Here is an 87,280-nt window from a genome sequence, read left to right as displayed (position 1 = left end):
GCTTCATGCACTGGCTTTTAACACACTGTTGAGTTCTCAAGAAACGGACGCGTACACCATCACCCTGACCCGACCAAGTGGTCCGGCAGAACTCCGGGGCGTTCGTTCTGTTTTATTCTGTTCTTTCGTTGTGCCTTTATTCTTTCAGGCCCGCTTTTTCGTGTCAAACCGACCCGATCCGGCTTACCTGTTTCAGAATTTACCGCCTCCCCTTTCGGGGCAACCCGTCTAACTTACTTGATCGTCCGATTCATGTCGAATCGGACCTCTTTGGGGACAAAGATCCCGTAAGGAGAAAGATCGTCAGAGAGGGTTCCGAGGCCCCGGCGTCACCGCCGTCTCCCTCGGGTGCTGGTGAACTTTATGAACCCCGACCCGCGTCGTCAAATCAACCGCGCCACCGGGGGAAAACCGATTGCCCGGAGGGGGTGGCGGCCCGCACGCTGGCGTGGTGGTGATTCTTGAGGCCGTGGCGCTGGCGAAGAGGTTCGGCTCGGTGGCTGCCGTCCAGGAGGTGAGCCTCACCGTCGAAGCGGGCCAGATCGTCGGCCTGCTCGGCCCCAACGGCGCGGGCAAGTCGACGACCCTGCACATGCTCCTCGGGCTGATCACGCCCGACAGCGGAAGCATCCACATGTTCGGCCTGGATCTCGCCGGCAACCGGACCGAGGTGCTCAGCCAGATCAACTTCGCCGCGAGTTACGTCGACCTTCCCGGCGTCCTGCACGTGCGTGAGGTGCTCGACGCCTTCGCCCGGCTGTACGGGGTGCGGAAGCCGAAGGTCCGGGTGGAGGAGGTCATCGAGCTGCTGGACCTGGGACCGCTGCGCCGGCGCCGCGTGATGGAACTCTCCTCCGGCCAGCGCACGCGTGTGCAGCTGGCCAAGGCCCTGATCAACGAGCCGAGCCTGCTCATCCTCGACGAGCCCACCGCCAACCTCGACCCCGACGCCGGCGACCGGATTCGCAATCTGCTCGTCCGGGTGGCCGTCGAGAGCGGGCGCGCGATGCTCATCACGTCCCACAACATGCAGGAGGTGGAGCGGATGTGTCACCGCATCCATTTCATGTCCGAGGGTCGGATCGTGGCCAGCGGAAGCACCACCGAACTCACCGGCGTCTACGGCGCGCAGGATCTGGAAGAGGTCTTTCTCAAGGTGGCGCGATCATGACGATAACCCTTCCTCCGCTCAGCCTGGCCGCGCGCAGGCGGCGGATCAGCGGTGTGGTCTTCCGCGACCTGGCGGCGCTGCGCCGCAGCCCGATCCGGATGTTCGAAATCGTCTTCTGGCCCACGATCGAATTGTTCGTCTGGGGCTTCGTGACATTGTTCCTGCAGTCGCAGCGCGTGCCGTTCATCGCCGCCTTCCTGCTCGGCGCGGTCCTGCTGTGGCAGGTGCTCCAGAAGGCCAGCAACGAGATATCGATAGCGTTCCTCGAGGACATCTGGAGCAGGAACTTACTGAACGTCCAGGTCAGCCCGCTTTCCAATGTCGAGTACGTGATCGGGTTGATCGTGTTCTCGTTCGGCAAGGTCGTCTTCGCCGTCGCGATCATGTCGGGGCTGGCGCTCGGCCTCTACGGTTTCGGCGTGACGAGCATGGGCGCGGGGATGGTGCCGTTCATGGCGCTGCTGCTGGTGATGGGCTGGTCCCTCGGCCTGGTGGGAATCTGCGCGGTGCTGCGGTTCGGCGAGAACGCCCAGGTGATCGCCTGGTCCCTGGTCTTCGTGGCACAGCCGCTGGCCGGCATCTTCTACCCCGTCGAGACGCTTCCCGGCCCTCTCCAGGCCATCGCGGAGTTCATGCCCGCGACCCACGTCTTCACGGGCATGCGAACCGTGCTGAACGGCGGCGCCGTGCCCTGGGAGAGCCTCGCCTGGGCGGCACTGCTGGACGCCGTCTACCTCGTCGCCACGCTCGGCCTGTTCGCGTGGGCGCTGCGCCACGCTCGCGTACGCGGCCGGCTGTCTCGTTTCGGCGAATGACGAACAGCGAACAGCAGGCGACGGGCGACGGTAAATCAAGAGCACCGGGAGGACAAACAGCTCACCGGACGGTGAGCAGGATGTCGTGACGTGCGTGCTTCGGGGAAAGCCGCTCCGGGAAAGTGAGGGAGAGAGCGAGGGGCGGGGGCTCTCAGGATGCCGGGGATCTCGGGGACGTCGGCGAAGATACGCGGACACGCCAGGCGCGCGGCGCTCCGGTTGCTGCGGGCCCGCAACGCGAGGCGGGCGCGGCGCGCTCCGGCCCCCGACACCGGAACGGTCCGTATCCTGCTGCAGCACGCGTACGGGATGGGCGGCACGATCAGGACCGTGCTCAACCTGGCGGGGCACCTGGCGCGCGAACGCGACGTTGAGATCGTCAGCGTGGTCCGGACGGCGAAGGAGCCGTTCTTCCCCATCCCGCCGGGCGTGCGGGTGTCGTTCCTCGACGACAGGACCGGACGGCGGGGGCCGGTGGCACGGCTGCTGTCGCGGCTGCCGAGCGTCCTGATCCCGAGGCAGGAGAACGTCCACCGGGCGGTCTCGCTCCGGACGGACCTGCTCATGGTCCGCTTCCTGCGGTCCATGCGCTCCGGCGTCCTGATCTCCACCCGGCCGGGGTTCAACCTGATCACCGCGCTGTTCGCGCCGCCGGGCGTCATCACCGTCGGCCAGGAGCACGTGGCCCTCGACCTGCACGCGCCGGAGGTCGTCCGGCTCATCAAGCGGCGCTACGGCAGGCTGGACGCCTTCGTCACCCTCACCCAGGCGGACCTGGAGCACTACCGCAGAGCGCTGAAGGCGCCCCCGGGACGGCTGCTGCACATCCCGAACGCCGTGACCGCGCTGGCCGGTGACATCTCGAAGCTGGACGAGAAGGTGGTGATCGCCATCGGCAGGATGGTGCACGCCAAGGGCTTCGACCTGCTGGTCAAGGCGTGGAAGCCGGTGTCGGAGGCGCATCCCGACTGGGTGCTGCGCCTCTACGGGCGCGGCAGGGCCGGGGCCGAGCGAAGGCTCCGCGACAGGATCGAGGAGGCCGGGCTGTCGGACACGATGCTGCTCATGGGCAGCTCGCCGGAGATCGGCGTGGAGCTGGCCAGGTCGTCCATCCACGTCGTCAGCTCGCGCTACGAGGGGTTCAGCATGACGATCCTGGAGGCGATGAGCAAGGGCGTGCCGGTGGTGAGCTTCGACTGCCCGCACGGCCCCGGGGAGGTGATCGTCCACGAGCACAACGGGCTGCTGGTCCCGGGGAGGAAGCCCGCGGCGCTCGCGGAGGCGCTCCGCCGGTTGATCGAGGACCGGGAACTGCGCCGCGAGCTCGGCGGGAACGCCGTGCTCACGGCCTCCGGCTACGGTCTCGACACCGTCGGCGCCCGCTGGGACGCGCTCCTGGCGGAACTCGGCGACGAGCATTCCACCGGTCACGAACGTCACTTGCCTGATCAGGCATAAGGGAATACGTCCCCAATTAGCCGATCAAACTCCGGTAATCTGCCGCTCATCTTCAGGAGGTGGCAGGTGGCCGAATCCGGCGCCTTTGCGGTACCGGGCTACGAGGTGTCCGGGGTGCTCGGCCAGGGCGGCTTCGGGATCGTCTACCGGGCCAGGCAGCTGGCGGTGGAGCGCGAGGTCGCGCTCAAGGTGGACAACCGGGTGCTGGTCTCCGAACGGGACCGGCGCCGTTTCATGCGTGAGGTGACCTCGGCCGGCGCCCTCTCCGGCCACCCGCACGTCGCCCATGTCTACGACGCGGGGGTCCTGCCCGACGGCCGGCCGTACATGGTCCTGGAGTTGTGTCCCGGCGGGTCGCTGCTGGACCGGATGCGGGCCGAGAAGCGGCTGCCGCCGGCCGAGGTCGCCGACATCGGCATCAAGATCGCCGACGCGCTGTCGGCCGCGCACGCCGCCGGGGTGCTGCACCGCGACATCAAGCCCGCCAACATCCTGATCAACCGGTACGGCAACGTGGTGCTCTCCGACTTCGGCCTGGCCACCATGCCGTCCTCGGGCGGCGAGGCGTCGGTGACCCGGGAGTCCCTCACCCCGGCCTACGCCCCGCCCGAGGCGTTCGAGCTGACCGAACCCGCCGCCGCGGGCGACGTCTACTCTCTCGCCGCCACGCTGTACGCGCTGCTTTCCGGGCGCCCGCCGCGCTTTCCCGAGAGCGGCGTGGTCAACATCGCGGTCATCATGGCCCTGCACCGCCTGCCCGTCCCCGAGATCCCGGGGGTGCCACCGGAGCTGACCGCCGTGCTCAGGGAGGCCATGGCCACCGACCCGGCGCGGCGCACCCCCTCGGTGTCCGCGCTGCGCGACGCCCTCACGGACCTGCGCCTGGAGAGGGGCGGTCCGGCCCGCCGGTCCCCTGCACCGCGTCCCGCCGCCTCTCCCCCCTCTCCCTCGGCTCCGGCCTCTCCCCCGGCTCCGGTCGCGGGCCCGGCACGCACGCCGCCGTACGCCGAGCCCCCGTACGCGTCGCCGTACGGCACGCCGGCGGCGCGGGGCGGGCCGGGCGGGGAGGCGGCGCGGTCGCACCTGACGTCACCGGGCCTGAAGGGGCTCTCCAGCACCCGGTCGCCCGCGGCGGCCCCGGCGCATCCCTCCTCGTCGAACGTGCGGGTCTTCGTCGCGGTGGCCGTGGCCTTCGCGATCCTGCTGATGGCCGGGGTCGGGCTCATGTACATCGAGAACCGCGACCAGACCCCGTCCACCGGGCAGCGGTCCGGCCCGCAGGCCCTCCAGAACGCCGGCGAGGACGGGAACGCGGCCCCGGAGGCGGACGCGTCCGCGGCCCGCGAGGTCCCCGAGGTGGCCACGGTCACGGCCGCCTGCCCCGCCGCGGCGGTGGCGGGCGCGGGAGCCGCGTGCGTGGCGGAGCCCGAGTGCTGGGGCAGCCTCGTCGCGATCGCGGACGACGCCACGACCAAGCGGATCGGCTGCGAGGAGTCCCACTTGTGGGAGACGTTCGCGATCGCCCCGCTGCCGCAGGACTCCCTCACCCACGATCTGGCGGCCCTGGAGCGGCATCCGACGGTGAAGAAGGTGTGCACGACGCGGATCATGCTCGCCTCCCGGTACGGCGACGCCCGCAGGATCGGGCAGGCCAGGTGGCGGAGCATGATACTGCCGCCCTCGAAGGAGCAGTTCCAGGGTGGTGCGCGGACCTATCGCTGCCTGGGCGGGGTCCTCGGCTCGGAGGCCCCCGGAACCCTGTTCCGCCACTGATCCCCGAGCGACTCCCGGCTCCGCGCCGGGCTCCCTGCTCCTGTTCCGTCGCTGGCCTCCAGGGGATTCCCGGGCTCCGGTGTCCCTGACCCGCCACCGTCCCCAAAGGCCCTTACGGCCTCGCGTCGGGCTCGGGTCTCCTCCTCTCCGTTCCGCCCGGACGCGGAAACCCCGTGGAAACGGGCGGTTCGCGGATCCGTACGGCGCCGGGATCCTCTCTCCCGGGACCTCTTGACGGCTTTGATCGGCGGTGGGTGCAGACTGGCATCCTTGGACACGACAAAGGAGTGTCAGAGATGACTCAGGCTCAGATCGGTGTGACAGGACTGGCCGTGATGGGGGCGAACCTCGCCCGCAACCTGGCCAGGCACGGGCACTCGGTAGCGGTACACAACAGGTCCCAGCACAGGACCAAGGCACTGATCGAGGAATACGGGGACGAGGGAACCTTTGTCCCCTGCGAGACTCCGGAGGATTTCGTCGCCGCTCTGGAGCGGCCCCGGCGTATTTTGATCATGGTCAAGGCGGGTGCGCCCACCGATGCGGTGATCGAGGAGTTCGCCCCCCTGCTGGAGCCGGGCGACATGCTCGTGGACGGTGGGAACGCGCACTTCCTGGACACGCGCAGGCGCGAGGCGGCGCTGCGCGAGCGCGGCATCCACTTCGTCGGCGCGGGGGTCTCCGGCGGCGAGGAGGGCGCGCTGCTCGGGCCGAGCATCATGCCCGGCGGCTCGAAGGAGTCGTACCAGGCGCTGGGCCCGCTGCTGGAGGACATCGCGGCGAAGGTGGACGGCGTGCCCTGCTGCACGCACATCGGCCCCGACGGCGCCGGGCACTTCGTGAAGATGGTGCACAACGGCATCGAGTACGCCGACATGCAGCTCATCGCCGAGGCCTACGATCTGCTCAGGCAGGGACTCGGCCGGACCCCGGCGGAGCTCGCGGACATCTTCGCGGAGTGGAACGAGGGCGAGCTGTCCTCGTACCTGATCGAGATCACCGCCGAGGTGCTGCGCCAGGTCGACGCGACCACGGGCAAGCCGCTCGTCGACGTGATCGCCGACCGGGCGGAGCAGAAGGGCACCGGCCGGTGGACGGTGCAGATCGCGCTGGACCTGGGCGTTCCGGTGAGCGGCATCGCCGAGGCGGTGTTCGCCCGCTCCCTGTCCGGCCACGCGGACCTGCGGGAGGCCGCGCGCGGTCTGCCGGGCCCGTCGGGCGTGCCCGCGGGGGCCGTCGGCGACGAGTTCGCCGAGGACGTGCGGCGAGCGCTGTACGCCTCGAAGATCGTCGCCTACGCCCAGGGATTCGACCAGCTCAGGGTCGGCAGCGCCGAGTACGGCTGGGACCTCGACCTCGGCGCGCTGGCCACGATCTGGCGGGGCGGCTGCATCATCCGCGCCGTCTTCCTCGACCGCATCCGCGAGGCGTACGCGGCGCAGGACAAGCCGGTCACGCTGCTCGCCGCCCCCTACTTCGCCGACGCGCTCACCCTGGCGCAGGACTCGTGGCGGCGGGTGGTGTCGAAGGCCGCCGAGCTGGGCATTCCGGCGCCCGGCTTCTCGACCGCGCTGGCCTACTACGACGGGCTGCGCGCCGAGCGCCTGCCCGCGGCCCTGATCCAGGGCCAGCGTGACTTCTTCGGCGCGCACACCTACGAGCGGGTGGACCGCGAGGGCTCCTTCCACACCCTGTGGTCGGCCGACCGCACGGAGGTCGAAGGCTAGAGCCGGTGACCCCGGGGGCGGCGGATTCCCGCCCCTGGCCCTGGTCCCGGCCCTGCCCCGCTCCCTTGCCCGCCCTGCTCCGGCCCGGTGCCGCGTGTTCAGGGGAGTTCGGGGAGCAGGGCGAACGCGTGGTCGGCGGCGGCGACGGCCGACGGGTGGATCCCCTCGGCCGTCGCCCCCCCGGCCAGGGTCAGCCAGTTGCGCCGGGCCAGCACCCGCTGCGCGGCGAGGACCTGGCCGGCGACGAGCAGCGCGGTGAGCTCGTCGGTGTCCTCGGCGAGCGCGGCGGCGAGAGCCTCCTCGTCGAGGGCCGTGTAGTGAAGCACCCGGGCAGCCAGGCCGGGCGTGGAGAAGACCATCCGGTGGTAGCCGAGCACCTCGGGGTGGTCGTTGAGCCCCGTCACGGGATCGCGCCGGTCGAGCCCGGCCAGGAAGTGCCGGTGCAGCGCCGCCAGCGGCCTCTCGCCCGCCCCGCGCTCGCGGACGACCCGGGCGGCCTCCCCCTGGTGGTCGGAGATGCGGTGCAGGACGAGGTCCTCCTTGGTCGGGAAGTACTTGAACAGGGTCGGTTTGGAGACCCCCGCCGACGCCGCCACCTCGGCGACCGACACCTCGTCGAAGCCGCGCTCCAGGAAGAGCGTGATCGCCGCCGCCGAGATCGCCTCGTGGACCTGCTGTCTCTTGCGTTCCCGAAGTCCTGTCACGCGTTTCAACCTAACAGAAGCGCAACTTGGTCAACATCTTAACCTGGTTAAGATTTTTAGGGGTGAGATGCGATGACCGGCACGGGACTCGACGGCGAGCGGGCCCGCCCGGCGGAACGCGAGGCGGTCATTCGCCGGATGGTCGAGGGCGCGCGGCCGAACGTCGGCGGCGGCGAGCGGGTGGCGGGCGACCGTTACGGCGCCGAGAGGCCGGGCTACCACCTGAGGAGCCTCGCCAGGGAGCTGGACGAACAGCCGGACGGCCCGCCGCTCTTCGGCCACCCCGGCTTCGCCTAGGCGATTTTCACCTTCAATGCACCTTTCGCCCGTTATTGCCATTCAATGACTTGCCCTTTAATGCTGGAATTCGCTGGAATTCAGGGGAGGCTGATGGAACTCCTGTTACGCTCCGGGCCGTGAGTGATTCACTGGACGCGCTGGAACGGCGAATAGCCGACCTCCGCGCCGAGGTGCGACGGGCGGTCAAGGCGAGGGAGAACTCGCTCGCCCGGTCGCTGCGCGGGGATTTACGCAGGGCCGAGCAGGCGTGGGACGCGGCGATAGCCTCCGACATCCCGGCGGCCCCGACGCCGCCACACGAACCCGAGACCTCGCTGCTGCCCATCAGGGAGCAGGTCCACCAGGCACTGACCATGCTGGGCGTGCCGACGCCGGCCAAGCTGATCGTGGCGGTGAACGACGCCTTCTTCTCCCGCGAGCTGCGCGGCTCCCAGCTGACCAGCCTGCGGCGCGACGAGGAGCGCTCGTTCCGCGGCGACCCCTACGCCAGGCCGTACTACCTGTGCGCCGCGCTGACCGACCGCCTCTCCCCCGCCCGGGGGCTGCTCGCCGACAGCACGTGGCCGCCCGAGCTGCGGGTGCTGGGACCGCTGAGCCCGCGCGTCGACTTCCTCACCTCGGCCGTGCGCGTCGCCGAGCAGCTGACCCGGCTGGCGGAGCCGCCCCCGGGTGCGGTGCGGCTGCTGTCACGGATGGCGCAGAACATCCCGGGGGCCGTCGAGGGATTCGCCCCGGCCGACCCGGCGACCGCGATCCGCGCGGCGCGGGCCGAGCTGGAGGTGCACCTGGCCGCCGACTCCGCGCAGCGGGCCGAGGTGGCGGCACGGGCGACGAGGCAACTACCGGACGTGGAGCGCCTGTTCGGCGCCACCGCGATGAACACCTTGAGGGGGGCCTGTTGAAGACCAGGCTGGACGGGGAGACCGGCTCATGAACAAGCTCAGGGAGAGGTCCTTCCCGAACAGGCTTGACGAGCTGCGCGGGCCGATGCCGTCCCGCCCGCACGACGCGCGGGCCATCGCGGCGCTCGCCGCCAACCCCGGCTGCGCGCGCCGGGCGTTGATGGACGCCGCCGGTGTCGACAAGGACCTCACGGCCCGGCACGTCGGCTTCCCCGCGCCGTTCGGCCAGTCCCAGTTCGCGATCAGCCGTGGCAACGTGTTCGAGGCGCTGGTGAAGGAGAACGGCTGCGCCGAGCTGCTGCGGCTGCTGCGCGAGCTGCTCGGCCTGGCCGTCGCCCAGGTCGGCTACCAGGACGTGGAGAGCGTCGGCTCCCACCTGCGCCACTCGCACACCCGGGCGCTGATCGACCGCGCGGCGCGCGAGGACGACGGGACCGCGGTGTTCTACGACCATCCGCTGTTCAGCCTGCAGATCGCCGGGCACACCTCCTACCTGGAGCCGGACGTGGTGGCCTTCCAGATCGGGGGACGCTTCCACATCGTCGAGATCAAGTCGTTCGGCATGATCGACGGCCAGGCCGAGCCGGACAAGGTCGCGGCGGCGACGCGGCAGGCCGCGGTCTACGTCCTGGCGCTGCGCACGCTCATGGCCGACCTCGGCCACGACCCGCAGCGTGTCTCCCACGACGTGGTCCTCGTCTGCCCGGAGAACTTCGCCAACCGCCCGACGGCGGCACTGGTCGACGTGCGCAAGCATCTCTCGGTGCTCACCCGCCAGCTCACCCGGATGACCAGGGTCGAGCATCTGCTGGAGGGCCTGCCCGGCGACCTGACCTTCGATCTGGCCCCCGGCGAGGACGGCGTGCCGACCCGCTCGGCGGAGGAGCTGGCCCAGGCGCTGCTCCAGGTGCCCGCCCGCTACGCGCCCGACTGCCTGTCCACCTGCGACCTGTGCATGTTCTGCCGTCACGAGGCCCGCGCCTGCGGGTCCACCGACCTGCTCGGGCGCCAGGTACGCGACCAGCTGGGCGGCGTCTCCGGCATGGACGAGGCGCTCGGCCTGGCCGAGGGCACCCGCGAACCGGCCGAGGGACAGGAGGAGATCGCCCGCCTGCTCCGGCTGGCGAACCGGCTGCGCGAGGAGTCGCTGCGGTGAGGACGGGCGCATCGGCCGCACGGGACGTCACCACGGCGGATACCCGCGAAACGGCCGCACGAGACGTCACCGCGGCGGAGACCGGCGCAACGGGCCCGGCCGGGTCCCCGAGGCGGACGGGGGGCGGCAGGTGAGCACGCTGACGGCGCTGGCGCAGCTGCGGGCCGTCAGGGACGGCGTCGCGCAGCGGATCACCACGGTCCGGCACTGCCACATCTCCGCCCAGCCGATGGTGCTCATCCCGCTCAAGCTCGCGGGCGAGGCCGCCGCGCCGCTGGCCGCCATGGTGGGCACCGACCCGGGTCACCCCCGGCTGCTCATCGTTCCCCAGCCCCGCAACCGGGACCTGCGGTTCGCCTTCGCCGCCGGGCTGGCCGAGGTGCTGCTGCCGTACATCGAGGGGTTCGAGAAGAGCACCGAGACGGTCGAGCGAAGAGGCGGCGAGCCGTACGAGCGATGCCTGGACGCGCCGCAGATCCTGGTGCCGAACCGGCCGGCGGCCTCGTTCGCCGGGCTGCTTGGCCGGTCCACCCGGTTCCGCCGGGCCGACGGCCCCTACCCGGTGCATCCTTCGGTACCGCTGCTCGGCCGGTGGCTGACCTACTTCGGCGACCGGTCGCGGCAGCCGGGCTCCTCGGTGCTGCTCGCGGCCACCGAGGCGCTGAGCCTGCACTGGGCGACCGGGCAGAGCGGGCTGGAGGACGCCAACCTGGCGGCGCTGCTGGGGTGGATCGATCCGCCGCCGGGAATGTCCGGACGCCGGGCGGCCGAGGAGGCCGAGGACCCGCTGCTCTGGCCTCCGGCCGGTCCCGCCACCGACCCCGGCTTCGACAACGAGGTGCTCGGCCCCGCGATACGCGCCTACGAGGAGGCGCCGACCGATCGCGCCGTCGACCGGATCGCCCAGGCGCTGCGCACCCAGCTCGACCCCACCTGGCGGCTGATGTGGCGGAGCGTGGACCTGCTGCGCTCCCTGCCCGAGGGGTCACGGGTGAAGGACCGCTGGGAGATCGACCGCGGGTCGTTCACCCGGTTCGTCGAGCGGATCGCCGAGGGCGGGCCGCCGCAGGCGCGCAGGGACGGGGCGGTCGGCGCCGCCGCGCGACTGGCGGGCCTGGAGCGGGCGCGGGCGAGCTACGACGTGCAGCGGGCCCACGACGACCCGCTGCTCATGGCCGAGTACCGGCTGAGCGGCGAGGCCTTCGCCGGGACGGTGACGTCCGCCGACCCCGAGCACAGCGAGGGCGAGGGCCGCTCGCGCAAGCTCCGCCCCCTGATCACGGTGCGGACCGGCGACCCGGTGCGGCTCGCTCCCGGCACCACGGTCGGCAGCCCCGACCGGCGCGGCCACGCCGCCGAGATCGTCGAGATCGCGGACGGGGAGATCACCCTCAAGGTCACCAAGGGGATGGGGCGGGGCAGGACACCGGCCCCCGGCTCGGTGCCCGAGCCGGGCGAGCGGGTCTCGTACACCTCGCTGACCGACGACTTCCAGTCGTCGGCGGCGCTGCCCGACCCGGAGCAGACGCCGTGGACCCACGGCGGGCCCCCGCAGGAGTACGAACCCAGTGACGACGACGCGCAGGAGGAATGGTTGTGAGCGTTCACCGGACCCCGCGTCGCCGGGCGGTGTCCCGTCCGGTCGCGCGCGCTCCTCGCGGGGCGGGCCGCGACGGGGGTGCGGCATGACCCCGCAGCAGGAGGCGGCGGCCGTGGTGGAGGCCGTGCTCGCCGACCTGCCCCGCCACCGCGGCGTGGTCGTGGACTCGCCGCCGGGCGCGGGCAAGTCCACGCTGGTGGTGAAGGCCGCCGGGCACATCGCGGAGACCGGCGAGCCGCTGATGATCGTCGCCCAGACCAACGAGCAGGTCGACGACCTGGTGGAGCGGCTCGCGGCCGGGCACCCCGACCTGCCGATCGGCCGCCTGTCGGCGAGCGGCTACATCACGCCCGCCCGCATCCTCGCCCACCCCAACGTCTCGGTCGCGGGCAAGCTGCCCGACCTGGGAGACCCGGCCGTGGTGATCGCCACCGCCGACAAGTGGGCCTGGATCGGCGACCGCACCTGGCCGTGGGCCATCGTCGACGAGGCGTACCAGATGCGCTCGGACAAGCTGCTGCGCATCGCCTCGCTGTTCGAGCGGGCGCTGTTCGTGGGCGACCCCGGCCAGCTCGACCCGTTCTCGATCGTGGACGGCGACCGCTGGGCGGGCCTGTCGTGGGACCCGGTGCAGAGCGCGGTCTCGGTGCTGCTGCGGCACAATCCCGACCTGCCGGTGCACCGGCTGCCGGTCTCCTGGCGGCTGCCGGCGTCGGCGGCGCCGGTGGTCTCCGAGGCGTTCTACCCGTTCACCGGCTTCCGCGCCGGGACGGGCCCCGACGACCGGTCGCTGGAGTTCACCGTGAACGGCATGCGCACCTCCCACGACCGGGCGCTGGAGGAGGCGGCGGTGTCGGGCTGGGCGCTGTACGAGCTGCCGAGCCGCCACACGGTGCGCACCGACGCGGAGGCCGTGGCGGCGACCGCGCTCCTGGCCACGCGGCTGCTCCAGCGGGGCCCGGTCGCGCACTCCGAGCGCGGCAGCCATCCCGTCACGGCCGACCGGATCGCCATCGGCGCCGCGCACCGCGACCAGGTCGCCGCGATCAGGGCCGCCGGAGTGCCGCCGGAGATCACGGTGGACACCGCCAACCGCCTGCAGGGCAGGGAGTACGACGTGACGATCGTGCTCCACCCGCTCTCCGGGCGCCGCGACGCCACCGCGTTCCATCTGGAGTCGGGGCGATTGTGCGTGCTCACCTCCCGGCACCGCCACGCCTGCGTCGTGGTGGCCAGGGCGGGCATTCCCGAACTCCTGGACGCCCACCCGTCGTCCGAGCCGGTCCAGCTCGGCGTGCCGGTGAAGTTCCCCGACGGCTGGGAGGCCAACCAGGCGGTGCTGGCCCATCTCTCCAAGCACCGGGTGACCCCGGACGGATGACCGCTCTCCGCGCGGTCAGATCGTGCGCCGCCAGACGTCGATGGCCAGCACCTGGCGCATGCCCACCGAGAGGTAGAGGTCGAGGGCGGGCGTGCTGTTGTTGGCGTCGACGTGGAGATAGGTGCCGGCCCGCCCGCGGCGTGCGTCGTCGGCGAACGCCCCGCGCAGCATGAGCCGGCCCAGGCCCCGGCCCCTGAAGGCGGGGAGTACGGCCAGCCGGCGCACGTAGCCGCAGTTCTCGTCGCCGAGGAAGGCGTTGGTCCCCAGCAGCATCGCCACGGGCTCGCCGTCGAGGCGAGCGACCGTCAGCTGGGCCCAGTCGGTGCTGACCGAGGAGTCCAGCTCGCCGTACCACTCGTCGTAGTCCTTCGGGGTGAACCCGAAGTGCTCGGCGAAACCGGCCTGCTCCACGGCGTGGCCCTGGCGGCGTACCTCCTCGGTGAGCCCGTGGTGCACCGTCGTCCCGGCCGGGAGCTCGGGCCGGGGCACCGTCCCCTCGTGGTCGGCGCGGAGCCGGATGAAGCTGGTGGCGGCGGAGAAGCCGCGGGCGGCGGCGACGGCGCGCTTGCCGCTGTCCTCGCGGTAGAGGCCGATGTCCACCACGGCCCGGTCGTGACCGAGTTCGGCGGTGATCTGCCTGGCCCGCTCGGTCACGGTGTCCCAGAGCGGGCCGGTCAGGTCCGGCGTGGCGGGGTGCACGACGACGTCCACGTCGACGTTGTCGCCGCCGCCCTTGCGGCAGGCCCAGGCCCACGCCACCAGCCGCCCGGTCTCGTCGTGGACGAGCCAGCCGTCGGACTCCGCGTCGAAGGAGGAGTCGTTCAGCTGGTCGGCGACGTCGTCCAGGGTCATGTCGGCCTTGCCGATCACCTGGGTGTCGCAGAGCGAGATCAGCTCGTGGATCTCGCGGGCGTCGCCGGCCAGCGGCCGCCGGGTGACGTACCCGGCGGCGGGGGTGGTTGTCTTCATGCCCCCATCGTGGCGGGGGCGGCTTGGGGATCGCTGGGCCGGGACTTGGGGCCTGGGGCCGGCCGGCCCCCAGGCCTCGGCGAGCCGGTCGGCCGGGCACCGGGGTCTGGGCCTCGCACCGGTCGGCCGGTCAGTCGAGCGCCGGGACCGGGGTCTGGGCCTCCTCGGACGCCTCGGGCCCGCCGCGCAGCGGGATCTCCTTGATGAAGGCCGCCAGCAGCGGCACCAGGACGGCGAACAGGATCGCCCACCAGAAGACGCTGGAGACGGACTCGGCCAGCGACTCCAGGAAGCCGACCCGCACGTTGGCGGGCATCTCGTGCAGCGCGGCCGGGTTGAACTGGGCGCCCCCCGAGGCGAGCCGCTCGCCCGCGGCGCCCAGCTTGCTCTCCAGGCTCGAGGTGAGCTGGTTGTTGAAGACCGCGCCGAACAGCGAGACGCCGAACGATCCGCCGATGGAACGGAAGAAGGTCGAGGCGCTGCTGGCGACGCCGAGATCCTTCTGCTCGACGCTGTTCTGGGCGATCAGCATGGTGGTCTGCATCAGGAAGCCCATGCCGAGGCCGAGCACCGCGATGAACACGCCGGTCTGCCAGGCGGGGGTGTGGACGTCCATCAGGGAGAGCAGCCACATGGCGAGCGCCATGCCCGCGCCGCCGACGATCGGATAGATCTTGTACTTGCCGGTCCGGGTGATGGCGCGGCCGACGAAGAGCGAGACCACCATGGCGGCGCCCATCATCGGGAGCAGCAGCAGGCCGGAGTTGGTGGCACTCGCCCCCTGGACGGTCTGCTGGAACAGCGGAAGGAAGTTGATCGCGCCGAACATGGCGAAGCCGAGCAGGAAGCCCACGCCCGAGATCAGGCTGAAGTTGCGGTCACGGAAGACGTTGAGCGGCAGGATGGGCTCGGCGACGCGGCGCTCCACCAGGACGAACAGCACCAGCGTGACGACGGCGAGCCCCGCCAGGCCGAGGATCTGCCACGACCCCCACGCGTACTCGTTGCCGCCCCAGGTGGTGATGAGGACCAGCGCGGTGATGCCGACCGAGAGCAGGGCCGCGCCCAGCCAGTCGATGCGGTGCTCGGTGCGGAGCTTGGGCAGCTGCAGCTTGACCACCAGCAGGGCCAGGGCAACGAACCCGACGGGCAGGTTCACGTAGAAGGCCCAGCGCCAGTCGAGGTGGTCGGTGATGAACCCGCCGACGAGCGGGCCCGCGATCATGGCGAGCGACATCACGGCGGCCATGATGCCCTGGTACTGGCCGCGCTCGCGGGGCGGGACGAGGTCACCGATGATCGCCATCGCGTTGACCATGAGGCCCCCGGCCCCCAGGCCCTGGAGCGCGCGGAAGGCGATGAGCTGCGCCATGCCGTCGGACGGCCCGCCGAGCATCTCGGATCCGGCCATGCCGCAGAGCGCGGAGCCGATCATGAAGATGACGATGGAGGCGAGGAAGATGCTCTTCCTGCCGTACAGGTCACCGATCTTGCCCCAGATGGGGGTCGAGACGGTGGTGCCGAGCACGTAGGCGGTCACCACCCAGGACAGGTGTGTCAGCCCGCCGAACTCACCGACGATGCGGGGCAGCGCGGTGCTGACGATCATGTTGTCGAGCATGGCCAGGACCATCGCGAGCATCAGGCCCGGCAGCACCACCATGACCTCGCGACGCCGCGCCGGCGCGGCCGCGGTCTCCTTCACTTCTTCGCCCCCTGTTTGAAATCCTTTGGAGATCGTTGTGGATCTTCCTTACTTGCCGACCGGCTAGCATCGGCTATGCTGGAATGTAAGCCGCTTACTTGCCGGCCGTCAAGTTGATTTCTCGGTAAGGGAACCATGAGGGAACACGCCGACACACGGACGCGCATCCAGGAGATCGCCCTGAAGCTCTTCACCGAGCAGGGTTACGAGGCCACCTCGCTCCGCGAGATCGCGGAGGCCCTCGGCGTGACCAAAGCGGCGCTTTACTACCATTTCAAGACCAAGGACGACATCATCGCCAGCCTGGCGGAGGACCGGGTGAGGGCGATCGAGGAGCTGGTCACCTGGGCCCGTTCCCAGCCGCGTACCGACGAGACGCGCGAGGAGCTGATCCGCCGCTACTCCCACGACCTGTACCGGGGCAGGCACCGCGAGGTCATGCGGTTCTTCGAGCGCAACCAGACCTCGCTCAAGAACCACCCGACGATGGAGAAGACCCGCGAGCGGATGTTCGAGCTGCTCGCCTTCCTCGTCGACCCGGAGGATCCCCTGTCCACCCAGCTGAGGCACTCGATGGCCCTGTTCGCGCTGCACGCCTCGCTGTTCATGCTCAGGGACGAGTCGATCACCGACGAGGAGCGCCAGGCCGCCGCCCTGGAGGTCGCGCTCGACCTCGCCCGGCGGTGAGCGTGCTCATCGACCCGCCCAACTGGCCGGGTCCGCGCGACCTGCTGTGGTCACACCTGGTCAGCGACAGCTCGACCGGGGAGCTGCACGCCTTCGCGGAGCTGCTCGGCGTACCGCGCCGGGCGTTCGACCGCGACCACTACGACGTTCCCGAGACCGTCTACGAGCGGGCCGTCGCGCTGGGCGCCGAGGCCGTGTCCTCGCGCGAGCTCGTCACCCGGCTCATCGCCTCCGGCCTCCGCCGGCGCAAGGTCCGTCCCGGTACCGACGGTTCCGGCATGGATCCCGACTCTTCGGGCATGGCATCCCTTTGATGACATCACCGCACGTCAACGGAGGAGACGACATGCTGAACGGCAAGACGATCGCGTTCCTCGTGGCCCCGGAGGGCATCGAGCAGGTCGAACTCACCGAGCCCTGGCAGGCCGTCAAGCAGGCGGGAGGAACCCCCAGGCTCATCTCCACCGAGCAGGGTCAGGTCCAGGGGTTCAACCACCTCGACAGGGCCGACATCTTCCCGGTGGACGCGACGGTCGAGGAGGTCTCCGCCGCCGACTTCGACGGGCTGGTGCTGCCGGGCGGCGTCGCCAACCCCGACTTCCTGCGGACCGTGCCGGAGGCCGTCGGCTTCGCGAAGGGGTTCTTCGACGCGGGCAAGCCGGTCGCGGCCATCTGCCACGCGCCCTGGACCCTGATCGAGGCGGACGTCGTGCGCGGCCGGAAGGTCACGTCCTGGCCGAGCCTGCGGACCGACCTGCGCAACGCCGGGGCGACCTGGGAGGACCACGAGGTCGTGATCTGCTCCGCGGGCCCGAACACCCTGATCACCAGCCGCAAGCCCGACGACCTCAAGGCCTTCTGCCAGGCCGCGACGGACGCCTTCTCGGGCTAGCGTCATCGATCATCCAAGCCGGGCGGGGGTCTGCGACCCCCGCCCGGCGGACGTTCCGCGCCCGGAACGAATCCTCCGCACATCCGATTACCTGTCACGTATGCAGCACTTTGCCATGCGTTGCCGTATTCCAGGGACACGATCACCCATCCCCGATTAGGAAGGGTCGCCCAGGGCAAAGCTTCTACACATCGCTGCGAAAGGAGGGGACTGTGGAGGCCACGATCGCGTTGCGTCTGCCGCGTGACGCCGCGAGTGTTCCCGTGATCAGGCAACTTCTCGACTCCTCGCTCCAGGCCCTGGGCGTGGTGCCGCAGATTCGCGAGGACATCCAGCTCATGCTCTCGGAGGCGTGTTCCAACGTCATCCAGCACGCCACCCCCAGTGACGACTACATGGTCAGCACCGAGCTGACCAGGGACCGCTGCGTGATCAAGGTGGTGGACGCCGGCAACGGCTTCGACTTCTCGGAGACCGCCTCCCCCGCCCCCACCTCCGAGCACGGCCGGGGACTGCTGATCATGCAGGCCCTGGCCGACGACATCCGGTTCGTCAAGCGGCAGGAGCGGGGCTCGATCGTCTGCCTGGAGAAGACCCTGCGCTTCGTCGAGGACGCCCCCGGGCTGTCACTGCTCCTCAACGAGGAACTTGAGCTCCAGGAGGGCGTCCCTGAGATAGTCGGTGACGGTCCACACGTCGGGGACCATCTCCCTGCAGGCGATCACGCCGACGTCAAGTGAGCCGTCGTAGGAGAAGACCGTGATGTTGATGCCGCCGCTGGCGTCGGTCACGACGGAGACGGGGTGGTACGAGAGCAGCCTGGCGCCGCTCACGTAGAGGGGGAGCTGCGGGCCGGGCACGTTGGAGATCACCACGTTGATCGGGCCCGCGCTGCCGGCGAACAGGTTGAAGGCCGCGCGGGAGGCCAGACCGGTCAGCGCGGAGGGCATCATGTCGCTGAGCTGCTGGAGCCAGCGCGCCGGGGCGAGCGACGAGCGGTCCTTGATCAGGCGCATGGCGTCCCGTACCGCCATCAGCCGTTCCACCGGGTCGGCGATCTGCGTCGCCAGAGTGGTGATCATGATGCTGACCTGGTTGCCCGTGCTCTGGTCGCCGGGGACGCGGAGCGAGAACGGCACCCCCGCGACGAGGGGCTGCTCGGGCAGCGCGTCGTGCTTGAGCAGCCACTGGCGCAGCGCCCCGGCGCACAGGGACATCACCACGTCGTTCACCGTGACGCCGAAGGCGTTCTTGACCAGCTTGACGTCCTCCAGCGGCAGGGTGGTGTAGGCGAACCGCCGGTGCGCGCTGATCCTGCCGCTGAAGGGAGTCCGGGGAACGGTCATTCGGGGCATGGCGGGCACCTCGGCGGCCCCGGATCCGGACAGGTAGGTGGCCAGGTCCCTGGTGAGCCGCGAGACCAGCCCCGCCCCGGGCACCTGGGAGATCAGCGGGATCTCGTCGAGGTGCGGGACGGCGTTGATCAGGAACCGTACCGTGTTGGCCGGGTTGACGACGGCCTTGGCCAGCCCCCTGACGACCATCTCCCCGGTGTCGATCTCCTCCTCGGGCTCGGCCGCGGGTGCCAGCCGGACCTCGACGGGCTCGGGTGAGGTGTCCAGCAGGCTGGCCAGCACGTCGGCGCCGGTGACGCCGTCGACCGCGGAGTGGTGGACCTTCATGTAGAGGGCCGTACGGTCGCCGCGGAGGCCGTGGATCAGATACATCTCCCAGAGCGGGCGGCGCCGGTCCAGGCGGCGGGCGTGCAGCCTGGCCACCTGCTCGCCCAGTTGCTTGTCACTGCCCGGCCTGGGCAGCGCGATCTCGCGCACGTGGTAGTCGAGGTCGAGCCTGGAGTCCTCGGTCCAGTACGGATGGTCAAGGCCGAGCGGGACGAAGGCGAGCCTCATCCGGAAGGGCGCGGCCAGGTGGAGGCGGTGGGCCAGCAGCGACACCAGGTCGCCGCGCGACAGCCCACCGGACAGGATCGCGAGTCCCCCGATGTTCGCGACGTTCGTCGAGGTCTCGAAATTCAGGAACTGCGTGTCCACCGCACTGAGTTGCCGCACCGTCTACCTCCGGGATGTCGTTCTCCCATCCTGCTCCCGCGAGGTCCCCAGAGCCAAAGCGGCCAGCGCCACCAGGAAGACCACGGACACAAGGATCAACGACAGCGGGATGAGCACGAGTACGACGATGACGGTCATGATCTCGCTGATCAACTGCGGCACCGGAGAGCTGTGCCCTGATTACCCGGCCGTTACACCGCGTTCCAGCGACAGAGCTTCAGCGCGAGATGGAGTTCTAACCTGTGGGTTCCGTTCTTGAGGTTGCGGCCGGCCAGCTGCTCGATTCTGGCGAGGCGGTAATAGAGGCTGGTGCGGTGCAGGTGCAGCTGTCTGGCGGTCTCCTGCGCGTCTCCCCCGCTGTCGAGATAGGTCTCCAGGGTGACGAGGAGCGCCGGGTGCTCGCGCAGCGTGTCGAGCGGGCCGCCCGCCGAACCCGGCCTGCCGGTGAGCGGCTCGGCGAGCAGCCGGTAGACGCCCAGGTCCGGCCAGTGGGCGACCGGCCGCAGCGTGCGTTCCGCCGCGGCGGCCCTGGCCGCGGTGAGCGCCTCCTCGTGCGCCCGTACGACCGACTCCAGCCCCGGGTGCGACGCGCTGACCCCGACTCCCACCCGGATCCTGGCGGCCAGCCGCTCTCCCAGCGCCGTCGCGTCCTCGCCGCGGTTCAGCAGCAGCACGGCGTGGCGGTCCAGGATCGTGAAGGCCGGCGGGCGGCGCACCCTGGCGAGCTCGGCGCCGACCGCCTCGCGCAGGCCGTCCGGGTCGCCGCGCAGCGCCAGGACGCGCAGCGGCCCCTCGCCGAGCACACCCGCCGCACGCCGCACGCCGATCTCGCCGATGAGCAGCTGGCTCAGGGTGTGGGAGCTGCCGCCGTCGTCGAGCAGGGCGGCGATCGCGGCGGCGTCGCGTACGGCCCTGTCCCGCTCCTGCGGGTTCAGCGGGCCATGTCCCTCGATGATCCAGAGGTAGCCGACGCGGCGGTCCTGGTGGAGCAGGGGCACGCAGAGCCGGGCCGCCATCCCCAGATCAGGATTTTTCGGGATCCGCACCGGATCGCGGGTCGCGGCCACCCCGTGCGCCTCCTGCCAGGCGCTCACCTCCGCGGGAACGGACCGCGAGAGGATGGCCTGGGCCCTGACCTGATCGACCTCCCCGTGGTGGGCGCTGTGCGCGACGACGCGGCCCTCCAGGTCGTCCACGGACATGCCCCTGCCCACCGCCATGGCCAGTGATTCCAGCAGGTCCTGGACATCGTCCGCTATCACGGTCCGATCCTACATATGTAGGAAGTATCTCCGGCGTCGGAACGATGACTCGATCTGGCGCGAGCCGTAGCGTCGCACTTGTTCATTTCGGGGAGTCCGCCTCGCGAGAGGCGGGGAGTCCGTCTCGTGAGAGCCGTCCGATCGCCCGGTGAAAGGAGCCTCATGGAGGAGCGCAGCCGCGTCGCCCCGTGGGCGCCCCCGCGGGCACAGCTGCGCCTGGCCGAGCTCGAGGCCGAGGTGGACGGGCTGGGACTCGACGCGGTCACCCGGCTGGTCGAAGCGGTGCTGGCCGAGCACCGCGGCCGCCTCGACGAGGACGGCGTGGTCCTGTACGCGGGCACCAACACGATGAGCGCGCGCGCGAGGGCCGCGCACGAGATCTCCCTGGGCTGCCGCCCGTCTATGGGCTGGCCCGGGGACAAGCACCAGACCGGCCTGGACGAGCTGGACGTGCTGGAGGTGCTCGCCCCGCTCCAGGTCGCGGCGCTGATGGGCGGCGAGTTCGCCGAGGTGCGGCTGCAGAGCGCCACCCTGGCCAACCTCGCCTGCTACAGCGCGTTCGCCCGCCCCGGCGACACGATCGCGGTGCTGCCGGAGACCGCCGGGGGCCACGCGAGTCACCATGCCCAGGGCGCCGCCGGGATCCGGGGCCTGCGGGTGGCCGGCCTGCCCTACGACGCCGGGCGGCTCGACGTCGACCACGCGGCCCTGCCGGCGTTCCTGCGCGAGCACCGGCCCGCGCTGGTGGTGATCGGCGCGAGCCTGATGCTCTTCCCGTACGACGTCGCGGGAGTGCGGGCGGCGTGCGACGAGGTGGGGGCCCTGCTGGTCTACGACGCCTCGCACGTGGCCGGGCTGATCGCGGGCGGCCGGTTCCAGCGGCCGCTGGACGAGGGCGCGCACCTGGTGACCATGTCCACCTACACGTCCTTCGGCGGCCCGCCGGGGGCGGCCGTCGTGACCCGTGACGAGGATCTCGCCCGCCAGGTGGCGGCGGCCGCCTATCCCGGCCTGACCGCCAACTACGACGCCTCACGGCTGGCACCGCTGGCCCTGGCCGCCGCCGAGCACGCCGCGGGAGGTTCCGGGTACGCCGACCGCTGCGTCGCCAACGCCGGGGCGCTGGCCGCGGCGCTGGACGGCGAGGGTTTCACCGTGGCCGCCGCCCACCGGGGCTGGACCGTCTCGCACCACGTGGCGGTGGACGCCGCCGCGTTCGGCGGCGGGGACGAGGCCGCCCGGCTGCTGGCCGAGGGCGGCGTCTATCTCAGCGGCGTCCACCTTCCCGGGCAACCTCCCGGTGAGCCCGCACGGGGCCTGCGGATCGGCACCCAGGAGGTGACCCGCCGCGGCTTCGGCCCGGGGACCATGGGCGAGGTGGCGACCCTGATGCGCCGCCTGCTCATCGACGGCCAGGCTCCCGCCGCGGTCCGCCGGGACGCGGTGGCCCTGCGCCGCGCCACCCCATGATCACGGACCGGCCCGCTCGACCCCCGGGGGTTCGCCCCCTGGCGGGCCGGTCCGCCCAACGCCGCTCCCCCTGACAGGCGGACCGGCCCGCGTCCCCCCTGGCGGACCGGTTCGCCGCCTTCCGCCCCACCCGCGCGCGTCGCCTCATCCGGACGGGTCACCTCCCCGCCCGGCGGCGGGAACGCGCGCGGGTGGCGGCCGGAACCGGGTCAGACCGCGCGGTGGTACTGGTCGGGCCAGCGGGCTCCGGCGGAGCCGAGCTCACGGGCGGCGAGGTTCGGCCAGTAGGGGTTGCGGAGCAGCTCGCGGCCCAGCAGGACGGCGTCGGCCTGGCCCGAGGCGATGATCTCCTCGGCCTGCCGGGGCCGGGTGATCTCACCGACCGCGCCCACCGGCAGGTCGGTCTCGGCCTTCACCCTGGCCGCGTACGGCACCTGGTAGCCGGGCCCCGCGGGGATGCGCGCCCTGGCGACGTTGCCTCCGGTCGAGGCGTCGAGCAGGTCGACCCCGTGGGCGAGCAGGTCCTTGGCGAAGCGGACGGTGTCGTCCGCGCTCCAGCCCTCGCGGTCGTCGGCGGGGTCCTCCGCCAGCCAGTCGGTGGCCGAGATGCGGAAGAAGAGGGGAAGCTCGTCCGGCCAGACCGCGCGGACCGCGTCGACGACCCGGAGCGCGAAGCGGGTGCGGTTCTCGTACGAGCCGCCGTACGCGTCGGTGCGGTGGTTGCTGAAGGGCGACAGGAACTCGGCGATCAGGTAGCCGTGCGCGCCGTGGATCTCGGCCACCTGGAAGCCGGCTTCCAGCGCCCGCCGCGCCGCGGCGGCGAAGTCGTCCACGATCCGGTCGATGTCGCCGGCGCCCAGCTCCGTGGGAGTGGGGTGGACGTCGCTGAAGGGGATCGGGCTCGGCCCGACCGGCTGCCAGCCGTGCTCGCCGGGGCCGGTGGGCGCGCCGCCCTGCCAGGTGCGGCGGGTGGAGGCCTTGCGCCCCGCGTGCGCGAGCTGGATGCCGGGCACGGCGCCGTGCTCCAGCAGGAAGCGGGTGACGCGGGTGAACGCCTCCCGCTGGCGGTCGTTCCAGATCCCGAGGTCGGCCGGGCTGATGCGTCCCTCCGGCGCCACCGCGGTGGCCTCGGTCAGGATGAGTCCGGCGCCGCCCACCGCGCGGGCGGCCAGGTGGGACAGGTGCCAGTCGGTCGGCACTCCCTGCTCCGGTCCCTCGACCGCCGCGGAGTACTGGCACATCGGAGCCATCCAGACCCGGTTGGGGATGGTGACGGACCTCAACGTCAGGGGCTCGAACAGGGCGCTCACGGCCGTACTCCTTCTCGGGAGGGATCTCGGGGACGGCGCCCCGGCTTCACATCTAATACGATAGTCTACGTACTACGAAAGATGTCAAACTACGATTACCTTCGTACAATCGAGTCGACCCACAGAAGGGACCCACCGTGTCGACCGCGTCCGCCAGGGCTCTGGAGCACCCCGCGTGCGGGGAGATCCGTCTGGAGGGCGTGCTGCACGCCCTGTCCGACCCGATGCGCCTTCAGATCGTGCGCTTCCTGTGGCAGCTGGAGGAGGACGAGGAGGCCCCCTGCTCGGCGATCGAGCTGGCGGTCACCAAGTCGACCACCACCCACCACTTCCGGGTGCTGCGCGAGGCGGGCGTGATCAACCAGGCCTACCGGGGCACGGCCAAGATGAACGCGCTGCGCCGGCGTGACCTCGACACGCTCTTCCCGGGGCTTCTCGGCGCCATCCTGGCCGCCGACGCGATCCAGTGCGAGCGCGACGGCTGACCGCCGGCGCGCCCCGGCGGGCGGCGCCTGGCCCCGGCGTGACCGGGGGCCGGACCCGGTGGTTGCGGCGCGATCCGGCGGCCGGATCGGACGTTTCCGGCGCGATCCGGCATGATCCGTCGTGATCCGGGCGGTTCCGGCAGGGCAGGACGTGCCCCGCCGGGTGGTTCCGGCGAGACCGATCGGATCGGGCGGATCGGAAAAGCCGCGAGACGGAGTACCGTCCTGTCATGTGCCGGAGTATCAAGACCCTTCGTGAGCCCTACGCCAGCGACGTGACCGACGACGACGTGCGAGCCGCCGCGCTTCAGTACGTCCGCAAGGTGTCGGGGTTCCGCTCCCCGTCGGCGCGCAACGCCGAGGCCTTCGAGCGGGCCGTCGAGGCGGTGGCCGCCGCGACCCGCACCCTGCTCGACGACCTCCAGCTGAAGCACGTCTCCCGGGACTGACCCCGGACGACCGGAGCCGGCGGAAGACGGCGGAAGGCGACGGGGACGCCCGCCCGCCGTGACAGGTACGTCCCGCCGGCGGAGACGGGGCCGCGCCCGCGGCGGGAAACCCGGACGACAAAGGGTCCCGGGGGACAGTACGGTTATCCCCCGAGGGGCGGCTCCTGGACGTGCTTCCTTCTCATGCAAAGGGCTTTAGCGCGTCCGCTCTCCGCCCCTCCTCGCATTCTTCCGACAGGGAGCTCGATCAGGGAGAGCACACGATGGACAGGACGGCCGAGATCCTGCTGCGGCGGCGCCGGCTCGTGCTTCCCGCCCTCCTCCCCCCAGGGGAGGCCGCGACCCCTCCGAGGCGCTACTTCCGCAAGCCGCGCGGCTCGCGGTGGATCTCCGGGCCCGACCTCGGGCTCGGCATGCAGGTGCTGGAGACCGAGCTCCTGCAGCACGGCTTCCTGATGTCGGCCGCGCTCAGAGCCGAGTTCGGGCGGATGACGGCCACCGACCTCGGCCTGGCGGGCCGCGGGCTCCTGCACGCGCTGCGGAAGGAGACGGGCGACCACGTCGAGCACGTGCCGCTCTTCCGTCACTTTCCCGAGAGCGTCCCCGCCGGCACCGCCGAGCTCTACGTCCGCAGGGTGTTCACCGCCCTGCTGCAGGAGCCCGAGCAGCCGTGCGCGCTGTGCGGGCGAAAGGACACCGTGCACGCGGTCTCCCCCTGCGCCCACCTGGTCTGCCACGCCTGCTGGGACGGCTCCGACTACGCGGGCTGCCCGATCTGCCACCGCAGGATCGACCCGGACGACCCCTTCCTGCGCCCGACCGACGTCCCCGCGGCCCGGACCGCGCCCACAGCGCCCGCAGCGCCCGCAGCGGCCGTCACCCGCCGCTCCCTCGGCCTGCTCTCGTTCCGCGACGACGTCGCCGCGGCCGCCCGGGAGGTCGCCGTCTCGCTGCTGGAGCGCCGCACCCCCCTGTCGGCGGCCGACCGCGAGGACGTCACCGTGCTGATCGGCGACCACCTGCCGGGGGCGGCGAGCTGGCTGCCGGAGAGCATCCCGGTCCGCGAGACCAGGGCGGCCGTCCTGGCGACGCTACTGCCCCACCTCTCCCCCGCCGCCGCGCGCGACCTGCTCGACCGGCACGCGGACACGGCGACCGACGTGCTGCGCCTGCTGTACGCGCTCATGGGCGGCGACCCGGGCCTGCGCACCAGGCCGCCGCGCCGTCTCTCCCTGCCCCGTCCCGTACGCCGCGTGCTGCTGGCCCGCCTCGACTCGCTGCCCCTGCGCCACCTCGTGGAGGACCTGAACCGCCACCCCGAGGCGTGGAAGCACATGGCGGAGACGCTGCACCCGCACGAGTTCCACCGGCGCCACCCCACGGTGGCGCTGGCCTTCGCGGCGCTGCGCGGCACCCCGCTCACCGGCGCGTTCGGACGGGCGATGCTGGAGCACGCGGCCGGGCATCCCGACGTGCTGCGCGTGGACGGCGGGCGGTTGCGCGCGGAGACCTTCGCGAGCCGGGTGGAGGCGGCGCTGCGCGCGGGCGAGCCCGCGCTGCCGCTGCTCGCCGCGAGGCCGGGCGAGCTGGTGCGGCGGCTCTTCAAGCTCCTGTCCAACGGGGAGAAGGGCGTCGCCGAGGCGACCACCGCCGCCGCGCCCCGGGTCGCGCCCGGGGTGCTGATCGCCGCCCTCGGCAGGCTCCGCACGCCGGTCGGCGGGACGCGGGTCTTCCTTCCGCGCGGCGACACCGCGCGCGCCTGGGTGCGGCCGGACGATCGCTCCGAGCTGCCCGAGGGTGAGACCGTGCCGGTCGTCGCGGCGCTGACCGGCGAGATGCTGCGCCGCGCGGGCGCACTGCCCCCGCTGGGGCGGGTGCTGCTGGACGAGGGGCTGGCCGACCTGGTCGCGCCCACCTCCGAGCGGTCCGCCTCCGGCTCCCTGGTCAGGATCCCGCGTGGCAGCGTGCAGCCGCTCCCCGAGGGGGATCGGATCCGCCTGTTCCTGCACTGGGCCGAGCCGCCGGACGAGCGGATCGACCTCGACCTGTCGGTGATCCTCTACGACACGCACTGGCAGTACGTCGGCCACTGCGACTACACCAACCTGCGCCTGGACGGGACCGCCGCCGTACACTCCGGTGACCTGACCTCCGCCCCCGAGCCGCTCGGAGCCTCGGAGTTCGTCGACCTCGACCTCGCCGCGCTGCGGGCCCTCGGCGGGCGCTACGCGACACCGATCGTCTTCAGCTACAACGACGTGCCGTTCGACGATCTCGTACGCGGTTTCGCCGGGTTCATGAACCGGCCGGAGGGCCTGTTCGACCCCCGGGCGGTCGAGCAGCGTTTCGATCTGACCGGCTCCGACAAGATCCGATCTCCTCTGGTGACCGACCTGTGGTCGCGCACGATGCGCTGGATCGATCTCGGCCAGGCCAGTGAGGGGTACGGGCACGACGCGTTGGGCTACGGCTCGCATCTGGCCAGGATGTACGCCGCGATCGAGGACTCCTACCTGCGGGCCGGGCACGTCACCCTGTGGGAGGTGGCGTGCTGGCACGCCGCCGCCCGCGCCGGCGAGGTGCTGGTCCGCCGCCTGGACGGCTCGGTCTCCCGTTACGCGCGCCGGGCCGGCGAGGACGTCGCCGGTCTCGTCACCAGGCTGACGACACACGACCACGACGAGCCCTGGGAGGGGCCGGTGGGCGACACGGACCTCGCCGTGCTCGTCCACGCGGACCTGGACCTGCCCGAGGGCTCCCGGCTCTACGCGCTCTACCCGTGGAGCGCGGACGCGAGCCGGGTGGAGCTGCTGGACGCCGCCGACCTGGTCGGCGCCCTGGCACCGGACACCTCCGGCTGATCACCGGTCCGGCCGTCCACCTTTTCCGGCGCCGGGGGTCAGTCGCGCGTGTTCGAGGAGCGGAAGAGCCTGCTCACGAACATGACCACCACGCCCACCAGTCCGATGATCAGAGCCCACTTGAGGAGCGTGAAGAGGAAGCCCAGAACCGAGCCCAGCAGGAGGAAGCCGATCACCACGGCCGCCACGATCAGAAGAATTCGTCCCATGCACCCCACGCTAGGCCCCCGCCGGGCCCGGCGGCAGTCCAGAGCCCCGATGCCAGGGACAAGCCAGGGTTTTCCCTCATGACCACCCCGCCGTCCGAGGGCCGGAGACGGTGGTTTTTCATGATCCGCGGGGATCGCCCCGTCGCGAGATCACGATGGGGGCGGGGTGACGGATTCTGTCGGTCCCCGGTGCCAAGATCTTCCCGATCTGTCAGCCCAAAAGGATCGGACCCCCGTGAGCGACTACGACTGGATCGACGACGACGCGTTCTGCGTGACCTTCGTCCGAGACCTCACCCCGCGTGAGGCTCTCGCCCGCCTCCGCGTCGAGGTGTTCGACGGCGACGACGAGGAGGGGGACTACGACGAGGGCCTCGTCTCCGCCCGCCCCGCGGAGGGCGGGACCATCCTCAGCGAGTGGAACGGCTTCGCGGGGACGCTGCCGGAGGTCCTGTCCCGCCTCTCCTCGGGAACGGTGACGGCGAGCGTCTTCCGCAACGTCAACATGGTCGCGAGCTTCGTCCACTACGCCGACGGGCGGGAGGTCCTCGACTTCGACTGGCTGTTCCCCGGCGACGACGCCTCCGGCGTCTACCTCGCCGAGCGGACCGAGCTCGGCCTGGTGGGCGAGGAGGCCGAGGGGGACCTCCCTGGCGCGCTGAAGCTGGCCGAGCGCATCACCGGCGTGCGGGCGGACGGTTCGAGCGAGACCGTGGCGGCCCACTGCGTGTTCGAGCACCACTGATCCGGCGGTGCCTCGCGCACCGCGGCACGGACCCCGGCCCGGGGAGGGCCGGGGGTCGTGCTTCCCGAAGGACCGCGCTCCGGCCCCTCCCCGGACCGGGAGAGGCCGGAGGCCGTACCTTCCCGAAAGGCTCGCGCCTTCGGAAGGGGTCCGCGTTCCCGGACGGGGCCGGGGTCAGCGAAGGGCGAAGCGCCCGCCGACGACCGGGAGGGTGACCGAGCTGGATCCCGGGTCGACCGAGACGCCGGTGCCCGGGGGCAGGCGCAGGGTGAAGTCGCGGTCGGTGGAGACGAGCACGACGCCGATCCGGTGGCCGGCCTTGACGACGTAGTCGTTCGGCTGGAGGTCGAAGCGGAAGTCGTGGAAGCGGCCCTCGCGCAGGAGCTCGGTCTTCGAGGCCGAGTCGCGGTTGCGGACGTCGAGCCAGCCCCTTGTGATGATCTTGTAGGGGGCGGTCACCGTGGTGTGCTCGGCCAGCCGGGCGCAGCCGGTGTCGCCGGGCACGCCCTGGCCGTAGCAGACCTGGGTGTCGCCGTAGACCACGTCGCCGTACGCGCGGGCGTCGGTGCCGTAGTCGACGAGCAGCGCCGTCAGGTACGGCGAGCGCCCGCCCTTGAACGCGGCGCGCACCTCGACCTCGGGGGTGCCGGACAGCCGCGCGTCGCGGGCCAGCGGGGCCGACAGGTAGGCCAGGCGGTTGGGGTCCGTGGCCTCGGCGTTCTCGGCGAGCTGCTCGGCGGTGCGGGCGCTCTGGTCGACGAAGGACTCGACGGTGTGGCGGCCCCGGGGGCGGTCGGTGCCCAGGGTGCCGTTGCGGCCGTCCTTGCCGGCGGTCAGGTGGAGCCGCGCGTCACGGGTGCCGGGCAGCGGCCACGAGGCGTGCTGGGCCCACTGTCCCGGGCCCGACTCCACGTCGGCCTGCGGCTCGTCCATGATGCCGTTGCGCAGGCCGTACAGGTGGAAGTCGAACCAGCGGTGGAGCTGGCGCAGCCACTCGGCGTTGCGCCCGGCGAAGGAGAACGGGTTGAAGTGCGCGCCCTGGTGGAGCCAGATCTTGCGGGGCACGTTCCGCTTCGCGAGGGCGTCCCACCACTGGACGGCCTGCTTGGTCTTGACGTTCCAGTCGTTGAGGCCGTGCACCAGGAAGACGGCGGCGCGGACCTTGTGCACGTCGTTGAGGTAGTTGCGCTGATCCCAGAAGTCGGAGTAGTCGCCGGTGACCCGGTCCTGGTCCTTCTCGATGCGGTCCATCAGCGCGCCGCAGGCCTGCGTGGCGTTCTCGCGGGTCAGGACGTAGCGGGCGAGCACGTCGGCGTCCTCACCCTGGTAGCCGCCGGGCGCCAGCACGCCGCCGTTGGCGCGGTAGTAGTCGTACCAGGAGGAGATGGCCGCGATCGGCACGATCGCCTTGAGTCCCTTGACCCCGGTCGCGGCGACGGCGTTGGGCAGCGTGCCGTTGTAGGAGACGCCGATCATGCCGACGTTCCCGGTGGACCAGTCGGCCCTGATCTCGTTCCCGGCCGCGTCGAACCCCCGGGCCCGGCCGTTGAGCCAGTCGATCGCGGCCTTGGGGCCCGCGGTCTCGTTGTCCAGGCCGGTCGTGGGGCAGCCGGTCGCCCGTCCCGAGCCGAGGTTCTCCACCAGCGCGATCGCGTAGCCGCGCGGCACGAAGTAGTTGTCGTAGTAGCCGCGGAAGGGCGGCGCGGCCGCGCGGTTCACGTCGGAACCGTCGACGCCGAACATCTCGTCGCGCAGGTCGTTGAACTTGTTGCGCCGGTACTCCATGCCCGCGGGGTCGGAGCCGTCGAGGTCGACGACGTGGTTGGGCACGTCGTTGCCGCCCGCGTAGTAGGGGCTGGCCTCCATGACGACCGGGACCTTCAGTCCCGACGCGGTCTCCTTGGGGCGCATGATGTCGACGGCGACCCGGTCGGGGCGGCCGTCGGCGTCGCTGTCGACCCCGGCGACCTCGACGAACACGGTCTCGGTGAGCGCGTCGGCGCGCGAGTAGATCGGCTGGGTCTCGCCGTTCTCGATCGGGGGGGCCGCGGATCGCGCGGCGGCGGCGGCGGGCAACGCGCCGGTGGGCAGCACACCGGCGGGAAGCGCGGCGGCCGGCAGGACGCCGCTTGGCAGGGTGACCGCCAGTGCGACGATGACCGTCTTCCATCTGTTCATCGAGGAAAGCTCCCAGAGGGTCGCTGAAAAAAACTGACAACTCCGGTCAATCTCCTGCGAAGCAATCTTGACCTGCAAGATCGAAGATATAACGAATAAGCGGCTATCTCGCGTTACGCGCGAGTTCCAGCGCGTATTCGGGGAACCAGTCGCCGGCGCGGGGCTCTCCCCGGTGGCATTCGCCGTCCGACTCGCCGGGGCGCTTGATCCACAGGAAGGCGTCGACCCGCTCGTGGCCGGTCTCGGTGGTCGGCTCCGTGCCGAGCGCGCGGCCCTTGGGGTTGCACCACGCGTCGTCGCCCTGCGCGTCGCGGACGGGGCCGTTGCCGTTGCGGGAGGTGTCGATGACGTAGTGGGCCCCGCCGATCGCGTCCGAGAGCCGTTCGGCGACGGCGACGCTCTCCTCGACGGTGAAGAAGTTGCTGACGTTGAAGGCGAAGCCGTCGGCCTGGGGCACCCCGGCCCTGCGCATGGGCTCGGCCCACTCGCCCGGATCCTTGATCCAGCCGGCGTTCCCCGCGTCGACGTAGACCTTGGTGGCGGGCTGCTTCTTCAGCGTCTCCACCGCGCCGCGGAGCAGGTCGAGGCGCTCGCCGGCCTGGCCGCCCTGGGTGCAGTTGTCCAGGATGTGGGCGAGCGCGTCGGGCTCGACGACGACCAGGGCGGGCCGGTCGCCGATGCCCTCGGCGAACCGGCCGATCCAGGAGCGGTACTCCTGCGCGCCCGCGGCGCCGCCCGCGGAGAACTGCCCGCAGTCGCGGTTGGGGATGTGGTACGCCACCAGGACCGGGATGCGGCCTGTCTGCCGGGCCTTGGTGGTGATGCCGGCGACCCTGTCCCTCGGGTCCTGGTCACCGATCCAGATCGCGTTGGGCCGGTCGGCGATCCTGCGGATCAGCCCGGCCTCCTCGGTCCTGCCCTCCCCCTCGAGCTTGCGGACCTCCTGGGCGGCGGCGCCGTCGGGGTCGACGTAGAAACCGCTCGCGTCCTTGGAGCTCGCGTCCTTGGAGGCGGTGCTCCCTGGGGCGGCGCTCCCCGAGCCGGCGGGCGGCGCGGGGTCGCCGGTGCAGGCCGCCGTCGCGAGAGTGAGAGCCAGCGCGGCTGCGAGGCCGTACCTGTTCATCGAGTACCTCCGGCGTGGGGACCCCGGGCCTGGCCCTGGGGAGCAGAAATGGGAGGGCTGGGGGTGGGGGTGGGAGGGCGGCGTACGCCGCGGGAGGCCGAGGGGGGCGTGTCGGCCTCTCCCCGGACGTGGACCCAGCGGGCCGGGGACGGTGTTCCCCGTGCGGTGACCCCGAACAGCATGTACCACCCCGGGGGCACTAGGGCCGGATTGGAGGGGATCTCGGCGATGATCCCGGTCTTCACCCGGGTGAAGTCCAGCCTGATCGAGCGCTGCTCCACGTCGGTGACGTGGGTGACGGCGCTCGGGCGCATCAGCCGTACCTGGTGGATGCGTGCGGCGTCGGGGGTCTGGAACCCTGCCCTGCGGCCCAGGAACACGCTCTCGCGCCCGCCGGTGAAGACCGGCGCCTTCTCGCCGTTGTGCAGGTAGGTCGGCGTGTAGATCTCGATGCGCTGGTCGAAGGTGCCCGGGAGCGAGCCCGCCTTGTCGCCGAAGAGCGGGTCGGAGCCCATGCCGAGCACCCGGCCGTCGGGCAGCAGGAGACCCTCGGCGTGGTAGTTGCGGCCGACGGCGGGCGCCGCGGCCTCGTGGAAGCTGTTGCTCTCCGGGCGGTAGACCTCCGCGCGCAGGACGTCGCTGGCGCCGCGCCCCCGGTAGTCGCTGGAGCCGTTGAAGGAGAAGACGGTGTCGTCGGGCAGCAGCACGGCGTTCGGGTAGCGCACCGGGTCGGACAGGTCGGGACCCCTGACGTAGCGCGGGCTGGCCTCGGTGAGATCCACGATGGCGGTCCTGGCGGTGGCGTTGGGCAGGCCCGGCTGGCGTTCCCCGACCGGTCCCCCGCCCATCACCATGACCCGCTGGTCCTGCGCGGGCGGCAGCAGCACGGAGGCGCCGGTCTCGTTCAGCTCCGGCTCGGGCAGCCCGGGTACGGGGGTGAACGCCTCCATCTCGTCGGGCGCCACACCGCCGACGCCGCCCGGGGTCTTCACCAGCCGGTCGGTGTCGCGGCGGTAGTCCCAGATGCCCGGGAGACGCAGCGCGAGCTGGCCGGGGCCGTACCCGGCGCTCATGCCGGAGAAGAAGAGGGTGCCGTCCTCCAGCAGGAACAGCGCGGGGTAGGTGGGGAAGAACCGCTTGGGTCCCGGCCGCCAGGTCTTCGTCTTAGGGTTGTAGATCTCGTTGTCCCTGGTGATCTGCCCCACGACGTCGAGCCCCGAGACGGTCATCACCCTGCCGTCGGGCAGGTTCGTCATGGTCGGGTACCAGCGCCCCTCGGCCATGTCCTGGACCTTGATGTAGCGCTCGGTGACGGGGTCGAACTCGTAGGCGTCCCTGATGCCCTGGAAGTCCTGCTTGTCCAGCGTCATGCTGCCGCCCATGGCGTACAGGTCGCGCTTCTCCCGGCCCTTGAGTCCCTGGATCTCGTACTTGACGGAGCCGGCCGGCGCGGTGAGCAGGCCCGCCGCGCCCTCGGTGACGGCCTCGGCGAAGACCTTGGTCTGGCTGGGCCGGATCCGCACCTTCCCCGGCACGCCGGTCTCGACCTTCTTCGCGGGCGGCACGCTGACGTGGGCGAGGGTGCGGTAGACCTGCCCGCCGGGGGCGGTCAGCAGGGTGCCGGGGTGGAACTCCCTGGGCTTGGCGTCGGGATCCTCGTTCTTGATGGTGAGGGCGCCCGCGGCCCGCTTGACCTTGGCCTTCAGCACCTCGAAGCGGCCCGTGCCGCCCGCGATGAGGAGCTTGCCGTCGGGCAGCACCGAGTGTCCGGCGCAGAAGAAGTCGACGGGCGTGTCGACCAGCTTGAACTCGTCCGGCCTGCCCGGCTTCGCCGGGTCCCACAGCACGGTCTTGAAGGTGCCCTTGTCGAAGTTGGCGGCGTTGTTGCCGGAGCCGGCGACGATGAGCACCTTGCCGGTGTGCAGCAGCGCGGCGTGGATGGCGTTGACCTTGAACTTCTCCGGGACGTCGAGGAAGGTCCAGTGGCCGTGGGTGGCCTTGTAGTCGTCACGGTTGATGCTGTAGTCGCGCCACTTCTCGGTGGCGAATCCCGCGACGGCGGGCAGGTTGATCGCGAGGATGGCGGTCACCACCGCCACCCCGACCAGATGCTTGCGCAGGCGGCTCACGATTCGTCACCGACCGCTCGCGGGGCCGCCTTGAGCGCCCGGAGGTTCCAGGCCCAGGTCGTGAGCGGTCCCAGGCAGATGACCAGGGCGAGGATCCCCCAGAGGGTCATCACCAGGTGGATGTGGCCGGTCCAGAAGATGGTCAGCAGCAGGCCTCCGCCGAAGATCGCCGCCCACCACAGGTGGATGCGGAACGTGGCGACCTGGTCGGGGCTGGCCGAGTCGCCCTTGGGGGTGACCACGAACTTGCTGGGCCTGCGCAGCGCGGCGCCGATGAGCGAGGTGACGTAGATGGGCGCCGACAGCGCCGACATGACCATCCCGGCCACCCCCGAGGAGCCCTCCGGCTCGTGCGGGCTGACGTTGTGCCGCCGGTTCCAGGTGTAGAGCATGACCTGCAGCAGCGCCGCGTCGCCGTACAGCATGAGCCACACGTCCATCGGCACGGTCACGCCCGAGCCCCCGACGGCCATGAACAGGGTGGCGCTGAGCCCGGCCAGCAGCCAGTTGAGCGCGGACATCGGGTAGAAGGTCACCATCAGGGTGTAGTTGAAGAACCGTCCCGGCGAGAGCTTCGGCGCGGCCCTCCAGAACTGGGTGAGCAGCGTCTCGTAGGTGCCCCGGCTCCAGCGCAGCTGCTGGGTGAAGAAGTCGGTCCACGACGACGGCCCCTCCCCCACGGCCAGCACGTCGGGGGTGTAGACCGACATCCAGCGCTGCCCGGTCTCCGGGTCGCGGGAGCGGTGGAACTCGATGCCGGTGGCCATGTCCTCGGTGATCGAGTCGTACAGGCCGCCGATCTGCTTGAGCGCGCGGATGCGCACGGCGTTGTTGGTGCCGACGAACATCGGCGCGCCGTACAGGTTGCCCGCGCGCTGGATGAGCGAGTGGAACAGGAACTGCTGGCTCTCGGCGGCCTTGGTGACCCCGGCGTCGTAGTTGCCGTAGACCTGGGGGCCGACGACGAAGGCCACCCGCGGGTCGCGGAAGTAGCCGAGCATGCGCTCGCAGAACTCCGGGAGCGGCACGTGGTCGGTGTCGACCGAGACGAAGAAGTCGTAGTCGTCGCCGTGCGCGTCCAGCCAGCTGTTGTAGTTGCCGTGCTTGGTCTTGGCCCGGAAACTGCCCTTGGGCTGGTTCCACTCGGGCACGCCCTTGCGGGTGAAGTGGTGGGCGCCCAGCCAGTCGCAGAGCTCGTGGATATCGGGGTCGTCGCCCTCGTCCAGCAGCCAGACGTCGAGCACGCCGTCGTGGCGGATCTTCAGTGCGGCGGCCAGGGTCTCCCTGACCATCTCCAGCGGCTCCTTGCCGGGTACGCAGGTGGTGATGAAGGCCACCCGGGTGCCGGGCTCGGGCGCGACCGGGACCGGGTCCCTGGCCGCCAGCATGGCGTGCACGTTGGACACCACGCTGACCAGCCGGAAGACCTCGATGAGGGCGATCGCGACGAGCATGATCCGGTCGGCCACCGGCAGGTACCACGGGATCGTGCCATAGGGGTCGGGCCGGACGGTCCAGTGCTCGGGCAGCAGCAGCCAGACCATGAGGGTGAACTCCACGAGAAGCGCCGCGACCATCAGCAGCACCGCCCGCACCCGGTGTGGCTCGGTGGCCAGCAGGGAGCGGTAGCTCACGCGGTAGGGCACCCCGGATTCCGGTTCGGTCACGGGCCCGGCGAGCCTGCTGAACCTCTCGTAGTCGTAGGGAGCGATTTTCGCGGCGTCGGCGGGGGCGCTCATCGTTGCGGCGACCTCGGAGCACGCGAAAGCAAGCCCAGCACTGTTCCCCCAGGTAGATCGCATAGGCCGCTCCTCGTCAAGACGAGGTCACCTGCGGCCCGCGTGGTGATAAATCGTCACACATCATATTCGGATCAGTAAGCAAGATCTCCCCAACCCGAGGATGTGCGGAACATTTCACACGGCTTTCTAGTTTAAGATTCAACAACCGAGGTGAGAGGAACACCAGGCATGACCGTCGACATCCGCAGGTCCGGCGAACGGCCCGCGACCAAGATCCAATGGCTGGATTCGAAGCACTCCTTCTCCTTCGGCCGCCACCAGGATCCGGGCAACACCCACCACGGCGTGCTGCTCGTCAACAACGACGACATCGTCAAGCCCGGCACCGGCTTCGACACCCACCCTCACCGGGACATGGAGATCGTCACCTGGGTGCTGCGCGGCTCCCTCGTCCACCAGGACTCCGAGGGCCACTCCGGGGTGATCTATCCGGGACTGGCCCAGCGGATGAGCGCGGGGACGGGCATCCTCCATTCGGAGAAGAACGACTCGTGGCGGCTGCAGGGTGAGCAGCATACCGATCCGGTCCACTTCGTCCAGATGTGGGTGGTGCCCGACGAGGGCGGGCTCACCCCCGGCTACGAGCAGCTGGAGATCGACGCCGAACTGCTCGGCGGCGCCCTGGTCCCGGTCGCCTCGGGCATGGCCAGGGACAAGGACCGCAGCGCCATCCGCATCAACAACAGGTACGCCGCGCTGCACGTGGCCAGGCTCCAGCCGGGCCAGAGCGTGCACCTTCCCGAGGCGCCGTTCCTGCACCTGTTCGTCCCCCGCGGCACCGTCGACCTGGAGGGGGCCGGGCACCTCGCCGAGGGCGACGCCGTCCGCTTCACCGCCACCGGCGGCCAGCGCGTCACCGCGACCGACCCCGCCGAGATCCTGGTCTGGGAGATGCACGCGACCCTCGCCGCCTGACGGCGGGACGGCGAGGGCCGGGCGCGAAAACCCGTACCGGCGCCGGGCGCGGGCCTGGCAGGCTGTGCGGATGGAGGTACGGTACGTCCCGGATCACTCGATACTGTCGGTGGTGGTCGGCTCGCGGGCATACGGGCTGGAGACAGAGGAGTCGGACGTCGACCGGCGCGGGGTCTTCGTGGCGCCGACCCGGCTGTTCTGGCGGCTGGCCAAGCCGCCCACCCACGTCGACGGGCCACTGCCCGAGCAGTTCTCGTGGGAGGTCGAGCGGTTCTGCGGTCTCGCACTGGAGGCCAACCCGACGGTCCTGGAGTGCCTGTGGTCGCCGATCGTCGAGCAGGCCACCGCGGCGGGTGAGGAACTGCTCGCCCTCCGGGACGCCTTCGTGTCCGAACGCGCCAACCAGACCTTCGCCGGATACGCCAACGCCCAGTTCCGCCGCCTGGACCCCGCGCGTCCCAAATGGAAGCAGGCCATGCACATGATCCGCCTGCTGCTCAGCGGCCTGCACCTGGCCCGCCACGGCGAGCCCCTGGTCCGGATGGACGCCCACCGCGACCGGCTGCTCGCCGTACGGCGGGGAGAGCTCCCCTGGGACGAGGTCGACCGCTGGCGCTCGGAGCTGGTGGCGAGGTTCGGCGGTGCGAACGTGCTGCCCGCCGAGCCCGACCGGCGGCGTGTGGAGGAATACCTGGCGCGCACCAGGGAGGCGGCGCTGTGACCGTCACCCTGCCCTCCTGGCTGGCCGAGATCCCCGCCGGGCAGGCGCACCCCGCCGCCTTCGCCACGGTCAGCGGGGCGCACCTGTACGGCTTCCCCTCGGCCGACTCCGACGTCGACCTGCGCGGCGCGCACCTGCTGCCGCTGGAGGAGGTCGTCGGTCTGCGGACGGGCGAGGAGACCCTCACCCGGTCCTGGGTCCGCGACGGCGTCGAGGTGGACCTGGTCACCCACGACCTGGCCAAGTTCTGCCGCCTGCTGCTGCGCCGCAACGGCTACGTGCTGGAGCAGCTGCTCTCTCCGCTGGTGGTGGCCACCTCGCCGGTCCACCAGGAGCTGGTCGCCGTCGCCCCCGGCTGCGTCACCCGCCACCACGCCCACCACTACCTGGGTTTCGCCCGTACCCAGTGGCGGCTGTTCGAGCGCTCCGGCGAGCTCAAGCCCCTGCTCTACACCTTCCGCGTGCTGCTCACCGGAATCCACCTGATGCGCGCCGGGGAGCTGGAGGCCGACCTCACCCGGCTCTCCGGCGGCCCGCCGTATCTCGGCGACCTGGTGGCCGCCAAGCGCTCCGCCGAGCACGGTCCGCTGCCGGCCGGCGCACCGGGGCCGGAGCGGCTGGCCGGCGACGTCACCCGGCTGACCGGGAGGCTGGAGGAGGCCCGGGACTCCTCCGGCCTTCCCGACGTCGCGCCGTCGGCGGACGCGGTTCACGACCTCGTCGTCCGGACCCGCCTGTCGACGAGATCCGCAGGGACCTGAGATCCCACGTCGTGGCCGTCACGCACCCGCGAGGCGTCGTGGCCGTCACGCACCCGCGAGGCAGGACCCGAGGGGCGGGTGTGGCAGGTTTCGGGAATCAGAGCCTGGGGTCGGAGCCCAGGGGCGGGTAGGCGGGCACCGGCCCCGGCACGTGCCGGGGCCCGCGGGACGTCTCGCCGCCGGGCAGCGTCTCCCACCAGCTCTCCAGCATGGGCACGTCGACGGTGTCGACGCGCTCGCCCGGGCGGGGAACGACGATGCGGACGTCGCGAGCCTTGGCCTCGCGCCACAGGCGGTCGATCGGCTCGGCCCACGGGTGGGTGGCGAGGGCGAAGGTCGCCCAGTGGACCGGGAGAAGCAGCCTGCCGCCCAGGTCGAAGTGGGCGTTGACCGCCTCCTCGGGGTCCATGTGGATGTCGGGCCAGGCGGCGTTGTAGGCGCCGATCGGCATGAGCGTGAGGTCGAACGGGCCGTGCGCGGCGCCGATCCCCGCGTAACCGTCGAAGTATCCGGAGTCGCCCGCGTAGAAGACCTTCTTCTCTCCGGCCGCGATCACCCAGGAGCCCCACAGGGTGACGTTCCGGTTGAAGGTGCGACCCGAGAAGTGGCGGGCGGCGGTCGCGACGAACCGCAGGCCCGCGACGGTCGCCTCCTCGTCCCAGTCGAGCTCGATGATCCGGGAGGCGGGCACGCCCCACCGCTCCAGGTGGGCGCCGATGCCCAGCGGCACCAGGAACGGGGCGGTCTGCAGCGCGGTGAGCCCGCGGACCGTCGCGCGGTCGAGGTGGTCGTAGTGGTCGTGCGAGATCACGATCGCGTCCAGCGGCGGAAGGCCCGCCAGCGGCCCCGGCACCGGGTGCAGGCGCCGCGGGCCGACCAGCTGGGAGGGCGAGGCGCGCCTGCTCCATATCGGGTCGACGAGCACGCGGCGGCCCTCGATCTCCAGCAACGCGGTGGCGTGGCCGTACCAGATGACGCTCAGCCCCGCCGGGGACGGCCCGCCGGACGGTGAGGTCACCACGGGGATCGCGGCGGCCGGGCGGCGTTCCTCGCGGTTGCGGAACATGTTCCAGGCGATCTCCCGCGCGCTCTGCGGGGAGGGCACGAAGCCACCGGGCATGGAGTTGCGGAAGACGCCGTCGTGGAAGCGCGGCGAGCGGCGCATCCGCTCCAGCCGCTCCCCCTTGGCCTCGCCCCCGAGTTCCGCGGGGATGTCCTTCAACGCCCACCCGGCGGCGGCCAGCGCCAGCCCGCCCGCGAGGAGACGCCCGATCGACCTGCTGCCCGCCATGCGGCTCACGCTCCTGAGAATCGTCCGTTCCTGCAGAACGATCCCGGCTCCACCGGATGTTCCCGTTACGCTCTGGGCGAGACAGGTCGCCCGGAGACGACAGGCGGGGACGCGAGGGGCGTCACGGGGCGAGATGCCGCTCGACGGTGGCGACCTTGGTCTCCAGACGGCCGCCCGCCCCCTCGCGGATGTCCGCCTTCAGGACGAGGCTGACCCGCCCGGCGCGCGCCTCGACCGCCGCGACGGCGTCCTTGACGACGGCCATGACCTCGTCCCAGGTCTCGCCCTCGACCGTGGTGAACATGGCGTCGGTCCGGTTGGGCAGGCCGGAGGCGCGGACGACGCGCACGGCCTCGGAGACGAGCTCGCCGACGTCCTCCCCCGCTCCGACAGGGGTCACGCTGAACGCCACGAGCACCGACATGTCTCACCCTTTCCCCGGCTTCCCGCGCCTCTCCCCACGCACCCTAGTTTCCGGCCGGACCGGTGGGCAATCCGGCGGGGGTGGCGGTGGCGCGGTCTCCGAGGCGGGCGGTGCCGGCGCGGGTGACCCGCATGATCACGCCGAACTTGTTCCCGTGCTCGCCGATCAGCCACTTCTGCAGCTCGGGCCAGCGCTCGCGCCCCTCGGGGTCCCAGCTGGGCACGACGCACCTGACGCAGGGTCCCGCGTGGTCGCCGGTGACGGTGAGTTCCGTCTCCCCCGCGGTGACCGTGGTGCCGGGTGCCCAGTTCTCCTCGTCGAACGCGGGCGCGTCGGTCTCGAGGTGCAGGTTGGGCCGGAACCTGAGCAGGTCCACCGGCCTGCCGAGCTCCTCGCCCAGGGCCGCCAGGGACGCCTCGAAGGTGACCAGCACGGTCGGACCCCGGTCCTGCTGCCCATCGGCGGCGCGCAGGCTCAGCGGCGTGCCCAGCGACCGCGCCAGCGCGTCCGTCAGGCCGGGGGCGTCCCAGTCCCACGTGACGCCGTCCGGTCCGGTCAGTGTCGGCGCGTCACCGTTCCACCGGGAACCGCTCCCGGAGGAGTCGCTCCCGGGAGAACCGTAGGCGGCGCGCCAGTGCAGCATCTCCGCCCGCCGCCGTACGGTCAGCACCTTGCCCGCGCGGTTCTCCCCTTCGCCGAGGAGCGCGTAGGCCCGGTCGCCGGCCAGTCCCCGATCGTCGAAGCGCGCATCCCGGAGCTCCTCGCCCCGCAGCGACTTCACCGGCCACCGAAGAACCCGATGAACAGTACCGAAATATGACGTCATACTATAAAAGTAGCGATCATGGAGTAATGAAGGTACAAATGCCGCACACTGTCACGGAGGCCGAGGCCATCCAGGACGGGCTCAGGGCACTGCTCGACCTGACCGGTCCCGGACCCCGCCACCCCTCCAGGATCGCCGGAGTGGACGTCGCCTACGACAGGGACCGGCTGGCCGCGGCGGTGACCGTCCTGGACGGGACGACGCTGGAGATCGTCGAAGAGGTCGCCGTGGCCGGGAGGGTGACCTTCGACTACGTCCCCGGGCTGCTCGCCTTCCGCGAGGTCCCCGCGCTGCTGGACGCCCTCGAGTGCCTGTCCGCGCCCCCCGACCTGGTCGTCTGCGACGGATACGGCCTGGCGCACCCCCGCCGCTTCGGCCTGGCCTGCCACCTCGGCGTGCTCACCGGCCTGCCCACGATCGGGGTCGGCAAGACCGCCTTCGTCGGCACCTACCCCGAGCCCGCGCCCGAGCGGGGCGCCTGGACCGACCTGACGCTGGACGGCGACGTCGTCGGCCGCGTGCTGCGCACCAGGGACGGGGTCAAACCCGTCTTCGTCTCCACCGGTCACCGCGTCGACCTCGACACCGCCTGCCACAACGTGCTGAACCTGACGCCCCGCTACCGCCTTCCCGAGACCACCCGCACCGCCGACCGCCTCTCGCGACGGTTTCTGACCGAAAACTGTCGTACGGACCTGGTTGGATCCGCTCAGCACGACAAGATGGGATAGAAGTGGGCGAAGACGAGTGGGCCGAGGACGTCGACGCGTGGCGCGACACCAACCTGGCGCAGATCCGCCAGCGGCTGGCGAACGGGTTCGACCCCGGCGGGCGGCTGCCGTGGCTGCACACGACCCCCCTGCACCAGGCCGCCCAGGAGGGCGCCACGCAGGTGATCGAGCTGCTGCTCGCCTCGGGCGCGGAGGTCGATCCCGTCGACGCCGACGGCGCCACCCCGCTGTGGGAGGCCGTTCGCCACGGCTGGGACGACGCCGTACGGATCCTGCTCGCCGCGGGCGCCGATCCCTGGCGGCCGTGCATCGCGGGCCGCTCCCCCGGCGTCCAGGCCCTCTTCACCGAGATGGCCGGCCTGTTCGCGCACCTGCCGGGAGCTCCCAGCGTGAGCCCCAGGTTCCGCGAACTCCAGGACACCGTCGACGCGATGATGTTCTCGTACGAGGACTACAGCGAGGAGCTGTGCGTGGCCTTCGTCGGCGAGGTGGGCGAGGACGAGGTCATCCGCCGCCTGGGCGCCGCGCCGGAGGCGTGCCCGCCGATGGAGACCGGTGAGCTGTGGGGTGCGGAGCAGTCCTCCCCGGTGGAGGTGCTGCGTGTGGCCAGCCCGCCGGGGGGCGGGGTGGTGCTCTTCCAGTCCGGCGGCATCCTGCCGGTGCGCGACAGGGTCGGCAGGGCGGTCACCTCGGGCGGCGGGGTGCTGGCCGGGGCGTTCCCGTCCACCAGCCCGTCGGTCGACATCTGGCGGGACGGGATTCCCGCGGGGCGGCCCTCGGTCCACGAGCAGCTCTCCGACGACAGCATGGTCGAGCTGTGGATGTGCCGCTTCGGCGACTGCGGCGCCCACCCCTCCACCGCGACCGAACGCACCCTGGGCCTGATGACGCTGCTGACCTCCACCTACATCACCGAGGAGTGGCTGTGGAGCGCTCCGATGCGGCTGGTCCCGGTCATGCTGCGGTGACGAGCCGGCAGGAATCCGGAATGGGTAGAGTCGCACGACGATGAGAAAGCACACGATCACCGCACTGTGGGAAGAGATACCCGACGACGCCGACGACCTCGCCGTGGTGCGCGGCGGGTTCCGGGTCTATCTGTGCATGTGCGGCAGGCAGCTGGCCGACCGGGCGGCGGCGGAGTCGCACGCGTCGGAGACCAACCAGTGCACCACCTGCCTGGGCACCACCGTCGAGGACATCGTGCCCGGCTTCTCCCAGCCGTGCACCGCCTGCGCCGGAACCGGCCGGCGCAGGGCTCAGCTGACCTGGCAGCTCGCCCACGTCGAGGCCGAGTCCGTGATCACCGTTGAGTTCGTCCGCGGGCTGATCGCCGGTTTCACCGAGCCGTTCCGGCTCTCCGAGGTGGCCGACCTGGTCCGCGAGACCCTCCACCTGCCGGTGGGCCGCCTGCCGGTCGGCCCGCGGGTCCGCGACATCCTGCGGGGCCTGGAGGCCCAGGGCGAGCTCGTGCTGATCTCCGCACCCGACGAACTGCTCCGCGGCACCTCGGTCATGCTCTACCGCGACCCCTACTGGGAACACGCCACCGGCTGAGCGTCCACCGGACAGGTCCCTCCGTCGTCTTGGCGCGCTTGCCGGAACTCGCGGCCTGACGGGCGCCGGTTTCAGAAGGAGAAGAGGCTGAGGATCGCCAGCAGGGCATGCTCCGCCCCGCTGCCGAAGCAGGCGGCGAGCGCGTAGCCGATGGCGGCCTCCTCCGGGCTCGGCGAGGCGACCCACTCGGCCCTGACCTCGCCGTCGGCGAGCGTGGTGAACTCCCCAAGGCCGTGCTCACCACGGAAAAGGCCACTGGACACCTCGGAGGTGGGAACCAGGGTGTAGGTGGTTCCCGCGTGTTCCACCTCGGCCCGGTAGGAGTGGCGCGTGACGCGCCCCGGCCCGGGGCGTAGCGGGACGGGGGCGCCGTCGAGGGTCATGGTCAGCCGGCCGGGGCCGCGGGTGCCGATGGGAACGTGCCGCTGCGCGACGGCTTCGGCGGATCGGCGCACGACGACCGTGGGAATCGCGTCACCCTCGACGCGCATGACGCCGGCGTCTCGATCCAGCGTGAGCGTCAGCTCTCCCACGACCGCGTCGGTGACGTGTGTTCCCATGCCCGCAAGTATGCAAGCCTTCCACGTGCCTTTCCATCGAAAGGACCGCTCGGAGACGCCCGCGCCGGGCTCGCCCCCTACCCGGGATTCCGTACGGGAAGGCTCTGCCCGGCCGGACACACATCCGGCCGGGCACACATGGAGCCGCCCATGATTCGAGAGGGCGCCCGGAGCCTGTTCCAGCCCCCGCGGGAAACACGACCCGGGCGGCCGCCGGCCTCAGGCCGCGCAGCCCGCGTACTCGTCGAGGCGCCGGAACATGACGGCCAGCATCAGCGGGAACATCGCCACGTGGGCGATCATCATGAGCGCCCCGCCGTCGATGAGGCCCAGCCAGAGCAGCGGGAAGAGCGGCACGACGGGGACGAACATGGCGGCGCACATCTCCAGGGTGGGAGCCCAGCCGTGGCCCCGATAGCGCATCCAGACGGCCATGCCGACGGACATGTCGAACGCCATCAGCAGGTAGGCGAGCTCGGGCTGCCGGTCGTGGGAGAAGCCGAGCCCGGCTGCGGACAGGAGCATGCCGAGAACGAACATCCCGGCGAACATCGCGATGACCATCTCGACGTAGTGCCAGGCGAAGCGGCCCCACCGGCGGTTGGTCGGTGCTGTCTGTGTCATGGTCCGACTGTGTCGCCGTACCGGTCACGCTCCAAGGAACGCGGTCGCACAGGTCCGGAAATCTGGGACTCCTGTCCGTTCTGGCATAGGGTCCCCCCATGTCCGAACGCCGCGTCGCCGTCATCGGGTACGACGCGGCGGAGCTGCTCGACATCGCCTGCGTGACCACGACCCTGGAGAACGCGAACCTGCAGGGTGCCGCTCCCGCCTACCGCGTGCGCCTGGCCACCCCCGGGGGAAATCCCATCGTCTGCAGCACCGGCCTGACGCTCCAGGCCCAGGAGGCGCTCGAACGGGTCATCGGGCCGCTCGACACGCTCGTCGTGTCGGGAGGCCTCGGGCACGAGGCGGCGGCCGGCAACCGGTCGATCCTCGGTCACGTCCGCCGCCTGGCGCGCGAGAGCCGCCGCGTCGCGTCGGTGTGCACGGGTGCCGCCGTGCTGGCCGCCGCGGGCCTGCTCGACGGGCGGCGCGCCACCACCCACTGGCAGTCGGCGAGGATCCTCGCCGACCGCCACCCGGAGGTCTCCGTCGATCCCGCTCCGATCTTCGTCCGTGACGGGAACACCTACACGGCGGCCGGGGTCACCAGCGCCCTGGACCTCACTCTCGCCTTCGTCGAGGAGGACAACGGCGCCGAGCTGGCGCGGCGGGTGGCGCGCGCCCTGGTGACCTACCTTCAGCGACCCGGCAACCAGGCGCAGATGAGCATGTTCACCGCCGCACCCTCGCCGGAGAACAGCCTGGTCAGGCAGGTCGTTGAGTACGTCACGGGACACCTGGACGCCGACCTGAGCACGGGCGCGCTGGCACGCGGCGCGGGCGTGAGCGAGCGGCATCTGACCCGGCTGTTCCTGGAACACCTCGGGCTGGCGCCGGGGCGGTTCGTGCGGCAGGCCCGTACCGAGGCCGCCGCGCACCTCCTGACCTCGACCTCCTTGCCGATGACCGGCGTGGCGGCCCGCTGCGGGTTCGGGACGGCCGAGACCCTGCGCCAGGCGTTCGCCGACCGGTACGGGGTCACGCCCTCGCGATACCGGTCCACTGCGACGTCCGCCACACGGCCCTGACGCGTTCCCAGCACGGGCCGCCGTTCCCCATCTCGCGGCGGAGTGTGACGCTCCCGCGCAGGTGAGCGTGCCACTGCGGGGCGCATCTCAGCCCATATCACCGCGTTATGGAACTTTGCTAGGTATTCAGCGGCCCTTCTCGATGCCAACTTTATGGAGCCCGGACTCTCAGGGCTCCTTGCATCCCTCCTACCCCCCAGGGGACACCGAGAGGAGTCACCCCGCGTGAATCCGAAGGTCAAGCTTGGCGCCGTGGCCGTACTGGCCGTCGCCGCCATGACCACCCCCACGGCGGTGAACGCCGCCACCCCGGCGGACAGCGCCGCAGCCCGTACCGCGTCCGCCGAGCCGCCGGTGTTCGCACCGCCGGACGCGGAGGCGCGCAGCCGCGCGGTCACCACCGCCAACGCGACCCTCGCCGCCAGGTCGGAGGCCGTCCTCAAGGGACAGAACGAGAAGTTCACCCTGGCCAGGAACATCGCCGGCGCCCACGGCCTGCAGTACCTGACCTACGCGCGCACCTACCGCGGGCTGCCGGTTCACGGCGGCGACGTGGTGGTCGCCACCGACAGGGCCGGAGAGCTCGTCGGGTCCGTGAGCTCGGGCCAGCAGGCCAGGATCACGATCGACGTCACGAGCAAGGTGGACGCCGGGGCCGCGGCCGCCACCGCCCGCGCGCAACTGCCCGTCGTGGAGACCGTGGCCGCGCCCAGGCTGGTCGTGCACGCGACCACCACGACGCCCAGACTGGCCTGGGAGGTGGTCGTCAGCGGCGCCACCGCCGAGGCCCCGAGCGTCCTGCACGTCTTCGTGGACGCCCTCGACGGATCGATCGTCGACTCCTACGACGACGTGCACGCCGGAACCGGCAACAGCTACTACAACGGCAACCCGGTGACCATCCAGACCTCGGGCTCGGGCAGCTCGTACTCGATGACCGACACCACCCGCCCCGGCCTGCGCTGCGGCGGGCAGAACGGTGCCACCTACACCGGGACCGACGACTCCTGGGGCAACGGCTCGGGCACCAGCCTGGAGACCGCCTGCGTCGACGCGTTGTACGCGGCGCAGAAGGAATGGGACATGCTCCGCAACTGGCTGGGCCGCAACGGGTTCAACGGCTCCGGCGGCGCCTACCCCGCCCGGGTCGGCCTGAGCGCCGTCAACGCCTACTGGAACGGCAGCTACACCAGCTTCGGGCGCAACAGCGCGAACACCAGGCAGGCCACCCCGATGGACGTGGTCGGCCACGAGTACGGTCACGCCATCTTCCAGACCTCCGGCAGCGGCGGCGGAGGCAGCGGCAACGAGTCCGGCGGCCTGAACGAGTCGACCGGTGACATCTTCGGCGCGCTGACCGAGCACTACGCCAACCAGCCCGCCACCCTCGACCCGCCGGACTACCTGGTGGGCGAGGAGGTCAACCTGACCGGCGCGGGCGAGATCCGCAACATGTACAACCCCTCGGCCAAGGGTCACCCGAACTGCTACAGCTCCTCCATCCCCTCCACCCCGGTGCACGCGGCGGCCGGACCGCAGAACCACTGGTTCTACCTGCTCTCCGAGGGCACCAACCCGGTGGGCAAGCCGTCCAGCTCCGTCTGCTCGGGCCCGACGAGCCTGGCGGGCATCGGCATCCAGAAGGCCGGCCGCATCTACATGGCCGGCCTGAACACCAAGACCGCCCCGTGGACGCACGCGAAGGCGCGGAGGGCCACCGTGGCCGCCGCCAAGTCGCTCTACCCGAGCGGCTGCGTCGAGGTCAACGCGGTCAAGGCCGCCTGGAGCGCGGTGAACGTCCCGGCCACCAGCGGCGAGGTGTCCTGCCCGTGAGGCGGGGCACTCCGCCGCGCCGGCGGTGACCCCCGGCCCTCGTGGGCGCGCCCGCGAGGGCCGGATCGCACTCCGGATCGCGAACGGTGATTGGGAAGTCCGGAAAGGGTAAGTATGCGCTGCTGAAAGGTGGAGAGCTCGACCGGAGACGGGGAACGAGGCGGTCATGACGATGCTCAGCCGATCACGGGCCGGGGCGCCGCTCCCCCACGCGGCCGGATGAGCACCGGACCGGGCGGGGTGACGTCTCCCCAGGATCGGGCGGGGGCGGACCCGCGCCGCTGGAAGGCGCTGAGCGTCTGCCTCGTCGCCGGTTTCATGACCCTGCTGGACGTCAGCATCGTCAACGTCGCGCTGCCCGCCATCCGCGCCGGGCTGGACGCCCCGCAGAGCGCCCTGCAGTGGGTGGTGTCGGGGTACGCGCTCACCTTCGGGCTGATACTGGTCCCCGCCGGGCGGTTCGGCGACATGTACGGCCGGCGCAACGCGTTCGTCTTCGGGGTCGTGCTGTTCACCCTGGCCAGCGCGGCGGCCGGAGTCGCCGGGGACCCCACCCTGCTGGTCGTCGCGAGACTCGTGCAGGGACTGGCGGGCGGAGTGATCAACCCGCAGGTCAGCGGGCTGATCCAGCAGCTCTTCCGGGGGGCCGAGCGCGGCAGGGCGTTCGGGATGCTGGGCACCGTGATCGGCATCTCGACCGCGATCGGCCCGCTGCTCGGCGGGCTGCTCATCAACCTCGGCGGCGGCACCGACGGGTGGCGCCTCGTCTTCTACGTCAACGTGCCGATCGGCGTCCTGGCCGTGGTCCTGGCGTACCGCTACATCCGGCCCGCCGCGAAGGAGTCGCGGCCACGGGAGTCCATGGACCCGGTGGGCGTGCTGCTGCTCGCCGCCGGCGTCGTGCTGGTGCTCCTGCCGCTCGTCGAGGGGCACGAGTGGGAGGCCTCGGCGAGGTGGCCGTCCCTGCTCGGCGGGCTCGCCGTGCTCGCCGTCTTCGCGGTCTGGGAGCGCCGGTACGGGCGGCGCAACCAGCCGGTGGTCGACCTGTCCCTGTTCCGCAGGCGCTCGTACGCGCTCGGCGCCCTGGTCGGGGCGCTCTACTTCGCGGGCTTCACCGCGATCTTCTTCGTCCTCACCCTGTACCTGCAGAACGGCCTGGGCTACTCGGCCCTGGAGGCGGGGCTGGCGACCACGCCGTTCGCGGCGGGTTCGGCCGTGACGTCCCTGTTCGGCGGCCGGATCGTCACCCGGCTGGGCCGCCCCCTGGTGGTGGCCGGGCTGGTGCTGGTCGCGGTCTCCCTCGCCGTCACGGCGCTCGCCGTGCAGCTGGTCCCCGGCACGCACGTGGCCTGGGCCGTGGCGGTGCCGCTGCTCCTCGCCGGCCTGGGCAGCGGCCTGGTGATCTCCCCGAACCAGACGCTGACCCTGTCCGAGGTGCCGGTCGCCGGGGCGGGCTCCGCGGGGGGCGTGCTCCAGACGGGGCAGCGCATCGGCACCGCCGTGGGCATCGCGGCGATCGGCTCGGTGTTCTTCGCCGAGGTCGCCTCCTCGCACGGCGACTACGCGACGGCGTTCCGGCACTCGCTGCTGGTCACCATCGCCTTCGTGCTGGTCGCGCTGGTCGTGGCCGTCACCGACGTGATCACCTCCCGCCGGGCCGCCCGGTCCTGAGCGGCTGTCCGGCCGCGCCGGCCGGTGGCTCCCCTCCTCGGTGGCGGCGGGCCGCGGGGTGCCCTTGCCGAAGGGATCGGTCAGGCCGGGCTCGTGCACGACCTCGTGCCCGGTGCCCGGTCGTGCCGTGCGCCGCGCGGAGCGTCGTCGGGATGCTCGGCGACCTCAGCCTGCTCGCCGTGGGCCGGCGATGATGGCGTCCAGGTTGGCGCGGGTCGCCGCCAGTTCGTCGATGGCCGCGCCGATCCGGTCCCGCTGCTTCACCAGCTCGTCGACCAGTTCGGGGCAACCGGGCACCAGCAGGCCGTCGTCGTCGACGATGCACGGCAACACTTCGAGGATCTGCGCCGTGCTGAGCCCGGCCGCGAGCAGAACCCTGATCCGCCGTACCGCCGCCACATCGGCGTCGCTGTAGACGCGGTAGCCACTCTGCCGCCGTTGCGGGCGCAGCAGGCCTTGTTCCTCGTAGTACCGCAGCGCTCGCTCGCTCGCACCTGTCCGCCGCGAGAGTTCCCCGATCCGCATCCCGGCTCCAGAGTTGACTCTGACATCAGCGTGAAGGTTTAGCTTAACCGGCATGACACCCGTGACCGTCCTGGGCCTCGGCCCCATGGGGCGTGCGCTGGCCGCCGCCTTCGCCGCCGCCGACCACCCCACCACCGTGTGGAACCGCACGCCCGGCAAGGGAGACGACCTCGACGCCACCGTCGCCGAGACCGCCGCCCAGGCGATCGTCGCCAGCCCGCTCGTCGTCGTGTGCGTCCTGGACTACCAGGCCGCGCGGTCGATCCTCGACGTCGACGCCCTGAAGGGCCGCACCCTGGTCAACCTCACCGGCGGCTCACCACGGCATGCCCGCGAGATGGCCGCGTGGGCCGCCGGGCACGGCATCGACTACCTCGACGGCCTGATCATGGGCTCGGCCGGGGCGATCGGCGGCCCGGAGGCGACCCTGCTGTTCAGCGGGCCGAGCGACGTCTACCGGGCGCATCGGCCCGCGCTCGCCGCACTGGGCGAGAACGCGACCCACATCGGCGAGGATCCAGGCCGGGCGGCAGGATTCGACGCGTCCATGCTGGACGCGTTCTGGACGTCGTTGAGCGGGGTCGTGCACGCGTTCCAGCTCGCCGCCGCGGAGAACATCGCCCCTGCCGACATCGCCGACTACGTGAAGGTGTCGACCGGCCTCCTCCCCGTTCTGATCGACGTGGTCGCCGAGCACCTCACCGCCGGCCACCATCCGGGTGACGAGTCCACGTTGGTCTCCGCGGCGGCGAGCATGGACCACGTCCTGCATGCCATCCGGGCCAACGACCTTGACAACGGTGTGCTCAGCTCCGCGCGAGCCGCCGTGCAACGGGCGATCGACGCCGGGCACGGGTCGGAGGCGTTCACCCGCCTGGCCGTGCTCTAGAACCGCGCTGAACAACCGGCTTGTTCGTCCCGGCCGGCCGGACAGTCGGCCGGGTCCACGGGGGCGTGGCGCCCGTCGCCCCGACCCGGGTCGCCCGGTGTCAGGCGGGCGCGTACGTGAGGCAGTCGATGTCGTTCTGCGCGTAGCCGACGACGATGCCGGAGGCCTGGCACTCGTACTGGACGTTGTGCTGGCAGTTGGCCATCTTGCAGGCGCCGACGTGGCCGGTGGCGGACGGGTCGCCGCCCTTCGCCGCGACCTTGAAGAAGGTCTCGCACTCCGCGTGGCTGCTGTTGCCGACCGTGATGGCCAGGGCGTGGCAGGAGTGCTCCGTGTTGTACGCGCACGCCTCGACCTGGCACTCGTTGACCGCGGGCATTTCCATGGCTGAACTCTCCTAGGGCTCGGGCCGGTCCCGGGCTCTGCGAGCCTCGCCGGGGCCTGTCGCCCATTGGTCTGTCGGTCTCGCCCGTGGCGGCGCGTCCCGGGTGGCGTCCGGAACGTCGGCCCGCCTCGCGCCGCGCCATGTCACGGTCGCCGATGCTCGCGGCCGGACGTGACGCGGCCCGTGCCCGCGTACGGGCGCCGGGACTACCCCGTCTCCTACCGCGCGCCGGTCGCCTTCACGCTCATACGGGTCCCAAGGCTTCTCCAAGAGAACCGGGGTGTTCGTCCCGCGCCGGCGGGTTTCAAGGGCGGAGGGCCCTGCGGTCAGCGGCCGAGCAGGTGGGCGTAGCCGGGCTCCAGGCCCGCCCGCGCGGCGATGCCCGCCGTACGGGCCGCGAAGTCCTCCTCGTCGGCCACCGTCGCGTTGTCCTCCAGGGTGACCCCCTCCGGCGGGTCGTCCCAGCCCACCGGGTCGGCGTCCCAGAGGTTGCCGCGGAGGACGACGTTCTCCAACGGCGGCCAGACCTGCAGGGTGGCGGTGTTGTCCGCGCGCTGGACGGCGTTGCCCTCGACGGTGACCCAGGCGGCGCCGTAGTCGGTGTAGAGCCCGAAGTTGTACGGCGTGAGCGTGTCGCGCACGACGTTGCCGAGGATCGTCGCGCCGTTGTCGTGGGAGTCGCCCTGCGGGCCCGACAGGTAGATGCCGCCGCCGTCGGCGAGCACCTTGAGGGTGTTGAAGGTGAGGTTGCGCAGGACCCGGGTGCTCTTACCGGGGCCGAGCACGATGCCGCAGTGCGGGACGTCGTTCACCTGGTTGTGCGCGACCGTGGAGCCCTCGCTCGCGGTCACCGCAATGCCGGGCGAGCCGGAGTACCCCAGGCCGATGTCGTGGATCCAGTTGTTCTCGACCGTGACGCCACGGCTCCCGCCGATCGAGATCCCGCCGCCGCAGACGTTCTCGAACACGTTGCCCCGCACCAGGACCTCGGCGCTGTCGCCGGAGATCCGCAGGGCCGTGGCGCCCAGCCGGGTGAAGCGGCAGCCTTCGATCGCGACACGCTCGGTGCCCTCGAACACGACGTTCGCGGGGATCGTCAGCGACTCCCCGGGCACCGTCACCCACGCCCCCTCGGCGAACGACACCTTCTCGATGGGGCCGCCGTCGTAGTAGCCGGTGCCGTGGTAGTGCAGGAAGCCCTCGGGGCGGCTCGGCCGCGTCCAGGTGGCGTCGGCGAAGGTGATGCCCAGGAAGGCGACGTCGCGGGCGCCGGTGACCGTGACCAGTTCCTCCAGCACGGGCGCGACGACCTCCGTCCGCCCGGGATCCTCGCCGGGACGCGGCCGGTAGCGCAGGACGTGACGGCCGGGGCGGGACCTGTCGAGGACGAAGGTGCCCGGCTCGGTCAGGAAGCCCGCGCCGTTCTCCACCCGGGTCGGCAGGCCGGGACCGTAGGACTCGCCGCCGCCCTCCCAGGGCACCACCGAGTTGTAGAGCTCGATCGCCCAGCCGAAGGCGGGCTGGGCCATCGTGATGGTGGTCGAGTGCCCGTCACCCTCGACGGCGGCGACGCCGAGGCGGGCCTCCGTCCACGGGTAGACGCCGCGCAGGACGAACTCGACGTCGCCGGGGTTGCCCCAGCTCTGTGGAGCGGTGCTGTCCGTGACGTAACCCGTGTCGGTTCTGGTGGCGTTCCCGGGAACGGCGTCGATCGAGGCCCGCTCGGCCCTGCGGCCGTCGACGTGGAGCTGGCGGGTGTCGAGGTCGCCGACCTCGGCCAGCCAGACGCCGTCCCGCTCCCGCCAGCCGGTGATCCTCCGGCCGCCGCTGACGACGGCCTCGCCCACGGCCCGGTAGGTCACGCCGGAGTCGGCCTCGGTGAGCCGGAGGGTTTCGGCGAGCCGGTGGGTGCCCGCCAGCAGGTTGACCGCAGCGCCCGCGGTGCCCGCGCCGCGGGCCAGGTCACGGGCGTGGGCGAGGGTGGCGACGGGGCGTTCCCTGGTGCCGGGCCAGGCGTCGTCGCCGGAGGGGGAGACGTAGAGCTCGTTCAAGGGCACTCCTCGTTTATTATGTAAACAGTGATATACAGCATAAACAGATATTGAGGTCGAGTGTCAAGTCGAAGGAGGACGGGTGGCCGAAGAGGAGGATCCGGACCGGACGGTCGAGCTGCTGTGGCGGGAGCCGCGGGACGCCGCGCCGAGACAGGGGCTGAGCGTCGACGCGATCGTGCGCGCCGCCGTCGAGATCGCCGACGCCGACGGGATCGAGGGGCTGTCCATGCGCCGGGTCGGCGAACGGCTCGGCTTCACCGGCATGTCGCTGTACCGGCACGTACCGGGCAAGGCGCAGCTCATCGACCTGATGTGCGACGCGGTGACGGGCGACGTCACGGCAGAAACCGCGACAGGCACTGTGGCGGGCACTGTGGCGGACACTGTGGCGGACACTGTGGCGGGCACTGTGGCGGGCACTGTGGCGGGCACTGTGGCGGACGACGCGGTGACGGACGCGGCGAGGAGCGAGGTCGGCGGCGGGGCGGCGGGGACCTGGGGGGACACGCCGCACGGGTGGCGCGAGGCGCTCGAGGGGTGGGCGCGTCGCGGCTGGGCCCTGTGCCGCCGCCATCCCTGGCTGGCCGGGGTGCGCGGCACCCGGCACGTTCCCGGCCCGAACTCCATCGCCCACTTCGAGTACGCGCTCAGCACCGTGGCGGGGACCGGCCTGAAGCCCGCCGAGATGGTCGCCGTGGTGGGCCTCGTCGGCCGGTTCGTGGACAGTGAGGCGGCCAGGGCCGCGGAGATCGACAAGGTCGAGCGGCACACCGGGGTCTCCGAGGAGGAGTGGTGGGGCGCCAGGGACTCCCTGTACGAGGAGCTCCACCTCTACCCCACGCTGACCCGCATCTGGGAGGCGGGCGGCTACGACGAGCCGGAGGACTCCTTCGAGTTCGGTCTGCGGCGCATACTGGACGGCATCGAGGCGCTGGTCCGCGAGCGTGATGCGAACCATGACGCGAACCGTGACGAAAGGCGTGACGAAAGTGCCTCATGCGTGATGTGCGGAACGAGCATGGACCGGGCGGAGGCGGGCCGTCCCCGCGCCTACTGCTCGCGGGCCTGCCGGCAACGCGCCTACCGCAGGCGCCATCGGTCCGCACCGTGACCGGGCGACCCCTCGGACCGGGCGGCCTTCTCCCGGCCGTGTCCCCGGCCCGGAAGTGAGCCGATCCGCGCGGGTCACCGGTCTCCGGCGATCCCGGCGCGGTTCACGAACCTCCAGATCGGCACATGCCCGGCGCGGTCTACGCCCCGGCGTCCTCGCCTTCGGGGGCGGCGTTCCAGAGCCGGGCGAGGAACAGGGTGAGCGTGCCCGTGACGGAGTCGCCGGGCTCGCCCGGGTGGTCGAGCGCCCACGCGTCGAGCGCGTCGAAGACGCCGAGCGTCGCCACGGTGATCAGTTCGGCGTTCGGGAACGGATCGATCAAGCCGATGCGCAGGCCGTTCGCGACGAGCCTGTGGATCCAGGAACGGCCGTCGCGGGCGAGGTGGGGCCGCTGGGCGAGTACGGCCCGGTCGTCCGGGTGCTCACGCAGGTGTGCCACCAGCCGTGCCGTACCCGCCGCCACCTGCTCCCACAGCTCGTCCCCGGCCGCCACGTCGACCCAGGGGCCGAGGGCGGTGAGCGTCCGGGTGCCGGCGTCGGCGACCACGGCGCCGAAGAGGTCGTCCTTGCCGTCGAAGTAGTGATAGGCGGAGGTCTTGGATATGCCGGCCTCGGCGATGATCTGGTTGAAGGACGCGGCGTCCTTGCCGTCGCGCGCGAAGTGGGCGCGGGCGACGGTGAGGATGGAGGCTCGCGCGTCGGCCGGCAGCCGGTCGAAGCGTGGAAGCGGCATGGGTTCCCTAAAGGCTCTCTGTCAGCGGGGCGGCCGGCTGCCGGGTGGCAAGCCTGCGATTGACACGGCCCGTCATGATCCAGTGTGCGGCCCACAGCGGGAGGGCGATCGCTCCGCCGACGTACCCGGCCGTTCCGGGGAAGAGCGACAGGATCTGGAAAGCGCACCAGCCGTATCCGAGCGCCGTCCACCACCGGACGAATCCGCCCGGCACGCGCGCGTCATCGGTCGTCGAGGTGGTCATCGAGGCGGCCACCGAGGCGGAGACGGCCCGCACGATGAAGAAGTCCTCGGTGAAGTTGTAGGGAATCGCGAACATCCACCAGACCGACGCGGGGGAGGCGGTCCTGGCCTCGGGCCGTACGAGCGTCATCGTCCGCTGGAGGGCTCGGCAGTACAGCGCGACGAGGCCGAGGAAAACGGCCAGGGCGATCAGCCCGCCGGGCATTCCCAGCGCCCTGATCTCCCCCAGGATCCCCGGCCCCCACTCCGGCGCCCAGAGCGGGTAGCCGAGGAGGATCGCGGTGAGGACGGTGCCCACGGTCTTGACGACAACTCGCATGGCCGAAGTGTACTGCTAGTACACACCAGTGGTTCACATCTGATCGGGAACGGCCAGGCGGGTGACTGCGAGCCGTGGCGTCTGGGTCGTCGACCTCGCCTGGGAGGTACGGGGGAACTTCGGCTACGCACCGCGCAGCTGGACGACCCGGGGGTTGCGCGTTGCCGAATGGGCCCCGTCCCTCGTCGGTTGAGACGGCGGCCCCACCCGAACGGCCAACCGCCTCGTCGGCATCCCGCACGGATGCCTCAAGACCGGCACGTGCTACGACGAGGCAACCGCCTTGATCCAGATTGACACCCGAGCTCCTGGGATGTCTCTGGGGCCAATCGCATGTTGTGAGCAGGCACCGACCGGGGGTGACCCGCTCGACCGGTTTCCGGCGGAGCAGGTTCGGCGGAGCGGGTACCGGCCGGTCAGGCGGGAGCCTCCTTCCGCGAGTCGCTCAGCACCGTGAACGTGATGCCCGCCCGCCGGAGCCGGTCGATCAACGCGTCGCCCATCGCCACGGCGGTGGTGACCTGGCCCGAGACGTCAGGCAGGTCGTCGGTCGCCAGGCAGAGCGCCGACTCGCCGAGCATCTTGGCGGTCTCGTCGTAACCGGGGTCCCCGCCCGCGACCTCGGTGACGACGCGCGCCCCGCCCCCCTGGCCGAGGAAGGTCACCTTGAACCAGCTCCTGGCCCGCTGCTCGGCGCCGGGACCGTCACCGGGGGCGAAGCGTCGCAGCAGCAGGGAACGCGCCGGGGGGATCCGGGCCAGCAGGGCGAGCGTCCCCGCCCCCGCGGCGAGGCCCAGCGCGACGGGCAGTCGCCTGACCGCGTAGTGGTGGCGGTAGGTGAAGTCGGGGCCGTAGCGCTCCAGCGCGCGGGCCGAGCGGGCGACGACCTGCGGGTCGAGCGTGGGCAGCGGCAGGGCCCAGCCTCCGACGTAGCGGAGCGACCCGGGCCCGCCGCGCGCCTTCCTGCCCCCGGAAGCCGCCACGGCCGCGGCCTTGGTCCCGGGCGCGGGACCCGCCCAGGGGTGTCCTTCGAGTTCGCGCCGGAGACGCGCGGCCTCGGCCGCCTGCCGGAAGCGGGAGACCACCGTGACGGCGGAGTGCACCGTACCGCCCGACGCGCTGCCGGAGACCCTGACGAACCCGCTGACCTCCAGCGGCACTCCCCGGGGCAGGTGCTTGACGGTGAAGTAGGCGCCGAGGTCGTGCGGGATCGAGTCGAAGCCGCACGCGTGCACGAGCTTGGCCCCGGTCCGCCTGGCCCGCTCGTGGTGGCGGATGAACATGCGGTCGACGAACTCGGACTCGCCGGTGATGTCCGCGTAGTGGGTGCCCGCGTCGGCGCAGGCGGCCACGAGCGGCTCGCCGTAGGAGAGGAAGGGGCCCACCGTGGTCGCGACGACCCTGGCCTGCCTCGCGATCTCCGCCAGGGAGGCGGGGTCGGTCGCGTCGGCGTGGAGCAGCGGCAGCTCGGGCAGGCCGATCCGGTCCCTGACCGCTTCGAGCCTGGCCCGGTTGCGCCCGGCCAGGGCCCAGCGCACGGAGGGACCGGCGTGGCGCGCGAGATAGCCGGCGGTGAGCGCCCCGGTGAACCCGGTGGCGCCGAACAGCACGATGTCGTACGGGCGATCGTCAGGCATGGGCAGAGAATCCTCCCTGCCCATGCCTGACGCAAGGCGTACCGCCGGGTGTCGCGCGATCACCCGGGACGGGCGCGATGGCCGTGCTCATCCCGGAACGGGCGCGGGTTCCGCCATGACCACCTCCGTGCTCGCCCCGGAACGGGCGCGGATTCCGCCGTGCCCCCACCCTCACCTCGGTACGGGCGCGGCGGCGAGCCGGGGAAGCACGTTCTCGCCGAACCAGTACGACTCCTCCGGACGGGGGTGGCCGGGTCAGTCCGGGTGTCGGGGTGGGGCCATCGGGGCGAGGCCGAGATCGGCGAGCGCGGCGGCGCCGCGGGCGGCATGGTCGCCGTCGGCGAGCACCAGGGTCCGCGCCGACTGGTACCGGCAGCCGGCCGCGTCGAAGGCGTACGCCGTGGCGAGCAACCGCTCCCGGTCCTTGTCGAGCAGGGCTTCGGCTCGCTCCACGATGGCGGCGGCGACCGGGTTGCCGGCCACGACGGTCCGGGCTTCGGCCAGGCGGTCGCGAGCGTCAGGGCTCCCGGCGAGCACGGCGGCCTCGGTGCGCAGCGCGACATACCAGTGGTGCCAGATCCAGGTGACCCACTTCCACACCTGCCTGGGCTCGGGGGCCGTCCGCTCCAGCGCCTTCGGTGCCTGCCCGTGGTGCAGCAGGACCATTGCGTCGAAGACCGCCCCGTAGCCGTAGGTGTGCTCCGGTGGGGTGCCGAGCCGATCCAGGATCTCCTGCCAGGCGCGCCGGGCGTCATGGTCGTCGCGGAGGCCGTGGATCATCGCCACGGCGGCCGCCGCCGGGCAGAGGAGCGACTGGGCGGGGCTGCCCGCCCGCCGCCACGCGTCGAGGAACCGGACGCTGCCGGTGAGCACCTCGTCGACGTTGCCCGCCAGCGCGTCGACCATCAGCAGCCGGCACGTGGCGCGGTGACCGACCTCCGCCAGCGATGGATGGTCGGCCAGTTGGCGTGCCCATCGGCGGGCGCCCGGCACGTCCCCCGCGCCGAGGCCGGCCTCGGTGACTATGCCGAGCGCGTCGATCAGCTCGTGGGTGCCGGCCGGCGAGATCGGCAGGGACGACAGGAGCGTGATCCTGCGCCGGGCCGTGGCCGCGGTGGCGAACGTGTCGCCGGCCCAGCTCTGAGCGCCGATGAGCGCGTCGAGCGCGGCCGACTCGGCGAGCGGGTCGCCTGTCCGGTGAGCGAGCTCGACCGCGCGCTCGGCGCGCGCGATCGTCGCCGGTACGGCGTTGCCGGCCGGGCCCTGGGCGGCACCAAACGCGTCGGTGAGCACCGCGGCCTCGGCAAGCGCCACCGCGGCCCGCGCGGCCGGGTCGTCGCCGGCCGGCTCCCGCGCCTCGGTGATCAGCTCGAGCGCCTCCTCCCGGGGCGGGAGCCGCACGAACGTGGTCGAGAACCGGTACGCGACGGTGGCGGCGGTCGCCAGGTCACGGGCGGCGGCGGCGGTGTCCCCGGCTCGGCGGGCAGCGTCCGCGGCGGCGCGGTGGAGGCGGTACATGTCATCACCACGCGTTCGGCAGCCGGCCACGGCCGCGGCGTGCCGGAGCATCGACGCGGTGGTGGCGGGGGCCTCGGCGAGCGCGGCCGCCTGCTCGTACCGCTGCTGGGATTCGCCGATCAGGTTGCGGTTGAAGGTCAGTTCCGCCAGACGCCGGGCGACGCGCTGCGCGTCCGCATGCCGCTCCGGCTGGTCGGCCGCCCAGGCCAGGGCGGCGCGGAAGTCGTCTGCGACCGCGTCGAACCGGGCCCGCCAGTCCGCTCCCACCACCGCCAGGCCGGCGGCCTCGGTCAGGCACCAGCGAAGGTGCCGGGCCCGGGTGCCGGCCAGCTCACCGGCCTCGATGAGCCGCTCGGTCGCGTACTGTCGGATGGTCTCCAGCGCTCGGTACTCCGTCCCATCCGGGGACGCCGTCACCGTCAGCAGGCTCTGCTCGGCGAGCCGGGCCAGCCCGTCGGCGACCAGGCCTTCCTCGGACCCGGTGACGTCCGCCGCCGCAGCAGCGGTGAACGGCGCCACGAACACCGACACCTGGCGCAGCAGCGCCCGGTCGCCCGGCTCCAGCAGGGCATGACTCCAGTCCAGCGCCGCCCGCACCGAACGGTGCCGCTCATCGGCACGGGAGCCGCCGGTGAGCATCCGCAGCGGGTGGGACAGGGCTGCGGTGATGCCGTCCAGCCCGAGCGTGGGATACCGGGCGGCGGCCAGCTCGATCGCCAGCGCCATTCCGTCCAGCCGCTCACAGATCGCGGCGATCTGGTCGCGCAGCGGAGGATCCAGTGGCCGGCCGACCGCCGCCGCCCGCTCCATGAACAACGCGACCGCGTCCGACTCGCCGTCGACGGCCAGCGAAAGCGGCGGGACCGGGTACACCCGTTCGAACGGAACCATCAGCCGCGCCCGGCTGGTCGCCAGCACCGTCACGCGAGGGCACGTCGCCAGCAGCCGCTCGAAAAACAGCGCCACCCCGTCCACCACGTGCTCGCAGTTGTCCACCACCAGCAGCGCATGGCGGTCGGCCAGGGCGGCGACCACCGACTCGGTCATGCCACGGCCAGGCTGCTCACCGAGGCCGAGCGCCCCGGCGACCGCGGCCGCGACCATACCCGGATCGGTGACCGGCACCAGATCGACGAACCACACCCCGTCGGCGTACTCGCCGGACGCGTCCGCGGCCACCGTCAACACGAGCCGGGTCTTGCCCACTCCGCCGGGGCCGACCGCGGTCACCTGCCGGCAGGCCCTGATCATCTCGGCCAGTTCGGCTCGCTCGCGCACCCGGCCGATGAACGAGGTCAGCGAGGCCGGCAGGACCGGTGGCGCCGCGTGAGGCTCGTCGGCGCGGGCCAGTTCGGCCGCTCGCCCGGCGAGCGCCCGCCGATCCGGTACCTCCAGCTTGCGCAGCAACGAGGAGACGTGGCTCTCGACGGTGCGCACCGAGATGAACAACCGCGCGCCGATCTCGGCATTGCTGAGATGGGCCCCGACCAGCTCCAGCACCTCGGCTTCCCGAGGGGAGACATCCACTGCCGCGATCACTGTCCCAGTCTGCCGCAAACCCCTCAGTACCCCATCCGCGGTGGCCACCGTGCTCGATCCGTGGACGCTTCCGTGGTCACCACGGAGGTGGATCGGCAGGCCGGGCGAAATGCTGTGAACACCTGCACACCGGGTCGATGCAACCCATGACTTCAGGAGTGACCATGATCGGCTCCTCCACCCGGGGAATCAAGACCGTGCTGCACCCCGTGTCCGACCAAGCGGCGGCCAAGGCGGTGTACGCGGCCCTGCTCGGTGTCCCGCCGCAGACCGACTCGTCCTACTACGTCGGTTTCGAGGCCGACTGAGGCGCGGCGGGGTGACCTCGGCGATCTCATCGCGCAGGTACGGGCCGGTGATGCCGAGCTCATCCAAGGAAACCGGCGAGCGGACGGAATGCCCGGCCGCGGGCCGACACCGGCCGGGTAGAGGACCATCAGGTCCCTTCGCAAGACTCCGAATATCAAGACCCTCAAGGGGGAGATCTGCCGTGAGCAGCGCAGAAAGCAGCACGTACGAGGGATTCACGGCCGAGGAGCGGGCCGCGATGAGAGACCACGCCCAGGAGCTGAAGACGGCCGCGCGCCGCGGCTCGCGGGCCGGCAAGTCGGCGGAGAAGGCGGCGGAGGCGGAGCGGGACGTGCTCGCCAAGATCGCCGAGATGCGGGACTCGGACCGGGTGATGGCCGAGCGCGTCCATGCCGTCATCACGGCCACCGCCCCGGTCCTGGCGCCGAAGCTCTGGTACGGGATGCCCGCCTACGCACTGAACGGCAAGATCCTCTGCTTCTTCCAGAGCGCGGAGAAATTCAAGGCGCGCTACGCGACGCTCGGATTCAGCGACCAGGCGAAGCTGGACGAGGGCACGATGTGGGCGGCCGGTTTCGCCCTGACCGAGGTGACGGCCGAGGTGGAGGCGCGGATCGGCGCGCTGGTGAAGCAGGCGGTGGGCTAGGGCGCGCGTCCCCGCGAAGCCCACCCGGCCGAGCCCGGCGGCGGTGGTGAGGATCTTCAGGGGTGAGGCGAGGAGTCGTTCCGGGAGGAGCCCGGTGGCGCCGGCGATCTGCCCGTTCACGGCCGGAGGCTGGGTTCCCTCCCATCGCCCGACGAACAACCAATAAAGCCAATCTGAAATACAGGTTATCGCGAGTTACGCGCCCAAGATTCCCGGTTGGTAGGTTTTCCGCAAAGGACGAGTGAACGCGCACGCGGAGGAGCTGGCACGGTGGAGGTCGAGCAGACGGCACTGCCCGGTATAGGACTGCGGCACGAGTTCACGACGCGGTCGGGCAGGCGCATCGGGATCGTCTCTCACCGCACCGGCCGCCGCGACCTGGTGATATACGACCCCGACGATCCCGACCGCGCGTGCGAGACCATCAAGATGAACGACGAGGAGGCCGACGCGCTCGCCGAGCTGCTCGGCGCCCCGCGCATCGTGCAGCGCCTCAACGACCTGCACCGCGAGGTCGAGGGCCTGGTCAGCCTGCAGCTGCCGATCCTGCCCGGCTCCCCGTACGCCGGCCGGCCGATGGGTGACGCGCGCGTCCGCACCCGCACCGGTGCCTCCATCGTGGCCGTGGTGCGCGAGGGCCAGGTGTTCGCCAGCCCCGCCCCCGACTTCGGTCTGGCCGAGAGCGACGTGGTGGTCGTGGTGGGCAGCCCCGAGAGCACGTCCGCCGTCTCCGACATCCTTTCCGGCGGGTAGGGCACCGGGTGCACACTGCGATTCTTTTCCTTGAGCTCGGCGCTGTCCTTCTCGGGCTCGGCATACTGGGAGCGCTCGCCCTGAAGGTGGGCATCTCGCCCATCCCCCTCTACCTCATCGCCGGCCTGGCCTTCGGCACCGGCGGCATCCTGCCCCTCGCCACCAGCGAGGAGTTCATCTCGGTCGGCGCCGAGCTCGGCGTCATCCTGCTGTTGCTCACCCTCGGCCTGGAGTACAACGCCGACGAGCTCGTGACGAGCCTCAAGAGCAACGCGCGCGCGGGCATCGTCGACCTGGTGCTCAACGCCGCGCCCGGCGCGATCGCCGCGCTGCTGCTGGGCTGGGGTCCGGTGGCCGCCATCGCCATGGCCGGCGTCACGTACGCGACCTCCTCGGGCATCACCGCGAAGGTCCTGTCCGACCTGGGGTGGATCGGTAACCGTGAGACGCCGGTGGTGCTGTCGCTGCTGGTCTTCGAGGACCTCACGATGGCGATCTACCTGCCGGTCCTCACCGCGGTGCTGGCCGGGCTGAGCTTCGCCGGCGGCGCGATCACCGTGGCGATCGCGCTGGCCGCGGTCAGCGTCGTGCTGCTGGTCGCGCTCCGCTACGGCAAGGCCATCGAGGCGTTCGTCTCCAGTCCCAACTCCGAGGTGCTGCTGCTGAAGGTCATCGGGCTCGCGCTGCTGGTCGCCGGGGTGGCCCAGCAGCTGCAGGTCTCGGCCGCGGTCGGCGCCTTCCTGGTGGGCATCGCGCTCTCGGGCGAGCTGGCCGAGGACGCCCAGGCGCTGCTCACCCCGATCCGCGACCTGTTCGCCGCGGTGTTCTTCGTCTTCTTCGGCCTGCAGACCGACCCGACCAAGATCCTGCCGGTCGCCGGGCTGGCCGCGCTGCTCGCCCTGATCAGCATGATCACGAAGCTGCTCACCGGCGCCTACGCCGCCCGCCGGGCGGGCATCGCCAAGGCCGGGCAGGCGCGGGCCGGTATCGCGCTCATCCCCCGGGGCGAGTTCAACATCGTGATCGCCGGACTCGCGGTGGCCGCCGGGGTCCATCCCGACCTGGGCCCGCTGGCCGCCGCGTACGTCCTCATCCTCGCCGCGTTCGGCCCGCTGGCCGCGCGGCTCGTCCAGCCCTTCATCACCGCCGTCGCCAAGCGCGCCTGAGGTCTCGCCCGACCCGCCGGGACGGCGGGTCGGGCGGGACCCCCACGGCCGCTCGGCGGGTCATCCGTCCTGGAGTACGGACAGGATGTTGCCCGCGGGATCCTTGAACCACGCGATGGCGGGCCCCTCCTCCCGCATGACGCCCCTGTCGTCCTGCGGGAAGCCGTCGTACCGCTCGAAGACCACCCCGCGCCCGACCAGCCCGTCGACGGCGGCGTCGATGTCGTCCACCGGGAAGTTGAGGATGGTGTACGAGGCCGGGACGTGGCCGTGCTTGGGGTAGACCAGCACCTTCCCGCCCCCGGCGAGGTGCAGGGTCAGCATGCCGTTCTCCTCCGACACCTCCAGTCCCAGGGTCTCGGTGTAGAACTTCCTCGCCGTCTCGACGTCGTCCACCGCGAACCCGCTGAACGCCTTGGTCTGCCGGAACATGTGCTTCTCCTTCTCCCGTCGTTCCCCGGACAGGTCCTCTTCCCCGTCGTTCCCCTGACGGGTCGTCTTCTCGCCGTTCCCCGGCGGGTCATCGCCGCGCGGCGGCGAGATACTCCGGGCTGAGCTCGATGATCTGGATGTAGTTGCCGTCCGGGTCGACCAGGGTGCCGAACAGCCCGGCGTCCCGCCGCTCGACCTCGACCAGCCAGGTCACTCCCAGGCCGTCGAGATGCGCGGCCGTGGCGCGGGCGTCCTCCACGTGGAAATTGAAGATCACCCGTCCTGGTTCGGCGGTCGCGGGGGCGACGTCGGCGCGGCCTTCGAAGAGCACCCGGACACCGCCGAAGTCGATGAAGCCGTCTCCGAAGTGCTCGGGTTCCAGCGCGGCGAGGTACCAGGCGTGCAGCCTGGCCGGGTCGGCGCTGCCGAACAGGATGCTGCCGAGGGCAGAGGTTTTCACAGTACTGTCCCTTCCCGCACCCCGCGGGGCACGGTTCTCCCGGTTCGCCTCCCGTGCCGGATCGCCGTCCGCCGGCGGTCGTCTCCCGCCGGCGGATCGTCGTCCCGTGACGGATTCTCTCCGGCTGACGGATCGCGGACGCCCCGTCGCGGGGCGCCTCACCGGGGACGTCGGAGCCCGCGACGCGTTCTCGACATCCCCCGGCCGGATTCCCGGAAAAAATCTCCGGCACCCGGCGGTGACCGCCGGGTGCCGGAGAGGGCGTGGGTGATGCGGGCTCAACCTGTGACGGCGCCTCCTTCCCATTCCGCGGCGAGCAGCTCGTAGGAGCGGACCCGGTCGGCGTGGTCGTGGGTGATGGTGGTGACGAGCAGCTCGCCGGCGCCGGTGACGTCGCGCAGCACGCGCAGCCTCTCCGCGACGGTCCGCGGGGAGCCGACGAACTGGGTGGCCAGCCGGTCGGCGACCAGCGCGCGGTCCTCCTCCGTCCACTCGTGGGCCGCGGCCTCGGCCGGTGTCGGGAACGGCATCGCGCCGGCGCCGGTGCGGATGCTGCGGACCCAGAGCCCGTACGGGGAGGCGAGCTCCCTGGCCGTCTCGTCGTCCTCCGCCACGACGACGTCGGCCGAGACGACCAGGTAGGGCTCGGCGAGGACCTTCGAGGGCTTGAACGCCGCCCGGTACGCCTCCGCGGCGTCCAGCACCCCGGACGGGCTGACGTGGTAGTTCGCCGCGAACGGCAGTCCCCGCTCCCCCGCCACCTGCGCGCTCTGCCCGCCGCTGCTGCCCAGGATCCACAGCCGCAGATCCGCGCCCTCGCCCGGCACGGCGTGCGCGGCCACCCCCTCGGGGGAACGGTAGGTCCCGGCCAGCAGCGCCGCGATCTCGTCGACCTGGTCGGCGAAGTCGGGACTCTCCGCGCCCGGCTGCTGCAGCAGCGCGCCGTACAGGGAGAACAGCGGCGACTTCGCGAGCTCGGCGAAGGAGAAGGCCTCCGGGATGAGCAGCCCGTCGACGATCCTGGCGGGTTTCGGCGGGGGCGGGGTCCTCCTGGCCGGTTCCGCGAACTCTGCCTTGCGCCGGCCGGAGCGGCCCAGGCCGAGATCGACGCGGCCCGGGTAGAGCGCGTCGACGAGGCCGAACTGCTCGACCACGGACAGCGCGGTCTGGTGGCCGACCTGGACGGCTCCCGAGCCGACCCTGATCGTGCTGGTCGCGGCGGCCAGCAGGGCGACGAGCACGGCGGGGGCGGCGCTGGCGACGCCGGGCGCGAGGTGGTGCTCGGCCACCCAGTAGCGGCGGTAGCCGAGCTCCTCGGCCCGCCGGGCCAGGTCCAGGGTGTTGCGCAGCGCTTCGCCCGGGGTGCCGCCGGAGGGAATGGGGGCGAGGTCGAGGATCGACAGGGAGGTCACGGCCGCTTCCCGTCCCGCGCGTCTCCGTGCCGTGAGCCCCCGTGCCGGGCGCTGTCCGGTCCCGGGCTCGGGGTCCTGTGCCCGGAGTCCTCGTGGCGGGGGAACGGCCTGCTGGGGATCTCCGCGCGCAGCACGGGGGCGATGTCGCTCTGGAAGAGTTCCAGGGCCGTCCGGTGCTGCTTGTCGGTGAGACCGTCCGCGTCGGCGTGCAGGTGCATGACCTCGTGTCCGAGCCGCTCGTGGTAGCGGTGGACCTTGTCGATGATCTGCTGCGGGCTGCCGACCAGGATCGAGCTGCGCTCGATCGCGTCCTCCAGGGTGTGGAAGACCGGGGTCACGCCGACCTTCCTGAACAGCTCCAGCCTGGCGTTGAAGATCGGCCGGTAGGTCTCGATCGCGTCCTGGGAGTTCCTGGCCGCGTAGTAGCCCGCGGTGCCCGCGCCCACCAGGGCGTCGGCGGGGTCGTGGCCGTGGAACTCCCGGCGTTCCCGGTAGTGGCGGACCAGCTCTGCGTACGGCTCGACCGGGTTGCTGACGTTGGCGGAGAAGAGCGGGTCGCCGTACAGGGCGGCGAGCTCCACCGACTCCTTGCTGGTGGCGCTGCCGTGCCAGACGCGGATGGGCCGCTGCAGCGGGCGCGGCCAGGTCTCCGCGTCGGTCAGGGACGGCCGGAACCTTCCCGACCAGGTCACCTTGTCCTCCCGCCACAGGCGGCGGAACAGCTCGTAGCCCTCCCGGTTGCGCTCCCACTGGTCCTCGCCGGTCACGTGGAACAGCTGGGCCTGCGCGGCGCCGTTGCCCTTGCCGATGATGAGTTCCAGGCGGCCGCCGGAGAGGTGGTCGAGGGTGGCGTAGTCCTCGTAGGCCCGTACGGGGTCCAGCAGGCTCAGCGTGGTGACCGCGGTGAACAGCCTGATCGTCGACGTCCTGGCCGCGATGTGGCTGAGCACGACCGGCGGGGACGAGGAGATGAACGGGCGCTCGTGCCGCTCCCCCACGCCGAAGCCGTCGAAGCCGAGTTCCTCGGCCAGCACGGCGTTCTCGACGACCTCGCGCAGGCGCGCGTTGGTCGACTTGAGCTCGCCGGTGATGGGGTCGGGACCATGGACGATCAGGGTGATGGCCAGAAATCTCATCGTTCGTTCTCCAGCCCCAGGTGGCCCCGCAGCGTGGTGGTCTCGTACTCGGCGCGCAAGACCCCGCGCTCCTGCAGCAGCGGTACGACCGTGTCGACGAAGGCGTCCAGGCCGCCGGGGGTGAGGTGCGGCACCAGGATGAAGCCGTCGGAGGCGTCGCCCTGCACGAACTCGTTGATCTCCTCGGCGACGCGCGAGGGCGAGCCGATGAAGGACTGCCTGCCGGTCACCTCGATGATCAGGTCGCGGATGCCGAGCTTCTTGGCCTCGGCCAGGGCCCGCCACTCCGCCGCCGTCTTGAGCGGGTCGCGGAACATCCGGGTCCGGCCCTTGATGATCGAGTCGTCCGAGACGTCCGGGTCGATCTCGGGCAGCGGCCCCTCGGGGTCGTAGGCCGACAGGTCGCGGTTCCACAGCTGTTCCAGCAGCAGGATCGCGGTCTGCGGGCTCACCTGCTGGCGGCGGATGTGGTCGGCGTTCTCCTGGGCCTCGGCGTCGGTGTCGCCGAGCGCGAACGTGACACCGGGAAGGATCTTCAGGGAGTCGGGCGACCGGCCGTGCGCGGCCAGCCTCGACTTGATGTCGCGGTAGAAGGCCTGCCCCTCCTGGAGCCTGCTGTGCCGGGAGAAGACGGCGTCGGCGGTGGCCGCCGCGAAGGCCCGGCCGCCCTCGGAGTCTCCGGCCTGGATGGTGAGCGGGCGGCCCTGCGGGCTGCGCGGCACGGTGAAGTGGCCGCCGATGTCGAAGTGGGTGCCCCGGTGGGCGAACTCCCCCGCGCCCGCCCTGGCGAACGTGCCCGCCGCCGGATCCGCGACGAGGTCGCCGTCGGCCCACGAGTCCCAGAGCTCGTTGACGGTCCGCACGAACTCCTCGGCCCGCTCGTAGCGCCGCGAGTACTCCAGGAAACCGCCCCGCCGGAAGTTCTCCCCGGTGAACGCGTCGGAGGAGGTGACGACGTTCCATCCGGCCCGGCCGCCGGACAGGTGGTCGAGGGTGGCGAGCTTGCGGGCGAGCTCGTACGGCTCGTTGAAGGTGGCGTTGATCGTCCCGGCCAGGCCCAGGTGGTCGGTGACCGCGGCGAGGCCGGAGAGCACGGTGAGCGAGTCGGGGCGGCCGACCACGTCGAGGTCGTGGATCCTCCCGCGCTGCTCGCGCAACCGCTGCCCGTCCGCGAGGAAGAAGAAGTCGAACCTCCCCCGCTCGGCGGTCCGCGCCAGGTGGGTGAACGAGGCGAAGTCGATCTGGCTGCCCGAGGCGGGATCGCTCCAGACCGTGTGGTTGTTCACGCCCGGGAAGTGGGCGGCGAGGATGACCTGCTTCATCGTCGGCTCCCCGCGTAACGGCCGGCGGGTCGGGGCAGGCGGAGGTGGCCGCGCAGCGTGCCGGCCTCGTACGCGCGGCGGAAGGCGCCGCGTCCCTGCAGCTCCGGCACCAGGCCGCGGGTGATCGCGTTCAGGTCGGCCGGCAGCACGGCGGGCCTGAGCCTGAAGCCCTCCAGACCGGCCGCGCGCCACTCCAGGAGCAGGTCGGCGAGCTCGCCGGGCGTGCCCGTGAAGATCGCGGCGTCGGAGGTGTACGCGGCACCGTCGAGCTCGTCGAGCCGGGCCCTGCGCTCGCGGGCGTCGTTCCCGTCCTCTCCCAGGAACACGACGAGGTCCGCGAAGATCTTCAGCGTGCCGGCGCCGGGATCGCGCACCTCTTCCTCGATCTCGCGCACCTCCGCCACGACGGCCCGCGCCCGCTCGGTGTCGTGCGGCGTGACGTGGACGACGTCGGCGCCGCGCGCGGCGAACTCGTACGGCAGCCGGGAGTGCGCCAGCGCGGTGACCAGCGGCTGGCCCTGGGGCGGCCGCGGCACGATGGAGGGCCCCTTGACGGTGAAGTGCTCGCCCTCGAAGTCGACGTAGTGGAGCTTGTCGCGGTCGACGAACCGGCCGGTGGCCACGTCGCGGATGACCGCGTCGTCCTCCCAGCTGTCCCACAGGCGCCGCACCGCCTCCACGGCGTCGGCGGCGTCGCCGAACAGCTCCCGCACGTGGGGGGCCCTGTCCATGCCGCTGCCGAGGTCCTCCGGCCTCAGCGCGGGAACCTCCCTGCGGCCGAAGTGGGCTGCCTCGGTGTGGCGCCCGGAGATCTGGGCGCGCCATCCGGCCCGCCCGGAACCGACGTAGTCGAGGGTGGCGATGGAGCTCGCGACGTGGAAGGGCTCGGTGTGCGTGGTGGTGACCGTGGGCACCAGCCCGATCCTGCTCGTCAGCGGGGCGATCCTGGAGGCCACGAGGGCGGCGTCGAGACGCCCGCGCACCTGGTCGGTGCGGCCGTCGTGGCCGTCCAGGCGCGTGCTCTGCAGGGCGAGGGAGTCCTCGATGGTGACGAAGTCGAGGAGGCCGTGCTCGGCCTCGGCCGCCAGGGCGGCCCAGTAGGCGGCGGTGAACAGGGCTTTCGGGGAGGCGGCGGGGTCACGCCAGGCCGCGGGATGCCATCCGGCGCCGTCGAAAGCGACGGCGAGATGCAAGGGAACTGCCGACATGTGACGACGATAACACCAAAACCCTTAATCTCTACATGTTTAGTCGGTTATATCGCGGAAGCCTGCCCGTCGAGCCGCCGTCCCCGGGACGAGGAGCCCCCGGGAGGGACGTCCTCCTGACGTCGGCGCCGGAATCTGATAGGCATTCGTCCCGTGATGCGCTTCGTGGCAGTTCTCGCGACGGTTCTCCCCTTGATGGCGGCCACGGCTCCGGCTTCGGCCGCGGCCCCCGGCAAGCCGCATGTCCCGGCGGGGGTGACCGCCGGGTACGTGGTCTTCGACCGGCAGGCGGCGAAGGTGACCGAGTACCGCGACGCGCATCGGAGGTTCCGGTCGGCGTCGGTGGTGAAGATCCTCATCGCGATCGACCATCTGGAGTCGCGCGAGAGCGTTCCCCAGCGGGACCTGGCGCTGCTCAAGGCCATGCTGCGGGTCAGCGACGACGACGCGGCGACGTCCTTCTGGACCCGGGGCGGCCAGGGGAGGATCATCCAGCGGATGGCGCGCAAGCTGCGGCTCACCGACACCGTTCCCCCACCGGCCGACAAGCCGGGCTTCTGGGGTTACACCTCGCTCAGCGCGATGGACGTCGTCAAGACCTACCGCTACCTGCTCGACCGCGCCGACCCCAGGGTCCGCGACCTGATCCTGGGCCATCTGCGCAGGTCGGGGCAGTGCGGCTCCGACGGCTTCGACCAGTACTTCGGCATCCCCCGCGCGGTGCGCGGGCCGTGGGCGGTCAAGCAGGGCTGGTCGGGATACGGCTCCACGCCCCCGGTCCGCTGCCGTCCCGCGACCTCCACCGCGTCCGCGCCGGTGTCCGCGCCCGTGTCCGCGCCCGTGTCCACGTCCGCGCCCGTGTCCACGTCCGCGGCCCGGCTCGCGTCCGGCGGCGACGTCCCGCTCGCCGCACAGGTCGTGCCCGCTGCGCAGGCCGTGCCCGCCCGGACCGGGCCGGTGCCGGACCTGGGGCGCCCGGTCCTGCACACCACCGGGCTCGTCGGGCCCAAGGAGCGCTGGATCGTGGTCCTGCTGACCGCCCACCCGGCGGGGACCACCTGGCAGCGCTCCACCGCCCAGACGACGAAGCTGGCCCGGGAGGTCCACCTCAGCGGAACCTCCTGATCACCGCGCCGGCTCGTCGAGGAAGGCGATGACGCGGCGCAGGGTGCGCTGCAGGTCAAGGACCTCGGCGGGGGGCGAGACCGGCTCGCGCTCCCAGAGTGCCATCATGACCAGATACTGCGGGCAGGTCAGGCCGAGGTCGGCCGGCACCCTGCGGTAGGCGGCCGGCACCGCCCTCGTGGAGGCCGCCCACCAGGTATGCCCCTACTCCAACGCCACCCGGGGCAACATCCCGGTCGGCCTCGTGATCGAGTGGTCGGGTTCCCGGGGATCGCGGTCAGGGAAGAGGCCTGCGGCCGGCGAAGCCGAGCTCGTCCCGGTGGTACCACACCAGCTCGCGGTCCCCTTCGAGCCAGCACAGCCGCACCCGCACCCCGTCGAGCACCGAGGGGAAGTCGACCAGCAGGGGCGCGACACCCTTGACCTCGATGCCCCGCTCCTCGAACCAGCCGAGGATCTCCTCCAGCCTGGCCTCGTAGGCCTTCGCCTCCGCCAGCCCACCGGCCTCGGAGGTGCCGGTGCTGCGGAGCTCGTACGCGAGCTCGGCCAGCTCACCCCGCATCGCCACGAACGCGGCGGCCCGCTCCAGCAGCACGGGCATGAGCGCCCGCGCCTCCTCGACGGTGAAGATCCTGTCCACCCCTGCACGCTAGCGCGTCCCCGCCCGGAACGCTGCGAAGCACCGGGAGCGCCAGAAGGTATCGGGGCACCGGCGAGGCGCTCGGCGAGGTGCCCGATGGGGCGCCGAAGTTCTGTCAGCGAATGCTGACAAAAATGGGCTTGTCAGCATATGCTGACGACATGGAATCGCTGAGCGAGTTCGCCGGGGCCGTCGACGGCGAGGATCCGGTGGTGGCGCTGGCGGCCGTGGCGGCACTGCGCAGGCTCCTGGAGGAGCTTGAGGCCGCGCACGTCATCGAGGCCAGGAACCGGGGTTCGTCCTGGGAGGTCATCGCCGCGGCGCTCGGAGTCAGGCGGCAGACGGCACACCGCAAGCACGCACACCGAATCACCGAGGGCGGGAGCTGACGATGTTCGCGAGATTCACCCCCGAGGCCCGGCGGACCACGGTCCGCGCCGGACTGCTGTCGCTCGACCACGGCCGCACCACGCTCGACGAGGACATGTTCCTGCTCGCCCTGGTCGAGTCGTGGCCGGTGACGGGTTTCGCGGCCACCCCGCAGACCGTCACACCGGGGGTGGCCGGCGCGGAGGCCGTCACCCCCGAGGCGGTCGGCGCGGAGATCCGGAACCGCGAGGCCGCGAGGGGCCGGGCGGGCGACCGCGAGCTGCTGGCCGCCATCGGCGTCGACCTGGACGAGATCAGACGGCGCCTCCCGGCCCGGCGGACGGACCCCCTGGCGTGGCGGCTGACGCGCTCACGGCTGCGCCCGCTGAACGTGACGCTCAGCGGGCCGGCCGGTGACCTGCTCCTCACCGCCGGGGCGAGGAAGGTCGTCGAGGTCGCCCTGCACACCTCCGGCACCGGCACCGGATCCGACGTGACCGACGAGGATCTGCTGAAGGGCCTGCTGGCCGACTCCTCGAACGCCTCGGTCTCCATCCTGCGCGGCCTCGGTGTCGACCTCCGCGGCCTCGCGGCGAGCGTCGGCTTCCTGCGCGAACCTGCCTGAGGGCGGAGCGAACCGGCCTGGGGGCAGAACGGGTGAGGTCAGACCTCTATGCCGTAGAAGCGCGCGGCCGTGCCGCCGAGGACGGCTTCCCGGCCGGCCCCGTCGAGACCCGACAGCAGCACGCCGGTCTCCTCCCAGACCCTGGCGTAGTCGCCCGCGAGGACGGCCACCGGCCAGTCGCTGCCGAACATCAGCCGCTCGGGGCCGAACACCTCGATCGCGTGGTCGACGTAGGGGCGGAGGTCCTCGGCCGTCCAGGTCTCGTGGTCGGCGGCGGTGTTGAGACCGGACACCTTGCCGTACACGTTGGGATGCTCGGCGGCGCGGGAGATGAGCGACGCCCACGGCTCCCAGCCCTTCTCCCTGATCGGCGGCTTGGCCAGGTGGTCGATGACCAGCCGCAGCCCGGGGACGCGCTCGGCGAGGAACGGCACGTGCTCCAGATGCCTGGGCAGCACCGCCACCACGTCGAACGGGAGCCCCGCCGCGGCGAGCAGGCCCAGGCTCTCGACCACCGTGTCCTGGACGACCCAGTCGGGGTCGGGGTCGTCGTGGATGAGATGCCTGACCCCGGCGAACCTCGGATGCCTGCCGTAGCGCTCCAGCGCCCCGGCCGCCTCGTCGGGCCGGTTCAGCGGCACCCATCCCACCACGGCGGCGACGAAGTCATGGGCGTCCGCCTGCGCCAGCATCGCGTCGGTGTCGGCGTAGGTGTCGGCGGCCTGAACCAGCACGGTCCGCTCCACGCCGGCGGCGGCGAGCTGCGGGAGGAGCTCCTCGGGGGTGAAGGTGCGGTAGAGCGGTCCCGCCTCCGGCGTCAGCCAGGAGTAGGAGCCCGTCTCCAGGTTCCAGAAGTGCTGGTGGGCATCGATGACGGCCATCCACCGCTCCCCTTCGATTCCTCAATAGATCATCCGAATCTGCACAAACTAGGGCGAGGCAGCAGGGGTGTCAACGCCGTCGGCCTGCGGGAACCGGCCGGTGGGCCGGTGGCCGTACGGGCGGTGCGCCCGCCCTCACGCGTACGGGCCGGTGGCGGACGCTCCCCGGAGAGGAGTGTCCACCACCGGCCCGTACGCCCGCCGGAGGGCCGCCGTCGCCACGCAGGCCCCCGCTCGGCACCGGCCGGGACCAGCCAGACCGGCACACCGGCTACACCGGCTACACCGGCGACAGGGCCGGGTCGTCCGACCGTGAGGCGGGCGGCGGGGTGTCGTCGCCGTGCTCGTCGTCGAGGAGGGTCGTCTCGTCGAACGGCGCCCTGCCCGCCAGCACCTCGGTCGCGCGCTCCCGGTCGAACTCGCCCGTCCAGGTGCCGATCAGGACGGTGGCGACCGCGTTGCCGGCGAAGTTGGTCAGCGCCCGCGCCTCGGACATGAAGCGGTCGATGCCGACGATGAGGCCGACGCCGTCGACCAGGTCGGGGCGGTGGGACTGCAGGCCGCCCGCGAGGGTGGCCAGGCCCGCGCCGGTGACCCCGGCGGCGCCCTTCGACGCGATCATCATGAACACCAGCAGGGAGACCTGCTCGCCGAAGGCGAGCGGGGCGCCGGTGGCGCTCGCGACGAACAGCGTGGCCATGGTGAGGTAGATGGCCGTGCCGTCGAGGTTGAAGGAGTACCCGGTCGGCACGGTGATGCCGACGACGGGCTTGCTCACGCCCAGGTGCTCCATCTTGGCGATCAGGCGGGGCAGGGCCGACTCCGACGACGAGGTCGACAGGATCAGCAGGAACTCCCTGCCCAGGTAGCGCAGCAACGAGAACAGGCCGACCCGCGCCACCAGCCAGAGCATCGGGCCGAGGATGACGAACACGAAGAGCACGCAGGTCAGGTAGAAGGCGAGCATGATGACGCCGAGGCTCCTGAGCGCGTCCATGCCGGTGGCTCCGACGACCGCGGCTATCGCGCCGAACGCGCCGACCGGGGCGGCCCACATGATCATGGCGAGGATCCGGAAGACGAGCCGCTGGATGTGCGTGATGCCGTTCAGGATGGGCTTGGCGCGCTCGCCCATCGCCTGCAGGGCGAAGCCGGTGAGCAGCGCGACCAGGAGGGTCTGCAGCACCTGGCCCTCGGTGAACGCCGACACCAGCGTGGTCGGGATGACCCCGAGCAGGAACGACACCGTGTCGGTCTCGCCGCCCTTGGCCGCCTCGGCCTCGGCGGCCTTGCGGAGCTCGTCGGTGAGCTGCAGGCCCTGCCCGGGGTCGACCAGGTTGCCCACGAGTAGGCCGATGCCCAGCGCGACGGTCGACATGGCGATGAAGTAGCCGAGCGCGAGGCCGCCGACCCGGCCGACCTTGGCGGCCTTGGTGACCGACCCGACACCGAGCACGATGGTGCAGAAGATGATGGGGCTGATCATCATCTTGATCAGGGCGACGAAGGCGGTGCCGAGCGGCTTCAGGGCCACGCCGACGTCGGGGGCCGCGAACCCGATCGCGATGCCGGCGACCACGGCGACGATGACGGCGATGTACAGGTAATGTGTTTTGTCTCGGGCCGCGCTCATGCGTGCTCCACCGCGCTAGAGGAAAAATCCGGTCGAGCGACTATCTCCGGCCCTGTGATCTAAGTCACCATTGCGTACATTTCGTTCGTGAACTTGCGGAAACTTCCCAGACGCATGCGCGACTGGAGCCTGGCCAGGCAGATGCTGGCCCTCCAGATCGTCGTCGTAGGCGTCACCGTGACCGGTGGCGCCCTGCTGGCGTTCCTGCAGATGCGCGACCTGCTCGTCGAGGAGGCCACCGGCACCGCCAGGGCGGTGACCGTCAGCGTGGCCGACTCCCCCTCCGTCCTCGCCTCCCTGGGCGACTCGGCGGCCCTGCAGCCGTACGCGGAACGGGTGCGGCGGGAGACCGGGGTCGACTTCATCACGATCATGAGCCTCGACGGCGTGCGCTACACGCATCCCAACCCCGCCGAGATCGGCCGCCGCTTCCTCGGCAACACCGCGCCCGCCCTGGCGGGGCAGGTCTTCACCGAGACCTACACCGGCACGCTCGGCCCCTCGGTCCGCGCCGTCGCCCCGGTCCGCGACGCCCGTGGCGAGGTGCGGGCCCTGGTCAGCGGCGGCATCACCATCAGCAAGATCAGCGTCAGGCTCCGCGGGCAGATCACCGGCGCCGTGCTGATCGGCCTGCTCGGCCTGTCCGTCGGCGGGGCGGGCACCTACCTGGTCGGGGCCCGGCTGCGCCGCCAGACGCACGGGATGGGCCCCACCGAGCTGAGCCGGATGTACGAGTACCACGACGCGATCCTGCACGCCGTGCGGGAGGGCCTGCTGCTCGTCGACGACGCGGGCACGGTGACGCTCTGCAACGACGGCGCCAGGGAGCTCCTGGGCCTGACGGGCGAGGTGAACGGCAGGCACGTCACCCGGCTGGGCCTTCCCCCCTCGCTGGGCGAGCGGCTCTCGGCGGGCGAGAACCGTACCGACGAGATCCACATGACCGGGGAGCGGGCGCTGGTGGTGAACGCGGCGGTGGTCCGCTCCGGCAACCGCTCGCTCGGTACCGTGGTCACCCTCCGCGACCACACGGAGCTGCAGTCCCTGACCGGGCAGCTCAACGCCGAGCGCGGCTTCGCCGACTCCCTGCGGGCCGCCGCGCACGAGTCGGCCAACCGGCTGCACACGGTCATCACCCTCGTCGAGCTGGGCCGCGCCGAGCAGGCGGTGGCGTTCGCGACCGAGGAGATCAAGGCCGCGCAGCAGCTCACCGACCGGGTGGTCGGCGCCGTGCGCGAACCCGTGCTCGCCGCGCTGCTGCTGGGCAAGAGCGCCGAGGCCGGGGAGCGGGGGGTGGAGCTGTCGATCACCCCGGACAGCGAGCTCGACGACCTCGGCCTGGACACCCGCGACCTGGTGACGATCGTCGGCAACCTGATCGACAACGCGGCGGACGCGGCCATGGCGGGCACCCGGCCCGCGCGGGTGGAGGTGCGGCTGCGCGCCGACGAGACGGCCTTCGTGATCAGCGTGGCGGACAGCGGCCAGGGCCTCGACCCGGCGACGGCGGGTGAGGCCTTCCGGCGGGGATGGACCACCAAGGGCGACGGCCGCGGCCTCGGCCTGGCCATGGTCGGCCAGGCGGTCCGCCGCATGGGCGGGACGATCGAGGTCGGGGGGACGGGCGAGCCGAGCCCTGCTGGGGAGGCCGCCCGCGCGGTCGCGGGCGGGGGAGACGCCGGGCGACCGGCGGAGAACGGGACGGGCGCGGTGTTCACCGTACGGCTGCCGCTGCGGGGGAAGGACACGTCATGATCTCGGTACTGGTCGTCGAGGACGAGGAGATCACCGCCGAGGCGAACCGGGTCTTCGTGGAGCGGGTGCCCGGCTTCCGGGTGGCGGGTGTGGTCAGGTCCGGCGGCGACGCGCTGCGTTTCCTGCGGCGGCACCCCGTCGATCTGATCCTGCTCGACCTCTACCTGCCGGACATGCACGGGCTGGAGGTGTGCCGGGCGCTGCGGGCGGCGGGCGTGATGTCGGACGTCATCGCGGTCACCTCGGCGCGGGACCTGTCGGTGGTCAGGTCGGCCGTCTCCGTCGGCGTGGCCCAGTACCTGCTCAAACCGTTCACCTTCGCCTCGCTGAACGAGAAACTCACCCGCTACGCCGAGTTCCGGTCGTCGGTGGAGGGCGCGGGAGAGGCGAGCGGTCAGGGCGAGGTGGACCGCGCGCTGGCGGCGCTGCGGGGCCCGGCGCAGAACCTCCTGCCGAAGGGGATGACGCAGGCCACCCTCGACGCCGTGCTGGCGGAGCTGCGCAAGTCTCCCGGCGGCCTGTCGGCCCAGACCGCCGGGGCGGCGATCGGCGTCTCCCGGGTGACCGCCCGCCGTTACCTGGAGCATTTGACGGAGAGCGGGATCACACACCGGGTGCCCCAGTACGGTGGCCTCGGACGGCCCGAGCTGCTCTACCGGATCATTTGAGGCCCCGCCGGGGCACGGTGGCCCCGGAACTGGTAGGAAAAAGGCAGCCCGCCCTGCCACCCGCGGGCAAAGGAGTGCAGCATGGCCTTTTTCACGGTCTCATCGAGCCTGCTCGGGACGGCGTTCGTCGTCCGGGCGCTCGGAGAACTCGACTACCGCCACTCTCCCGCCCTGCGCGCGGAGATGGACAAGGCATGGGCCGCCGAGCCGCCCTCCCTGGTCGTGGCCGACGTCGCGGGTCTCACCTTCTGTGACTCCACCGGGGTCGCCGAGCTGATCCTGGCGCTCCGGCGGAGCCGCACCCTGGGCGTCCGGCTCGCCCTCGTCGGTGTGCACGGCACCCTGGAGCGGATCCTCACCATCACCGGCCTGCGCTCCTCCTTCGAGGTCTTCGCCTCTGTCGAGGAGGCGCTGCAGAAGGCCTGATCAGCTGTTTCCCTGGTCCATCGGCACGCGGGGCGCGTCGACGATGACGTCGGAGAAGATGTCGACCACCAGGGCGATCACGCCGCCGATCGCGATGATCCCGGCCCCGACCCAGAAGAACGTCCAGTTGGGGCCGAGGCACAGGGCGACGCCCCCCACGGTGAACCCCAGCAGGATGACGATCACCGCGAGCCAAGACTTGGGGCTTCCCCCGTGACTTCCAGCCATGAGTCTTTCCTCTCCCTGTTCTCTGATTCTCCGCGAATCAGTGATGCGCGCCGTCCGCCGCGGCGATCACCCGCGTCAGTGACCGGTGGAGCTCCTGGAGCTCCTCCAGGTTCATACCCAGACGCTCGACGATCGCCGGCGGAACCTTCTCCGCCTCGCCCCGCAGCCTGTGACCCTCCGGTGTGAGCGAGACGGCCAGGACACGCTGGTCCTGGCTGTCACGCCGCCTCCGGATGTAGCCGACGGCCTCGAGACGCTTCAGCAGCGGGGACAGCGTACCGGGGTCGAGTCTCAGTAGCTCGCTCAGCTCCTTGACCGACCGCGGTGCCCGCTCCCAGAGGGCGAGCATGACCAGATACTGGGGGTGGGTGAGCCCCATCGGCTCCAGCAGGGGCCGGTAGAGCCCGATGACGTTGCGCGAGGCGATCGCCAGGGCGAAACACACCTGGCGGTCCAGGCTCAGGGGATCGACCATGTCACTCACGCACGCCTCCAACCGACATAGTACGATAATTAGTGTACAAACCATTATCGCCCCAATCGTCGGCGAGTAAAGGATCCCCATGTTTCACAGCAAGCCGATCGAGGAGCGGATCGCCGAACGTCAGGCCGAGCGCTCCACCCTCAAGGAGGGCCGGCACTTCGAGCACGGCCCGGCGAAGTTCGTCTTCATCTTCGTGATCGTCTTCGTGGTCGTCGGCCACCTGGCCGGCCTGCTGCTGATGATGGCCCTGGGCATGCACTGACGTGGCCGGACGGCGTGCCGGCGAAGCTCGCGGCACGCGGCCTTCCCGCACCGCTCCCCCCCTTCCTCCGGGACTTCCTCTCAGAGCCGAAGCGGGGGGCCTGCACGCCGGAAGGGTCCGGATGAGAGGATGATGATCCTGTTGGTCGGGGTTGGACCGCCCGATAGATCAGGAGGTCTGTAATGTCTGACGTCACGCCGGAACCCGAAGGTTCCGAAAGTTCCGACGACGAGCTGAAGCGCAAGTTCCGCGAGGCACTGGAGCGCAAGAAGCTCGCCCAGGCGGACGCGGGCGCCGGGGGCAAGGGGAAGAACTCCTCGAAGATCCACGGTGCTCACGGCCCGGCGGCGGCCAAGCGCTCCTTCCGCCGCAAGAGCGGCGGCTGAGCCGTCTTTCGAACCAGGTCCGGACCAGGGCACCCGCCCATCCGGATCTCGGCCGCCCTGCTGGCCCCGGCCAGCGGGCGGCGCGCTCCCTCCACCGGCTCCCTGCGCCCCTTGGAAGCGTCCGCGGTCTGCAATAGGCTGTGCACGTGCGTGATCTTGGTGAGGACCCCCGGCCGGCTCGAGGCGCGGTCAGCGAGGTCCGCCGCGTCGACCGGGCCGCGACCCTGCACTACTCCCCCGACCTCGACGGCCTCGCCGATCCCGGCGAGATCGTCTGGGCCTGGGTCCCCTACGAGGAGGATCCGGACCGGGGCAAGGACAGGCCGCTGCTGGTCGTCGGCCGCCACGGGCGCAAGCTGCTCGCGCTGATGCTGTCCAGCCGGGCCGGCGGCGGCGACCCGGGCGACTGGCTGGAGATCGGCCCCGGCCAGTGGGACCGGGAGAACCGGGTCTCGTACCTGCGCCTGGACCGGGTCTTCGCCCTCGCCGAGGGCGACATCCGCCGCGAGGGCTCCGTCCTCGACGGCGCGCGCTTCGCCCGCGTGGCCGCCGTCCTCAAGCGCACCCACGGCTGGGCCGCCGACGGCTGAGCCCGCTCCGCGCCGGCCCCGGGCGGCCGCCCGGCGGGAAGGTACGGACACCGCGAAGGCGTCCGGGCCCGCGAAGCACGGGCACACGAAGGCGTCCGGACACGTAAGGCACGGACAACGAAGGTGTCCGGACATGCGCTCAGGCCGAAAAGCGCCCGGCGCGAATCCGGTGGAAAACGGCGGTGTGAGCCAGCATCCTGGTGTCCCATGGACGACAGACGGCTCGTTCGAGTCTCCAAGTATCTTTCCCAACACCTCAGGCACCAGCCCGAACGCATCGGGCTGGTCCTCGGCCCGCAGGGCTGGACGGACATCGGCGCCCTGCTGGCGGCCGCCGCGCGGCACGGCTTCACGATCACCCGTGAGGAGCTCGCGCAGGTGGTCGCGGGCAACGACAAGCGGCGCTTCGCCATCGAGGGCGACCGGATCCGCGCCAACCAGGGCCACACGATCGACGTCGACCTGGGCCTCGCCCCGGTCGAGCCGCCCGAGTTCCTGTTCCACGGAACGGTGGGCCCGTACGTGGCCGCCATCCGGGAGGAGGGCCTGCGGCCGATGAGCCGGCACGCCGTGCACCTGTCCCCCGACCGGGAGACCGCGACCCGGGTGGGCGCGCGGCGGGGCAGGCCTGTCGTGCTGGTCGTCCGCTCGGGGGAGATGCACCGGGCGGGTCACGAGTTCCGGGTCAGCGCCAACGGCGTATGGCTGGCCGCCCACGTGCCGCCCGCCCACATCTCGTTCCCCGGCTGAGGAACTCGGATCCCCGCCTCACCTCGCGCCGGGGCCACAGGATTTCCAACGCATTCCAAAATCTGGGTCAGCCTCAGGCCACTCCCACCTCGCACCACACCCCCGGGCAAACACCTGGGGTTTTTTCATGTTCATGCTGGTTTAGAGGGAAGTCAACCCATTGACGTTCCAACACATACGGGTGTAAATAAAGCTGAAACAACACTGAAACGGTGGTGAATCAACAGCATGTACGCCGAGGAGCGGCAACAGGAGATCCTGCGCCGGGCGCGGACCGTCGGCCGGGTGGACGTGGTGACGCTGGCGGAGGAGTTCGCCGTCACCACGGAGACCGTTCGCCGCGATCTGACCGTGCTGGAGCGCTCCGGGATGCTGCGGCGCGTGCACGGCGGTGCGATCCCGGTCGAGCGGCTGGGATTCGAACCCGAGCTGGCCGCCCGCGACGAGGTGATGATCGGAGAGAAGGAGCGCATCGCCAAGGCGGCGCTCGCCGAGCTCCCCGAGGACGGCGCGATCATCATCGACGCCGGGTCGACGACCGGCAGGCTGGTGCAGGCGCTGCCGGTCGACCGGGAGCTGACCGTGATCGTGAACTCCCCGCCGCTGGCGACGGCGATGGCCACCCGCCCCAACCTGACGGTGATCATGCTGGGCGGGCGGGTGCGCGGGCGGACCCTGGCCACCGTCGACGACTGGGCGCTGCGCCCCCTCTCCGACCTGCACGTGGACGTGGCGTTCATGGCGACCAACGGGTGCTCGGTGGCCAAGGGGCTGACGACGCCCGACCCGGCCGAGGCCGCCATCAAGCGGGCGATGATCGGCGCGGCGCAGCGGTGCGTGCTGCTCGCCGACCACACCAAGTTCGCCAACACCTACCTGGCGCGCTTCGCCTCGATCCAGGAGATCGACGTGGTGATCAGTGACACGGGGCTCGACACCGGGGTCGCGGCCGAGATGGCCGCCGCCGGGCCGGAGGTGGTCCGGGCGTGACCGTCCCCCTGTCCCCCGGTCCCGACCTCGGCCCCGGCCGTACGATCGAGGTGGCCCCGGCGTGATCGTCACCCTGACCCTCAACCCCAGCCTGGACCGGACGATCGAGGTGGCGTCGCTGACCCGCGGGGCCGTCATCCGCGCCGCCGCCGCCCACCTCGACCCCGGCGGCAAGGGCGTCAACGTCTCCCGGGCGCTGCTGGCCAACCGGATCCGCTCGTGCGCGGTCGTCCCCTTCGGCGGCGACGAGGGACGGCGGCTGGTGAGCCTGCTCTCGGCCGAGGGCATCGAGATGATCACCGTCCCCGTCGCCGGGACCACCCGGTCCAACGTCGCCCTGGCCGAGCCCGACGGCACGGTCACCAAGATCAACGAGCCGGGGACGGCCCTGTCGCCGGCCGAGCTCGACACCATCGCCGAGGCCGTGCTCGGCGCGGCCAGCTCCGCGGACTGGGTGGTCGCCTCGGGCAGCCTCCCGCCCGAGGTGCCCGCCGACGTCTACGCCCGCCTGTGCGAGCGGTTCGGCGCGGCAGGCATCAACGTCGCGGTCGACACCAGCGGCCCCGCCCTCGTCTCGGCGCTCGCCGAGGCCCCCGCCCTGGTCAAGCCCAACCGGGAGGAGCTGGGCGAGGCCACCGGGATCGCCATCTCGACCCTGGGCGACGCCATCAAGGCCGCGGAGAGCCTGCGGGTCCGAGGCGCGGGCGCCGTCCTGGCCAGCCTGGGCGCCGACGGCGCGATCCTCCTGCAGGACGACCAGATCTGGCACGGCCAGTGCCCGGTGGCCGAGCCGCGCAGCACCGTCGGCGCCGGTGACGCCATGCTCGCCGGGTTCCTCGCCGGCGGGGCGCGCGGCGAGAGCGCGCTGGTCGAGGCGCTGGCCTGGGCGACCGCCGCGGTCGGGCTACCGGGAAGCCGGATGCCCTCCCCGCACCACATCCGGCGCGACGACGTCCGCGTCACCGGAGCCGATCCCGCCCTGCCGCTGCGGTCCGGGGGCTGACAGTGGCGCGGATCCACCCCCCTGGCCGGCCCAGCCGCCGGCCGCCCCGGAAGGAGCAGCACACATGAGCGAGTACACCCCGACTGTCACGGGAACCGGAGCGAGAGCGCACATCCAGCGTTTCGGCGGGTATCTCGCCGGAATGATCATGCCCAACATCGGCGCGTTCATCGCCTGGGGCCTGATCACCGCCCTGTTCATCCCCACCGGCTGGCTGCCCAACAAGGAATTCGCCGCCCTGGTCGACCCGATCGTCAAAGTGCTGCTGCCGATCCTGATCGGTTACACCGGCGGACGGATGGTCCACGGCCAGCGCGGAGCCGTGGTCGGCGCCGTCGCCACCATGGGCGTCGTCGTCGGCGCGGAGAGCCCGATGTTCCTCGGCGCGATGATCATAGGGCCGCTGACCGCGTACATCCTGAAGCTGTTCGACGGGCTCGTCGCCGACCGGGTCAAGGCCGGCTTCGAGATGCTGGTGGACAACTTCAGCGCCGGCATCATCGGCGGCGCCATGGCCCTGGTGGGCCTCAAGGTCATCGGCCGCGTCGTCGCCGAGATCACCGGCGCCGCGAGCGACGCGGTCGCCTGGCTGATCGGCAACAACCTGCTGCCGCTGGCCTCGGTCGTGATCGAACCCGCCAAGGTGCTCTTCCTCAACAACGCCATCAACCACGGCGTGATGGGCCCGCTGGGCGTGGCACAGGCGGCCGAGACGGGCAAGTCGATCCTGTTCATGCTGGAGTCGAACCCCGGACCCGGGCTCGGCCTGCTTCTGGCCTTCATGTTCTTCGGCCCCCGCGCGCTGCGCCCCAGCACCCCCGCCGCGATCATCATCCAGTTCTTCGGCGGCATCCACGAGATCTACTTCCCGTACGTGCTCATGAAGCCCCGGCTGATCCTCGCGGTCATCGCCGGTGGCGCCACGGGCGTCCTGGTCTTCATCATGACCGGGGCCGGGCTGGTGGCCACGCCGTCGCCCGGCAGCATCTTCGCCTTCCTCGCGGTGACTCCCAGGGGCGGGTGGTTCGGCACCATCGCCGGTGTCCTCGCCGCGACCCTCGTCTCCTTCGCCGTCGCCTCGGCCCTCCTCGGCTTCGGCAGGGGTAAGGACGAGACGGAGGAGAACCCCGAGGAACCCCCGGCCCAGACCGAGACCGAGACCGCACCCGTCGCCAAGGAGGCCTGACCGATGGCCAGCATCGAGAGCAAGGACATCCACAAGATCGTCGTGGCCTGCGACGCGGGCATGGGCAGCAGCGTCATGCTCGCCACCCAGCTCCGCAAGCAGCTGAAGGACCAGAACGTCCAGGTGGAGCACACCCCGGTCAACTCGATCCCCGCCGACGCCGACGTGGTGGTCTGCCACGCCGGTCTGGCGAACCGGGCCAGGGCCGGGGCCCCGGACAAGGTGCTGATCCCGTTCCAGGTCTTCATCGGGGACCCCGCGGTGACCAGGCTGGTCAGCACGATCAAGAGTGGTGGCACCGTCAATGCCTGAGACGGCGCCGCTGCCGCTGGACCCGCGCGCCATCCGGCTGGCGGCCTCGGCCGCCGACCGCGACGACGCGATCCGGCAGTGCGGGGAGGCCCTGCTCGCCGTCGGCGCGGTGGAGAGCGCCTACATCGACACCATGCTCGAACGGGAGCGCTCGATCTCCACCTACGTCGGCGAGGGGGTCGCCATCCCGCACGGCACCCTGGCCGCCAAGGACGCCGTCCGGCACGACGCCATCAGCGTCGTGCGCTTTCCCGGCGGTGTCGACTGGGACGGCGACCGGGTGACGGTGTGCATCGGCATCGCCGCCAAGGGCGACGGCCACGTACGGCTGCTCGCCGAACTCGCCCAGATCCTGATGGATCCCGACCAGGCCAGGGCCCTTCGCGAGGCGACGGAGGTCGCCGAGGTGGTCCGGCTGCTGCAACCGAACGAAGAGGACGAAGCATAGTGAAGGTCGCCCGTTTCTACGCCCCTGGCGACATCCGCGTCGAGGAGGCGCCGGAACCCGTCACCGGACCAGGCGAGATCAAGATACGCGTGCGCAACTGCTCGACCTGCGGCACCGACGCGAAGATCCTCAAGCACGGTCACCACCACATCAAGCCGCCCAGGGTCATGGGGCACGAGATCGCCGGCGAGGTGGTCGAGGCCGTCGACGCGGGCGAGTGGGCCCCGGGCGACCGGGTGCAGGTGATCGCCGCGATCCCCTGCGGGAAGTGCGCGGAGTGCCGCCGGGGCCGGATGACCGTCTGCCCGAACCAGGAGTCGATGGGCTACCACTACGACGGCGGTTTCGCCGAGTACATGATCATCCCGGCGAAGGTCCTCGCGGTCGACGGCGTCAACCGCGTCCCGGACGGCGTCGGTTTCGCCGAGGCGTCGGTGGCCGAGCCGCTGGCCTGCGTGCTCAACGGCCAGGAGCTGGCCCGCGTGGGCGAGGGCGACGATGTGGTGATCATGGGCTCTGGCCCGATCGGCTGCCTGCACGTGCGGCTGGCGCGGGCGCGGGGCGCGGCGCGGGTCTTCCTCGTCGACATCAACGCCGGGCGGCTGGAGATGGCCGCGGGGCTGGTCCACCCGGACGCGGTCGTCCACGGCGAGGACGTCGTCGAGCAGGTGCTCAAGCTCACCGACGGCAGGGGGGCCGACGTCGTCATCACCGCCGCCGCCTCCGGCGCCGCCCAGGAGCAGGCACTGCGGATGGCGGCCCGTCAGGGACGGATCAGCTTCTTCGGCGGCCTGCCCAAGGACAACCCGATCATCCAGTGCGACTCCAACCTGGTCCACTACCGGGAGCTGACCATCGTCGGCGCCAACGGGTCCAGCCCGGCGCACAACGCCCGGGCCCTGCGGCTGATCGCCGACGGCTCGGTGCCGGTCGCCGACCTCATCACGCACCGGCTGCCGCTCGCGGAGGTCCTGGAGGGGATCGACATCGTCAGCAGGGGCGAGGCCATCAAGGTGACCGTCGAACCCTGACCGGCTCCGGTCTCCCACGCCCCTTCCGCCGAGCCCTGCGGAAGGGGCCGCCCCCACACACGCAGGCCCGAACGGGCCCGCCGAGTTCGCGCAGGCCCCGTCGGACCGCACCACCCGAACCACTCGCAGAACGCGCAGAAGGAGAACCGGAGATGCCGGAGAGGACAGTGGTCGTCGCCTCACGCACGGGCCTTCACGCCCGGCCCGCGAAGATCTTCGTGCAGGCCGCGGCCAAGCAGGGGATGCCCGTCCGCATCCGCGTCGGGGACGGCAAGCCCGTACCGGCCAACAGCATGCTCGCCGTGCTGGCGCTGGGGGCCACGCACGGCACGGAGGTCACGATCGAGGCGGAGGGACCGGGCGCCGACGAGGCGCTCGACTCCCTCGCCGGGCTGCTCGCCCGCGACCTCGACGCCGAAGAGGTCCCCCGTGGCGCCGGAGAGACCTCCCGTGGCTGAGACGCTCAGTGGCCTGGGCGTGAGCTCGGGCCGGGCCGCCGGGCGGGTCTGCCGGATGGCGGGCCCGCCGGAGCTGCCCGCGCCCTCCCCCGTCACCGACGCGGGCGCCGAGCTCGACCGGGCGATGAACGCGCTGCGGGCCACGGTCTCCGAGCTGGCGGCGCGGGCGGAGAAGGCGCCCGACGCCGACGCGAGGGCGATCCTGGAGGCGCAGTCCTTCATCGCCGACGACCCCGGCCTGCACGAGTCCGTGGAGGCGAACGTCAGGTCGGGCAAGGACGCGGCGCACGCCATCGACGAGGCCTGCGCCCACCACCGGCGCGCGCTGGTGGCGGCGGGCGGCTACTTCGCCGAGCGCGCCGCGGACCTCGACGACATCCGCAACCGGTCCGTGGCGGCGGTGCTGGGCCTGCCCGTCCCCGGGGTGCCCGACCCGGGTCACCCGTTCGTCCTGGTCGCCGCGGATCTGTCCCCCGCCGACACGGTGAACCTGGATCCCGGGTCCGTCCTCGCCCTCGTCACCGAGAAGGGCGGCCCGACCAGCCACACCGCCATCCTGGCCCGTGCCCGCGGCCTGCCCGCCGTGGTCGCCTGCCGGGGGGCGGGCGACATCGGCGAGGGGACGTGGGTGTCGGTCGACGGCCTGCGGGGCGAGGTGGAGGTCGGCATCGGCGAGGGGGCCGCCGCCGAGATCCAGCGCGGGGCCGAGGCCGACCGCCGCCGGGCGGGCACCGTCCGGGGCCCCGGCCGGACCTCCGACGGCCACCCGGTCAAGCTGCTGCTCAACATCGGTTCGGCGGCCGACCTCGCACCGCCGGTCCGGGTTCCCCCGGCGGAGGGGGCCGGGGGCGTGGACGCCGAGGGGGTGGGGCTGTTCCGCACGGAGTTCCTCTTCCTGGACCGCCGCGAGGAGCCGGGTCACGAGGAGCAGGTGGCCGCCTACGCCGCGGTCCTCCGCGCCGCCCCCGGCGGGCACGTCGTGGTCCGCACCCTCGACGCGGGCACGGACAAGCCGCTGCCGTTCCTCGGGCTGGCCGAGGAGACCAACCCGGCGCTGGGCGTACGGGGACTGCGGGTCTCCCGGGTCAGGCCCGAGGTGCTCGACACCCAGCTCGACGCCATCGCCGAGGCGGCCCGCGCGACCGGGACCGAGCCGTGGGTGATGGCGCCCATGGTGACGACGGTGGCCGAGGCCGCCGACTTCGCCGGGCGGGCCCGTACCCGGGGGATCGCGCGCGTCGGGGCGATGGTGGAGGTCCCCGCCGCCGCGCTGCGCGCCGGGCGCCTGCTGGAGGAGCTCGACTTCCTGAGCATCGGCACCAACGACCTGAGCCAGTACACCTTCGCCTCCGACCGGCAGCACGGGGAACTCGCCGACCTGCTCGACCCCTGGCAGGCCGCGCTGCTCCAGCTGATCGCCGACTGCGCGGCGGCCGGGCGGGCGGCGGGCAAGCCCGTCGGCGTGTGCGGCGAGGCGGCGGCCGACCCGCTTCTGGCGACCGTCCTGGTCGGCCTGGGCGTCACCAGCCTGTCGATGTCCGCACCCGGGATCTCCCCGGTACGGGAGGCTCTCGCCGCCCACTCCCTGGAGCGGTGCCGCGACAACGCCAGGATCGCCCTGGCCGCCGACGACCCCGGACGGGCCAGGAAGGCGATCGCCCCGGACCGGTGAACACCCCGCCCCCACCCCTCGGCGCGCATCGGTGAAATCACCGGTCTTTCCCGGGCCACCGGTACACCGGTGCAGGTCGGCGGAGGCCGGTGGGGAACCCCGCCACGCGCTCTTTCCAGGCGCGACACACGGGCGTAACACTGAGGGATGGCCTCCCCCTCCGCCGCCACCCGGTCACCGGCGCTGCACGGCCGTGACACGGAGCAGGACGCGCTGCTGCGATTACTCGACGCCGCCCGGCGCGGCTCCGGGGGCGCGGCGATCCTGCGAGGGGCGCGGGGCACGGGAAAGACCGCGCTGCTCGACCTCGCGGCGGCCCACGCGGGCGGCACCGGTAACACCGGCGACACGGGCGCCACGGGTGGTTTCGTCGTGCTCAGGGTGCGCGGTACCGAGGCGGAGTCGCACCTGCCGTACGCCGGGCTGCACGGCCTGCTCAGGCCGGTCGCCGACCGGCTCCCCGCGCTCCCCCCGGCGCAGGCGGAGGCGCTGACCCGGGCGCTGGAGCTGGGCGCGGCGGACGGCGGGCTGACGCTTCCCGCGGCGGTCCTCAACCTCCTGGCGGCCGCCGGCGGCCCGGTACTGGCCTGCGTCGACGACGTTCACCACCTCGACGCGCCCAGCCGCGCGGCGCTCTTCTTCGCGGCCAGACGGCTGGCGGGGGAACCGGTCGTGCTGCTGTTCGGGACCGACGACGGCGGCGACGGCGCCGCCCCCGACGACATACCGGCGTTCGAGCTGGGCGTCCTGGACGAGGAGGCGGCCAGGCGGCTCGCCGACGACCTGGTGCCGGGACTGGCCGACGACGTACGGGCGTCGCTGCTGGAGATCGCCTGCGGCAACCCGCTGGCGCTCGGAGAGCTCGCCGGGTCGCTGAGCCCCGGGCAGATCTCCGGCGCCGCCGCCCCGCCCGGAACCCTGCCGAGGGGCGGGCGGCTGTGGCGCGCGTACACCGACCGGCTGGCGCGGCTGCCCGGCGAGACCGCGGACATGCTCCTGCTGCTCGCGGCGGATCCCGACCTGGAGACGGTCACCCTGGCCGGCGCCGCGGAGCCGGAGTGCGCGCTGGCCGCGCTGGAACCGGCGGAGCGGGCGGGGGTGATCGTCCATGTCGGCGGCGCCGGCGGCGACGGTGCCGGTGACCGCTACGACTTCCGCGAGCCGGCGATGCGGACGGTCGTGTACGCCGGCGCCTCCCTCGCCCGCCGCCGCGCCGCGCACCGCCTGCTCGCGGGCATGCTGTGC

The 87,280-nt window shown here is 71.8% G+C and carries 89 protein-coding genes (1 of these 89 only partly in view); 53 read left to right on the top strand and 36 right to left on the bottom strand.

Annotation, left to right across the window (positions count from 1 at the left end; translation table 11 throughout):
* Positions 1–451 precede the first annotated feature (451 nt).
* The 5 genes from ACVCAG_RS31605 (at position 452) to gndA (ending at position 6,944) form a co-directional block, all read left to right on the top strand.
* Positions 452–1,171 (top strand): ATP-binding cassette domain-containing protein, encoded by a 720-nt coding sequence (locus ACVCAG_RS31605; RefSeq protein ID WP_440087589.1) that lies wholly within the window; start codon positions 452–454, stop codon positions 1,169–1,171.
* Positions 1,168–1,986 carry an ABC transporter permease gene (locus ACVCAG_RS31600; RefSeq protein ID WP_440087588.1) on the top strand — a complete coding sequence of 273 codons (819 nt, stop codon included), beginning with the start codon at positions 1,168–1,170 and terminating at the stop codon, positions 1,984–1,986. Before ACVCAG_RS31605 ends, ACVCAG_RS31600 begins: the two co-directional genes overlap by 4 nt.
* 156 nt (positions 1,987–2,142) lie before the next feature.
* A complete protein-coding gene (locus tag ACVCAG_RS31595) occupies positions 2,143–3,444 on the top strand; it encodes a glycosyltransferase (RefSeq protein ID WP_440087587.1) in 1,302 nt (433 codons plus the stop codon).
* A gap of 66 nt (positions 3,445–3,510) precedes the next feature.
* Complete coding sequence (locus ACVCAG_RS31590; protein WP_440087586.1) at positions 3,511–5,217, top strand: protein kinase domain-containing protein; 1,707 nt, start codon at positions 3,511–3,513, stop codon at positions 5,215–5,217.
* 296 nt (positions 5,218–5,513) lie between these two features.
* On the top strand, positions 5,514–6,944 hold the full coding sequence (gene gndA, locus ACVCAG_RS31585; protein ID WP_440087585.1) for an NADP-dependent phosphogluconate dehydrogenase: 1,431 nt from the start codon (positions 5,514–5,516) through the stop codon (positions 6,942–6,944).
* A 98-nt stretch (positions 6,945–7,042) separates the two neighbouring features.
* Here gndA and ACVCAG_RS31580 read toward each other — a convergent pair whose 3' ends face one another.
* A complete protein-coding gene (locus tag ACVCAG_RS31580; RefSeq protein WP_447190978.1) occupies positions 7,043–7,648 on the bottom strand; it encodes a TetR/AcrR family transcriptional regulator in 606 nt (201 codons plus the stop codon).
* A gap of 72 nt (positions 7,649–7,720) precedes the next feature.
* Here ACVCAG_RS31580 and ACVCAG_RS31575 point away from each other — a divergent pair, with 72 nt between their 5' ends.
* From ACVCAG_RS31575 to ACVCAG_RS31555, 5 genes are all read left to right on the top strand, one after another.
* Positions 7,721–7,945 carry a hypothetical protein gene (locus tag ACVCAG_RS31575; RefSeq protein WP_440087583.1) on the top strand — a complete coding sequence of 75 codons (225 nt, stop codon included), beginning with the start codon at positions 7,721–7,723 and terminating at the stop codon, positions 7,943–7,945.
* A 119-nt stretch (positions 7,946–8,064) separates the two neighbouring features.
* Complete coding sequence (locus ACVCAG_RS31570) at positions 8,065–8,850, top strand: hypothetical protein (protein WP_440087582.1); 786 nt, start codon at positions 8,065–8,067, stop codon at positions 8,848–8,850.
* 28 nt (positions 8,851–8,878) lie between these two features.
* Positions 8,879–10,006, top strand: coding sequence for a hypothetical protein (locus ACVCAG_RS31565; RefSeq protein WP_440087581.1), 1,128 nt, complete (start codon positions 8,879–8,881; stop codon positions 10,004–10,006).
* A gap of 130 nt (positions 10,007–10,136) precedes the next feature.
* Positions 10,137–11,606, top strand: coding sequence for a hypothetical protein (locus tag ACVCAG_RS31560; protein WP_440087580.1), 1,470 nt, complete (start codon positions 10,137–10,139; stop codon positions 11,604–11,606).
* 85 nt (positions 11,607–11,691) lie between these two features.
* Entirely contained in the window at positions 11,692–12,987 is a 1,296-nt protein-coding gene (locus tag ACVCAG_RS31555; RefSeq protein WP_440087578.1) for an AAA family ATPase, read from the top strand.
* A 15-nt stretch (positions 12,988–13,002) separates the two neighbouring features.
* Here the strand turns inward: ACVCAG_RS31555 and ACVCAG_RS31550 are convergent, their stop codons facing one another.
* A complete protein-coding gene (locus ACVCAG_RS31550) occupies positions 13,003–13,956 on the bottom strand; it encodes a GNAT family N-acetyltransferase (RefSeq protein WP_440087576.1) in 954 nt (317 codons plus the stop codon).
* Positions 13,957–14,086: 130 nt separating this feature from the next.
* The gene (locus tag ACVCAG_RS31545) at positions 14,087–15,661 is read right to left on the bottom strand and encodes an MDR family MFS transporter (protein ID WP_447190977.1); all 1,575 of its coding nucleotides are present in this window, start codon (positions 15,659–15,661) and stop codon (positions 14,087–14,089) included.
* Between the two features lie 135 nt (positions 15,662–15,796).
* On the opposite strand from ACVCAG_RS31545, the gene ACVCAG_RS31540 reads away from it, so the two are divergent.
* The 4 genes from ACVCAG_RS31540 (at position 15,797) to ACVCAG_RS31525 (ending at position 17,980) form a co-directional block, all read left to right on the top strand.
* A complete protein-coding gene (locus ACVCAG_RS31540; RefSeq protein WP_440087572.1) occupies positions 15,797–16,348 on the top strand; it encodes a TetR family transcriptional regulator in 552 nt (183 codons plus the stop codon).
* On the top strand, positions 16,345–16,662 hold the full coding sequence (locus tag ACVCAG_RS31535; protein ID WP_440087570.1) for a DUF4031 domain-containing protein: 318 nt from the start codon (positions 16,345–16,347) through the stop codon (positions 16,660–16,662). The genes ACVCAG_RS31540 and ACVCAG_RS31535 overlap by 4 nt, the downstream gene beginning before the upstream one ends.
* Positions 16,663–16,694: 32 nt before the next feature.
* Positions 16,695–17,240, top strand: a complete 546-nt coding sequence (locus ACVCAG_RS31530; protein ID WP_447190976.1) for a type 1 glutamine amidotransferase domain-containing protein — start codon at positions 16,695–16,697, stop codon at positions 17,238–17,240.
* A 212-nt stretch (positions 17,241–17,452) separates the two neighbouring features.
* Positions 17,453–17,980, top strand: a complete 528-nt coding sequence (locus tag ACVCAG_RS31525; protein ID WP_440087568.1) for an ATP-binding protein — start codon at positions 17,453–17,455, stop codon at positions 17,978–17,980.
* Here ACVCAG_RS31525 and ACVCAG_RS31520 read toward each other — a convergent pair.
* Genes ACVCAG_RS31520 through ACVCAG_RS31510 form a run of 3 tightly spaced genes read right to left on the bottom strand, consistent with a single transcriptional unit; the run spans position 17,867 to position 20,571 of the window.
* Complete coding sequence (locus tag ACVCAG_RS31520) at positions 17,867–19,309, bottom strand: wax ester/triacylglycerol synthase family O-acyltransferase (RefSeq protein WP_440087567.1); 1,443 nt, start codon at positions 19,307–19,309, stop codon at positions 17,867–17,869. The two genes, ACVCAG_RS31525 and ACVCAG_RS31520, sit on opposite strands and share 114 nt — an antisense overlap.
* A gap of 3 nt (positions 19,310–19,312) precedes the next feature.
* Positions 19,313–19,471 (bottom strand): hypothetical protein, encoded by a 159-nt coding sequence (locus ACVCAG_RS31515; protein WP_440087566.1) that lies wholly within the window; start codon positions 19,469–19,471, stop codon positions 19,313–19,315.
* 29 nt (positions 19,472–19,500) lie between these two features.
* Complete coding sequence (locus ACVCAG_RS31510) at positions 19,501–20,571, bottom strand: helix-turn-helix domain-containing protein (protein WP_440087565.1); 1,071 nt, start codon at positions 20,569–20,571, stop codon at positions 19,501–19,503.
* A gap of 162 nt (positions 20,572–20,733) precedes the next feature.
* Here ACVCAG_RS31510 and ACVCAG_RS31505 point away from each other — a divergent pair, with 162 nt between their 5' ends.
* A complete protein-coding gene (locus ACVCAG_RS31505; protein WP_440087564.1) occupies positions 20,734–22,041 on the top strand; it encodes a serine hydroxymethyltransferase in 1,308 nt (435 codons plus the stop codon).
* Between the two features lie 209 nt (positions 22,042–22,250).
* On the opposite strand, the gene ACVCAG_RS31500 is transcribed toward ACVCAG_RS31505, so the two are convergent.
* Positions 22,251–23,351 (bottom strand): NADH:flavin oxidoreductase/NADH oxidase, encoded by a 1,101-nt coding sequence (locus tag ACVCAG_RS31500; protein ID WP_362849349.1) that lies wholly within the window; start codon positions 23,349–23,351, stop codon positions 22,251–22,253.
* A gap of 137 nt (positions 23,352–23,488) precedes the next feature.
* On the opposite strand from ACVCAG_RS31500, the gene ACVCAG_RS31495 reads away from it, so the two are divergent.
* From ACVCAG_RS31495 to ACVCAG_RS31485, 3 genes are all read left to right on the top strand, one after another.
* A complete protein-coding gene (locus ACVCAG_RS31495) occupies positions 23,489–23,836 on the top strand; it encodes a helix-turn-helix domain-containing protein (protein ID WP_440087563.1) in 348 nt (115 codons plus the stop codon).
* 230 nt (positions 23,837–24,066) lie between these two features.
* Positions 24,067–24,285, top strand: coding sequence for a DUF2277 domain-containing protein (locus ACVCAG_RS31490; RefSeq protein WP_447190975.1), 219 nt, complete (start codon positions 24,067–24,069; stop codon positions 24,283–24,285).
* A 263-nt stretch (positions 24,286–24,548) separates the two neighbouring features.
* Complete coding sequence (locus ACVCAG_RS31485; protein WP_447190974.1) at positions 24,549–27,146, top strand: MXAN_6230/SCO0854 family RING domain-containing protein; 2,598 nt, start codon at positions 24,549–24,551, stop codon at positions 27,144–27,146.
* 38 nt (positions 27,147–27,184) lie between these two features.
* Here the strand turns inward: ACVCAG_RS31485 and ACVCAG_RS31480 are convergent, their stop codons facing one another.
* On the bottom strand, positions 27,185–27,355 hold the full coding sequence (locus tag ACVCAG_RS31480) for a hypothetical protein (protein ID WP_389917953.1): 171 nt from the start codon (positions 27,353–27,355) through the stop codon (positions 27,185–27,187).
* A gap of 235 nt (positions 27,356–27,590) precedes the next feature.
* Between ACVCAG_RS31480 and ACVCAG_RS31475 the strand changes: the two genes are divergently transcribed.
* Entirely contained in the window at positions 27,591–28,100 is a 510-nt protein-coding gene (locus ACVCAG_RS31475) for a DUF6461 domain-containing protein (RefSeq protein ID WP_440087558.1), read from the top strand.
* A 174-nt stretch (positions 28,101–28,274) separates the two neighbouring features.
* Here the strand turns inward: ACVCAG_RS31475 and ACVCAG_RS31470 are convergent, their stop codons facing one another.
* The 4 genes from ACVCAG_RS31470 to ACVCAG_RS31455 form a co-directional block, all read right to left on the bottom strand.
* Positions 28,275–30,278, bottom strand: coding sequence for a Xaa-Pro dipeptidyl-peptidase (locus ACVCAG_RS31470; protein WP_440087557.1), 2,004 nt, complete (start codon positions 30,276–30,278; stop codon positions 28,275–28,277).
* Between the two features lie 103 nt (positions 30,279–30,381).
* A complete protein-coding gene (locus ACVCAG_RS31465) occupies positions 30,382–31,401 on the bottom strand; it encodes a glycoside hydrolase family 6 protein (RefSeq protein WP_440087556.1) in 1,020 nt (339 codons plus the stop codon).
* Positions 31,398–33,530 (bottom strand): galactose oxidase-like domain-containing protein, encoded by a 2,133-nt coding sequence (locus tag ACVCAG_RS31460; RefSeq protein WP_447190973.1) that lies wholly within the window; start codon positions 33,528–33,530, stop codon positions 31,398–31,400. The genes ACVCAG_RS31465 and ACVCAG_RS31460 overlap by 4 nt, the downstream gene beginning before the upstream one ends.
* Positions 33,527–35,269, bottom strand: coding sequence for a glycosyltransferase family 2 protein (locus tag ACVCAG_RS31455; protein ID WP_440087552.1), 1,743 nt, complete (start codon positions 35,267–35,269; stop codon positions 33,527–33,529). The genes ACVCAG_RS31460 and ACVCAG_RS31455 overlap by 4 nt, the downstream gene beginning before the upstream one ends.
* A 231-nt stretch (positions 35,270–35,500) precedes the next feature.
* Here ACVCAG_RS31455 and ACVCAG_RS31450 point away from each other — a divergent pair, with 231 nt between their 5' ends.
* The 3 genes from ACVCAG_RS31450 (at position 35,501) to ACVCAG_RS31440 (ending at position 37,729) form a co-directional block, all read left to right on the top strand.
* Complete coding sequence (locus ACVCAG_RS31450; protein ID WP_440087551.1) at positions 35,501–36,247, top strand: pirin family protein; 747 nt, start codon at positions 35,501–35,503, stop codon at positions 36,245–36,247.
* Between the two features lie 70 nt (positions 36,248–36,317).
* Positions 36,318–36,968: a DNA polymerase beta superfamily protein gene (locus ACVCAG_RS31445; protein WP_440087549.1), complete on the top strand. Its 651-nt coding sequence runs from the start codon at positions 36,318–36,320 to the stop codon at positions 36,966–36,968.
* Complete coding sequence (locus tag ACVCAG_RS31440) at positions 36,965–37,729, top strand: DNA polymerase beta superfamily protein (protein ID WP_440087548.1); 765 nt, start codon at positions 36,965–36,967, stop codon at positions 37,727–37,729. The genes ACVCAG_RS31445 and ACVCAG_RS31440 overlap by 4 nt, the downstream gene beginning before the upstream one ends.
* A 97-nt stretch (positions 37,730–37,826) precedes the next feature.
* Here the strand turns inward: ACVCAG_RS31440 and ACVCAG_RS31435 are convergent, their stop codons facing one another.
* The 3 genes from ACVCAG_RS31435 to ACVCAG_RS31425 all read right to left on the bottom strand — a co-directional run bounded on the left by ACVCAG_RS31435 (position 37,827) and on the right by ACVCAG_RS31425 (position 40,225).
* Positions 37,827–39,020 (bottom strand): MBL fold metallo-hydrolase, encoded by a 1,194-nt coding sequence (locus ACVCAG_RS31435; protein WP_440087593.1) that lies wholly within the window; start codon positions 39,018–39,020, stop codon positions 37,827–37,829.
* A gap of 121 nt (positions 39,021–39,141) precedes the next feature.
* Positions 39,142–39,444 (bottom strand): thiamine-binding protein, encoded by a 303-nt coding sequence (locus ACVCAG_RS31430; protein ID WP_440087546.1) that lies wholly within the window; start codon positions 39,442–39,444, stop codon positions 39,142–39,144.
* 43 nt (positions 39,445–39,487) lie between these two features.
* Positions 39,488–40,225 carry an MOSC domain-containing protein gene (locus tag ACVCAG_RS31425; RefSeq protein ID WP_440087545.1) on the bottom strand — a complete coding sequence of 246 codons (738 nt, stop codon included), beginning with the start codon at positions 40,223–40,225 and terminating at the stop codon, positions 39,488–39,490.
* 83 nt (positions 40,226–40,308) lie between these two features.
* Here ACVCAG_RS31425 and ACVCAG_RS31420 point away from each other — a divergent pair, with 83 nt between their 5' ends.
* From ACVCAG_RS31420 to ACVCAG_RS31410, 3 genes are read left to right on the top strand one after another with little or no spacing between them, the layout of a single operon-like run.
* The gene (locus ACVCAG_RS31420; RefSeq protein WP_440087543.1) at positions 40,309–41,001 is read left to right on the top strand and encodes an endonuclease V; all 693 of its coding nucleotides are present in this window, start codon (positions 40,309–40,311) and stop codon (positions 40,999–41,001) included.
* A gap of 2 nt (positions 41,002–41,003) precedes the next feature.
* Positions 41,004–41,969 (top strand): ankyrin repeat domain-containing protein, encoded by a 966-nt coding sequence (locus ACVCAG_RS31415; protein ID WP_440087541.1) that lies wholly within the window; start codon positions 41,004–41,006, stop codon positions 41,967–41,969.
* 40 nt (positions 41,970–42,009) lie between these two features.
* Positions 42,010–42,558: a hypothetical protein gene (locus ACVCAG_RS31410; protein ID WP_440087540.1), complete on the top strand. Its 549-nt coding sequence runs from the start codon at positions 42,010–42,012 to the stop codon at positions 42,556–42,558.
* A 71-nt stretch (positions 42,559–42,629) separates the two neighbouring features.
* On the opposite strand, the gene ACVCAG_RS31405 is transcribed toward ACVCAG_RS31410, so the two are convergent.
* Positions 42,630–43,118, bottom strand: a complete 489-nt coding sequence (locus ACVCAG_RS31405; protein ID WP_440087539.1) for a hypothetical protein — start codon at positions 43,116–43,118, stop codon at positions 42,630–42,632.
* Between the two features lie 219 nt (positions 43,119–43,337).
* Positions 43,338–43,742, bottom strand: a complete 405-nt coding sequence (locus ACVCAG_RS31400) for a hypothetical protein (protein ID WP_440087538.1) — start codon at positions 43,740–43,742, stop codon at positions 43,338–43,340.
* A gap of 98 nt (positions 43,743–43,840) precedes the next feature.
* Here ACVCAG_RS31400 and ACVCAG_RS31395 point away from each other — a divergent pair, with 98 nt between their 5' ends.
* The 3 genes from ACVCAG_RS31395 (at position 43,841) to ACVCAG_RS31385 (ending at position 48,316) form a co-directional block, all read left to right on the top strand.
* A complete protein-coding gene (locus ACVCAG_RS31395; RefSeq protein WP_447190972.1) occupies positions 43,841–44,812 on the top strand; it encodes a GlxA family transcriptional regulator in 972 nt (323 codons plus the stop codon).
* Between the two features lie 225 nt (positions 44,813–45,037).
* The gene (locus ACVCAG_RS31390; protein WP_447190971.1) at positions 45,038–46,645 is read left to right on the top strand and encodes a M4 family metallopeptidase; all 1,608 of its coding nucleotides are present in this window, start codon (positions 45,038–45,040) and stop codon (positions 46,643–46,645) included.
* A 219-nt stretch (positions 46,646–46,864) separates the two neighbouring features.
* Positions 46,865–48,316, top strand: coding sequence for an MFS transporter (locus ACVCAG_RS31385; protein ID WP_447190970.1), 1,452 nt, complete (start codon positions 46,865–46,867; stop codon positions 48,314–48,316).
* A 165-nt stretch (positions 48,317–48,481) separates the two neighbouring features.
* On the opposite strand, the gene ACVCAG_RS31380 is transcribed toward ACVCAG_RS31385, so the two are convergent.
* Positions 48,482–48,841, bottom strand: coding sequence for a MerR family transcriptional regulator (locus ACVCAG_RS31380; protein ID WP_440087532.1), 360 nt, complete (start codon positions 48,839–48,841; stop codon positions 48,482–48,484).
* A 52-nt stretch (positions 48,842–48,893) separates the two neighbouring features.
* Between ACVCAG_RS31380 and ACVCAG_RS31375 the strand changes: the two genes are divergently transcribed.
* Positions 48,894–49,730, top strand: a complete 837-nt coding sequence (locus ACVCAG_RS31375; RefSeq protein ID WP_440087531.1) for an imine reductase family protein — start codon at positions 48,894–48,896, stop codon at positions 49,728–49,730.
* 100 nt (positions 49,731–49,830) lie between these two features.
* Here ACVCAG_RS31375 and ACVCAG_RS31370 read toward each other — a convergent pair whose 3' ends face one another.
* Positions 49,831–50,115: a DUF1540 domain-containing protein gene (locus ACVCAG_RS31370; protein ID WP_440087530.1), complete on the bottom strand. Its 285-nt coding sequence runs from the start codon at positions 50,113–50,115 to the stop codon at positions 49,831–49,833.
* Positions 50,116–50,441: 326 nt separating this feature from the next.
* Complete coding sequence (locus ACVCAG_RS31365) at positions 50,442–52,166, bottom strand: right-handed parallel beta-helix repeat-containing protein (RefSeq protein WP_447190969.1); 1,725 nt, start codon at positions 52,164–52,166, stop codon at positions 50,442–50,444.
* Between the two features lie 82 nt (positions 52,167–52,248).
* Here ACVCAG_RS31365 and ACVCAG_RS31360 point away from each other — a divergent pair, with 82 nt between their 5' ends.
* A complete protein-coding gene (locus ACVCAG_RS31360) occupies positions 52,249–53,280 on the top strand; it encodes a TetR/AcrR family transcriptional regulator (RefSeq protein WP_447190968.1) in 1,032 nt (343 codons plus the stop codon).
* Positions 53,281–53,419: 139 nt separating this feature from the next.
* On the opposite strand, the gene ACVCAG_RS31355 is transcribed toward ACVCAG_RS31360, so the two are convergent.
* The 4 genes from ACVCAG_RS31355 to ACVCAG_RS31340 form a co-directional block, all read right to left on the bottom strand.
* The gene (locus tag ACVCAG_RS31355; RefSeq protein WP_440087527.1) at positions 53,420–54,013 is read right to left on the bottom strand and encodes a TetR family transcriptional regulator; all 594 of its coding nucleotides are present in this window, start codon (positions 54,011–54,013) and stop codon (positions 53,420–53,422) included.
* 7 nt (positions 54,014–54,020) lie between these two features.
* The gene (locus ACVCAG_RS31350) at positions 54,021–54,575 is read right to left on the bottom strand and encodes a hypothetical protein (RefSeq protein ID WP_440087526.1); all 555 of its coding nucleotides are present in this window, start codon (positions 54,573–54,575) and stop codon (positions 54,021–54,023) included.
* Positions 54,576–54,991: 416 nt separating this feature from the next.
* Positions 54,992–56,212: a saccharopine dehydrogenase NADP-binding domain-containing protein gene (locus ACVCAG_RS31345; RefSeq protein ID WP_440087524.1), complete on the bottom strand. Its 1,221-nt coding sequence runs from the start codon at positions 56,210–56,212 to the stop codon at positions 54,992–54,994.
* A gap of 255 nt (positions 56,213–56,467) precedes the next feature.
* Positions 56,468–59,269, bottom strand: a complete 2,802-nt coding sequence (locus tag ACVCAG_RS31340) for an ATP-binding protein (protein WP_447190967.1) — start codon at positions 59,267–59,269, stop codon at positions 56,468–56,470.
* A 164-nt stretch (positions 59,270–59,433) separates the two neighbouring features.
* Between ACVCAG_RS31340 and ACVCAG_RS31335 the strand changes: the two genes are divergently transcribed.
* The 4 genes from ACVCAG_RS31335 to ACVCAG_RS31320 all read left to right on the top strand — a co-directional run bounded on the left by ACVCAG_RS31335 (position 59,434) and on the right by ACVCAG_RS31320 (position 62,143).
* Positions 59,434–59,577 carry a hypothetical protein gene (locus ACVCAG_RS31335; RefSeq protein ID WP_447190966.1) on the top strand — a complete coding sequence of 48 codons (144 nt, stop codon included), beginning with the start codon at positions 59,434–59,436 and terminating at the stop codon, positions 59,575–59,577.
* Positions 59,578–59,816: 239 nt separating this feature from the next.
* Complete coding sequence (locus ACVCAG_RS31330; protein ID WP_447190979.1) at positions 59,817–60,224, top strand: iron chaperone; 408 nt, start codon at positions 59,817–59,819, stop codon at positions 60,222–60,224.
* A gap of 270 nt (positions 60,225–60,494) precedes the next feature.
* Positions 60,495–60,977 carry a cation:proton antiporter regulatory subunit gene (locus ACVCAG_RS31325; protein WP_440066327.1) on the top strand — a complete coding sequence of 161 codons (483 nt, stop codon included), beginning with the start codon at positions 60,495–60,497 and terminating at the stop codon, positions 60,975–60,977.
* Positions 60,978–60,985: 8 nt separating this feature from the next.
* Entirely contained in the window at positions 60,986–62,143 is a 1,158-nt protein-coding gene (locus tag ACVCAG_RS31320; RefSeq protein ID WP_440087519.1) for a cation:proton antiporter domain-containing protein, read from the top strand.
* Positions 62,144–62,203: 60 nt separating this feature from the next.
* Here the strand turns inward: ACVCAG_RS31320 and ACVCAG_RS31315 are convergent, their stop codons facing one another.
* The 6 genes from ACVCAG_RS31315 to ACVCAG_RS31290 form a co-directional block, all read right to left on the bottom strand.
* Complete coding sequence (locus tag ACVCAG_RS31315) at positions 62,204–62,575, bottom strand: VOC family protein (RefSeq protein WP_447190965.1); 372 nt, start codon at positions 62,573–62,575, stop codon at positions 62,204–62,206.
* An 88-nt stretch (positions 62,576–62,663) separates the two neighbouring features.
* Positions 62,664–63,035, bottom strand: coding sequence for a VOC family protein (locus ACVCAG_RS31310; RefSeq protein WP_447190964.1), 372 nt, complete (start codon positions 63,033–63,035; stop codon positions 62,664–62,666).
* Between the two features lie 278 nt (positions 63,036–63,313).
* Complete coding sequence (locus tag ACVCAG_RS31305) at positions 63,314–64,447, bottom strand: LLM class flavin-dependent oxidoreductase (protein WP_447190963.1); 1,134 nt, start codon at positions 64,445–64,447, stop codon at positions 63,314–63,316.
* A complete protein-coding gene (locus tag ACVCAG_RS31300) occupies positions 64,444–65,583 on the bottom strand; it encodes an LLM class flavin-dependent oxidoreductase (RefSeq protein ID WP_447190962.1) in 1,140 nt (379 codons plus the stop codon). Before ACVCAG_RS31300 ends, ACVCAG_RS31305 begins: the two co-directional genes overlap by 4 nt.
* Positions 65,580–66,905, bottom strand: a complete 1,326-nt coding sequence (locus tag ACVCAG_RS31295) for an NtaA/DmoA family FMN-dependent monooxygenase (protein ID WP_440087513.1) — start codon at positions 66,903–66,905, stop codon at positions 65,580–65,582. The genes ACVCAG_RS31300 and ACVCAG_RS31295 overlap by 4 nt, the downstream gene beginning before the upstream one ends.
* Entirely contained in the window at positions 66,902–68,113 is a 1,212-nt protein-coding gene (locus ACVCAG_RS31290) for an LLM class flavin-dependent oxidoreductase (RefSeq protein ID WP_447190961.1), read from the bottom strand. Before ACVCAG_RS31290 ends, ACVCAG_RS31295 begins: the two co-directional genes overlap by 4 nt.
* A 156-nt stretch (positions 68,114–68,269) precedes the next feature.
* Between ACVCAG_RS31290 and ACVCAG_RS31285 the strand changes: the two genes are divergently transcribed.
* A complete protein-coding gene (locus ACVCAG_RS31285) occupies positions 68,270–69,238 on the top strand; it encodes a hypothetical protein (RefSeq protein WP_447190960.1) in 969 nt (322 codons plus the stop codon).
* Here the strand turns inward: ACVCAG_RS31285 and ACVCAG_RS31280 are convergent, their stop codons facing one another.
* Both ACVCAG_RS31280 and ACVCAG_RS31275 read right to left on the bottom strand, forming a co-directional pair.
* A complete protein-coding gene (locus ACVCAG_RS31280) occupies positions 69,239–69,409 on the bottom strand; it encodes a hypothetical protein (protein WP_440087508.1) in 171 nt (56 codons plus the stop codon).
* A gap of 106 nt (positions 69,410–69,515) precedes the next feature.
* Positions 69,516–69,878 (bottom strand): DUF2203 domain-containing protein, encoded by a 363-nt coding sequence (locus ACVCAG_RS31275; RefSeq protein WP_362871438.1) that lies wholly within the window; start codon positions 69,876–69,878, stop codon positions 69,516–69,518.
* A 161-nt stretch (positions 69,879–70,039) separates the two neighbouring features.
* Between ACVCAG_RS31275 and ACVCAG_RS31270 the strand changes: the two genes are divergently transcribed.
* Positions 70,040–70,267, top strand: coding sequence for an RNA polymerase subunit sigma-70 (locus ACVCAG_RS31270; RefSeq protein ID WP_440087506.1), 228 nt, complete (start codon positions 70,040–70,042; stop codon positions 70,265–70,267).
* Between the two features lie 2 nt (positions 70,268–70,269).
* Positions 70,270–70,872: a hypothetical protein gene (locus ACVCAG_RS31265; RefSeq protein ID WP_440087505.1), complete on the top strand. Its 603-nt coding sequence runs from the start codon at positions 70,270–70,272 to the stop codon at positions 70,870–70,872.
* Between the two features lie 38 nt (positions 70,873–70,910).
* Here ACVCAG_RS31265 and ACVCAG_RS31260 read toward each other — a convergent pair whose 3' ends face one another.
* Positions 70,911–71,753: an amidohydrolase family protein gene (locus ACVCAG_RS31260; RefSeq protein WP_440087503.1), complete on the bottom strand. Its 843-nt coding sequence runs from the start codon at positions 71,751–71,753 to the stop codon at positions 70,911–70,913.
* A 280-nt stretch (positions 71,754–72,033) separates the two neighbouring features.
* Positions 72,034–73,386 (bottom strand): cation:dicarboxylate symporter family transporter, encoded by a 1,353-nt coding sequence (locus ACVCAG_RS31255; RefSeq protein WP_447190959.1) that lies wholly within the window; start codon positions 73,384–73,386, stop codon positions 72,034–72,036.
* 87 nt (positions 73,387–73,473) lie between these two features.
* On the opposite strand from ACVCAG_RS31255, the gene ACVCAG_RS31250 reads away from it, so the two are divergent.
* From ACVCAG_RS31250 to ACVCAG_RS31240, 3 genes are all read left to right on the top strand, one after another.
* On the top strand, positions 73,474–75,141 hold the full coding sequence (locus ACVCAG_RS31250) for a sensor histidine kinase (RefSeq protein ID WP_447190958.1): 1,668 nt from the start codon (positions 73,474–73,476) through the stop codon (positions 75,139–75,141).
* A complete protein-coding gene (locus ACVCAG_RS31245) occupies positions 75,138–75,809 on the top strand; it encodes a response regulator (protein WP_440087500.1) in 672 nt (223 codons plus the stop codon). The genes ACVCAG_RS31250 and ACVCAG_RS31245 overlap by 4 nt, the downstream gene beginning before the upstream one ends.
* 81 nt (positions 75,810–75,890) lie before the next feature.
* Positions 75,891–76,235: an anti-sigma factor antagonist gene (locus tag ACVCAG_RS31240; protein ID WP_440066303.1), complete on the top strand. Its 345-nt coding sequence runs from the start codon at positions 75,891–75,893 to the stop codon at positions 76,233–76,235.
* Here the strand turns inward: ACVCAG_RS31240 and ACVCAG_RS31235 are convergent, their stop codons facing one another.
* Together ACVCAG_RS31235 and ACVCAG_RS31230 are read right to left on the bottom strand one after the other, a co-directional pair.
* Positions 76,236–76,463 (bottom strand): HGxxPAAW family protein, encoded by a 228-nt coding sequence (locus ACVCAG_RS31235; protein WP_440087499.1) that lies wholly within the window; start codon positions 76,461–76,463, stop codon positions 76,236–76,238.
* 37 nt (positions 76,464–76,500) lie between these two features.
* Positions 76,501–76,938, bottom strand: a complete 438-nt coding sequence (locus ACVCAG_RS31230) for a MarR family transcriptional regulator (RefSeq protein WP_440087591.1) — start codon at positions 76,936–76,938, stop codon at positions 76,501–76,503.
* An 88-nt stretch (positions 76,939–77,026) separates the two neighbouring features.
* Between ACVCAG_RS31230 and ACVCAG_RS31225 the strand changes: the two genes are divergently transcribed.
* The 13 genes from ACVCAG_RS31225 to ACVCAG_RS31165 form a co-directional block, all read left to right on the top strand.
* Positions 77,027–77,209: a hypothetical protein gene (locus tag ACVCAG_RS31225; protein ID WP_440066299.1), complete on the top strand. Its 183-nt coding sequence runs from the start codon at positions 77,027–77,029 to the stop codon at positions 77,207–77,209.
* Positions 77,210–77,391: 182 nt separating this feature from the next.
* Entirely contained in the window at positions 77,392–77,595 is a 204-nt protein-coding gene (locus ACVCAG_RS31220; RefSeq protein ID WP_329079480.1) for a DUF5302 domain-containing protein, read from the top strand.
* Positions 77,596–77,741: 146 nt separating this feature from the next.
* Positions 77,742–78,185, top strand: a complete 444-nt coding sequence (locus ACVCAG_RS31215; protein ID WP_440087498.1) for a type II toxin-antitoxin system PemK/MazF family toxin — start codon at positions 77,742–77,744, stop codon at positions 78,183–78,185.
* A gap of 207 nt (positions 78,186–78,392) precedes the next feature.
* Positions 78,393–78,935 carry an RNA 2'-phosphotransferase gene (locus ACVCAG_RS31210; RefSeq protein WP_440087497.1) on the top strand — a complete coding sequence of 181 codons (543 nt, stop codon included), beginning with the start codon at positions 78,393–78,395 and terminating at the stop codon, positions 78,933–78,935.
* A 228-nt stretch (positions 78,936–79,163) separates the two neighbouring features.
* Entirely contained in the window at positions 79,164–79,925 is a 762-nt protein-coding gene (locus ACVCAG_RS31205; protein ID WP_440087496.1) for a DeoR family transcriptional regulator, read from the top strand.
* Between the two features lie 61 nt (positions 79,926–79,986).
* Positions 79,987–80,928 carry a 1-phosphofructokinase gene (gene pfkB, locus ACVCAG_RS31200; RefSeq protein ID WP_440087495.1) on the top strand — a complete coding sequence of 314 codons (942 nt, stop codon included), beginning with the start codon at positions 79,987–79,989 and terminating at the stop codon, positions 80,926–80,928.
* A 64-nt stretch (positions 80,929–80,992) separates the two neighbouring features.
* Positions 80,993–82,114 (top strand): mannitol-specific PTS transporter subunit IIC, encoded by a 1,122-nt coding sequence (gene mtlA, locus ACVCAG_RS31195; protein WP_440087494.1) that lies wholly within the window; start codon positions 80,993–80,995, stop codon positions 82,112–82,114.
* 3 nt (positions 82,115–82,117) lie between these two features.
* Positions 82,118–82,426: a PTS lactose transporter subunit IIB gene (locus tag ACVCAG_RS31190; RefSeq protein ID WP_344744158.1), complete on the top strand. Its 309-nt coding sequence runs from the start codon at positions 82,118–82,120 to the stop codon at positions 82,424–82,426.
* Positions 82,419–82,874 carry a PTS sugar transporter subunit IIA gene (locus tag ACVCAG_RS31185; RefSeq protein ID WP_350967634.1) on the top strand — a complete coding sequence of 152 codons (456 nt, stop codon included), beginning with the start codon at positions 82,419–82,421 and terminating at the stop codon, positions 82,872–82,874. The genes ACVCAG_RS31190 and ACVCAG_RS31185 overlap by 8 nt, the downstream gene beginning before the upstream one ends.
* On the top strand, positions 82,874–83,905 hold the full coding sequence (locus ACVCAG_RS31180; RefSeq protein WP_440087493.1) for a zinc-dependent dehydrogenase: 1,032 nt from the start codon (positions 82,874–82,876) through the stop codon (positions 83,903–83,905). Before ACVCAG_RS31185 ends, ACVCAG_RS31180 begins: the two co-directional genes overlap by 1 nt.
* Before the next feature lie 152 nt (positions 83,906–84,057).
* Positions 84,058–84,363, top strand: coding sequence for an HPr family phosphocarrier protein (locus ACVCAG_RS31175; protein ID WP_440087492.1), 306 nt, complete (start codon positions 84,058–84,060; stop codon positions 84,361–84,363).
* Positions 84,356–86,035, top strand: a complete 1,680-nt coding sequence (gene ptsP / locus ACVCAG_RS31170) for a phosphoenolpyruvate--protein phosphotransferase (RefSeq protein ID WP_447190957.1) — start codon at positions 84,356–84,358, stop codon at positions 86,033–86,035. The genes ACVCAG_RS31175 and ptsP overlap by 8 nt, the downstream gene beginning before the upstream one ends.
* 147 nt (positions 86,036–86,182) lie before the next feature.
* A protein-coding gene (locus ACVCAG_RS31165) for an AAA family ATPase (RefSeq protein ID WP_447190956.1) crosses the window boundary here: on the top strand, positions 86,183–87,280 show its start. It continues 1,707 nt past the right edge of the window; the window shows 1,098 of its 2,805 coding nt (coding positions 1–1,098); its start codon is at positions 86,183–86,185; its stop codon lies beyond the right edge, outside the window.

The sequence above is a fragment of the Streptosporangium sp. G12 genome, from assembly GCF_052983175.1.
Note: the sequence above shows the minus strand (reverse complement) of the source record. Positions and strands in the feature narration are given on the sequence as shown.

Coding starts and splice junctions, on each gene's coding strand:
- ACVCAG_RS31600 (WP_440087588.1), top strand. CDS start 1,168: ATGACGATAACCCTTCCTCCGCTCAGCCTGGCCGCGCGCAGGCGGCGG.
- ACVCAG_RS31595 (WP_440087587.1), top strand. CDS start 2,143: ATGCCGGGGATCTCGGGGACGTCGGCGAAGATACGCGGACACGCCAGG.
- gndA (WP_440087585.1), top strand. CDS start 5,514: ATGACTCAGGCTCAGATCGGTGTGACAGGACTGGCCGTGATGGGGGCG.
- ACVCAG_RS31575 (WP_440087583.1), top strand. CDS start 7,721: ATGACCGGCACGGGACTCGACGGCGAGCGGGCCCGCCCGGCGGAACGC.
- ACVCAG_RS31565 (WP_440087581.1), top strand. CDS start 8,879: ATGAACAAGCTCAGGGAGAGGTCCTTCCCGAACAGGCTTGACGAGCTG.
- ACVCAG_RS31555 (WP_440087578.1), top strand. CDS start 11,692: ATGACCCCGCAGCAGGAGGCGGCGGCCGTGGTGGAGGCCGTGCTCGCC.
- ACVCAG_RS31550 (WP_440087576.1), bottom strand. CDS start 13,956: ATGAAGACAACCACCCCCGCCGCCGGGTACGTCACCCGGCGGCCGCTG.
- ACVCAG_RS31540 (WP_440087572.1), top strand. CDS start 15,797: ATGAGGGAACACGCCGACACACGGACGCGCATCCAGGAGATCGCCCTG.
- ACVCAG_RS31530 (WP_447190976.1), top strand. CDS start 16,695: ATGCTGAACGGCAAGACGATCGCGTTCCTCGTGGCCCCGGAGGGCATC.
- ACVCAG_RS31505 (WP_440087564.1), top strand. CDS start 20,734: ATGGAGGAGCGCAGCCGCGTCGCCCCGTGGGCGCCCCCGCGGGCACAG.
- ACVCAG_RS31490 (WP_447190975.1), top strand. CDS start 24,067: ATGTGCCGGAGTATCAAGACCCTTCGTGAGCCCTACGCCAGCGACGTG.
- ACVCAG_RS31485 (WP_447190974.1), top strand. CDS start 24,549: ATGGACAGGACGGCCGAGATCCTGCTGCGGCGGCGCCGGCTCGTGCTT.
- ACVCAG_RS31480 (WP_389917953.1), bottom strand. CDS start 27,355: ATGGGACGAATTCTTCTGATCGTGGCGGCCGTGGTGATCGGCTTCCTC.
- ACVCAG_RS31470 (WP_440087557.1), bottom strand. CDS start 30,278: ATGAACAGATGGAAGACGGTCATCGTCGCACTGGCGGTCACCCTGCCA.
- ACVCAG_RS31465 (WP_440087556.1), bottom strand. CDS start 31,401: ATGAACAGGTACGGCCTCGCAGCCGCGCTGGCTCTCACTCTCGCGACG.
- ACVCAG_RS31455 (WP_440087552.1), bottom strand. CDS start 35,269: ATGAGCGCCCCCGCCGACGCCGCGAAAATCGCTCCCTACGACTACGAG.
- ACVCAG_RS31450 (WP_440087551.1), top strand. CDS start 35,501: ATGACCGTCGACATCCGCAGGTCCGGCGAACGGCCCGCGACCAAGATC.
- ACVCAG_RS31445 (WP_440087549.1), top strand. CDS start 36,318: ATGGAGGTACGGTACGTCCCGGATCACTCGATACTGTCGGTGGTGGTC.
- ACVCAG_RS31435 (WP_440087593.1), bottom strand. CDS start 39,020: ATGGCGGGCAGCAGGTCGATCGGGCGTCTCCTCGCGGGCGGGCTGGCG.
- ACVCAG_RS31430 (WP_440087546.1), bottom strand. CDS start 39,444: ATGTCGGTGCTCGTGGCGTTCAGCGTGACCCCTGTCGGAGCGGGGGAG.
- ACVCAG_RS31420 (WP_440087543.1), top strand. CDS start 40,309: ATGCCGCACACTGTCACGGAGGCCGAGGCCATCCAGGACGGGCTCAGG.
- ACVCAG_RS31410 (WP_440087540.1), top strand. CDS start 42,010: ATGAGAAAGCACACGATCACCGCACTGTGGGAAGAGATACCCGACGAC.
- ACVCAG_RS31405 (WP_440087539.1), bottom strand. CDS start 43,118: ATGGGAACACACGTCACCGACGCGGTCGTGGGAGAGCTGACGCTCACG.
- ACVCAG_RS31400 (WP_440087538.1), bottom strand. CDS start 43,742: ATGACACAGACAGCACCGACCAACCGCCGGTGGGGCCGCTTCGCCTGG.
- ACVCAG_RS31395 (WP_447190972.1), top strand. CDS start 43,841: ATGTCCGAACGCCGCGTCGCCGTCATCGGGTACGACGCGGCGGAGCTG.
- ACVCAG_RS31385 (WP_447190970.1), top strand. CDS start 46,865: ATGAGCACCGGACCGGGCGGGGTGACGTCTCCCCAGGATCGGGCGGGG.
- ACVCAG_RS31380 (WP_440087532.1), bottom strand. CDS start 48,841: ATGCGGATCGGGGAACTCTCGCGGCGGACAGGTGCGAGCGAGCGAGCG.
- ACVCAG_RS31375 (WP_440087531.1), top strand. CDS start 48,894: ATGACACCCGTGACCGTCCTGGGCCTCGGCCCCATGGGGCGTGCGCTG.
- ACVCAG_RS31370 (WP_440087530.1), bottom strand. CDS start 50,115: ATGGAAATGCCCGCGGTCAACGAGTGCCAGGTCGAGGCGTGCGCGTAC.
- ACVCAG_RS31355 (WP_440087527.1), bottom strand. CDS start 54,013: ATGCCGCTTCCACGCTTCGACCGGCTGCCGGCCGACGCGCGAGCCTCC.
- ACVCAG_RS31350 (WP_440087526.1), bottom strand. CDS start 54,575: ATGCGAGTTGTCGTCAAGACCGTGGGCACCGTCCTCACCGCGATCCTC.
- ACVCAG_RS31345 (WP_440087524.1), bottom strand. CDS start 56,212: ATGCCTGACGATCGCCCGTACGACATCGTGCTGTTCGGCGCCACCGGG.
- ACVCAG_RS31335 (WP_447190966.1), top strand. CDS start 59,434: ATGATCGGCTCCTCCACCCGGGGAATCAAGACCGTGCTGCACCCCGTG.
- ACVCAG_RS31330 (WP_447190979.1), top strand. CDS start 59,817: ATGAGAGACCACGCCCAGGAGCTGAAGACGGCCGCGCGCCGCGGCTCG.
- ACVCAG_RS31315 (WP_447190965.1), bottom strand. CDS start 62,575: ATGTTCCGGCAGACCAAGGCGTTCAGCGGGTTCGCGGTGGACGACGTC.
- ACVCAG_RS31300 (WP_447190962.1), bottom strand. CDS start 65,583: ATGAGATTTCTGGCCATCACCCTGATCGTCCATGGTCCCGACCCCATC.
- ACVCAG_RS31295 (WP_440087513.1), bottom strand. CDS start 66,905: ATGAAGCAGGTCATCCTCGCCGCCCACTTCCCGGGCGTGAACAACCAC.
- ACVCAG_RS31290 (WP_447190961.1), bottom strand. CDS start 68,113: ATGTCGGCAGTTCCCTTGCATCTCGCCGTCGCTTTCGACGGCGCCGGA.
- ACVCAG_RS31285 (WP_447190960.1), top strand. CDS start 68,270: ATGCGCTTCGTGGCAGTTCTCGCGACGGTTCTCCCCTTGATGGCGGCC.
- ACVCAG_RS31270 (WP_440087506.1), top strand. CDS start 70,040: ATGGAATCGCTGAGCGAGTTCGCCGGGGCCGTCGACGGCGAGGATCCG.
- ACVCAG_RS31265 (WP_440087505.1), top strand. CDS start 70,270: ATGTTCGCGAGATTCACCCCCGAGGCCCGGCGGACCACGGTCCGCGCC.
- ACVCAG_RS31260 (WP_440087503.1), bottom strand. CDS start 71,753: ATGGCCGTCATCGATGCCCACCAGCACTTCTGGAACCTGGAGACGGGC.
- ACVCAG_RS31255 (WP_447190959.1), bottom strand. CDS start 73,386: ATGAGCGCGGCCCGAGACAAAACACATTACCTGTACATCGCCGTCATC.
- ACVCAG_RS31245 (WP_440087500.1), top strand. CDS start 75,138: ATGATCTCGGTACTGGTCGTCGAGGACGAGGAGATCACCGCCGAGGCG.
- ACVCAG_RS31240 (WP_440066303.1), top strand. CDS start 75,891: ATGGCCTTTTTCACGGTCTCATCGAGCCTGCTCGGGACGGCGTTCGTC.
- ACVCAG_RS31235 (WP_440087499.1), bottom strand. CDS start 76,463: ATGGCTGGAAGTCACGGGGGAAGCCCCAAGTCTTGGCTCGCGGTGATC.
- ACVCAG_RS31230 (WP_440087591.1), bottom strand. CDS start 76,938: ATGGTCGATCCCCTGAGCCTGGACCGCCAGGTGTGTTTCGCCCTGGCG.
- ACVCAG_RS31225 (WP_440066299.1), top strand. CDS start 77,027: ATGTTTCACAGCAAGCCGATCGAGGAGCGGATCGCCGAACGTCAGGCC.
- ACVCAG_RS31220 (WP_329079480.1), top strand. CDS start 77,392: ATGTCTGACGTCACGCCGGAACCCGAAGGTTCCGAAAGTTCCGACGAC.
- ACVCAG_RS31210 (WP_440087497.1), top strand. CDS start 78,393: ATGGACGACAGACGGCTCGTTCGAGTCTCCAAGTATCTTTCCCAACAC.
- ACVCAG_RS31205 (WP_440087496.1), top strand. CDS start 79,164: ATGTACGCCGAGGAGCGGCAACAGGAGATCCTGCGCCGGGCGCGGACC.
- mtlA (WP_440087494.1), top strand. CDS start 80,993: ATGAGCGAGTACACCCCGACTGTCACGGGAACCGGAGCGAGAGCGCAC.
- ACVCAG_RS31190 (WP_344744158.1), top strand. CDS start 82,118: ATGGCCAGCATCGAGAGCAAGGACATCCACAAGATCGTCGTGGCCTGC.
- ACVCAG_RS31185 (WP_350967634.1), top strand. CDS start 82,419: ATGCCTGAGACGGCGCCGCTGCCGCTGGACCCGCGCGCCATCCGGCTG.
- ACVCAG_RS31175 (WP_440087492.1), top strand. CDS start 84,058: ATGCCGGAGAGGACAGTGGTCGTCGCCTCACGCACGGGCCTTCACGCC.